Consider the following 112,841-nt stretch of genomic DNA (forward strand, 5'->3'; position numbering starts at 1 on the left):
CACGGCCTGCGCGCCCGGCCAGAGCAGGCCGAGCAGCGACGGGCCGAGCAGCACCCCGGCGAGCATCTCGCTCACGACGGGAGGCTGGCCCACCTTGCCGAGCAGCCAGGCGACCAGCTTGCAGAAGAGCAGAATGACCGCGACCGCGATGAAGAACCGCGGGGCGAGTTCGCTGGGGGTCACGCGCTGGCCTCCTCGAAGAAACGGGTGCACAACTTCTGTCGTCGGGCGTCGACGACCATCCAGGTACCGCAGACCAACTGCTTGACCGAGCGCCCCACGTCGAAGATCCGGTCGCGCTGCCGCATGAGGGTGAGCCGGTTGCGGCCGGGACCGGCGAGACCCCGGGGCGTCAGGTACGCGGGACCGCGACTCGGCAGCGAGCGGGTGTGCTCTACCGACGAACTGACCGAGAAGCGCCGCAGCACCTCCCGGGTCGCCGCGCGTAGCTGGACGGGGGCCGAACCGCGCGCCGGACAGGCCCGGTTGGCATTCACGCCGTACGGGATGAAGTGGGCGTCCTGCCGCTGCAACGACAGCCAGCGGTCCGGGTTGAACGCGTCGTCCGCGGCGGGACCGGTGCGCTGATAGGCCCGGTAGTTGAAGAGGAGCACGGATCCGGTGGGGAGGACGTGATCGCCCACGCTGATGGGTCCGGAGGTGATCCGGTGCGCGATGCCGAACAGCGGATGCACACGGAGTGCCTCGTCGATCAACCGGTCGAGCGACTCGTTCGACGTGTCCGTGACGGACTCCGAGCACAGCAGGATGTGGGCCATGGCCTCCGACATCTGCACCACAGCAGTGGTGAAGAACGCGCCGTGCAGGTACCAGGCGGTCTCCAGGGCGGTGAAGGACGGCGGCAGTACGACCGGGCACGTTCCGGAGGTGATCCGGTCCAGCAGGTAGCGGGTCAGACGATCCCGCCGGGACATGTGCCGCAGGCTCATCCCCTTCAGGGCGGTCGCCACGTCGTCCGCGTTCGCCACGATGAGATCGCGGACGTCGCGTGGGCAGGCTGAGCCGAACACCAGCTCGTACGAGATCTCGGCCCAGATCGGCATCATCAGGTCACGTAGTCGCACGTGGCTGATCCGGCCAGTCGGGAGCGTGTCGAGGATCCGCCGGGTCGCGGCCGTCGCCAGCTCGTCGGTGCGCGCGTGCGGCATGGCGAGCACCTGCCGGGTCGTCCGCGCGACAGTCCGGTACCGCTCGCCGGGCTCGAGGTGCTCCTGATGCATCTGCGGGCCGGGCGCGAGCCAGTACCAGAAGAGGTCCGACAGGCCGGCCCCGCGGCTGCGCCCGTCGGCGGCCGGATCGCTGTAGACCCGGAGGAAGTCCTCCGGCCCCACCAGCGGCCCGGGCACGGTGATGCCCTCGGTCCCGTTGACCCGCTGGAAGATCCACTCCCGCAGGTCGACCACTGCCTTCACCGGGCCGCCACCTGGTCGGGCGTCAGATCGGCCGGCCGCCGCGCTCCGGCCAGGGCGAGGGCCTGATCCAGCTCGGTGGTGAGTCGCTCAAGTGCCTCGCGTACGCCCACCGCCCCGCCCGCCGCGAGCCCCCGCACCACCGGACGCCCCACAAGCACCGCCTCCGCCCCGAGCGCCAGCGCGATCACCACGTCGGTGCCGCGGCGCACACCCCCGTCGAGCAGCACCGGGATCCGCCCGTCCACGGCCGCCACGACCGCGGGCAGCGCGTCGAGTGTGGGAATGGTCCCGTCGAGCTGCCGTCCACCGTGGTTGGACACGATCACACCGGCGACGCCGTGCTCGACGGCGAGTCGGGCGTCCGCGGGATGCAGGATGCCCTTGAGCAGGATCGGTAGGGACGTGACGCCGCGCAGCCACGTGATCCGATCCCAGCCCACCGTCACGTCCATCGCGATCGAGCGCACCCGGCCGGTCGCGTCGCGCATGTTCTCGCAGGCGTAGCCGGGCGGCAGGTCCGTGAAGCCGTTACGCATGTCACGCTCGCGCCGTCCGAACACCGGGGAGTCCACTGTCACCACGAGCGCCCGGCAACCCGCCGACTCGGCGCGCTTGACCACGTACTCCGTGAAGTCGAGGTCGGGTTGCGGGTACAGCTGGAACCACAGCGTCCCGCCCGCCACCGCGATCTCCTCGACCGGCTGGGTGGCGGCCATGCTGACCACAAGCGTCGTGCCGGCCGCCGCGGCCCCCCGCGCGGTGGCCACCTCGCCGTGCGGGTGCGCGAGCCGATGGAAGGCGGTCGGAGCGACCAGGACCGGCGCGGCCAGCGAGGTGCCGGCCACTAAGGCCCGCAGGTCCCGCTCGCCGGTCGCCCGCAGCACCCGTGGCACGATCCACCGTCGCTCGAAGGCCCGCTCGTTGGCGGCCAGGGTGCGCTCCCGCCCGGCTCCGCCCTCGAAGAAGTCCTGGTGAACCGGGTCCATGTCAGCCCTCGGCGCCGGCGAGGCAGCGGCCCAGGAACTCCTGCAACGGCCGTACGTGGACGTCCGGCCGGTCCCACCGGTTCTCCAGGTTCTCGGCGAGGTGGTGCGTGCTGATCAGCCGGCCGTCGCGGTGGTAACGGACGACCGGGTGCAGGTACGCCGCGTCGTGTGCCTGCCCCACGACGTCCTGAGCCACGCGGGACACGGTGATGTCGAACGGGTCGACCTGGTCGTGGTCGGGGCCGTACTCGAGAGTGATCACGAACGCCTGGTCGTGGTCGTGTTCGGCGGTGCGGAGGCCTGTCGACACGAAGTAGGCCACCGGTACCTCCTCGTGGTAGCGGGCCTCGGGTCCGGCGACGGTGAGCACGTCGGCGATGAATCCGAACTGCTGCCACAGGGCCGAGCTGCGGTTGACCCGCTCGATGACGGCCGCGGTCATGGCCGCCGGCTCGACGGCGAGCTTGTCGAACGGCCAGGCCGTGGCGTCGTAGCGGCGGGACAGGATCCTGTGCAGTGCGCGTACGGCGTAGCGGAAACCGTGCACGAAGCCGCTTGTGGACTTCTTGAAGTCGCGCTCCTGGGAGATCGTCCCGGCGAAGAACAGCCCGGGGACGTTCACCGACTCCCATGCCTCGGTCTGTGCCGGGAACCGGTCCGAGATGGCGAGCTGTGGCCGCGCCGAGGCGTCGAAGATCGAGTCGTCGAAACGGAATCCCGTACACGCCAGCACCCGGTCGTAATGCAGCTCCTTCACGACCTCGTTCGCCCGCGAGAAGCTGAACGCGACCTTGTAGCCGGTGCCGTCGCGCTCGATGCTCTTGATCGTGCCGTCCAGGATCGCGTTTGCCGACTTGAGCTGATAGGTGTCGAGGAAGTTGTTGTTCACCGCGCGCAGGTGCCCGACGTAGTGGGTGCGCCACGCCATCCGGACCGAACTGGGCCCCGCGACGTGGATCAGTGTCGTGGTCTCCATGAGGTTCTCGGCGGTCTCGAAGGCCGAGTTGCCCTTGCCGATGATCAACACCTTCTGGTCGAGGTAGTCCCGTGGCTCGACGCTCATCACGTCGTACCCCTCGGCCAGGTCGAACCCCGGGATGTCCGGCTCGTAGGTCTTCGACACGCCGGTGGCGACGATCACCGCGCGGGCCTCCCAGCGCCGGTCGCCGGCCTCGACCGTGAACACGTCGTCGTGCTTGGACACACGCGTCACCCGGGTGTCGTAACTGACCTTGACGCCGGTCTTCGCCGCGAAGTCGGCGAGGTAGCGCACCATCACGTCGGCATCCGGGAAGTACCGCTCGGTGTACTGCGTGAACAGCAGCGCCGGGTCGTCGGTGAGCAGGGAATTCCAGTCGAGCCGCAGATTCAGCTCGGGGTCGTCCGTGCCCGTGTGTGGCTTGTTGATCGAGATGAGTTGGCGGTGCCGCGGATAGGTGGCGAAGAACGCCCCCGGCCCGTCGGCGCCCTCCAGCACCACATAGTCAGACTTGCCCTCGGCCTCGAACAGGGCGGCGAGTTGAAGGCCGGCCGGGCCGGCCCCGATGATCAGGTAATCAAGCGTCACGGCGCTCACCGTACGAGCCGGAATTCAGAGAGTTTTCAAGCTCTTCCAGAATCGCGGCTGCCCTTCGCACGTCGGAGTCGAGCGGCCGGTCCGGGTCGATCGGGGGGATCACCTCCAGGGCTCGGAGGACGCGGCCACAGCCCGCCGCCGTGGGCCGGCGCGCCCCCACGTGCACCGCCTGGCGCAGCCCGAGCCCGAGCGACCCGGTGATCAGGCGCAGCAACTCCGCCTGGTCCAGGGCGCGCAGAGCGGCCTGCGTGCCGAGCGGGATGACGTCCTGGTTGTGCAGGTTGGTGGGCAGGCTCTGCAGGCTTGCGGGCACACAGTCGCGCCTGATCTCGGTGATGAGCGCGGTCGACGCGAGCTGTACGCCCTGCAGCCCGTGCTGCTGACCTGGTCCCGCCGCGAGCATCGGCGGCAGTCCGCCGTTGCGTCCGGGATCCACGAGCAGGTCGAGTTGGCGCTCGGCGAGGTTGCCGACCTGGGCGATCACCATGGACAGGACGTCGGCGGCGAACGCGGCGGGCTGGCCGAAGAAGTTGCCACCGTGCACGACCTTGTCGTCGGCCGGGAAGAACAGGGGGTTGTCGCTCACCCCGCCGAGGTCCGCCGACACGACGCCGTCGACATAGCGCAGGGCGTCCTCGGCCGCTCCGAGTAGCTGCGGCGCGCAGCGGATGCTGTAGGGCTCCTGCAACGCTCTCGTGCCGGACTTCCGCAGGCCGGCGGAGGTCGCCCGCATCGCGGCGCCGACCCCGATGGCGCCCGGGTGACCGTAGGCGCCGAGGAGGGCGGGATCGAGAAACTGCGGATCGCAGCCGAGCAGGTCTGCGAGCAGGCAGGTCAACGTCTGCACCACGCGGTGCGAGGTGCGGACCCGGCCCAGGGCGAGGGCCAGCGCCGCCGTGGTGAGCGACGTGCCGTTGACAAGCGCGAGCGCATCCCGGCCATCCAGCGGCAGCGGCTCCAGGCCGGCCTTCGTCAGGGCCTCCCCGGCGGGCATCCGGACGCCGTCCAGGTAGGCGTGCCCGCGACCGCGCAACGCCTGAGCGGCGGCACCGAGCGGGATCAGGTCACCGCTGGCTCCCACCGATCCGAGCCGGGGCATCGCCGGCGTGAACGTCGTGCCAAGCATGGCCGCGAGCGCGTCGATCACGTGCGGCGAGACCCCCGACGCGCCCCGGGCCAGGGACCAGGCGCGGACCAGCAGCGTCGCGCGCACGACGTCCGGGGCGAGGTCCGGGCCCTGGCCCGCCCCGAGGTGAGCGAGGGTGTTGTCGGCCTGGTCGCGCTGGTCGGCGCGGCCCGCGTAACCGACGAGCGCCCCGAAGCCGGTGGTGGCACCGTAGATCGCCCGGTCGTCGCCGAGTGCCTTGGCGAGGAATGTGCGGCCGGTCGCCACTCGACCGCGCACCTCCTCGCCGACCACGACCGTGACCGGGCCTGCGGCGACACGCAGGTCGGCGAGGCGCAGGGGTGCTGCCAAATCCACCTCAATCGTCATGGGAGCGGATGCTAGAGGCAATTTCTCAGAGCACTCTGAAATTGCCTCAGTAAATTGCGGCCCATGACGCACGATTGCCTGATCATCGGAGCCGGGCCGGCAGGCCTGCAGCTCGCAGCCCTGCTCAAGCGCGACGGTCACGACTACGTGGTGCTGGAGGGCGGCCCACGGGCGGGTACATTCTTCGAGACCTATCCGCGGCATCGCCAGCTGATCTCGATCAACAAGGTGTGGACCGGGTCGGAGGACCCGGAGTTCAATCTACGGTCGGACTGGAACTCGCTGTTGACCGATGATCCGGCGCTGCTCTTCAAGCGCTACAGCACACGCTACTTTCCCGCCGCGGACGATCTCGTGCGGTATCTCGCCGACTTTGCGCGGGGTCTGAACGTCGTTTACGACACCCGGGTGACCTCCGTGTCGAAGGCCGACGACGTGTTCACCGTGCAGGCCGGCGACCAGAGCTGGACGGCACGCAGGGTAGTCGTCGCCACCGGCGTCTCCGAGCTCTACGTGCCGCCGATCGAGGGCGCTCACCTGGCCGAGCGCTACGACACCGTCAGCGTCGAACCCGCCGATTTCGTCAATCAGCGCGTGTTGATCGTCGGTAAGGGCAACTCCGCCTTCGAGACCGCGGACGCGCTCGTCGAGACCGCCGCCACGATTCACGTCGCCGGGCCGCACTCCATCAAGTTGGCCTGGCAGACCCATTACGTCGGGCACCTGCGGGCGGTGAACAACAACTTCCTGGACACCTATCAGCTCAAGTCACAGAACGCCGTCCTGGACGGCACGGTGGAACAGATCAGCCAGCGGGAGGGCGGCGGGTTCCGGGTGCTTTTCCGGTACGCCCGAACGGTCGAGAATCTGCGCGAGCTAGAGTACGACCGGGTCATCCTCTGCACCGGATTCCGCTTCGACGCGACCATCTTTGCCGAGTCCGCCCGGCCGGAGCTGGTCATCAAGGATCGCTTCCCGGCGCAGACGCCTGGCTTCGAGTCGGTGAACGTCCCCGGTCTCCACTTCGCCGGCACACTCAGCCAGCAGCGTGATTTCAAGAAGTCCACGAACGGCTTCATCCACGGCTTCCGCTATGCCACCCGCGCGCTGCACCACATCCTCCGCGAGCGGCACCACGGGCAGCCCTGGCCGTCCCGGCACATCGCCGCGACGCCGGAGGCGATCGCCGATTCGATCATCACCCGAATCAACGTGACCTCGGCACTGTGGCAGCAGTTCGCGGTGCTCGGCGATGTCATCACGGTCGAGGGCGAAACCGCCCGCTACCGCGAGGAGGTGCCGGTCGCCTATCTGCGGGACGCGGAGCCGGACGTGTTCGCGTTCCTGATCACCCTGGAGTACGGCCCCGACCACGACCAGGTCGACCCGTTCGACATCACCGTGCCGCGTCCGGCCGAGAACGACGCGAACGCCGCGCAGGACGCCAGCTATCTCCACCCCGTCGTGCGGGTGCTGCGCGACGGGCAGATCGTCGCCATGCACCACCTGGCGGAGAACCTGGAGAACAACTGGGACCTGCCGACCGTGCATCGGCAGCCCCTCGAGATCTTCGTCAAGGGCGTCCTCGCCGATGCCCGCTGACGTCTGGCCGCAGCCCGTCCTCGACCTCCTGGCAGCCGGCGGGGACCGGCCGGTCTTCGAGGACGGGCCGATCGTCACGACAGCCTCGGAGATGGCGGGTCTGATCCGGCGCGTCGCGGCAGGGCTGCGCTCGTCCGGCGCGGGGCCCGGAGTGGGTGTCGCGCTCGATCTGCCGGTCACCGCCGCCGCCTTCGCCGCCACGATGGCCGCCTTCGCCGTCGGGGCGCGGGTGTCCGGGTGGCGTACCGACCTGAGCCCGGCGCAGCTGTCCGGCTCGCTAGTGGTCGACTCGGCTCGGCTGGCCCAGCTCACCGAGCATCCCGACGACGGGCTGCCACTCGTCGCAGCGGGACGGGCCGAGGATCCCGCACGGATCATCTGGACCAGCGGCAGCACGGGTACGCCGAAGGGTGTGGTGCAGACCTACGCGGCGATGTCGGCGGCCTGGGTGCCGTACCCGGACCGTTGGCCGCCGGCCATCGTCGAACTGGCCCCCCGGATGCGGCGCTACCTGGTCTTCGGCTCGCTGGCCAGTCAGGTGATGCTGGAGTACGGCGTCCTCGCCCTCGCGGCGGGCGGCACCCTCGTCGTGGCGCCCCGGCCGGTCTTCCCGGCTGCCCTGGCCGAACACCGGGCCACGGCGAGCGTGATCACCGTAGGCAAGCTGCACCAGCTGATCCGGGACCAGCGCGCCAACCCGGTGGACCTGCGTCACCTGCGGGCGCTGATGGTCTCCGGATCGCCACTCGCGCCGGGACGTCTGGCGGAGGCGCTCGACGTGCTGGGCCCGGTGCTCTTCCACGGTTACGGGCAGACCGAAACGTCGATGATCGCCATGGTGACCCCCGCCGAGATGCTGGCCGACGTGGCCACGCTCGCCACTGTCGGTCGTCCGGCCGTGGACGTCGCGCTTCGCGACGGGGAGATCTATGTCCGCACACCCGCGCAGGCATCCTCGTACTGGCAGGACCCGGACGAGTCGGCCGAGGTGTTCGTGGACGGCTGGGTGCGTACCCGTGACCTGGGAGAACTCGGGGTCGACGGATACCTGCGGTTGCTCGGGCGGGTGCGCGACGTGATCATCGTCAACGCGCAGATCGTCTACGCCGGGCCGGTGGAGCGGGCGCTCGCCGCCGATGCCGCGGTCGCCGAGGCGTACGTCGTCGGGGGTCCGGACGAGACGACAGGTGAGGCCGTGCACGCCTACGTGGTGCCGGTGGCCGGCAGAACGCCCGACCCGGACGTGTTGCGCAGGCTGGTGGCCGCACAGGTGAACGATCTCGCGGTGCCGCGAACCGTCACGGTCATCGATCGGGTCCCGCTCGCGCCCAGCGGCAAGCCGGACAAGAGCCAACTCCCGCAGGCTCGATGACGGTGCGCCGGTAGTGAGACGCCGAGCCCGCCGCGCGATTCCCGGGCCCGGGTGTCGAACCTTTGGCGTCCCGCGCCCGTACCAGTGCACGGGAGGTCAAGCCATGAGCGTGCGTCGGATGCTCGTCGTGGTGCTTGTCGCCGTGGCGGTCGCACCGCTGGGCGCGGCACCCGCCTGGGCGCACGGCGCCCCGACCGACCCGGTCAGCCGGGCGGCGGCCTGCGGACCCGAGGGTCGGTACGCGGGCACCGCCGCCTGCCGGGCCGCCGTCGAAGCGGGTGCGGCGGTACGGGAGTGGGACAACGTACGGGTCGCCGCGATCAACGGGCGGGACCGGGAACGGATCCCGGACGGCGAGCTGTGCAGCGGAGGGCTGTCCGCGTACCGGGGGCTGGATCTGCCCCGCACCGACTGGCCGAGCACCGAGGTGACCACGGGCGCGACGTTCACGTTCCGGTACCGGACCACAATCGAGCACCGGGGCACCTTCCGGCTCTACGTCACGAGGCCCGACTACGACCCCCGCAAGCGGCTGACCTGGGCGGATCTGGAAACGCGTCCCTTCCTGACGGTGTCTGACCCGCCGGTGCGCGGCGGGGCGTACCAGTTGGCGGGGCGGCTGCCGGCGGACCGCAGCGGCCGGCACCTGATCTACACGATCTGGCAGAACTCGAACACGCCGGACACCTACTACTCCTGCTCCGATGTCGTGTTCCGGAAGGCGCGAAGCGGCGCGACGAAGAGCGCGACGAAGGCAGCGCCGGCTGCTGCGCGTACCGCCGAGGGCAAGCCCGCCGCCACCGACCCGGCGGCGGTGAAGGCGGCGGCCGACCCGGGCGTGCCGGTGGCGTCGGTGACCGACCTCGGCGCGCGGTGGCCGGTGCTGGCCGGTGCCGCCGTCGTGCTGGTCCTGGCGCTGGTGGGCGTGGGCCGGCGACGACGTGGCGCGGCGGCCCCGGTGGGGCGGCAGTGCGAGGTCCGCAACCACCGGGCCGGGCGGCGCCGGATCTGGTGATCCGGGCCGCCCGCGCGGTTCAGCCCAGCAGCCGGTCGATCTCGGCCAGCTCCTCGGCGGCGAAGTCGAGGTTGCCCACGGCGGCGATGTTGGTCTCCAACTGCTCGACGCTGCTCGCTCCGATGATGAGGCTTGTCATCCGCGGGTCGCGCAGCGCCCAGGCCAGCGCGAGCTGGGCCAGCGACTGGTCGCGGCGCTCGGCGACCTCGGCGAGCCCTCGGATGGTGGCCATCTTCTCGTCGCTGAGGTCGCTCTCGTTGAGGAAGACGCTTGTGCGTACCCGCGAGTCGGCCGGGATGCCGCCCAGGTAGCGGTCGGTCAGCAGGCCCTGAGCGAGGGGGCTGTACGCGATGCAGCCGGCACCGACCTCCTCCAGCGTGTCGAGCAGGCCGTCGGACTCGGTCCAGCGGTTCAACATCGAGTACGACGGCTGGTTGATCAGCAGCGGTGTGCCCAGGTCGCGCAGGATCGCGGCGGCCCGTGCGGTCTGCTCCGAGTTGTAGTTCGAGATGCCCACGTAGAGCGCCTTGCCGGAGCGGACGGCGGCGTCCAGCGCGCCCATCGTCTCCTCGAGCGGAGTGTCCGGGTCGAAGCGGTGCGAGTAGAAGATGTCGACGTAGTCCAGGCCCATCCGGCCCAGCGACTGGTCCAGCGACGAGATCAGGTTCTTGCGCGAGCCCCACTCGCCGTACGGGCCGGGCCACATCAGGTAGCCAGCCTTGCTGGAGATGACCAGCTCGTCCCGGTACGGCCCGAGGTCGGTGGCGAGCAGCCGGCCGAAGTTCTCCTCCGCCGCGCCCGGCGGGGGACCGTAGTTGTTCGCCAGGTCGAAGTGGGTGACGCCCAGGTCGAAGGCGCGCCTGACGATGGCACGCTGCCTGTCGAACGGGCGGTCCGGGCCGAAGTTGTGCCAGAGCCCGAGGGAGACGACGGGCAGTCGCAGGCCACTGCGTCCGCTGCGCCGGTAGGTCATGGTGTCGTAGCGGTCATCCGGGGCGAGGTAAGTCACGATCATGAGCCTAGCCGCGGCCCGTCGTGCCCGGGATCGGGCGTGGAAACCAGGACAACGGGGTAGTTTCGAGGCCATGCGGTTCATCGCCCTCGACACCCCCAAACCGCTCTCCAGGATCGGCCTCGGCACCTGGCAGTTCGGCTCCCGCGAGTGGGGCTACGGCCCCGACTTCGAGTCTCGGGCCGCGCAGATCGTCCGGCGGGCCGTCGAGCTGGGCGTGACCGTCTTCGACACCGCCGAGGTCTACGGTTTCGGGCGTAGCGAGCGGATCCTCGGCGCGGCGCTCGGCGACGACCGGCCCAAGGTGGTGGTTGCCAGCAAGATCTTCCCCGTGCTGCCGGTGGCCGCTGTGGTGCAGCAGCGGGCGGTCGCCTCGGCGGCCCGCCTCGGTGTCACAAGCATCGACCTCTACCAGGTGCACCAGCCCAACCCGCTCGTCGCCGACCACACCACCATGCGCGGCATGCGCGCCCTGCAGGACGTCGGGCTGGTCGGCGAGGTGGGAGTGAGCAACTACGGGCTGCGCCGCTGGCAGGTCGCCGAGGCCGCGCTCGGCCGGCGGGTGCTCAGCAACCAGGTCCGCTACAGCATGCTGGACCGCGCGCCCGAACAGGACCTGCTGCCGTACGCGCGGCAGGCCGGGCGGGTCGTCATCGCGTACAGCCCGTTGGCGCAGGGCTTCCTGTCCGGCCGCTACGACGCGGGAAACCCGCCCACCGGCGCGATCCGCCGCACCAACCCGTACTTCCTGCCGGAAAATTTGGAGCGCGGCGCCGTCCTCATCGACACGCTGCGCCAGGTCGCCCAGGCGCACGACGCCACACCCAGCCAGATCGCGCTGGCGTACCTGTTGCACCATCCGAACGTGGTGGCCATTCCCGGCGCGTCAAGCGTGGAGCAGATGGAACGCAACGCCGCCGCAGCCGAGATCGACCTCGCCGACGACGAGTACGCGGCGCTCGCCGAAGCCGCCAAACGGTTCCGCCCGGTCACCGGGCTCGCCGCGCTGCCCCGGATGTTGCGCGCCCGGATCACCGCCCCGACGGAGAAATGAGCACAGTGGACGACATCACCGCACTGATCCTGGACGACCACGCCGCCTTCCGGCGCGGCTTCGCCCGCCTCGACGACGCCCGCGACGAGCAGGAGCTGCTGGCCATCTGGGACGCGCTCGCCCTGCACCTGGACATCCACGCCGAGGCGGAGGAGGCGATCCTCTACCCGCACCTGGTCAAGCACGGTGACGACGGGGAGGACGAGACCGCCGACGCGATCGGCGACCACAACAAGATCCGCGACGCCATCGCCGAGTCCAAGCTGCACCCGGTCGGCTCGAAACCCTGGTGGGAGGCCGTCGGCACGGCCCGCCGGGAGAACAGCGAGCACCTGGCCGAGGAGGAGGACGAGGCGCTGCCCGACTTCCGCCGGCACGCCAGCTTCGAGCTGCGCGCCGAGTTGGGCCAGCGCTGGCTGACCTTCTACGGCGAGCACAAGAATGGTCGCGACCTGCCGTTCCGCGACAAGGACCCGCAGGGGTACGTCGCCGACCACCGCTGAGATCTCCCCGCCGTGGGGGAGTCGCGCCCCGGGGTGACGGCAGCAGAATGTCCGCATGACCCTGCGCGCGGCACTGGCCCCGCTGGTCGCTGGCAGCACCTGGCGACGCGGCGTGTTCCTGCTGCTCGGCGGCGTGCTGGCGCTGCCGTACGGGGTCCTCGCGGTGACCTTTGCGCAGATGCTCACCGACTCGGAGATCCCCCGCCCACTTGTGTACGCCCTGCTGGTGATCGCGACGTTGATCGCGGTAGTGCCGTTGCTGCTGGACGGCAGCCGGGCTCTGGAGATCGCCGCCTGCCGGACGCTGCTCGGCGTCGACCTGCCCGACCCCGCGCCGGGGCACCGGGGCGACCGGGAGAGCAGGCTGCGCGGCGCGCTCTGGATCGCCACGCACCTCATCGTCGGCGCACTGGTGATGTCCGCCCTGTTCAGTGCCCTGCCGATGGCGCTGGCGTTCATCGCCCAGCAGTTCGGCGTGGGCGACGAACTTACAAGCGGGGAGCAGTTCGGGCCGCTTGACGGGCGGGACAGCGGCTGGCTGACGCTGACCGGGGTGGGCCTGCTGGTCGGCCTCGGTTACGCCGTCGCCGGGCTCGGCGCGCTCGCCGTGTCGATGGCGCCGGTGCTGCTCGGCCCGGCCCAGGCCGAGCGGATCGCCGCGCTGGAGGCGCGGGCCACCCGACTTGCCGAACGCAACCGGCTGGCCCGGGAACTGCACGACTCGGTAGGTCACGCGCTGACCGTGGCCACCCTCCAGGCCGGCGCGGCCCGCGAGGTGCTCGACACCGATCCCGAGTTCGTCCGGCGGGCGCTGGGCGCCATCGAGGAGGCCGGACGGACCGCGATGGACGAGCTGGACCACGTGCTCGGGCTGCTCCGCGAGACCGGCGGGGACCGACCCTCGACGGCGCCGCAGCGTACCCTCGCCGACCTGGACCGGCTGGTCTCCGACACCCGCGCGGCCGGACTGACTGTGCACGCGCAGCGCGTCGGCGACCCGACCCGACTACCCGCGATCGTCTCGCGGGAGGGCTACCGGATCGTCCAGGAGGGACTGACGAACGCCGCCCGCTACGGCCACGGCCCGGTGACACTGCGCCTGGACCTGCGGTCGGACGCGCTGGAACTGGAGCTGGTCAACACGATGAGCCGCCCCGACCGGGCCGACACGGGGCGGTCCGGTCGGGGCCTGGACGGCATGCGGGAACGGGTACTGTTGCTCGGCGGTCGACTCACAGTGGGCCCGGACGGCGACCGCTGGCTGATCCGCGCCCGTCTGCCCTACGAGGACGTGCGATGACCACCGGCGTGCTGATCGTCGACGACGACGAGTTGATCCGGGTCGGGCTGCGGGCCATCATCGACGCCCAACCCGACCTGCGGGTGCTCGCCGAGGCCGCCGACGGCGCCGAGGTGCCGCCGCTGGTCGCCCGGCACCGCCCGGACGTGGTGCTGATGGACGTGCGGATGCCCGGCATCGACGGCATCCAGGCCACCCGGCACCTGATGGCCACCTCCGCCGACCCGCCCCGGGTGCTGGTGGTCACCACGTTCGCCAACGACGAGTACGTCTACGAGGCGCTGCGCGCCGGCGCCTCCGGCTTCCTGCTCAAACGAGCCCGGCCGGCGGAGGTGGTGGAGGCGGTCCGGGTCGTCGCGGCAGGCGAGTCGCTGCTCTTCCCGGCCGCTATCCGTCAACTCGTCGGGGCGTACGGGCCGGCGGGTGGCGACCGGCTGCGTGCCGCCCGGCTCACCGAGCGGGAGGCCGAGGTGCTGCGGCTGATGACCACCGGCCGGTCCAACCCGGAGATCGCCGCGCACCTGGTCGTCGGTGTGGAGACGGTCAAGACGCACGTCGGCAACGTGCTGGCCAAGCTGGGCGTCCGCGACCGTACGCAGGCGGTCATCGCCGCGTACGAGTCGGGCTTCGTCACCCCGTCGGGCTGAACGGTCCCCCACCCGGGGGAGCGGGTTCACCGCCGGCCGGGAGGGATTCGACGGGCTGTCGGTCGAGGCTGAGAGCATGACGACGATCACTTCCTCCCCACCCCGCTCCGGCTCCCGGTGGCCCGACCGGTTCGCCCCGCTGGCCGCCGCGTGGCTCGGCCTGTGGGGCGTTCTCGCCCTGGTGAGCACCCTCGCCGGCGCCGGCTACCCGTTCGGCGCGAACGACACCCACGGCGGCGACGTCAACCTGCTGCGCCTGGTGCCGGTGGACCTGGCCACCCCGCTCTTCGCCGGCGTCCTGCTCACCGCCGCAGTGGCCGCGCTGGCCATGAGCCGCCCGGCGATCCGACCGCCCGGTCCGCTGCGGGCGCTGCTCGCCGGCTACGGCTGGGCGGTGGCGTTCGTACTCGCCGTGGTCGTCCCGGACGCCCGGGTGCTCGTCGTCCTCGGCTACCTGCCGATCCTGATCGTCGGAGCGCCGTTCGGCTGGCCGCCGATCGACTACTCCGAGGTCCTCAACTGGGCGCTGTTCGGCCGGTTCGCCGCGCTGGCCGGCGGGCTGCTGCTGGCCGGGGCGGTGCTCGTCTGGCAGCGCCGCACCGCCGAGGCCTGCGTGGGTTGCGGCCGCGACGGCACCGACAGGGGTTGGACCACCCCGGCCGCCGCCGCGCGCTGGGGTCGCTGGGCCGCCGGCATCGCCGCCGCCATTCCCCTGGCGTACGCGTCGACCCGGTTCGCCTGGGCGGCCGGCATCCCGCTCGGCATCTCCCGGGAGTTCCTCACCGAGATGCAGGACACCGGAATAGTCTGGGCCGGCTTCGGGCTTGGCGCGTTCGCCACCGTCGGTGCGATCCTCACCCTGGGCCTGGTGCAGCGCTGGGGCGAGCGGTTCCCGGGCTGGATGGTCGGCCTCGCCGGTCGCCGGGTGCCGGTGAAGCTGGCGGTGGTGCCGGCCACCCTGGTCGCCATCGCGGTGACCGCGGCCAGCCTGGGGCTGCTCAGCAATCCCGAGTTCTACCGGCTCACCGGCGGGTTCAGCCTCACCGGGGCCCCGATGCTGCTCTGGCCGGTGTGGGGTGTGGCGCTCGGCGCGGCCACCTACGCGTACCACCTGCGCCGCCGGGGAGCCTGCCGGCGCTGCGGGCGGGGCTGAGGGTGGCAGTGGGGGTGCCCCCCGATGACCGGGGCACCCCGGCGAAGGTGAGCTAGCGTGGGTCGGGTGACTGCGCCTAACCCGGTAATCCCGGTTCCACCGGCCGACCTGCCCGGCACGCTCGGCGCGCTGCGGGCGGCCGGTCACCAGTACCGCACCGTCAAGCAGGAACTCCGTGACAACCTCCTCGCCCGGATGCGCTCCGGCGAGACCCGTTTTCCCGGCATCGTCGGCTACGACGACAGCGTGCTGCCCGAGGTCGAGCGGGCACTGCTCGCCGGGCACGACATGGTGCTGCTCGGCGAGCGCGGCCAGGGCAAGACCCGACTGATCCGCGCGCTGGGCGGGCTGCTCGACGAGTGGACGCCCGTCATCGCCGGTTCGGTGCTCAACGAGCACCCGATGCACCCACTCACCCCCGCCTCGGTCGCCCAGGTCGCCGAGGCCGGCGACGAGCTGCCGATCGGCTGGCTGCACCGCTCGATGCGCTACGGCGAGAAGCTCGCCACCCCCGACACCAGCGTCGGCGACCTGATCGGTGACGTCGACCCGATCCGGATCGCGCAGGGCCGCACCCTCGGTGACCCGGAGACCATCCACTTCGGGTTGGTGCCGCGCACCAACCGGGGCATCTTCGCCGTCAACGAGCTGCCCGACCTGGCCGAGCGGATCCAGGTGGCGCTGCTCAACGTGCTGGAGGAGCGGGACATCCAGGTCCGCGGCTACCAGCTCCGGCTGCCACTTGACCTGCTCCTGGTGGCCAGCGCCAACCCGGAGGACTACACCAACCGGGGCCGGATCATCACCCCACTCAAGGACCGGTTCGGCGCGGAGATCCGCACCCACTACCCGGTCGACCTGGAGTTGGAGCTGGCGTTGATCCGCCAGGAGGCCGACCTGGTCGCCGCCGTGCCGGAGCACGTGCTGGAGGTGCTGGCCCGCTTCGCTCGCGCGGTGCGGGAGTCCCCGTCGGTGGACCCGCGCTCCGGCGTCTCCGCCCGGTTCGCGATCGCCGCCGCCGAGACCGTCGCCGGTGCCGCGCTGCGCCGCGCCGGCCTGCTCGCCGCCTCCGCCAGCCCGGACGGTCGGCCCGAGGCGGCGGTGGCCCGGGTCGGCGACGCCGTGTCGGTGACCAGCACGCTGCGCGGCAAGGTGGAGTTCGAGAGCGGCGAGGAGGGGCGGGAGATCGAGGTCCTCGCCCACCTGCTGCGGACGGCCACCGCCGAGACGTTCCGCGCCCACCTGGCCGGCCTGGACCTGTCCGGGTTCACCAACCTGGTGCAGGACGGCACCGCCATCGAGACCGGCGAGCTGGTCGGGTCCGCCGAGCTGCTGCGCCAGGTGGGCACGGTGCCCGGCCTGGCCAAGGTCCTCGATCGGCTCGGTCTGGGCGACGCGCCCACGCCGGAGGAGGCCGCGGCCGCCGTCGAGTTCGTGCTGGAGGGGCTGCACCTGACCCGCCGGCTCGGCAAGGACGTGACCGATACCGGTCGTACCGTCTACGGCGGCCGGGGCTGATCGTGGCCGGCAACCGGTTCCGGTACGGGCAGTGGAACGGCGGGCCCGACCCGCTCGCACCCCCGTACGACGTACGCGAGGCTGTGGACGCGGTCGGCGCCGAGGTGCTGGCCGGCGGCAGCCTGCGGGAGGCGCTGCGCGACCTTCTGCGCCGTGGCCCGCAGGGGCGCGGTGGTCTGGACGACCTGGCCGCCCGGGCGCGACGGCTGCGCCGGGAGGCGCTGCGCCGAGGTGACCTGGACGGCGCGGTGACCCGAGCCCAGGCGCTGCTCGACCAGGCCCTCGCCGCCGAGCGTGACGAGCTGCGGGGCCGCGACGACGACGGCGCCCGGTTCGCCGAGGCGGTGCTGGACAATCTGCCCCGCTCCACGGCGCGGGCGGTGGAGGAGTTGTCCGGCTACGAGTGGGCCAGCGACGACGCCCGCCGCTCGTACCAGCAGATCCTCGACCAGCTCCGCGACGACGTCCTCGGTCAGCGGTTCGCCGGGCTGCGCGACGCGGTGCGCGCGTCCGCCGATCCGGCGGCCCAGCAGCGGCTCGCCGAGATGATGCGGGACCTGAACGACCTGCTGGCCCGGCACGGCCGCGCGGAGGACACCACCGACGCGTTCGCCGAGTTCATGCGCCGGCACGGTGACTTCTTCCCGGAGCGACCGGAGACGGTCGACGAGCTGATCGACGTGCTGGCCCGCCGGTCGGCGGCCGGTGAGCGGCTGATGAACTCGCTCTCCGAGCGGCAGCGTGCCGAGCTGGCCGGTCTGATGCAGCAGTCACTCGGTGACCGTCTCGCCGGGGAACTGTCCGCGCTCGACGCGAACCTGCGGGCGCTGCGACCGGATCTGCGCTGGGGGCGCGGCGAGCGGGTCCGGGGCGACCAGCCACTGGACTACGGCGACGCGGCCGGCGCGCTGGGTGAGATCGGCGAACTGGACGACCTGCTGGACCAGCTCGACCAGGAACACCCCGGGGCAACGCTTGACGACGTGGACGTCGACGCGGTGGCCCGGACGCTGGGCCGGGACGCCGCCGACGACGTCCGCCGGTTGCGTGAGCTGGAACGGGAGCTGCGCCGGCAGGGCTGGGTGAGCCGGGACGCGGACGGGCTCACGCTGAGCCCGAAGGCGCTGCGCCGGCTCGGCGGGACGGCGCTGCGACGGGTCTTCTCCGACCTGACGGCTGGGCCGCGCGGCCAGCACGACCTGCGTTCGGCGGGCGCCGCCGGCGAGGTCAGCGGCGCGTCCCGCCCCTGGGAGTACGGCGACGAACAGCCGTTGGACGTGGTCCGGACGCTGACCCGGGCGGTCCGCCGGGCCGGTCCGACAGTTCCGTTGCAACTCGCGGTGGACGACTTCGAGGTGGTCGAGACCGAGAAGCGGGCCTCGGCGGCGGTGGTGCTCTGCGTCGACCTGTCGTACTCGATGATCTCGCAGGGTCGTTGGGGGCCGATGAAGCAGACGGCGCTGGCGTTGGCGCACCTGATGGAGACCCGGTTCCCGCAGGACGCGTTGCAGATCGTGGGCTTCGGTCGGGAGGCGATGACCCTCACCCAGCAGGAGCTGGCGGCGGTGGAGCCGGACATGGAGCAGGGCACGAACCTCCAGCACGCGCTGCGGCTGGCCGCCCGGCACCTGCGCCGGCATCCGGACGCCGAGCCGGTGGTCCTGGTGGTCACGGACGGGGAGCCGACCGCCCACCTGGACCCGGACGACGGCGAGGCGCTGTTCCACTGGCCGCCGCTGCCGGAGACGATCGAGGCGACCGTCCGCGAGGTGGACAAGCTCAGCCGCTACGGCGCCACGCTCAACCTGTTCATGCTCGGCGACGACCCGGGTCTGCGCCGCTTCGTCGACGCGGTGGCCCGACGCAGCCGCGGCCGCATGTTCACCCCGGACACCGACGATCTGGGCGAGTACGTGGTCAGCGACTACCTCCGCTCCCGCCAATCCCGCCGCTGAACGGCTGCGGGCAGGGTTGACTTGAGGGGTGCAGGACGCGGGGTTGCGAGGGGCCTACGGGGCTCTGTTCGCTGAGGTCGACGCCGGCGGGTTCGGACCGCCGCCGGACGGGCAGTTGAGCGCCGAGCAGATCGTCGCGCATCTGGTCGCCAACGACGAGCTGATGATCCAGGCCAGCGAGGCACTGCTGGCCGGGTCGCCGTTCGCCTACTACGAGCTGGAGGAGGACATCCACCGTCCGCAGCTCGACGCGCTCGCGGCCGAGCAGGGTGGCCTGCGCGGCCTGACCGCGCTGCTGCACGGCACCAGCGACCGGTTGTGCGGGCTTGTCGACCAACTCGGCCTGGCTGCGGAAGCCCCGGTCGCGACCCATCTGCGGGAGGGCTTCGACCTCATCGTCGACGAGCCGTTGCCCTGGTCCCGCACCCTGGACCTGCACGAAAGGGTCCACCTCCCCAAACACCAGGCCCAACTGCACATGCTCCGCACCTGAGCGGCAGCCTCGGGAGGGCGTGACCCCGGGTGGGTCAGGTTTCGAGCAGCTCGGGGCGGGGGTGGAAGGTGCGGCGGTAGGTGGAGGGGGCCACGCCGATGCGCTGGTGCAGTTGCTGGCGTAGTGCGGCCGTCGTCCCGAAACCGCAGCGGTGGGCGATCTGGTCGACGGTGAGGTCGGTCGTCTCCAGCAGCAGTCGCGCGTGGTCGGTGCGTTGTTGCAGCAGCCACTGCGCCGGGCTCAGTCCGGTCTCCGAGCGGAAGCGTCGGGTGAAGGTGCGTACGCTCATCCGGGCCTGCTCGGCGAGGTCGCGCAGGGCGATCGGCTCGTGCAGTCGCTGTCGGGCCCACTCCCTGGTGCCGGCGGTGCTGGCGTCGGTGGCCTTCGGCACCGGCTGCTCGATGTACTGCGCCTGACCACCGTCGCGCCACGGCGGCATCACGCAGCGGCGGGCCGCCCGGTTGGCGATCTCGCTGCCGTGGTCGAGGCGGATGACGTGCAGGCAGAGGTCGATGCCTGCGGCCACGCCGGCCGAGGTGAACACCCGGTCGTCGACGATGAAGAGCACGCCCGGGTCGAGGTCCACCCGGCTGTAGAGGCGACGGAACTGCTCGGTGAACGCCCAGTGGGTGGTGGCCCGCCGTCCGTCGAGCAGGCCGGCGGCGGCCAGGACGAACGCTCCGGTGCAGATGGACATGATCCGGGCACCCCGCTCGTACGCCGACCGCAGCGCCACGGCCACCTCCGGCTCGATGTCGCCCGAGGTCAGTACGGCGCCGTCGTGGATGCCGGGGACGATCACGGTGTCGGCGGTGTCGAGCAACTCCAGGCCGTGGTCGGGGAGCACCTGGAAACCGGCGGTGCTGCGGACCGGCCGAGCGCCCGGGGTGCACACCTGCACGTCGTAGAAGCGGCTGTCGTCGGCACCCCTGGCGGTGCTGAAGACCTGGGACGGGGTGCCCAGGTCCAGGCCGACGACCTGGTCGAGGGCGAGGACGGCGATCCGGTGCGGGCCAGCGCTCATGGCCCGATTATTGCGCATGATGGCTTTCCGGCCACTCGTCGCCGTCGAGAACCCCGCCCAGACTTGTCGACGTGACCACGACCCGTCGCCTGCATCCCGCCTGGCTCGTCGCCGCCGTCGCCTTCGTGGCGCTTGTCGGCGCGGCCGGCTTCCGCGCCACCCCGTCGGTGCTGCTGCACCCGCTGCACGCGGAGTTCGGCTGGCCGCTCGCCACCATCTCCGCGGCCGTCTCGGTCAACCTGCTGCTCTACGGCCTCACCGCACCGTTCGCCGCCGCGCTGATGGACCGCTTCGGCATCCGCCGGGTGGTGTCGGTGGCGCTGCTGCTGGTCGCCGCCGGCAGCGGCCTGACGGTCTTCATGACCGCGAGCTGGCAGTTGCTGCTGTGCTGGGGCGTCCTCGTCGGCCTGGGCACCGGCTCGATGGCGCTGGCGTTCGTGGCGACAGTCACCGGGCGCTGGTTCGTCCGTCGGCGGGGCCTCGTCACCGGGGTGCTGACCGCCGGCGGGGCGGCCGGCCAACTGATCTTCCTGCCACTGATCGCCGTGCTGGTGCGCGACCACGGGTGGCGCACGGCGGCGCTCGTCGTGGCCGGAGCCGCCCTGGCGGTCGTACCCCTGGTGGTGTGGCTGCTGCGCGAACACCCGGCGGATCTCGACCTGCCCGCCTACGGCGCGACCGAGGTCGTCGCGCCGCCGCCGCCGACCGGCGGCGCGGCGACCCGGGCGCTGGGCGCGTTGGCAGCCGCGGCCCGGACCCGGCCGTTCTGGCTGCTGGCCGGCGGGTTCGCGATCTGCGGCGCCACCACCAACGGTCTCGTCGGTACGCACTTCGTGCCGGCCGCGCACGACCACGGCATGGCCGAGACCACGGCGGCCGGACTGCTCGCCCTGGTGGGCCTCTTCGACATCGTCGGCACGATCGCCTCCGGCTGGCTCACCGACCGGGTGGACAGCCGGCTGCTGCTCGGCGCCTACTACGCCCTGCGCGGGCTGTCGCTGCTCGTGCTGCCCAGCCTGTTCGCGGGCACGGCCGAGCCGAGCATGCTGGTGTTCATCATCTTCTACGGCCTGGACTGGGTGGCCACCGTGCCGCCCACGGTGGCGCTGTGCCGGGAGTACTTCGGCGGCGCCGGGGCCGTCGTGTTCGGCTGGGTGTTCGCCGCCCACCAGTTCGGCGCGGCGCTCGCGGCGACGGGCGCGGGCCTGGTCCGCGACCGGCTCGGCGACTACGCGCTGGCCTGGTACGTGGCGGGCGCGCTGTCGATCGGCGCGGCCGGGCTGTCGTTGCTGCTGCGCCGACGGCCGGGGCGGCCGGTGTCGGAGGCCGTCCTGGCGGCCGCGACCGCACCCCGCGCCTGGAGCTTCCGAGGCTGAGTCAGCCGAGCGTCCACTGCTGGGCGGGTCGGCCGTCGCAGGGTCGCTGGCGGATCTCGTCCCCGGCCTCGGCGCCGTCGTCGTCGGCCTGCGCGCACTTGCCGCTGTGCACAGCGACGACAAGCACCGGCCCGGTGCCTGTCGGACTGAGCCGCCACTGCTGGTTGGCCCCGCCGTGACAGGGGAACTGCAGCACCGCCGCCCCGTCGTCACCGCTGCCGCCCTCGACATCGAGGCACTGCCCGTGGGCGGCGTTCGTCAACGTCACCGCGTCCGCGCCGGCCGGGTTGACGACCCACTGCTGCTCCGGGCCGCCGGTGCAGGCGGCCAGCTCGGCCTGCGCCTTCTCGCCGTCACCGTCGAGCCCGAGGCAGAGCCCGGAGGGCGACCGCAGCACGCGGGGGCCGGCGGTCGGGACGGCCGGGGTGGCTGACGGGGTCGGCGACGCCTCCACCGAGGGGGTCGGATCCGGCTCGGCCGGCGGGGCGGTCGGCTCGGCCGCGCCGGGCGGCGCGGCGACCGTCGCGGGCACCACCGGCTCGTCGTCGCCGTCGAGCAGGCCGCTGGCGAAGACCACCCCGAGGAGTACGCCCACCAGCCCGACCGCCAACGCCACCCGCAGCAGCGGGTCGGCCAGCGGCCCGGAACGGGCTCTCCGCCGACCGCCGTAGACGGTGCCGGCGGGATCGGGGCGTTCCTCGGGCAGGGACATACGCGCCATCCTCACCCACCACTCCCGGCCGGGGCCAGCCGGCGGACGCGGGCGGCTGGTGGGATCAGCGGGTGGGCTGCGGGTCGGTGACGTCGGCCACCGTCGCGCCGAGGGCGCTGATCGCGGCGTCGGCGTCGACCGCGACGGCGAGACCCCGCTCGCCCGCGCCGAGGGTGATCTCCCGGCCACGCAGTCGCTCGTCGGCGATGACCGGCCACGCGGTGCTCGCGCCGAACGGGGTGATCGTGCCGCGCTCGTAACCCGTGGCGGCCAGGGCGCCCGCCGCGTCCGGCATGGAGATGCGCTGCACACCGAGCAGGGCGCGCAGCTTGGGCCAGGAGACGACCCGGTCGCCGGGGGTGAGCACGAACACGTGATCGTCGGCACTCCGGCGGACGACTATCGTTTTGACCACGTCCGGGACGGCCACGCCCCGGGCCGCGGCGGCCTCCGCGAGGCTGCCTACCGCACCGTGGCTGACCAGCCGATACGGCAGTCCGGCGGCGTCCAGGGCGGTGATAGCGGGCGATGGCATGCCCGCCACGGTAACCGTCGAACCTGGCGCCGGACGGGAAACCGCAGGCGTTGACATCCCACCGATTCCGAGGTCCGGGCGTAAGGTGATCACATGCGCGCTGAGCGTGTGGATCACCCCATTGACCATGATGACGCGGTGGACACGCTGCGGCGGTCGTACGCCGCGGTGCCCACGGGCGAGCCTGTCCGGCTGGCCAAACGCACCTCCAACCTGTTCCGCCCCCGGTCCGCTCCCCGGACCCCGGGCCTCGACGTGAGTGGCCTCAACCGGGTGCTCGCGGTGGACGCGCACGCGCGCACCGCCGACGTGCAGGGCATGTGCACGTACGAGGACCTGGTCGACGCGACGCTGCCGCACGGGCTGATGCCCCTGGTGGTGCCGCAACTACGCACCATCACTCTGGGCGGGGCGGTGACCGGCCTGGGGATCGAGTCGACCTCCTTCCGCAACGGCCTGCCCCACGAGTCGGTACGCGAGATGGACATCCTCACCGGCTCCGGCAAGATCGTCACCGCCCGGCCGGACGGGGAGCACGCCGACCTGTTCACCGCGTTCCCCAACTCGCTGGGCAGCCTCGGGTACGCCACCCGGCTGCGCATCGAGCTGCAACCGATCGGCCGGTACGTGGCGCTGCGCAACATCCGGTTCACCCAACTGGAGGCGCTCACCGACGCGATCGCCGAGGTGTCCGCCAGTCGATCCTGGGCCGGCGAGCCTGTCGACGTGATGGACGGCGTGATGTTCAGCCCCGGTGAGGCGTACCTGATCCTGGGCACGTTCACCGACGCGGCCGACCCGCCCAGCGACTACACCGGCCAGGAGATCTACTACCGGTCGCTGCGTCGGCGCACCCGCGACGTGCTTACCGCGTACGACTATCTGTGGCGCTGGGACACCGACTGGTTCTGGTGTTCGGCGGCGTTCGGCGCGCAGCACCCGGTCGTGCGCAGGCTCTGGCCGGCGCGTTACCGGCGCAGCGACGTCTACCACCGACTGGTCCGCCTCGAGCACCGGCACCAGGTGGCGGCCCGGATCGACCGGCTGCGTGGCCAGCCGGCCCGGGAGCGGGTCGTGCAGGACGTGGAGATCCCGCTGGACCGCACGGCCGACTTCCTGCGCTGGTTCGCGGGCAACGTGGGGATGACCCCGGTGTGGCTCTGCCCGTTGCGGCTGCGCGAGCCGGAGGGTCCCGGTTCCGCGCGGTCGTGGCCGCTGTATCCGCTCCACGCGGGGCAGGACTACGTCAACATTGGTTTCTGGGGGAGCGTGTCGATCGCGCCCGGCGCCGCCGACGGCGACGTCAACCGCACGATCGAACGCAGGGTGTCGGAGTCGGGCGGGCACAAGTCGCTCTACTCGGACGCGTACTACGACCGGGACGCCTTCGATCGCCTCTACGGCGGCGAGACCTGGCGCGCGGTGAAGGACCGCTACGACCCGGACCACCGGCTGACGGGACTGTACGAAAAGGCGGTAGCACGAGCATGAGCCTGACCGATCGAGACCAGGGGGCGGCGAGCGTCCCCGCCACCCCGCCGGCGGGGGGCCGGCCCACCGGTCCGACCGTGGCGGACGTCGTCCGCGCGGTCACCGCCGCGCCGCTTCCGGTGCGGATCATCGGGTACGACGGCAGCGCCGTCGGCCCGTCCGACGCCGGCATCACCCTGTCGATCCGTTCCGAGCGGGGTCTGTCGTACCTGCTCACCGCACCCGGTGACCTGGGCATGGCCCGGGCGTACGTCAGCGGCGACCTGGCGTTGCAGGGGGTGCACCCGGGTGACCCGTACGAGGCGCTGCGGGTGCTCAAGGACGAGTTGCGGCTGCGCCCACCGTCGGTGGCCGACGGGCTGGCGCTGGTGCGCGGGCTGGGCTGGGAGCGGCTGATGCCGCCGCCGGCCCCTCCGCAAGAGGCCCAGCCGCGCTGGAAGCGGGTGATGAACGGGCTGCGGCACTCGCGGGTGCGCGACAGCACGGCGATCTCGCACCACTACGACGTCTCGAACGCCTTCTACGAGAAGGTCCTCGGCCCGTCGATGACGTACACCTGCGCGGTCTACCGCTCTCCGGACGACACGCTGGAGCAGGCCCAGGCGGCGAAGTACGACCTGGTCGCCGGCAAGCTGGCGCTGAAAAAGGGCATGCGGCTGCTGGATGTGGGCTGCGGCTGGGGTGGCATGGTCCGTCACGCGGCCCGCGAGTACGGCGTCAAGGCGCTCGGGGTGACCCTGTCGAAGGCGCAGGCGCAGTGGGCGCAGGCCGCGATCGAGCGGGAGGGGCTGACCGAGCTGGCCGAGGTGCGGCACCTGGACTACCGGGACGCGCCGGCGGAGCAGTTCGACGCCATCTCCTCGATCGGGCTTACCGAGCACATCGGGGTGCGCAACTACCCGGCCTACTTCGGGGCGCTGCGCTCGCGGCTGCGTACGGGTGGGCGGCTGCTGAACCACACCATCACGCGGGCCGACAACCGGGCGCCGCACCGCTCGGGCGCGTTCATCGACAGGTACGTCTTCCCGGACGGTGAGCTGGCCGGCCCGGGTCGGCTGATCAGCGAGGTGCACGACGCCGGGTTGGAGGTGCACCACGAGGAGAACCTGCGCCAGCACTACGCGCTGACGCTTGCCGCCTGGTGTCGCAACCTGGTGGAGCACTGGGACTTCTGCGTCTCGGAGGTGGGCGCGGGCACGGCCCGGGTGTGGGGGCTCTACATGGCCGGGTCGCGGATGGCGTTCGAGCGCAACGGCATCCAGCTGCACCAGGTGCTGGCCACCCACAACGGCCCGGACGGTGTGAACGGCTACCCGCTGCGACCGGACTGGTTGCCCTGACCATCTGCTGAACACTGCCTGGAGCCGCGTCGAGAAAGTCGGCGCGGCTTCTCGCGAAGCGATTGACAAACAAGTTTTGTACGTACAAACTGATTTTGCCATGAGAGACGTCCTGTACCTGGAGCAGATCGAGCAGGCCGAAGTCCTGCTCAAGCCGCAGCGCGTCGAGGTGCTGCGGCAACTCGCCGAACCGCGCACCTGCACCGAGGTCGCGGCCCGACTCGATCAGACGCCGCAGCGCGTCTACTACCACGTCAAGCAGCTCGTCGCGGCCGGCCTCGTCGAGCTGGTAAACGAGCGCAAGGTCCGCGGCATCACCGAAGGCATCTACCAGGCCGCCGCCCGGTCCTACTGGCTGTCGCCCCGCCTGGTCGGCCGGATCGGGCTGCGCCGAGCCCGCGACGAGCTGAGCCTGGGCTACCTGCTCGACCTGATGGAGGAGGTCCAGGCCGACGTCGCCGCCCTGGACCGAACCGCCCCCGAGTTGCCCTCGATCGGGGTCTCCGGCGAGATCCGGGTGCCCCCCGAGCAGCGCCCGCAGTTCCTGCACGACCTGCAAACCGCACTTCAGGACCTGTTCGCCCGTTACGGCGGCAGTGAAGGAGATGCCTTCAAGCTCGCCGTCGCCTGCTATCCGAAAGGGAACGACACATGAGTGACCCGTTGAAGGTCCAGGCCCGCCTCTCCGCCCCCGTCGGGCGCGTCCGTGCGGCACTGACCGACCCGGCCGAGCTGCGGCTCTGGCTGGCCGAGCACGCCGAGGTCGAGCTGCCCCAGCGGTACGAGTTCTGGGGTCGCTACACGCCCGAGGGTGACGCGCCGCACCAGCGCCTGCTGCACGCCGACGACGACACGCTGCGCTTCGGCTGGCTGCTCGACGGGGTGGAGACCACCAGCGAGTTCCAGTTGACAGCCGAGGGCACCGACAGCACCGTGCTGACGCTGACGCAGAGCCACTTCGACTTCAACGAGGCGATGACCGGCTCCAGCATCCGGGGCGTGCTCCAGACGTTCTGGGCGCTGTCGATCGCCAACCTGGCCGCCCACCTGGAGGGTCGGCCGCTGCTGCCCCGCACCGACTTCACCTCCGCCGACCTGCGCGGCGAGCTGGTCATCGCGGCCCCCATCGACAAGGTGTGGGAGTCGCTCACCGACTCCGATCAGGCCAGTGCCTGGTTCGGCTACCCCATCGGGATCGAGCCGTGGGTCGGCGGCCGGTACGCGATGGGCGGCTTCGAGAACGGCTACGCGGCCAAGATCGTCGACCTGGAGCCGGGCCGGAAGATGTCCGTGGACTGGGGCCCGACCGGCGTCACGAACTGGGAGCTGGCCGAGTCCGACGGCCGGACCACGCTCACCTTCGTGCAGAGCGGCTTCGACGAGACCAACCCTCCGTACGGCGCCTGGAGCGGGTCGGTGAGCGGCCTGGCCGAGCTGCGCCGGTTCCACGAGGTGCCGGACTGGCAGCCGATCTGGATCTCCGCCGAGGTCCCCGGCCTGGAGCCCGAGCCCGCCAACTGACGCGGTGACTGAGTGAGACGTCAGCAGCTCCACCTTGGATGGTTCGGCCTTTGGGTCGATGATCCAAGGTGGAGCTGCTTTCGGTGCCGGGCTCCCCGTCCGAGAGGTGTGAGATGGACAGCCGCGACTGGAAGGGCGTCATCAACCAGATCCTGTACGGCTTGATCTTCACCCCTCAGCTGGACGACCCCAGCGCCGGTCAGATGGCCGCGGCGATGGTGGAGCGGCGGTATTTCGGCGACGGGCCGGGCGTCTACGCCGATGCGATCGCCTGGGCGCGGCAATACGCCGGTCCGCTGACCGACGAGATCGAGACGCCGCACAGCGAGCACGACTTCCGCGATTTCCTCCGCCGGCTCGCCGTTGAGTTGGACGAGCGGCGACCCTGGCCGGGGTCGGCGACCTGAGGTGCGGGCTGGCAGCCGATCTGGATCTCGGCCGAGGTGCCGGCCCCGAGCCCTCCGGAGCAGCAGCAAGCTGACGGTTTCGTCACGATCGACCACGATCTTGGCAAGGAAGCTCAGGGCTCAGGCGATGGCCGCGCTGCATGTACTTCGCCGGACGCCCGACCACCACAGATGACCATCCACCGCCGTCCCCTTCCTGCTTGGCACGTTCCTTTTCGTGGTCAGGTGGGTACTGGCGGGCGATGTTCTTCATCTTTGGTCTGCGTACCAAGGTCGACCGCTCGGGCGTCGTGCAGCAGGTCTGCCGCCACTGCGGCAACCACGCCGCGCAGGTCATCACCCGCCGGTCGACCAAGTTCACCCTCTTCTTCATACCGCTCATCCCGATCCGCACCCGGTACGCGCAGCAGTGCACGTTCTGCGGGGCGCAGTACGAGATCGCCACGTCCGACGCCCAGCGCCTCACGGTTGGCTGAGCCGCCGATGGCCCGCTTCCTGTGCTGGCTCATCGGCCGGCAACCCCCGCCCGACGGCCCTGCGGTGCACACCGTCCGCCGCCCGCCCTGCACCCCCGGCCGGCGGAAGCGCCGACGCGCCCGTCGGCCGATGGCCGGCACGACCCTGCCCCGCTCACCCTGGAACCGGTCCGCCGGCCGTTGAACCTCCCGGCTCTCCGGTCGTACCGGTGGCGTGGCCGCACACCGATCAGGTGTCGGCCATCGGTGCCGGAGCGAACATCGGCGGCACCGGATCGACCGCCTGGATCGTGGCGACGACCTGTGTCAGTTGCGGGTAGCCGCCGCCGGCCGCCCTGATGTGCGTGTCCGCGCCGGCGTGGTTGCCGAGGTGGCACTCAGCGATGGCCCGCAGGAGAAACGCGACGCTACACAGATCCGGCGGGTCGACGCCGACCCGGACGTCGAGAAGGAGCGACTGCGCCTGCTCCGGTCGCTGGTTGAGCAGGTACGCCAGGCTCATCGCGACACGGGCGGTCAACCTGTGCGGCTGCACCTGGGAGCCGAGCCGCGCCAGTTCCCAGATCTCCACCACCTCCCGGTGTTCGACAGGCGATCTGGTCACCACCGCGGCGTACAGATACCACATCCCGAAGTGGACGCTGAGCGCCTGCCCGATTGCGGCGGCCGTCCGGGGATCGGTGCTCTCGGCCCGAGCCAGCGCCGCGAGTCGCTCGGCGTCGGCGACGAAGTCCGTCGCCGAGCGCGCGTGTCCGGTGCTCCAGCGTCGGCGGAAGGCAGCGAGCGCGAGCCGTGGGTCGTCTGCGTCGCGAACCGGATCTTCGAGGCGGCCCTCGTCCGCTTCCCCATGGCTGATGGCCCGCAGTGTCCGGTTGATCTCCTCCTGGTAGTGGGCCGCGCGCAGCGCCGCGATGGTGGCGGTAGGCGTCACGAGCCAGCCGAGCAGGTTGCGGCCGTCAGTGTGCGGAGAGGGGACGAGGTTGGCCACCCCGAGAAGCGCCGCGAGAAGCGCTGCGCCGAGCAGTGCGACATCTGTCACTGCGGTGCTCGTCGACGCCATTGCGGCACCGAGCGCCGTCGCGGTGCAGAGGTTGACCACCGGGCCACTGAGGTAGAACAGCACCATCCGCAGCGGTAACGCGGTCGCCGACGGCGCAGGTCGGATCGACACGTGGTTGCGCCAGCCGTTGAACGGCGCGATACGGACCGCGACGACCTCCAGGCACAGCAGCTTCGCCGCGACGAGGTGCCCGCACTCGTGCAGAACGAGGTGCACCCAGAACGACAGGCAGGTGATGCCGACGGCGACGACGGCGCCCGCCGGGGACTCGGTGACGAGCAGTGCGAACAGCACCGCTTCCACCACCAGGAGGATGGACGCGGCCGCCAGCCGACGGCGGGGAGATGTCACCGCGCAGATGGTACGGCCGAAGAGGTGGCGGCGCGGGTACGTCCGGTCGCCGAGCCCTCGCACGGAGACGGATCGTCCCGGGGACGACAGTCCTGTGTGCCCGGATCGGCTCGACTCGCGCGGCCGTCCGGACCCTGGCGGGCGACCCGGGGCGCTGGCTAGGCTTTCGGGGTTTGCCGTGGACAGGTCCGCCGAGGGTGCACGTACGACGAAGAGCCGGAGCGACCGTGTCGCGACAGGACGTGAAGGGTGCGGGCCGCGCGCTGCCCAGCGGCGTCGCGCCGACCCGGCTGAGCCGGGTCGGGCTGTCAGTCGTCGGCGCGGTCCTTGTCGTGGAGGCGTTCTGGCTGGTCGCCGCGCTGCCCGGGGCCGCGCTGGTCAGTGACGTGGGCGCGCTGCTGGTGGCCGGCTGGGCAACCCTCGCCTGCGCCGGCGTGGCCCGTCGACATCCGGCCCCGCTGCGCAGGTTCTGGACACTGCTGGCCGTCACCATGGCGCTCGCCGCGCTGGGCCGGGCGATCTGGACGGCGCAGCGACTGGTCGGCGGCGACCTGCCGCACACCCCGCTGGTCGGTGTGGTCTTCACCGCCGGCATCCTCACCGGCACCGCCGCGCTGCTCAGCTCGCCGTCCGGGCCGCGTACGGGAGTGGGGAGGGCCCGGACGCTGCTGGACGGCGTGATCGTCGCGCTGGCCCTGGTGCCGATCGGCTGGGTGCTGGTGTTCCAGGGGGTCGCCGCCGCGGAGCTGGCCGACCCGGCGCGCACGCTGGGGCTGCTCTACCCGATGTTCGACCTGATGCAGCTCACCATCCTGGTAGCGGTGGCCGGGCCGGCGCGGCCACTGTGGCGGCCGCTGAGCGTGCTCGCGGTGAGCCTCACCATCCGGGTGGTCGCCGACGTCGTCTACGTCTCGCTGGTGGCCCGCGCCGACTACGCCGCTGGTCACCCCATCGACCTGTGCTGGCCGCTGAGCTATCTGCTGATCGGCCTGGCCACCGGGAACCCGCCGCCGCCGGACTGCGACGGCACCGACGAGACCGCCGAGTCGCCGTTGCCGCCGTGGTGGCGGGTGGCGCTGCCGTACCTGCCGGTCGGTGGGGCGATCATCGCGGTGCTGCTGGCCCGCCGGCCCACCGGCCAGACCCCGCAGCTGGTCTTCGTGACCATGATGGCGTTGCTGGCCGCCCTCGCCGTACGCCAGGGGCTGGCCGCCAACGAGAACCTGCGCCTGGTGGCGCGACTGCGTCGGCTCGCGTACGGCGACCAGCTCACCGGCCTCCCGAATCGGCTGCTGTTCAACCGGCTGCTGCGTCTGGCTCTGCGCGACGGCCGGCCGGTGGCCGTCCTGCTGCTCGACCTCGACGGGTTCAAGCAGGTCAACGACCGGTTCGGGCACGCCACCGGCGACACCCTGCTGAGCGGGTTGGCGTCGCGGATGCGGACGGCGGTGGCCGGCGACGGCACCATCGCCCGGCTCGGCGGGGACGAGTTCGCGGTGCTTGTCGAGCGGGACGGGCCGGTGTCCCCGGAGCGGCTGGCCGAGCGGTTGCTGGACGCCCTGCGACCCTCCGACGGTGAGGAGGACGTGGGCGTGCACCCGTCGGCGAGCATCGGCATCGCCGAGTACGGGCCGCAGCACGCCTCGCACACCGACATCCTGCGCGACGCCGACATCGCCATGTACGCGGCGAAGGCGGCCGGCAAGTCCGCGTACCGGACGTGCACCCCGGAACTGCGCGAGTCGGCCGTGTCCCGGGCGGAGTTGATCGCCGATCTGCGCCGGGCCGTCGACGAGGAGGAGCTGCACCTGGAGTTCCAGCCCATCGTCGACCTGGCGAGCGGGGCGGTCCGCAGCGCCGAGGCGCTGGTGCGCTGGCGGCACCCGCGGCTCGGGATGCTGCCGCCGGCGAAGTTCCTGCCGCTGGCCGAGGAGACCGGGCTGATCATCCCGATCGACCGCTGGGTGATCCACGAGGCGTGCCGGGCGGCGGCGACCTGGCGGGCGCGGGCGCCGGACGCGACGGTCGCGGTGAACATCGCCGCGGCGCACCTGCGCCGGCCCGACCTGATCGCCACGGTCACGGCGGCCACCGCCAGCGCCGGGCTGGCGCCGCGCGCGTTGACCCTGGAGCTGACCGAGTCGGCGCTGATCGAGGGGACCGACGCGGTGCTGGAACGGCTGCACCAGCTGCGGGAGCTGGGCATCCAGATCGCCATCGACGACTTCGGGACGGGCTACTCGTCGTTGAGCTACCTGCACCGCATCCCGGCCACCGAACTGAAGATCGACAGGTCGTTCGTGGCGCGGCTGGGCACGGACGACCGGGCGTACGCGACTGTGGAGATGGTGACCCGGCTGGCCGGCGCGTTCGACCTGGCGGTGATCGCCGAGGGCGTGGAGACCGAACGCCAGCACGACGCGGTCACCGCGATCGGCTGCCCACGCGGTCAGGGCTACCTGTACGGGCGCCCGGACAGCCCCGCCACGGTGGGTCAGAATCGGGCTTGACCCTGACGTAACGGCAGGCGGGAGCCTGGTTCCCGGAAGGGAGGGGGACCATGGCGTACACGGTGGGTCAGGTGGCGAAGCTGGCTGGCGTGACGATCCGGACGTTGCACCACTACGACGAGATCGGGTTGCTGTCGCCGAGCGGACGGACCTCAGCCGGTTACCGCCGCTACGACGACGCGGACCTGCAACGGCTGCAACTCGTCCTGTACTACCGGGAGCTGGGTTTCCCACTTGAGGAGATCAGCGCGATCATCGACGACCCGGCGGCCGACCCGGCCGCGCACCTTCGCCGCCAGCACGAGCTGCTGACGGGACGGCTCAAGCGGTTGCAGGAGATGGTCGCGGCGATCGAGTTCGCGATGGAGGCGAGCAAGTTGAACATCCAACTCACCCCGGAGGAGCGGTTCGAGGTCTTCGGCGACGCCGACCCCGAGCAGTACGAGGCCGAGGCCGAGCAGCGCTGGGGCGACACGGACGCGTACCGGGAGTCGAACCGGCGAGCGTCGCGCTACACGAAGGACGACTGGCTGCGGATCAAGGCGGAGAACGAGGACTGGGGCCGGCGGATCGTCGCGTTAATGGCCTCGGGCGCGCCGGCGGACGGCCCGGAGGCGATGGACCTGGCCGAGGAGCACCGGCAGATCATCAGCCGCTGGTTCTACGAGTGCTCGTACGAGGTGCAGACCGGGTTGGCCGACATGTACATGGCCGACGAGCGGTTCACGGCGTACTACGAGAACATCGCTCCCGGCCTGGCGGCGTACCTGAACGAGGCGATCCACGCCAACGCGATCAGCCGCGCGTGACCCGGTGCGGTCCGGCTAGTCTGGCCGGACCGCACCGCGGTGCGCGTGGTCGGCGACCGGCCGGCGGGCGTCCGCCCAGGGGAGATGACCGTGCAGAAGCCCAAGCTGGTCGCCGCCGGCGTTGTCCTCGTCGTGGCGGTCGCAGGCGGCGTGTGGGCCCTGATCGCCGCCGGTGACGATCGGCCGGACGCGGACCGCCCGTCGGCCGCGACGTCGACCGGCTCGACCGGCGCGGCACCCGCCCCGACCGATGCGGCCGCTGTGCTTGTCGCCGCCGCCGCGAAGGTGGACGAGCAGCCGTACCGGCTGACGGTGGGCAGCGGCGGGACCGCCGAGGGGGACACCACGATCCTGGTGTGGGACCCGAAGGCGCGGCGTGGCACGGAGACCACCTCGCTCAAGGTGCCCAACGGCGAGGTGAAGATCGAGCGGTTGACCACCGGTCCGGACGTCTACGTGCGGATCAGCGCCCCGGACCGCCGGGTCCCGGTCTGGGACGGCAGGACGTGGTGGCACGTCGGCACGCCGGGTCGGCCGGTAAACAACAAGGGCCTGGACAACACCCGGCTGGCCAGCACGCTCACCGCGCCGGCCGCCGTTCGGCAGACCGGCAACCGGGAGTACGCGGGCACGCTGGACCTGCGCGACAGCGCCGCCGTGCTGGGCGGCGGAATCGGCGGGGTGCTCGGTGACCGGGCCGCGAAGGTGCCGTTCACCGCAAGCGTCGACGAGCAGGGTCGGCTGGTCCGCTACCGGATCGAGCTGGCCACCGAGCAGGCGAAGACGGCCCAGCTCGACCTGGCGTACTCGGATTTCGGGCTGCCGGTGGCGGCCGAACCGCCGGCGGCCGACGTGGTCGGGGAGGACCCGCCGGCGAACATCCCCGGCGCCTGACGCCTGTTCACTCCTCGACCGCGCCGACGCTCGGGGTGACCAGGAAGTCGTAGACGGTCCGGGCCATCCGACGGACGGTCTCGTCGCCCGTCGCCATCGGGCCGGCGGTGAGGAAGGCGACTGCGGTCTCGGTGCCGGGGATCAGGTAGTAGCCGACGTCGTGGGAGGCGTCCGGCAGGTCACCGGTCTTGTGGGCCACCGGGACGCCGGGTGGCAGCGCCGCCGGGATCTTGGTGTTGAGGGTCTGCTCCCGCATGAACCCGATCATCAGGTCGCGGGAGGTCGGGGTGAGGATCTCGCCGTCCCAGACCGCGCCGAGCAGCGACACCACGTCGTCCGGGCTCGTGTAGTTCTCCTCGCCGCGCTGCGCCGCCGCGCTGTCGAGCATCCGGCGGGCGAGGATGGTGGACCGTTGATTCATCGAGTCGACAAGCGCGTTGACCGGGGCGAACCCGCCCAGGTAGGTGATCAGCACGTTGGCCGCGACGTTGTCGCTGTACTTGATCAGGTACCGGGCGAGCCGGTACAGGGTGACCTCCTGCGGAAACGTCTCGAACTGGAGCTGACCGGTGCCGCCGACCACGTCGGCGGGCGTGACAAGCACGCCGTCGTCGAGCGAGACCTGTCCACAGTCGACCCGGCGCAGCAGCTCCACCAGGATCCACAGCTTGATGACGCTGGCGGCCTTGGGACGCAGCGCGCCGTTGATCGAGATCTGCTGGTCGCCGTACCGTCCGGACAGGTCGCGGACGCTGGCCCCGGACGGGTTGAGGCTCGCGTCGGCGACCACCCGGGCGAGCTGCCCGCTGAGCGGGAACAGCCGGGCGCCCTCGACGGGATCGGTGGGCGGCTGCGGGCTGGTGACCACCACGCCGGGCAGCTCCACCGGCTGGGCGTGCGGCCCGGACACCACGAGCGTCCCCGCGCCGCGCCCGATCAGCGGCACCTGGTAGCGGAAGCTCCTGCCCTCGACGGTGACCTCACCGCTGGCCACCCCGGCGGCGACCCGCATGTCCGGATCGGCGACCCGGCCGGTGTCGCCGTCGCAGGCCCGGTACCGCACCGTGTGCCCGAGCGAGTCCACCGCGAACACTCCGCCGGGAAACGACAGCCAGGACACCTCACTTGTCGGCGCCCGCTCCGGCGCGGGCTCCACGCCCGGCTCGTCGTTGCGCCCGCCCTCGTCCGCCGGCCCGTCCGTGATCTGCTGGCCGGTGCCGGCCGCCGGGCCGGGACCGTCGGCGGTGGCCGGCCCCGTCGTCGCGACGACGACGAGCGCGACCGCCGCCGCCAGCCACCTGAGGGGTACGTGGGGGCGCGGCGCGAACAGGGAAGATGAGCGCTTCTTGTCGCTTTTTCTCACGTTTGCACGATATGAAGCCCGCGAGGCCGCTGGGGCTGGCGAGAACGCCGTCACCCGTCCGGGAGCCGATGTCCCCGCGAGCGCCACACCTCGGAGGTATAACTATGACCCTGTGGTATCTCGCGTAACAGCGATACCGCCCGGGGGAGGCACTCATGTTGATCATTGCCGGCAGTCTGCGCGTCGAGCCCGGCGCCCGCGACGACTACCTCTCCGGCTGCCGAGAGACAATCGAACAGGCCCGCGCGGCGGCCGGCTGCCTCGACTTCCTGCTCGCGGCGGACCCGCTCGACCCGGACCGCATCCACATCTTCGAACGCTGGGAGTCCCCGGAGCAGTTGGCGGCGTTCCGTGGCGCCGGGCCGAGCGACGCCCAGACGGTGGCCATCCTCGACGCCGACGTGCACCGCTATCTGATCTCCGGCGTCGAGGCGGCCTGACCCGCCCCGGCCCGCACGGGGCCTGACCCGGCCCTCCCCGGGCCGGCCGAAGGGCCTACATCTGTGGTCCTGCGGGGGTGGCCGGCTCGGCGGGTAGGCCGGGCGCCAGCCGGCGCATCGACGTGAAGGTGGGCACCAGCGCGTCGTACAGCTCGGCGAAGAGCGGCAGCAGCGCCGCGTACGTGGCGGCGGCGGCCGGGTCGGGGCGGATGACCTCCTCGATGCGGACCAGGTCGGCGGCCACGTCGATGCTGGGGATCAGGCCCAGCGCCTGCATGCCGAGCAGCGCGGCGCCGAAGCTCGACCCCTCGCGGCCGGCCGGGAAGCTCACCGGCATGCCGAGCACGTCGGCGAGCATCTGCCGCCACAGGCCACTGCGGGCGAAACCGCCGCCGGCGCGGATCTCGCGGACCTCGTTGCCGGCGGCGCGCACCGAGGTGAGCACCAGCGCCAACTGTTGGCAGACCCCCTCCATGGCGGCCCGGACGAGGTGTTCGCGGCGGTGCCCGTGGGTCAGCCCGACGTACGCGCCGCGGGGCAGCGCACTCCAGTGTGGAGCCCGTTCGCTGTGCAGGTACGGCAGCATGATGAGCCCGCCCGAGCCGACCGGCGCCTGCGCCGCGAGGGCGACCAGCTCCTCCTCGGGGTGCTCGCCCAGGTCCGGCGCGAGCGCCGTGCCCGCCCACTTGAGGACGATGCCGCCGTTGTTGATCGCGCCGCCGACCGCCCAGCGGTCCTCGGTCAGCGCGTAGCAGAACACCCCGCCCAGTGGGTCCACGCTGGGGCGTTCGACCATGACGCGCATGGCACCGCTGGTGCCTATCGAGCAGGCCACCATGCCCGGGTGGACCGCGCCGAGGCCCAGGTTGGCGAGCGGCCCGTCACCGGCGCCGACCACCACCGGGGTGCGCTGCGGCAGGCCGAGGGCGGTGGCGGCCCGCGGCGTGAGGCCGGGCAGGACGGCGGTGGTGGCGACCAGTTGGGGCAACTGCTCCTCGGTGATGCCGGCGATGGTGAGCGCCTCGGTGTCCCACCGCAGGGTGTGGATGTCCAGCAGGCCGGTGGCCGAGGCGATCGAGTGGTCGGTGACCAGCGCCCCGCAGAGTCGCAGCAGCACCCAGTCCTTGATGCCGACCCAGTGCGCGACGCGTTCGAAGAGCTTCGGCTCCTGCTCGTTGAACCAGAGCAGCTTGGGCAGCGGCGACATCGGGTGCATGGGCGTCCCGGTGCGTCGGTGCAGGGCCAGCCCGGACGGCACCGCCCGTAGCCGCTCGGCCTGGCGGGTGGCCCGGGAGTCGGCCCAGGTCACCGACGGCGTGAGCGGGTCGCCGGCCGCGTCGAGCCCGATGAGGCTGTGCATGGCGGAGCAGAGGGCCAGGCCGGAGACCGGAACGGTCAGCTCGGTCACCACGGCCCGGATCGACTCGACGACGGCGGCGAGGATCAGCTCCGGGTCCTGCTCGGCGTACCCGGGGAGCGGGTCGTCGAGGGGGTAGCCGGCGGTGTGGCTGGCGAGCAGCCGGCCGTCGGTGTCGTACACCATGGCCTTGGTGCTCGTGGTGCCGATGTCGACCCCGATGACCACGCCGGGCAGGGTGTCTGGCGGCATGGCCCTCACCCCTCCGTACGTGCGGCGCGGCGGCGCGTCGCCACCCGGCTGCGGCTGACGTTACCGAGACGGCGATCGCCGCGCAGGGCGCGACGGAAGATGAATCGACGCAGCAGTATCGCCCGATCGTCCGGGTTGCTCCACCGTTCGTATAGTTCGCCCATCCTGGCGTGTCCCGGCCGCCCGTCACGACTGTTAATCCGAGTGCACCCCGGATTGGTGGCCTGCGCGGCGAAGGAGTCGGCGTGGCAAGGACTGAATCGACGGGTTCCACATGGCGGTACCGCTGGGCGCAGCGGCAGAACGTGCGGCGGGTCAGCACGTACCACGGCGCCGAGAAGGCCTGGCGGCGACGCGACGACGAGTTACGGCGGCTGCGCGCCCTGGCCGCCGACTTCCACGGGTCCGCGGCGGCCGGCGCGGGCCTCCCACTTGAGCTGGTCGACGACGAGGTCGTGCTGTGGGCGCTGCCCGCCGCGCAACTGGTCGAGGTACGACACACGACTGTGCTGCCCGCACCGGACCTGACGGTCGCCGCGCCGGCCGCGCCGCTGCGCCCGCGCCGCCCGGACGGCGTACGCGTCACCGACGCCGGCATGGCGGTCATCACCAGCCGTCGGCTGGTGATGCTCGGCGGACGCGGTCGGCGCGACTGGGCGTACGGCCGAATGACCGGCCTGGCCCACGACCCGGCGGCGCCGGTGACCCTGATCCAGGTGCTGGACCGGCGGCGTACCTCCGGATTGTTGCTGCCCACCGACGCGGCGGCCGACTTCCGGTTCAAGCTGACGCTGGCCTTCGCCGACGCGATCGAGCAGCGCGCCGCGGTGCTCGCCCAGCTCGACGAGCTGATCGCGGAGCACGACCAGCTCAAGCCGTTCCGGCCGGCGGTGGCCACGCCGGCGCAGGCCCGGCTGTCCTCGCGCGTTCCCGGTGGCCGTCGGACCATCGCGGTGGCGGCGGGCATCGCGCTGCTGGTGCCTGCGGCGCTGTTCGACTCGAACCCGTCGGACCCGGCCGGCGGCGCGGAGGTCGCGGCGGCGGCCACGCCGGCATCCACCCCGAGCGCCGTTCCCGCGCTGCTGCGCCCGGCGGCCCGGCCGCCCACGCGCACCACCGCGCCGAAGCGCCCGTCCGCGCCGCGCCCGTCGTCGAGCGCGACGTCCGGGCCGCGGTGCGGCGCGCCGGAAAACCCGCTGGGGTACGACTTCTGTGCCGGAACCCGGATCCGCCGGCCGGCCGCCGAGGTGTGCGACTGGTTCGACTGCGTGCCGCAGTTCTGGGCGGGCCGGGGTTATCTGGTGCAGTGCCGGGACGGCTCGGTCAGCCTGACCGGTGGCCGGGCGGGTGCGTGCGCCGACCATCGGGGTGTCCGGCGGAGCGTCTCCCAGTAACCTGATTTGGGGTAATTGTCCGCTTCGGTCGGCGAGAATGATCGGGTGGAGATCCGGTCCGACGATGGTGCCCGGGTGCGGATCCGCCCGGTCGGCTACCAGCCCGGCATCGACCCGCCCGACGATCCCGAGCGGGCCGCGCCGGGCTGGCAGGACTGGCTGCTCATCGAGGTGGACGCCCGCACCGCCGACGGGCAGACCTGGTCGCACCACTACCCGAGCCTGCTTGTCGAGGAGGCCCGTGCGCTGAGCAGTTGGCTGCACGGTCAGGCGATCGCTGCCGCCGGGCCGGCCCCGCCACCGGCGATGGTCCGCTTCACCGAACCCAATCTGGCCCTGCGCACCCGGGCGATCCGTCGCCGCCGGCTGGAGTTGACCGTCGAGTTCTCCGCCGAGTCGCTGCCCCCGTGGATGCGCCGACCGGCCACCGCCGTCTACCCGCTGCTCCTCACCGTCTCCGCGGACGCCCTCACCGTCGCCGCCGACCAGTGGGCCGGGCACTGCGAGGCGTACCCGCCGCGTACGCGGTCACGCTTTCCTGTCGACGGGCCACTGCCGCGCCGCAGGCGCGCCGGGTGACGCTGCCGCGCCGCAGGCGCGCCGGCTGACGCTGCCGCACTGGCTGACGCAGCCGGCTGTGCGTGTTCCTTGTCCCCACTGGACGGGCCTGCTGTGATGGGCGGTCATGGGAGACGAGCAGGTGCACCGCACCGTCGAGGCGGTGTGGCGGATCGAGGCCGGGCGGGTGATCGCCGCCCTGGCCGGCGTGGTGCGTGACGTGGGCTGGGCCGAGGAGTTGGCCCAGGACGCGTTGGTCGCGGCGCTGGAGCAGTGGCCGCGCGACGGGGTACCGGCCAACCCGGGCGCCTGGCTCACCACTGTCGGCAAGCGACGGGCGATCGACGCGCTGCGCCGCCGGGCCCTGCTGGAACGGCGGGTCGCCGACCTTGGGCGAGATCTCGGCGACGAGCAGTTCCTCCCCGACTTCGACGCCGCCTTCGAGGAACGGATCGACGACGACCTCCTGCGGCTGGTCTTCACCGCCTGCCATCCGGTGTTGTCGCCGCAGGCGCGGGCGGCACTGACCCTGCGGATGCTCGGCGGGTTGAAGACGGACGAGATCGCCCGCGCGTTCCTGGCGCCGGAGACCACTGTCGCGCAGCGGATCACCCGAGCCAAGAAGACCCTCGCCGATGCGAAGGTGCCGTTCGAGGTGCCCGGTGTCGAGGAGCGCGGCGAACGGCTCGCCTCCGTGCTGGAGGTGATCTACCTGATCTTCAACGAGGGCTACTCGGCGACCGCCGGCGACGACTGGATGCGCCCCGCCCTCTGCGCGGAGGCGCTGCGCCTGGCCCGCGTCCTGCAGGGGCTGATGCCCGCGGAACCGGAGGTGCACGGGCTCGCCGCGCTGCTGGAAATCCAGGCGTCCCGCACCGCGGCGAGGGTCGACGCCGCGGGAGAGCCGATCCTGCTCCTGGAACAGGACCGCGGACGGTGGGACCACCTGCTGATCCGCCGGGGTCTGGCCGCCCTCGACCAGGCCCGAGCAGTCGGCATCCCCGCCGGTCCGTACACCCTCCAGGCGGAGATCGCCGCCTGTCACGCGCGGGCGCGTACCCCGGCCGAGACGGACTGGGCGCGGATCGCGGCCGGCTACGCGGAGCTGGCCCGGGTCGTACCGTCGCCGGTAGTGGAGCTGAACCGGGCCGTCGCGGTCTCCTTCGCCGACGGCCCCGCCGCCGGCCTGGACCTGGCCCGAGCGCTCGCCGACGAGTCGGCGCTGGCCGGCTACCACCTGCTGCCCAGCGTGCTCGGGGACCTGCTGGCGAAGCTGGGCCGCTACGACGAGGCGCGCGTCGAGTTCGACAGGGCAGCCCACCTCACCGGCAACGAACGTGAGCGGGCGCTGCTGTTCGCCCGTGCCGCCGACTGTGCCCGCGGCGTCGCGCCGACCCGCTGAGAAATTCTTCGCCAGCCATGTCGTATCCCGTGTCCGCCGCTCGACGCGTCAGTGAAGGCCGGCTCGCACCGGCGCCCGGGACCGGCGACCGGCCGGGCAGAGACGAGGAGAAGGACATGACGACGACGGCGAACGAGACGAGCGCACGGCCCGCAGTGGCCGGTGTCGACTCCCGGCGTACGACGACGAGGGCGCTGCTGGCCGGCGGAGTCCTCGCCGGGCCGCTGTTCGGGGTGGTGGCGGCCGCCCAGGTGCTCACCCGCGACGGGTTCGATCTGAGCCGGCAGCCGCTCAGCCTGCTCGCTCTCGGCGACCTGGGGTGGATCCAGACCGCCAACTTCGTGCTGACCGGGTTGCTCGCCCTGGCCGGCGCGGTCGGGCTGCGCCGGACGCTTAGCGGCGAGCCGGGCGGGACGTGGGGGCCCGCGCTGATCGCCGTGCACGGCCTCGGCCTGATCATCGCCGGGGTGCTGGTCTCCGACCCGAGCATGGGCTGGCCGGCCGGCGCACCCGAGGGCACGCCCGACTCGGTGAGCTGGCACGCCATCGGTCACGGCGTCGGCGCGGGGCTGGCCTTCGGCTCGCTGCCCATCGCCTGCCTGGTCTTCGCCCGCACCTGGTGGCGGGCCGGGCAACGTCTGCGGGCGGCATTCTCGCTCGGCTGCGCGCTGGCCGTCGTCGCCGTCCTGGCCTGGCCCGACCAGGACACTCTCAGCGTGCGGATGGCGCTCGCCTGCGTCCCCACCTTCGGCTGGCTCACCGCGCTCTGTGCTCGACCGATCAACCGCTGACCGTCACTCATCGATTCGGAGAGGACCGAACCATGCGCTACATGATGATGCACAAGCTCGACGAGAACCTGCCCGGAGTGTTCAACCCGCCCCCGGAGTTCGTGACCCGGATGGAAGGTTTCATGAAGGAGGTGGCGCAGGCCGGGATCCTGGTCGCCGCCGAAGGGCTCTGCCCGACCGTCACGGACGCCACCCGGATCACCGTGAGCGGCGGCAAGACCACTGTCACCGACGGGCCGTTCACCGAGACCAAGGAACTGATCGCCGGGTTCGCGCTCGTGGACGTGCGCTCCCACGAGGAGGCAGTGGAGTGGGGGCGACGGTTCGTGGACGTCTTCACCGCGACGTTCGGTGCGGTGGAGGTGGACATCCGCCGCGTCTACGAGAGCCCCGAGCCCGGTCAACAGGCCTGACCCCCGCCGCGCAGCCGTCCGGGTCGCGCCGGGCGGCGGCGCGTGCGCGTCCCACCCCGCGACGGGTAGGGTGATCGTCGTCAGCCACGAGAGGAGGTGAGCCCGGTGACCACTCATCGTCATTCCTGGGCGCTCCTCTCCGCCGTTCCCCTCAGCTGACCTTCCGCGTCGGGGAGCGCCCTCCTTATCGGAGGGTCCATGTCTGTCTCCCCGTTCCGCATCGACGTACCCGATGCGGTGCTCGACGATCTGCGGGCCCGACTGGCCCGTACCCGCTTCACCTACCGCAGCGGCGACCGCCCGTGGCAGGGCGGCACCGATCCCGACTACCTGCGGGACCTGGTGTCCTACTGGCACGACGAGTTCGACTGGCGTGCCCGCGAGGCCGCACTCAACGCGTACCCCCAGCATCTGGCGCTCGTCGGCGGCCGGAAGCTGCACTTCCTGCACGTCCGGGCGACCCGTCCGGCCGGTGTGCCCGCGCCGCCGCCGTTGCTGCTCACCCACGGCTGGCCCAGCAGCTTCGTCGAGATGCTGCCCCTGGTCGACCGGCTCACCAGTCCCACCGGCGGCGCGTTCGACGTGGTGGTTCCCTCGCTGCCCGGCTTCGGTTGGTCGGAGCTGCCCGACGATCCGCTGACCCGGGCGGTGCTGGCCCGGACGTTGCACGAGCTGATGACCGACGTGCTCGGCTACCAGCGGTACGGCGCGTTCGGCGGCGACGTCGGCGGGGTGGTCACGGGCTGGCTCGGTGCTCTGCACCCGGAGCAGGTAGTCGGCATCCACATGATCCATCCACCGTTCCCGGCCAGCTTCGACGCCCGTCCCCTGTCGGCGGCCGAGCAGGCGTTCCTGGACGCCGAGGCCGCGTACGACGAGACCGACGGTGGCTACAGCGCCATCATGGGCACCCGGCCGGATACCCTCGCGGCGGCGCTCGTCGACTCGCCGGCGGGGCTGGCCGCCTGGCTCGTCGACAAGTACCGGGACTGGAGCGACAACCACGGTGATCTGGCCAACAGCTTCGACACCGACACTCTGCTCACCATCATCACGCTCTACTGGGTGACCGGCACGATCGGCTCGTCGTTTCGGCAGTACGCCGACTTCGACCACAACACGCCGCGCCCCCCGATCACCGTGCCGGCCGCGTTCACGGTGAGCCGCGAACCCTCGCAGGCCAACTTTCCCAGGGAGATCGCCGAGCGGGCCTGCACCGACATCCGGCACTGGAGCGAACCGGGTCGCGGCGGGCACTTCATGCCCCTGGAGCAGCCGGACCTGCTCGCCGCCGAGCTTAGGGAGTTCTTCACCTCGCTACGGTCGTAGTGCTCGCGTCGCCGGCTGCTCCGGTCTCCACCGGAGCAGCCGCCGACGTCCGTCAATTCTCTCCTTTGCGGACCAAAGGGAAGCATCGATCCCCGCCGCGTTCCCTGTCACGTAGATGAGCGGTTGTACCGCGTGTGACCGTGACCGCACTGGCACCTTCCTCCTGGCGGCTCGCCTGGGCCGAGCGCGAGAACGACAGGCGTCGGCGCGCGTACCGCGACGCCACGGCCGCCTGGCGTCGACGCCAGGACCACCTGGTCCGGCTCCGCATCGAGGCCGCCGGGTTCCTGGGGTGTACGCAGCCCCGCGCCGGCCTCCCCGTCGACCTCGACGTCGACGAGCTCGTCTTCCGGGTCGTACCCGTCGCAGAGCTGGTCGAGGCGGAGGCCCGGCACGTCGCCGGCCTGCCCACGCCCGGCGGCTGTGCCCTCGCCGAGACGGTCGGCGCGGCCCTGCCGGCGGGCCTGCGGGTCGTCGACAGTGGCATGGCGGTGGTGACCAGCCACCGCGTGGCCTTCGCCGGCCGCGAACACCGGCGCGAATGGCGGTACGCGGACCTGCGCGGCGTCGCCCACCACCCCGACGTGCCGGTCACCCTGCTGCACGACACCTGTCGACTCGACGGGCTGCGGGTCCCGGCCAGCGCCGCCGTGAACTTCCGGTTCTACCTCACGCTCGCGGCCACCGACGATCGCGCCGCCGTGACCGCGCAGGTCGACGCCCTGCTTGCCGCGCACCAGGCCACCCCGCCGGTGCCGCTGCCGCCGGTCGCGCCTGTCGACGCGCCCCTGACGGCCGTACGCCCCGACCGCCGGGCCCTCGCCGTCGCCACCGTCGCGACAGTGGTGCTCGCGACGCTCGGCCCGGGCGCGGTGGGGTCACCGGACGTCGGCCCGGTGCGGAGGGCGGAAGCCGCCACCATCGTGACCAGCGCGTCCACCTTCACCGACGAGTTGGTGCTGCTGGACCGGGGTGCGCCCGCGGCGGCCGACGACCCGGTCGGACCAACCGTTCCGGCTCCTGCCGTCCGCCCGGCGGTGCCGTCGGTCCGTCCGGCGCCGCTTGCCCCACGAACCCGGCCAGCCGGTCCGGCCGCCTCCGCCGATCCCGTCGGGTCCGGTGCCCCGGTCCCGTCTGCCGCGCCCCTCCCGGTCCCGCCGACCGCGCCGGCTCCTTCGGTCAGCGCGACGCCGACGCCCTACCCGACGGCCTCGCCCACTGTGACTCCCTCGCCCTCGCCGTCAACCAGCGAGCCGGCCGCGACCGCCACACCTCAGGTCAGCCCGTAGCGCCGAAGTCCGGGAGGGTGAGAGCGCCGTCCGGGCCGAGGGTGAAGCCCGGGTTCCAGGCGATCTCCCAGACGTGGCCGTCCGGGTCGGCGAAGTAGCCGGCGTAGCCGCCGTAGAACGTCTCCCGCGCCGGCTGCGTCACCTCGGCGCCGGCCTTGCCCGCCGTGGCCATCACCTCGTCGACCTCCGCCCGGGAGCGGACGTTCTGGGCGAGGGTGATCCCGCCGAAGCCGCCGGTGTCCGGGTTGGGTACGCCGGCGTCGGCGGCCAGCTTGTCGCGGCTCCAGAGGACGAGGGCCAGGCCGCCGGCCTGGAGGAAGACCGTCTCCTCGACCCCCTGGCCGTGCCAGCCGAGGTGCTCGTAGAAGACCTTGGCGCGTGCCAGGTCGGAGACGCCGAGGGTGATCAGGCTGATCCGCTGGTCCATCCTCGTAACCTAACGCGCGATCACCTCGGCGTGCGGTAGAGGAAGAGGTAGACCGGATCAACCCCACGAATCTACACTCTTCTCTGTTAGCGCTCACACTCGTCCCAGTGCTGAGGCAGTAACGCCATGCCGATGTGACGATCGGCGTACGCCGGGGAAACCCCCGGCAGCCGGCGGCTGCTCGGTCCGGCCGGCCCCGCTCCCAGACGGTCGCCGGCTGCCCGTGGCGGCCCCCACCGGCCGGCCCATGCCCTCGGCCAGCTCGACCAATCAGGGGAGAAAGCTATGCGAACGAGGGCACGATGGCTCGCGACGCTCGCCGCGCTCGGCGTCGTCATCGCCGGAGTGGTGACACCCACCGGGCCGGCCAACGCGGAATCCAACGGCGGGGTACGGGTGATGCCACTCGGCGACTCCATCACCGAGGGCACCCAGGTCCCCGGCGGGTACCGCATCGGGCTCTGGCAGCGTCTCGCCACCAACAGGTACACGGTGGACTTCGTCGGCTCGCAGTTCAACGGGCCGGCCAGCCTGGGTGACCACGACCACCAGGGGCATCCCGGCTGGCGGATCGACCAGATCGACGCGAACATCGTCGGCTGGCTGAACACCCAACGACCGCAGACCGTCCTGCTGCACATCGGCACCAACGACATCCTGCAGAACTACAACGTGAGCACCGCCCCGAACCGGCTCTCCACGCTGATCGACAAGATCACCAACACCGCGCCCACCGCCGAGGTGTTCGTGGCCCAGATCATCCCGATCTCCAACAGCGGCCAGGACGCTGCCGCCCGCACCTTCAACGCAGCGATCCCCGGGATCGTGCAGAGCAAGGTGAGCGCCGGCAAGCGGGTGCACGTGGTCGACATGCACAGCGCCCTCACCACCGCCGACCTGATCGACGGCGTCCACCCCACCGCCGGCGGCTACGACAAGATGGCCGCCCGCTGGTACAGCGCGTTGCAGTCGGTGCCCGGAAGCATCGGCAACCCGGGCAGCGGCGGCGGACAGACCGCCACGATCGTGGGCACCCGCTCCGGCAGGTGCGTCGACGTCCCCGGCTCCTCCACCACCAACGGCACCCAGGTCGCCCTGTGGGACTGCCACGGCGGTACCAACCAGCAGTGGACCTACACGTCCAGCAAGGCGCTCACCGTCTACGGCAACAAGTGCCTCGACGCCGCCGGCTACGGCACCACCCCGGGCACCCAGGTCACCATCTACGACTGCCACGGCGGCACGAACCAGCAGTGGAACATCAACGCCAACGGCACCATCACCGGCGTGCAGTCCGGCCTCTGCCTCGACCCGTACAACCAGGGCACCGCCAACGGCACGAAGCTCGTCCTGTGGACCTGCACCGGCCAGGCCAACCAGCAGTGGAGCCGTCGATGAGGCAGCCCACACGATGGTTGACGGCCGCGCTCGCGGTGGTCGTCGGCCTGGCGATGGCGACAACGACACGCGACGCGGCGGCCGCGGACAGCCCGTACCAACGGGGTCCGGATCCGACCCCGGCCAGCGTGGCCGCCACCCGCGGCCCGTTCGCCACGACGCAGGCGACAGTGCCGGCGGGCAACGGCTTCAACGGCGGGTACGTCTACTACCCGACCGACACCAGCCAGGGCACCTGGGGCGCGGTGGCGATCGTCCCCGGCTACTCCGCCCTGTTCGCCAACGAGGAAGCCTGGATGGGCCCCTGGCTGGCCTCCTTCGGGTTCGTGGTGATCGGCATCGAAACCAACAGCCGCACCGACGGCGCCGACGCCCGCGCCACCCAGCTCCTCGCCGCACTGGACTACCTCACCCGCACCAGCCCGATCCGCAACCGGGTCGATCCCAACCGGCTCGGAGTCATGGGCCACTCGGCGGGCGGCGCCGGAACCCTCCTCGCCGCCCTCCGGCGGCCGACCCTGAAGGCGGCGGTCGGCCTCGCACCCGGTACGCCCGGCAACAACCTGAACATGTCCACCACCCAGGTCCCCACGATGCTCCTGTCGGGACAGAACGACGGCACTGTCACGCCCTCCTACGTGCAGGGCATCTACAACACGCTGCCCGCAGGCGTGGAGCATGCCTGGGCGGAGCTGGCCGGCAACGACCACCTCTCGTTCACCAGGTCGAACCCCACCGAGATGCGACTCCTGATCCCCTGGCTCAAGACGTTCCTGGACAACGACACCCGCTACACCCAGTTCCTCTGCCCCCTGGGGAACAGCACGGGTGTTTCGCGGTTCAACGCCACCTGCCCCCTGGTGCCACCGGACGGGCCGACGACACCGCCCACGTCCACCCCGCCCACGTCCACACCGCCGACCACGGGTGCGCCGACCACGCCGCCGCCCTCCGACGCTGCCTGCACCGCGACCTACCGCACCGTCAACTCGTGGTCCGGCGGCTTCCAGGGGGAGGTGACAGTGGCCGCCGGCACCGCAGCCATCAACGGCTGGACCGTCCGGTGGGAGCTGAACAACGGCCAGAGCATCAGTCAGGCCTGGAACGGCACGTTGAGCACCAGCGGTTCGACCGCGACGGTCCGCAACGTCTCCTACAACGGGTCGCTCGCCCCGGGCGGCACGACGACCTTCGGCTTCCTCGGTTCCGGTACGCCAGCAAACGCGTCACCGACCTGCGCCAGTCCGTGAGCAGTCGTAGGACATAACCGCGGGTCGTACGGCTCCGATCGGAGCCGCCTGTCGATCGCCGCGCCCTCGGCGGCAAGCGTCGAGGTGCGCGGCGACTCGCGGTGCTCGACGACTCCAACAGCTGAAACTCCCGCAGCCCTCGAAGGCCATGCATCCGAAAAGGAGTGGCGGGCGACTGTAGTCTGCACAGCGGGTAGCGAAGACCACCCGGACGAGTGATGGGGTGCGCGCCCCTGGGCGCTCCAGGCCCAGACGACTGTGGTGTCGAACGCACGGGGGGAACCATGTTCGAGCGGCTGGGCAGATTCGTTGTGGGCAGAGCGTGGTGGGTGATTGCCGGGTGGGTGGTGGTGGCGGCAGCGATCATCTTCACCACACCATCGCTCAGCGACATCACCTCAGCGGATCAGGAAAGCTTCCTGCCCCGCTCGTACGAGTCCGTGCAGGCCACCGAACTCGGGCAGAAGGCGTTTCCACAGCAGGCCACCGCGACCGCGGTCATCGTGGTCAAGCGCGCCGACGGGCAGAAGCTGACGCCGGCGGACGAGTCGACGGTGGGCAAGCTCGCCCAGGCGCTCAAGGCCAAGAACATCCCGGCCACGTCCGGCTACCAGACCGGTCCGCAAGCAGTGGCACCGGACAGGTCGGTGCAGATCGTCAACGTCGGGCTCGACGCCCCCACCCCCGACGACCCGACGCTGCTCGACGCCGTCCGCGATCTGCGAGCGGACATCGGCCCGGAGTTGGCGAACAGTGGACTGACCGCGGGCGTGGCCGGCGACGTGGCGAGCTTCGTCGACAACGAGGACACCTTCAACAACGCCTTCGCCGTGGTCGGCATCGCGACGATCATCCTGATCATCGGACTGATCCTGATCATCTTCCGCAGCCCCATCGCCGCGCTGCTGCCCGTGTTGGTCGTCGGCGTCGTCCTGAGCATCACGACGGGTCTCGTCGCCGCCGCCGGCAAGGCATTCGACCTCAGTGTCAGTCAGGACCTCCAGACGATCCTGCTGATCGTGCTGTTCGGCATCGGCACCGACTACATCCTGTTCCTGCTCTTCCGCTACCGGGAACGGCTGCGGGCAGGCGACGACAAGCGCACCGCGATGATCGTCACCGTCCAGCGGGTCGGCGAGGTCATCACCTCGGCCGCCGGAGCGGTAATCGTCGCGTTCCTCGTGCTGCTCCTCGCCTCGCTGGGCTTCTTCGGCTCGCTCGGCCCGGCGCTCGCGATCGCGGTCGGCGTCATGCTCGTCACCTCGCTCACCCTCGTCCCGGCGGTCGTCTCGCTGCTCGGCCGGTACGTCTTCTGGCCGTCGAAGGCCTGGCAGCGTACGCCCAAGGCCACCATCTCGCACCGGCTCGGCAGCACCGTCGGGCGCCGGCCGGCACTCGTCGCGGCGATCTCCGGCATCATCCTGATCGCGCTCGCCGCAGGGGTGCTGAGCTACAAGGCCGACTACGACTTCAGCGCCGGCTTCCCGCAGGACACCGAGTCGGCGAAGGCCGCGCAGGACCTGCAACGCGGGTTCGCCGCCGGTGCGCTCGCCCCTACCGAGGTCTACCTGACCACCAGTAACGGGTCGCAGCTGACCGAGCAGCAGGTCAACGACTTCGCGGCGGCCGTAGCCAAAGCCCCGGGTGTGGGCCAGGCGCAGCCGCCGGAGCGCAGCACCGACCCGAGCGTGGCCCGGGTCAACCTGCTGCTCAACGAGAATCCGGTCTCCAACAAGGCGATCACCCTCGTCCGCGAGGACCTGCGCGGTGCCGTGCACGCGGCGGCCCCACCCGGCACCCGGGCGCTGGTCGGCGGGACCACCGCGATCTTCGCGGACATCAACTCGGCGAACAACCGCGACCTGTCGGTGATCCTGCCGGTCGCGGCCGGGCTGATCGCGCTCATCCTCGCGCTGCTGCTGCGCAGCCTGGTCGCGCCGATCTACCTGGTGATCGCGGTGCTGCTCAACTTCGCCGCCACACTGGGCGCGACCGTCTACCTCTTCCAAGGGCTTCAGGGCGAGCCCGGTGTCACCTTCCAGTTGCCGATCATCCTCTACCTCTTCGTGGTGGCGATCGGGACCGACTACAACATCCTGATGATCGCCCGACTACGCGAGGAAGCGCGGGAGGGCAACGCACCACACGAGGCCGCCGCCATCGGTGTGCAACACGCCGGCCCAACCGTCGCGGCAGCCGGACTGATCCTGGCCGGCACGTTCGCGGTGCTGCTGCTCGCGCCGATCTCCTTCCTTCAGCAGATGGGCTTCGCGGTGGCGATCGGCATCGTGCTGTCGGCGTTCGTCATGTCGATGTTCTTCGTCCCGGCGCTGACCGCGCTGATCGGGCACAAGGCGTGGTGGCCGGGCCACGGGGACGAGCGGCCGGCCGGCGGGCGACACGCCCGCGCCGTCGACCAACCGAGCTAAGGCCTGTTTCATGAGACCTGGCCGGCCTGCGGCGGGCCCGGACGACGACCGTCGGCGTTGCGGTTTCGCCCGGATACGACACCGGTATCCGAACGAAACCGCGCCTTGCCGGATCGCCGCCCGGACTCGCCCTCATGAAACTCGACCGCCCTCATAAAACAGGCCTTAGTCGCACTGCGCCAGCAGGAGGCGAGTCAATTCGACACCGCTGTCCCTGACCCACTCCAGGAGCAGCACTAGGCGGCGATCGTGCGGGCGGTGGTGTAGACGTCGGCGGGCAGGGCGTGGTGGAGCCGCCAGAGGATCCGCATCGGCCGGTCGCCGGTGTGCGACTCGTACGTCATCGTGCCGGCGTAAAGGTACGGCGGGGCGCCCAGGTCGCGGTCGGCGATCCGGGTCTCCCGGACGAACAGGTGCACCGTCGAGCCACCCGACGTGTAGCGCTGCCCGGTCGCCGACGCCGCCGAGGTGGTGCTCTGCGACTCCCACTGGAACAGCGTGTCGGTGATGGCCCGGTCGGCGTACATGGTGGTGGGGGAGTAGTGCGCCTCGGACTTGACCAGGGTGACGAAGAACAGGTCGGCCTGGGCGTCGGGCAGCCACTTCACGCCCTCGCGCAGCGAGCCCGGGTTGGTCATCCCGAAGGCGGCGCACGCCTCGTTGCGGCTGTACCGCGCGTGCACCCGCAGCGGCACCGCACCCGGGGCGGCGGTCGGCGTGACCCGGTGGATGCGGTCCCGCAGCACCTCGGCCACCTCGCGTAGCTCGGTGCAGCGCGCCGGCTCCTTCCACAGCCGCGCCAGCCGATCGTCGCGCGTGGAGAGGGGCGCGTTCGGCCCCCACAGGCTGAAGTGCAGCATGTCCAGCAGTCGACCGCTCTCGGCGTACACCTGCTGGCCTGGCGCGGGCGGTCCGGCCGCGACCCGGGTCAGCAGCTCCAGCCGGGCGGTGTCGTCGGTGTGCAGCATGCGGCCGATGGCCCGGCCCAACTCCCGGTCGTCCGGGCCGGGTGTGGACGTCTCGATGCCGGCGGACCGGCGCAGACCGGTCCAGCCGCCGATGCTTGCCGACCGGTACACGTCCTCGATGTCCAGGCCGGTCTCGCGCAGGAACGTCGCCAGGCTGACGTCGCCGAGGTGCCGCAGCTCGGATACCAGGCCGGCCTTCGAGGTGGGCAGTGCACTCTTCAGGTTGGCCAGCACGACCTCCTTCGCCACCCGGTCCAGCTCGACGTGGCAGCCGCTCGGCAGGCTCGGGAAGTCGTCGCGGACGGCCTCGGTGATCGCCCGCCGGCTCACCCCGGTCAGGGCGCGCCAGCGTAGGTCGAACCGGAAGTTGGCGTGCTGCCCACCGATGAAGTCGAGCACCGTGAGGCAGGGCTTGTCGTCGTCGAGGCGCAGGCCACGACCGAGCTGTTGCAGGAAGATCGTGGCGCTCTCGGTGGGGCGCAACATCAGGATCGTGTCGACCATCGGCAGGTCGACGCCCTCGTTGAACAGGTCCACGGTGAAGAGCACCCGCAGCTTGCCGGCCTTGAAGTCCCGCAACAGCGTTTTTTGAGTCAGACGGTCGACTGCCGAGGTGATTGCCGCCGCTGGCACGTTGTGCCGGTTGAACCAGTCCGCCATGAACTCCGCGTGCCCGATGCTCACGCAGAACCCGAGCGCCCGCATCCGAGCGACGTCGACCTTCTCGCGGACCGCACGCAGCACCGTCCGCGCCCGTGCGTGGTCGGCGGTGTAGAGGGTGGTGAGTTCGGCCAGGTCATAACCTTGGCCGCGTTTCCAGGTGACCTGCGACAGGTCCACGTCGTCGTGCAGCCCGAAGTACTGGAACGGCGCGAGCAACTGCCGCTCCAACGCGTCCCACAGGTGCAGCTCAACGGCCGCATGGCCGTCGAACCACCGGCGCACGTCGGCGCCGTCGGCCCGGTCGGGGGTCGCCGTCAGTCCCAGGAGTACGCGGGGACGCAGCCGCTCCAACAGCCGGGCGTACGTCGGCGCTTCCGCGTGGTGGAACTCATCGACGATCACCATGTCGTACGCCTCGGGGTCGACCTCCCGACGGTGCAGCGACTGGATGGAGGCGAAGACGTGCTTCCAGCCGTTCGGCCGCTCGCCCGCGACAAGGGTCTCGCCGAAACTGCCATCGCCCATCACCTGCCGGAACGTCGAGAGGCTCTGCCGCAGGATCTGCTCCTGGTGGGCGACGAAGAGCAGCGAATCCGCCCTGCCCGCCTTGTTCAAGCGGCGGTAGTCGAGGGCGGCGACAACTGTCTTGCCGGTGCCCGTCGCCATCACCACCAGGTTGCGCCAACGCCCGTGCACCAGCCGCTCGGCGTCCAGGTCGGCCAGGATTTCCGCCTGATACGGGTACGGGCGCACGTCCAGGTTCGAGATCTCGGTCGGTGCCTGGTCGCGCCGCTCCCCGGTAAGGGCGTGCCGCAGCCGATCGGCGTCCCGGGCCGCGTCGTACGCCTCGAACGCCGGATCGTTCCAGTAGTCCTCGAACGTCGCCGTGAACGTGTCGATGACGTGCGGCTGCTCGAGGTTCGAGATGCGGACGTTCCACTCCACGCCGTCCACAAGCGCAGTCTTCGACAGGTTCGACGAGCCAACGTACGCGGTGGTGGTGCCATTGGAACGGCGGAACAGCCACGCCTTGGCGTGCAGCCTTGTGGTCCTCGTCTCGTAAGACACCTTGACCTCAGCGCCTAGCTCTTTCAGCCGGTCTATCGCCCGCTGATCGGTAGCGCCGAGGTAGGTGGTGGTGATGACGCGGACCTTGCCGCCTCGGGCGATCAGCTCGCGGATTGCCGGCTCGACGATGCGCAGGCCGTACCACTTGATGAACGCGCAGAGCAGGTCGACGCTCTCGGCCGAGGCCATCTCGTGGTTGACCTCGTGGCCGATGCGGGGCTGGTGACGGCCGTTGACAAGCAGCGCGCCGGTGGAGAGGGGAGTGGTGGGGCGCTGCGGGAAGGCGGGCAGCGCGGGTGGGGTTGGCGGGGCGGCGATGGCGTGGAGCAGGTGCTTTGCGTCGGTCACCTGGTCTTGCTGTGTCGCTGCCTTCGGGCTGAGGGTGGCGATCGCTTCGGCGATCTGGTTCGCCATCGCGACCTGGTGGTGGAGCTTGTCGTCGCCGTTGGGGACGGATTGGAGGGCTCTGGCGGCCAGGGCGGCTATGTGGCGGGCGAGGGTGTGGTGGGCGTCGGCGGGGTCGAGCTTGTGGTGCTGGATCAGGGCGGGATCGACGTGCTGGAGGCGGGTGGCCAGCTCACGGGTGATCAGGTGCTCGTAGACGCCCCGCTCAAGATCCGTCATTCGAGTAACCCAATCACACGAGCCAGCTACAGGTGGGGCACGGCGACCGGTCGCATAGGCAAAAGTTGCCGCGCAATTGTCGAGGTCGCCTCACCCGAGTGGCGACTCACGCGACGGGCAATGCAGGCAGCAGTCTGACCGATTGCAGGCGCTCGTAGGCCAACTCGACATGCGCGGCTGTGAAAAGCCGAGCTTTGCGGCCACTCCACGAACGAACCCGCTCGGTCAGCTCATCCAAGTCGTCGGTGGGTGGGTGCGATGCGGCGGCATAATGCACGGTTGCCAGCAGTTCCAGGCTGTACGGTGCCTCAAAACCGTCGGTTAGCTGGGCCAGTTGATCCAGTGCCTCGGTCGCTGCTGCGTTATGGGTCCGAGACCACTCCGCAACGGCATCGGCTGCGCCCGGGGTCAGCCTGATGGGCTGCAACTCCTCGACCCGTGCCGAACGGTCACCGAAACCCGTCAGGTAGTGCCCTTCCAGACGGTCCAGCACGTGGTTAAGGCTCTCGGCATACGGGCCATATCTGCCGCGGGTGAACTCCAGACGGAGCGGTTGCCCCAGCACCTGAAGGAAATAAGCGATCTTCTGAATCTCCAGGATGGTGACGCCATCGCGTGGCTCAAGTCGTTGTGCTCGGCTCAGGTAGCGGTCAATGGCCTGGATGAGTGTGACGCGACCGGGGGTCAGCGGTGGTCTTTCGGTCGCTATCGGCATGTCGGCCGGGTCGGGTGCACCCTCTGGCGGAAAGAGCAGGACCCGAACGTCGGGTGTCTCGGCGAAGGCGCCTTCGATGAGGGGCCGGACATCGTCCCAGTTGAGTCCACCGTTGCCGCAGCCCAGGGCGGGCATCGCCACAGAGGTGATCTTCCGCTCACGCACCACGCGGACGAGATCGGCCAGTCCGGCCTGAATGTCGTCCAACTTCGAGTTGGCCCGCCAGTGGCTCTTGGTAGGGAAGTTGATCACATATCGGCGGGGGCCGAGGCGCGCTGAGTCGAAAACAAACATTCGACCCAAGGTGACTTGGTCCTCGTGGCATGCGGTGCGGTAGGCGGCGTAGTTCGCTGGGTAGGCGCGCTTGAACTGAAGCGCGATGCCCTTGCCCATGACCCCGACCGTGTTGACGGTGTTGACCAGCGCGTCTGCCTCGGCGGTCAGTAGGTTGCCATGGCTGATGATGATCATTCGCGCACCTCCCCCCGTGTGTACCCGTAGTACCAGCCCGGTCTGACACCAACGTACGGCTCGATCATGCCAGCGTCGCGGAACACCTGCCTCACCTGTTCCTGTCGGTCCGTCGTCCGTACGGCGTAACCGGTGAGCAGGTCAACAGGAAACTCACGGTGGACGAGGAACTCGGCGGCTCGCCGGCGCACGCGGTCCATGTCGTCGGGGACGTCCTTCCAGATCTGAGCCTCCAGCAAGGGCCAGTCGACCAGCGCGGCCAACTCGGCCAGCTCGTTCGAGAACCTGGTCAACCCGGCCGCGCAGTTCCCGTCGCTTGCCACCCAGCGACGCTCGGCAGCGTGCACCCGCTCCACGGAACTCACCAAGTAGACGAGAGGATCGTCTCCTCCCGGATAACACCCCGGCTTGCTGCCCCGATGATCACAAGCTATTCGGTACATCATCGGCGAGCGTGGGGCGAAGTAGAACGGCACGTAGTCCGCTACGACCCCGCCGGGAGGGCACGGGACGGACCGTTCCCGCCGCCGTGCTTTGATCTCGACTGAGCCCACGTTCGTGGCGAGCTGTGGCCCTACGCTGCTGTCCGCGAATAATCGGCCGGTCTTGATAATCCTCGACAGATTGTCGACGTGGGTGAAATGCATGATCAGGGTAGGTGCTGGCCGCACGACTCGGTTCGCCACAGATCAGTCCAGCTCGCTCCGATGGGTGGGTGCAAGGACCAGGACATCAAAGATCGGTGCGTTCTTCCAATTCGGCCGAAGCTCGGTCACTTTGGTCCATCCCCAGGAGTGGTATGCCGTTTGGGCGGCAGCATTGTCCGGACGGACCAATAAGGTGGTTCGTGGCTCTGGCCGGGCCGCTACCAGTTCGTTGTGCAACGTCGCCGCGATGCCTTGACGTCGCCAGGTCGGGTGTACCAGTAGCTCGCTGATCGCGAACGTTCGCTTCCCGTCCTCATCGGTGAATCCGGGCGGCACCGGCTCGTGGATGCCGTCCCACCACCGTGTCTGCGGAGGCAGTGGAAAGCCATAGACGTAGCCGACCAAGACCCCGTCGACCGCTGCGGTGACCAGCTCCCACCCAGCTCGCTGCATGTGCAGGTCGAGCTGACGCCGGTAGCGATCCTCACTGTGGAACTCGTCGCCGTCTGAGTACACCTCCATATAGAGGCCTACCAGCTGATCAAGGATCCCGTTTGCCTCGTCGGCGGTGTGATGGCGAAGCTGCAAGCCTGCCATCACGGGGTCACTGCCCGGTCGTAGGCGTCAACGAACTGGCGAGTTGCTGCGGTTGCCTGCAGTGGCGTCGCCAGTTTCGACCGCACCTGCGCGAGATTTCGGCTCACCCGCCCCGACTTCATCTGACTCACTGCCGGCAGGACGTCCAGAGCGATGCGCGCCGCCCCATTTGCATCACCCTGCTGGTACGTCGCCTCCGCAAGGTCGACTGTGTACAGGACCTGGTTGCGTCGATGGCCCGGCGACGGGTTGGCGGTGATCGCGCGGAACGATTGAGCGGCACGCTCTGGCCTGCTCAGAGCGAGGTAGGAAAGTCCCTGGATTCCGTTCAGTTCCTGCTCGTTCACGAAGTCGACAAACCCCGGATCGTCCTCGTGCGGCCCGCGCTCTAGCTCCCGCCGAGCCTTGGTCATCTCCAGGCTGAACCCACTCGCATCGCTCAGTACCGCGTACGCGTGTGCCCTCCGTAGGTGTAGCAGCGTGGTAAGTCGAGGTGTCGCCCATCCGGCAGAGACACGTATTGCCGCCTCGGCGCAATGCAGTGACTCGCCGGGTTGGCTGTCGCGGAGCAGCAGCGATAGTAGGGCTAGCGCCCGTACTTCCACCCGAGGGTCGTCGGCGATACGGGCGCGGGTGATGGCCTCATTCAGGAAGGGCCTGGCTTCCGGCCTGCGTTCGGCGTCAATGGCGAGCCACGCCGCCTGGATGCCGAGGTCGGCCAGGGCACCTTGAAGGGCGCCACCCACCTCTCGGCTGTATTTCGCCTTGGCAGCCCAGTTCGACAGCCTGGTGTGCACCTGGATGGCGACGTCGCAGAGCTGGTCTGCGCCGACCGCGGCATCAGCCTGCCGGAGATCGTTAACCAACGAGCTGGCGAGTCGTACCTGCTCCATGCCGATGTTGCCGGGTGCGTCGGCTTGGTCGGTGAGCAGGTAGGGATGACCGGCTGCGGCGAGTCCCGCGAGCGCGGCCAATACGTTGAAGCGTCGGCGGTCCGTAGCGCCACCCCCTTGGCTCGATGCCTGCTCCACGCTAACCATCACGGCGGCTCGTTCGCCTTGTTCTGCCGCCTGATCGTCGTCGTTTGCACGGCTTGTGAGGCTCATAACGGTCCAATGAGGCTGATCAGGGAGGCGGAACCAAAGGCTCTCCGCTGGCACTCGAAGGAGCTGTGCCCAATGCGACAGCCGGTCCAGGTGCACCAGTGGTGGCCCGTTCTCCACCCGGCTCAACTGCGCCTGCGTGATGCCCAACCACCCCGCCACCACGCTCTGCGGCAACGCGACCCGCCCGTGGTACGGATGACAACGGTAGGCCCTGATCACCCGTCCCAGATGCCGCTCGGCCAAGGCTTGCCGCACCGGTTCGTGCTCCCAGAAGCTCGCCGGCACCACTGGCGGCGAGCTCAGCCGGTCCCGCTCGGCAGCCTGGCAGGGCGTACACCGTCCACTGTCATTGTCGCGGGCCAGCCGCCCGCCACACCGAGGGCAGATCGCGTGTGTCACGGGCGGCTCCGTCCAGTTCGCCTCATCGAACCTATCCATTGAACACGGTGCGTGGAGCGCTGGTATACGCACGACGCATATCTTCAACGGCCGTCGACCATGGGGACCTCAGGACGGGCGATACATCTGCACCGCTTCGATGACGACGTCCCAGCGCTCCCGCTCGGCCGCCGGGTTCAGCGCCCTGCCGTCGGCGACGACCACGCCGGCAGCACGCAGCACCGCCACGTGCCCCGCATACGCCGGATGGGCGGCCAACTCCGTCTTGACGTGCGGAAAGGCGAGGATCGGCAAGCCCGCGCCCAGTGACTCGTTGAGGACGCCGAGCGCCAACGTGTCGTTGATGCCCAGCGCCCACTTCGTCACCGTGTTGAACGTGACAGGCGCGGCTACCACCACGTCGGCCGGCGGGTGGGGCTCGGGGTCGCCGGGCATGCGCCACTCCACCCGTACGAGATAGCCGGTCCTGTCCTGGAGCGCCGCCCGATCGAGCCACGTTGCGGCCGTCGGGCTGACGATCATGCACACCCGCCAACCATCGGCGATCAGCAGGTCGACTACTTCGTCGATGTGTTCCGCCGGACCAGCGGCGCAGACGACCAGATACAGCACCGGACGTTCCGTCATGCCCGCAGTCTGCCCGACTCGGCCGGCGCGTAGTCGGCCGCATACCCACCGCGCATGCCGTCGATGATCACCCTGACATGCCGTTGTGCCTGGTCAGCCGCGAGGGTCGACGCATGGCCCGGGGCGGGTGCTGGCTCCGGAGTTGTGCCGGCCCCCATCGGCGCAGCTCCGCACCCGCCCGCCCCGGCGCCCCCGATCCGTCGACGCCTCGGAGCTGCCATGACCACCCCGCAAGAACCGGAAGGTGCCATGACCACGGCTGACATCGTCGCCCGTTGGCTGCGGCTGGTCATGGCGGACGCGGAGCTGTCGCCGTACCTCATCGGGGTTGACCTTGATCGGCTCGCCGCGCACCTCACCGCGAGCCTGGCGCACGGGCTCGACGGCGAGGCAACCCAGTGGCGCGGCCTGGGGTTGTCGGAGGCGCAGCACCGGCGGATCGTCGACTACCTGCCGGACGTCCAGGCCGCCGAGGTGGGCGCGTGAGCCTCGCCGCCGCCTGGGCGGCAATCGACGACCGGGTAGCGTCCGACTTCTGGTGCGCCCTGGAGGATCGTCGTCCCGGCCTGCTTCCCAACAGTGAGGCGTCGCTGTTCTTCGCCACGCTGGGCAGTCTCGTGGCCGGCGGCGATGATCGGGCGGGCCGGGCGGCGCTGCTCTTGGTGCTCGGCCGCGCGTACCGTCGCTACGACCTGCTCCCACACGCCACCACCGTCAGCGACGCGCTGCTCGCCACCGTCGCCCGCCATGCGACGCATCCACTGTGGAAGCCAGCGGCGGACCGCGCCATGCACGCCATCCGCCGCGCGGCCGCCCGCGTCGGCGAAGGCCCGGCGTGGTGGCCCGCCCAGGTGATCGGCCACGAACGGCCGTCACCGGGAATCGCCATCCTGACGGTACGTCCCTGGCGGCGCCTGCCCCACCACCCTGGCCAGGCCGTCCCGGTGTGCACGCCGCGCCTGCCGGGCCGTTGGCGCTGGCTCTCCCCGGCCAACGCCCGACGCGCCGACGGCACCGTCGAGCTGCACGTCCGCGCGGTAGCCGCCGGGGCCGTCTCCCACCTCCTGGTCCAGCAGGTACGCCCCGGCGAGCTGATCTGGCTCGGCCCACCCTGCAACACCGGTCTGCGCCTCGACCGCTCGAGCACGAACGATCTGCTGCTCGTCGCCGGTGGCACCGGTCTCGCGCCGCTGCGCGCCCTGGTCGAACAGGTCGCCGCCGCACCGGCCGGCCGGCGGGTGACGCTTGTCGTCGGCGCGCGCGCCTTCGTCGACCTGTACGACGCGATAGCGCTCGACAAGCTCCAATGCGCCCACGACTGGCTGACGCTCGTGCCGGTGTTCTCCGACGACCCCTGCGCGGAGCCGGCCGAGCAGGGCGAGGCCCTCACCATCGCCCTCTACCACCATCGCCCCGGCCAGGACACCTACCTGTGCGGCCCGCCCGGAATGCTGGCCGGAGCCCGGTCACGGCTGCTGGCCCTCGGCATCCCCGCCACCCGCATCCACACGCCTGTCACCTTCACTCGGTGACAGGCCGGCCCCGCGAGGTCAAACAGATTCACTTTCCCCTATCCGAAAACACGAAGAACTCAGGCCGGGTCCTGGCCCCGGCCTTGTTAGCCTGACCGTCAATCCACAATCGTGGGAGATGACCATGACCGGACATTGGGAAGCAGACCGCACTGCGCGCTTCTCTCGCAGACTCGGCAAGTCGGCCGCGGAGCTGGGTGAGAGCGGGGGAACGACCACCTGTCCCGATGTCTGGGAGCTGTCGAACGGCGATGTCGCGGTCATCGGGCGCGATCTGACCGACGTTCTTGCCACCCGCCTACCCGACGGGGTGAGTGTGGGTGCAGACGAACGAGTCGTCGTCATCCCGCGAAGCATGATCGTTGCCGCCAAGCCGGACATCCCGGATGCGTGATCTGTTGGATGCGGTCGGCGGGCAGCGGCTGAGCCTCGCCGAGTACGACGCCGACTTCTACACGACCGTCGAGTCGACCGATGGCCCCATCCTCAAGACCGAGCGAATGCAGACTTTCCGCGAACCGGGAAGCCCCAGTTGGGAGGCGTACGCCGATGGTCGATGGGAGGAGGCTCTACGGATCGCCGCCGAGCCGAACCCGGAGCTGGTGGCGTTCTTCGAGCACCTCGACCAGCTCGGTTCCGGCCTCCGACGTCTGCGGGTCGTCGAACTGCCGTTGACGCCGTACCTGATCTGGGAGCTGCATTTCCTGCGCTACCGAGCGAAGGTCGGGGAGCAGATTCGCGTGCTGGACGCACGCGCGATCAGCGCGTGGGAGGCTGCGGCCGGTGAGGTTCCGGAGCTGATGGTGGTCGGCGGCCAGGCCGTCTACGAGGTTCTCTACGACGATTCCGGCACCCCTGTCGGTGCCGAGAAGACAGTTGAACCGGCCGCGGTGGCGGGCTGTCGAAGCCGTGTGCTGTCGCTGTTTGAGCAGGCCGAGCCCTTCGAGCCCTTCTTTCGTCGAGAGGTCGACGGGACGAGGCCGGGACTGCCGCAGCTGTAGTAGCCTGCCTCCACCAGCGAGCGTGGAGGCAGTGTGCCCCGACTCCGGATGATCTCCGATCTGGCCCGTCGATCCGCCACGCCAACAATCCTGCTCCTTGGCGTCCTGGCCATGCTGGCAGCCGTCCTGTTCTCGCCCGCTGTCCTGCTTTGGATCGGCAGGCGGCCCGGATACGACTGGCCGCTGCTGGGCAACGTCGGCCAGACGTACGGCGCTGCCTCGGCGATCCTCGCGGCGCTCGCGCTCATCGGCGTGGTGTCGTCGCTGGCGCTGCAGGCACGGGAGGCCAAGGCTGCCCGTGAGCAGGCCCTACGCGCCCTGCACACCGACCTGCTCAAGATGGCCATCGACGAACCCGCGCTTCTCGAATGCTGGGGGCCGATCGAGGACGCCACCGACATCGAATGGTTCCGCAAGCACGTCTACGCGAACCTCATCGTGTCCCACTGGCAGTTGATGTGGGAGGTGGATGTTCTCACCGCACGGCACCTGGAGGTGCTCGCGGATCAGTTCTTCAAGGGGCGCGTTGGCCGTCGATTCTGGGCCGAGGCGCGTGCGCCGCGGATGACCGCCGAGACGTCGCGACGCGCCCGGCGTTTCACGGCGACCGTCGACCGTCGCTACCTGGCAGCAGTGGGCGCAGGGCCGGCCGAGGATGAGCCCGTGGGGACGGCAGGAACGATCGGTCACGACACGGTGCCTGCGCGAGGCGGCCGGCCGGCGGGACAGGCGACCGCGCTCGCTGTCGGCGTCGTACTCGGTGCCGCTGTCGTCCTTGCCGGCCGCCGTCGACGCCTCGGAGGCTCAGCCAGGCGTGACGGCTGAGCGCATCAGCCGAACGAGTCACCGAACTCGCGTACCCCGTCGACGTCAAGCGTGATCCGGTCGTTCTCGGCCCACTGGCCCGCGGCGGCGAGCCAGCTCGGGTCGTCGCGCTCGTCGATGTCGCTCCAACTGTGCCTGTGGTGGCGTAGCTGGATCGGCCCGGTCGACGCTCCCGGGGCGAGCGTCCCTTCGGTAAAGGTCAGCTCGACCCAACCGGGGACCGTGGTGCCCGGGATCGGATAGCCGGGCGGTGTGCCCGGCACCACGAAGAAGCCCACGGTCTGCCGGATGCGCTCGCAGCCCAGCGCGGCCCAGTCGCAATTGGTCACCAGCGAGGTGTTGCCGCCCTCGAAGCGCAGGTGGTAGCGCGCCCGCACCGTCGCCAGGTCGAGCGGCGCGCTGCCGGTGTTGGTGACCTGGAGGACGTACTGGATCTGGTTGTTCGTGGGCGACCAGTCCAGGTTGCGGTAGCCGACCGTGGCGCGGCCGGCGGCGGTGCGGACGGCCGTCGCGGTCGAGCTGTCGGAGTACCCGCCGGGCGCGCGGGCGGCGACCGCGATCCGGTACGTCGTGCCGGGCGCCAGATCGGTAAGCGTGAGGGTGGTGGCGGTGGTGGTGCCGAGAAGGCGGTACGTGTACGGGCCCAGCGGCGCCTGCACCTCGTAGCTGATCGGGCCGTCGCCGGTCGGCTCGCCCGTCCAGGTGGCGGGCGCCCAGCTCAGGGTGAGCTGGTGTGGTTCGTTGGCCAGGACGGTCGGGCTGCCGGGGGTGGTAAGCGTCGGGGTGTCGTCGGCTCGGGCGGGGGCGGCGACGGGCAGGCTCGCCAGCGCGGTGAGGACGACGGCGGTGATGACGCGGCGGGCACGCATGTCCCGAATCGTATCCATCATGGACAAGTATCAATGCTTTTTCCCACTGGCTGGCGGATCCCTGCTCGCAAATTCCACCAGCGTGCATTACGGCCAAATGGGAAGCCCGCAATCTTGCCCCAATAGTGCATTGTCAAAATGCCGCACCGCCTCGATCTGGCGATCAATCGCGGCTTGTCCATACGCTGGCGTGGCGGCGTACCGCAGAAATTCGCCGCGCTGGCACCGGCCGTCACACCTGGCCGGTGCTGTCGTCTGTCCGTCCCTGCGCGCCCACATCGCGAGGTGTCGAATGGCCACTCCCCGTCCTTTACGTACGATGCTCGTCGCCGTACTCAGTTGTCTTCTGATCGTCGTCCCGGCACCCGGCCGCGCAGGCGCGGCGGCGACCGACGGTCCGGAAATGGCTGCCTATCTGGCCGCCCACCCGGGCGGGAAAGCGATAAGCGACAACGAGATCAGCTACGACGGTGGGGCTTTCGTCGTGACCCTGCGGCGGCCGATCGGCACGCTCGTCGCCGCCGACTGCCCCTCGGGCTGGTACTGCTTCTACGAGTGGCCCAACTACGGCTACCCCCGGGGTCGGCTCTCCGACTGCGGTCGGCAGAGCCTCGCCACCTGGAATTGGCAGTTCCGGGTCGAGTCGGCGCACTACAACCTCGGCAGTGGGACTGTGTCGTTCTACTACTACGACACCCGGCTCTTCGACATCGGCGCGTCCAGCCGGGTCCGCAGCGACGCGTCGCCCTTCCGGAACTGGCCGAACTACGTGCAGCGTCGCTGCTGACCCGCGCCGAATCGTCAGGCGCAGCCGGGGCCTGTGGTCCGGTCGGTCCGCGCCTTGCTCAGGACGAGCACGTAGTCAAGGATCTGGTTGTCGCGCACCGTTGTCGTCTCGTGGCTGAGCAGCTCGCCGGTGTGCGGGTCGAACTGCACCGTCTCCCGGCGACCCTGGGTGTCGTCGGCGCTGAAGGCGAGCCCGGCCCGATCGTGCCAGTCCGGGTACGCGCCCCGATCCTGGATACCCGGCATCGCCGCCAACTCGAACAACAGCGCCGAGATCTGCCCCGGGCTCAGCAGGTGGTAGCGGAAGATGCGGCTTACCACGGTGATCATCCCGGCGGCGGTGCGCAGCTCCGCGGGCAGTTCACCCAACTGGGCGTCGAGTTGCCGGCGCAGCTCCGCCGGATCCGCCGAGGGCACGGGTGGGATCTCGGACAGGTCGCCCGGGCCGTACGGCGCCGACGTGGGCTCGCCGGACGGCCTACCGTCCGCGATCACGGTGACGGTCCGGCGGCCGGACAGGGCAGGCGTCCACCACAGTTGCTCGTCCCGGTAGTTCCGCCGATCGACTCCCGGCGCGAGGTCCGCCGGTGCCCAGATCCGCCGACAGACAACTGTGTACGACCCGTCATGGATCGTCGCCGTCATGCCGGCCACAGCCAGCGCGAGGTCCGCGAGACGGCGGCCATTCCCGGTGTACGCCTGGGTGGCGCTGCCCGATGACGACAATGCCCCCGGCAGGGCCTCGGTCGGGGCGACCCGGGTCTCCCCGCGCCCCCGGTTCGCTGCGGTGCCGACCGCCACCAGCGAGGTCAACGACACCCCGCCGAGCAGGATCGCCAGGACTGCCCGCAGCTTCGGGGGCAGTCGGCCGATCCGGCTCGTGCCTGTCGGCGCGACCCTGGAGTCGTCGCCCATGGGTTGGCGGGGTCGCGGGATCGCGTTCGTCCGGGCGGAGACGGCATGCCGAGGAGCCGGCCGGTTGACGCGCCGTTCGCCGTCGCGGAGGGTCGGCCGGCCCGGCACGCCGGCACGGATGACGCTGGCCGCGTTTCCCGTCGGCGTCGCCCCCGCCAGGTTGCCGGCCGGCGCATTGCCGGCCGCTGCCTTCCCGGCTGGTGTGTTGCCGACGGGAGTCGGGGTGGCCTGGTGGTGTGGTGGCCTGTTCTCGTCGCCGGAGCGGGCCGTCGGGAGCGCCGCCGGGTGCCGGGACATCCCGTGCCAGCCGCCGGGGGTCGGTCGCTGCTGAATCGGGATCATCCCCCAGGGCCACGGGGGCGCCCCCGGGTCGGCGGGAGGTCGAATCTGGTCCGTCCGCGTCCGGTCCAGTGGCGCGCTGCGGTTCTGCTGGCTCGGCAGCGGCCCCACGGCGTCGAACCGGGCCGACCGGTCGTTGGGCGGGAACGCGAGCTGTGGGGCGGTGCCCGGCAGGATGGGCAGGCCCGCCGCCGACGGCGGGGCGATCTCGGGGCGGAACTCTCGCTGGTAGGCGAGCCCCGCGTGGGCGGCCAGTCGGAGGTACCAGGCGCGCCCGGCGGGCCCGGCATCGTCGTAGGTGCAGCAGATCAACGCCTGGCTCAGCAGGGAGAGCAGGTACTGCGCCCGCCAGATCCGCGCCCAGTTGCCCTTCTCGACGAGAGCCTGCCCGACCGCGTAGCTCGCCTTGATCACCTTGACCGTCAACGCCGGCAGCCGGCCCGAGGCACTACCGGCCGGGTCGATCAGCAAGGCGCGCAGGGCGTCGGCCCGGACGGTGCGCGGGGCCTCGACCACCTCGGGGAGGACGAAGTCCAGGAGCAGGGTGCCCAGGTCGCGGGTGAGCGGCGCGTCGACGGCGAACCGGTCCAGGTCCACCAGGCAGAACTTCTTGACCTGTACGTGGCCCGCCCGGGAGCAGGGGAAGAGGGCGTTGCGCGCGTGCAGGTCGCCGTGCGATGGCCCGCGGAGCTGGTCGAGCTGGAGGTCGTGAAAGAGCGACCCGGTCACGGCGAACCGCAGCGGGTTCGGCACCACCACGCCGCTCGCGGGGTCGTGCAGCCAGTCCGCGTCGAGGTCGTCGAGACCGAGCGCCGTGACGGCCGCGTACACCTCGGTCTCGGCGTCGGCGTCGGTCAGCTCGCGTCGGACGAACTCGTCGACCGTGGTCCGGGTGCTCCGCAACCCCTGGTGGTGCCATCCCCACACCCTGTCGAGCAGCGTGCGGTAGGCGTCCCTGAGCTGGTCGTCACCCACCTCGGCGAGCGGAACGACCTGCTCGGCCCCGTGCGCGATGTCCTGGAACATCAGGAATCGGCCGTCGCCGACCGGATATGGCGGGTACGGCTGGGGGACCAGGTGGCGTTCGGCGAAGCCCGCGTCGAGCCGGACCGCCTTCGCGTGCCGGGCGGTCTCCTCGCGCGCCTGCGTGGCCGACAGCACCTTGACGTAGAGCTGTTCGGGGTCCTGGCCGTCGCTCTGCTGCACGATCACCGGGATCAGCTGCGCGCCGCTGCGCCCCCGCAGTCTTGTGCCGTGACACGGCGGGCGGACGGTGGCGTCACGCCCGGCCGCCCAGTTCCGCAGCGCGACCGAAATCGTCGCATCCTCTATGTACTGTTCGAACTCGTCAACGAGGTCGTCGCCCATGTCCGCCGTTGGACCTTCCACGAGTGGCGAAAGTGATCTTCCACGAGTGGTGAAAGTGGACGCGGACGGGCGGGGGTGGCACGTCCGAATGAGGATGCGCCTGTGGGCGCGAAGCTCAAGGTACCGCAAACTTTCGGGCGAACGCGTCAGTAATTCGCAGCCGCCCCCGCATCTACCTAAAAGTAATAAATGCTTACCTTCCGCTTTCGGGAGAGCGCAATCCGTGACATCTAGAGAGGCGGATATATGATCGTCACGGAAAAGGGAGGTGCCGGTGACGGAACGCACGCAATCCCTGCTCCAGCGGCAGCGCCGACCCGAGATGATGGCGCTGCTGCACGCCATGTCGGTCTGCCACGGCCGGGCGCAACGGCTCGACAACCTCCGGATGACGCTCTCCGTCGCCATCGGCGTCGCCGGGGCGGTCGTCGCCTTCACCGGCGTGTCGGCCCTCGGCGTGACCGCCGTTGGCGCGCTCTGGGCCGTCGTCAACGCGATCGGGCTCGGCTCCTGGTCCGCGGGCCAGATCCGCCGCGCGGCCACCCTCCAGGAGATGTTCGACGTACGCCTCTTCGAGTTGCCCTGGAACACGGTGGCGGCGGGCGAGCCCGTCGGCCCGGAGGAGGTGAGCCGGCTCGACCGCGCCTACCGGGGCGACGAGCGATACCTCCGCGACTACTACGAGGTGCCGCACCTGCCGCACCCGTATGACGTGCTCGCCTGTCAGCACCAGAACCTGGGGTGGGGTGCACGCGTCCGGCGGCGCTACGCGTACACAGTGCTCGCCGGGGTGGCGTTCTGGACGGCGGTCGGGGTCGTCTTCGCGGTGACCGCCGACCTGACCGTGGCCGACCTGCTGACCCAGTGGTTCGTCCCATCCCTCGGCGCACTTCTGCTGGGTGTCGAGATCTACCGGGGTCAGCGCGACGTCGCCGCCGAACGGGACCGCGCCCTGGTGATCCTGCAGCGGCAGATCGCCGCCGCCGTCCGCGCGGATGAGCCCGCCACCGATCCCACCCTGCTCAACCTCGCCCGACAGATCCAGGATCTGATCTTCCACAGTCGGCGGGGTCAGGCCCGCGTGCCCGACTGGTACTTCCGACGGTTCCACGCCGCCGACCGCGTCGACTTCCAGGCCGCGATGACGAACCTCGCCGAGTTGCTGGGCACCCGCCCGCCGGCGGCCCGCACCGACTGACACCACCGCCTCGGACGCGGTGGTCCGTCACGTGACGTCGCTTCAGGAGCCGCCCTGGCGTTGGATCCGTCCGTCGCCGGAGATCCTGGCCCGACCGAGGTCGCGTTCAGTGCCGGCGGAGCCGGTCGCGGTACGGCGGTGCCGCTGATCGGGCGAGTGCTCCACCGTCGAACCCTGGCGGCCCCGAGCGCCGCTGCCCGGATGCCGCCGACCTCGCGCCGATTCGCCACCACTGTCGTGTTTGTTCTCCTTGTGGCTACCCATGCCGCACGCGTACCCGGCCGCCGGGCGGCTAGTCCTCGTGCTCGGGGGTCGACCGTCCGTTACGCGACGTAGTCGGTTTGGAGATAACGCCTGGTCGCGCGACTACTTACCGTCAAGCAGTCATCACCACTGGCCTCGATCCTGGCTTCGTGACAGGGCCGTCGAGGTCTCAGACGGGAGAAAACACCATGCGTGCTCAGAGCCAGACTCGACGGTTCGGCGCCCCAGCATCCGTACTCGTGCTCGGTCTCGTCGTTGCCGCGACGGTGCTCGCCCCGGCGAGCCCGGCTTCCGCCGCGGTCCCCGGCCTGGTGCGGATCTCCGCGACCAGCGTCGCCGACTCGGCCGACTTCCACTCCACCACCGCCACCTGCCCGGTCGGCAAGGTCCTCACCGGCACGGGCTACGAACTCAACGGGGCGACAGGCGAGGCCATCCTCGACGACCTGCGCCCCAACGGAGGCCCGGCAACCGCGCCGACGGCCGTCACCGTGGGCGCCTACGAGGCCGAGCCGTACGCCGGCGTCTGGTCGGTGACCGCGTACGCGATCTGCGCCAGCCCGGTGCCGGGGCTCGTGCGGGTGTCGGCGGTAAGCGTCAACGACTCGGCCGACTTCCACTCGACCACCGCCACCTGCCCCGTCGGCAAGGTGCTCACCGGCACGGGCTACGAACTCAACGGGGTCACCGGTGAGGGTGTCGTCGACGACTTCCGCCCCAACGGCGGCGTCGCCACCGCGCCCACCGCCGTCACGGTGGGCGCCTACGAGGCGGATGCCACCGCGCTGAGCTGGTCCGCGACCGCGTACGCCATCTGCGCCAACCCGCTGGCCGGCCTGGTCCGGACGTCCACCGTGGGCGCCAGCAACTCGCTCGACTTCCGCAGCGTCCTGGCGGGTTGCCCGGTCGGGAAGGTGCTGACCGGTGCCGGCTACGAGCTGAACGGGGTCACCGGTGAGGGCGTCGTCGACGACTTCCGGCCCAACGGCAACACGACGACCGCGCCGACGACTGTCGACTCGGGCGCGTACGAGGAGGACGCGTTCGCCGGCAACTGGTCCAACACGGCGTACGCCATCTGCGCCACCGCCTGACCACCCGCTGTCCGGCATGGCCGCCCCGCAACGCGCGGGGCGGTCACGTCTCGGGGCTGGAGCGCGGATACCCCGATATGGCGTTCTCGGACGGTCGGGCCGGTGGGTGCGGCCATAGCGTGCAGGCGACGGAGGCGCCCGAGCGCGGCGGGCTGCTTCGCGACCTGAGGGAGGCGGTCATGCGGCAAGCACTACCGGGGGAGTGCCCGATCCCCGTCCAGGTTGACCGGTGGCGGGCGGGGCTGCCGGCCGATGCCTGGCCCGACGGCTTCCCGACCAGCGGCGACGTCTGGCGGCGGGACGTGTTCGCGGTCGCCGACGCGTACCGAGCCGGGTCGGCGAGCGCGCGGCAACTGCTGGCCGCCGTGCTGATGTGGGGTTACGGGCCCATCGGGTACGGGCCGTGGCGGGCCGCCAAGTCGCTCGGCGGCGACCCGACGGGCCAGCGTCTGGCGGGGGTCCTCGACGAGGTGTCGGCGTCGGCGTTGGACGAGGCGCTGCTGCGCACGGCGTACCGCCGGTTCCGCGACCCGGGCCAGGCGCGCCTGCCCTGGTTGGGGCCGGCCTTCTTCACGAAGGTTCTCTACTTCGTCGGCTACCGCCAGGGGGCGGGCGGTGTGCAGCCCCTGATCCTCGATCGCGTCGTGGCCGGTCACCTCCCCGCCGAGGCCGGTGTCACCCGCCGCAACGGTTGGCTGGCGGAGGAGTGGCTGGCCTACCTGCGGTGGGCCGCCGAGCAGGCCCGGAGCAGGGGCGTCGAGCCCGACGAGGTGGAGCTGGCGGTCTTCCAGGGCCGGTGACGGCGTCAGGACGCGGCGCGCAGGCGCTCGTCGAGGGCGTCGAGGTCGGGCACGAACCAGATGTGCTCGCCCCGGTTCGACTCGTGCACCAGGGCCCGCAGCGCCGAGCTCTGGGCGAGCTGCGTCGAGATGTCACCCACCACGGCGAGCCGCATCCGGTAGTTGACGAACTTCTGCATCACGTCGCCGGCGAAGCGGGTGCCCAGCGAGAAGAAGCGTTCGTCGAACCGGTTGGCCGGCACGGCCACCACCTGGGCGCCGAGAAAGGCCGCGCCGATCAGGTCCAGCGCGTCCTGTTCGGTGGCGACCGGCGGGCCGGCCGGGTCGCACACCAGCACCGGCACTCCGGCGCGCTCCTGCATCTCGTCAGGCATCGTTGACCTCCCGGTCGAGTAGGCCGTTGTCGGCGTTGAGGACGGCGTCGAGCAGGTGCAGCAGCTCGGCGGTGCCGGCGGGATCACCGAGGATGATGATCTTCAGGCGGCGGCGATCGTCGTCGTGCACGGTCTGCACACGGATCGGCCGGGCCGGGTCGTGCCCGGTGTTGACGCCGGCCAGCACGAGCGTGCCCAGCCGGTCGGCGGCGGCCCGGTCGACACCGTCGATCTGCACGATGCTCGACACCTCGGCCTGCCCGGCCACGGTGGCGACGGGCGGCCGCCCGGTGAGCGCGTCGAGATCACTGGCGGCGATCCGGTACTGCTTGCCGATCCGCACGGCGCGCAGCCGCCCGGAGCGGATGTAGCCGCGCACCGTCCGCACGTGCAGGCCGAGCCGGTCTGCGACCTGTTCAACCGAGTACATTTCTTCCGTCATCGCTCCCTATCGTAACCAGATAAGGAAAGTTAGGTAACGATGGGGTCGAGTCGTGGACGACATCAACTCCGCAGGACCGCCCGCCCCCGATGTGGTGAGCGGCGGCGGTCAGGTCGCTGCGGACCGGAGGGTGTCCGCCACCGGACGGCGTGCGGCGGCCAGCGCCGGGATCGCAGTGAGCGCGACGACGGCGAGCAGCACTCCGAACGCCGCCGAGAGCATCCAGGAAGCTGGTGCGTACCGGTTGTCGTCCCCGGCGAAGTAGGTCACGAGGCCGACGAGAATTCCGCCGGCCACGCCCGGTATCGCGGGAAGTAGTTGTGCCGTCGCCAGCCCCAAGCCGGCCTGCCCGGGTGTCGCGCCGAGCGCGCGGGCCACCGCCAACGGGTGCCGGGTGTCGAGAACGGCGGTCCAGGTGCTCACGGCGGTGTTGAGCAGGGCCAGGACACACACCACGCCGACGAGGAGAAGCATCGCCTGGGTGGTGCGCTCGTCGCGAACGTCCGGAAGCTCCGAGTAGCCGAGTTTCAGTGGGGCGCGATCCTGCGCCAAGGCCATCAGCACGACGGCGATCGCGGTGGTGGTGATCAGAGTGTTCACCGTGATGAGCCGGGCGCGGCGCGGTCGGCGCGCGTTGATGCGTACCCCGATCAGGAGAGCGGTGGGCAGCCGGCGCGACAGCCAGATGGCCCACCGCCGGCGGCGCGGCGGTGTCGCGGCGTCGGCCAACGCGTGGACGGTGCTGGTGGTGGCGGCGCGGACCACCGACCCCAGGGTTGCCGTGACCGCGATCCCGAGGGCGAGCGCGCTGGCCGCGACCACCATGCGCGGCGGCGGCGGGTGGACGCCGACCGAGCCGATGAGCCCGGCCGCCGGGCGGAACAGCGCGGGCGCGGCGAGCCAGCCGGCGGCCAGACCGGTGCCGGCGGCGGTGAGCCCGATCACGAGGTACTCGGCGAGGTGGATGGTCGCGATCATGGCGGGCCCGGCGCCGACGGCCTTGAGCAGGCCCACCCGGCGGCGCTGGCCGATGGCCCGGCCCGCGACGATGCCGGCGACACCGGTCACCGCGAGGGCGGTCAGCAGCCAGCTGCCGATCAGCAGGGCCTGCCGCGCCGGGGCATTCAACATGCTGTTGACCTCTGCGATCTGTGGCCCGGTGCGGAAGCGCCACCCGTGGAATCGCGCATCGGACCCGATGCCGCCGCCCGGCGGATCCACCGCCGCGATGCCGGCCCGCGGGTCGGTAAGTCTGAGGTTCAAGGTGTACGACAGCGGCTGGTCCCCGGCGAGCGTGGCGATGTCACGGCGGTCGACCCAGACCAGGCCGCCGCCCTCCGTCGTGATGCTTCCCGGGAAGTGCCACCCGGGGCGCGGATACGCGGGCCGGGCGGCCGTGACCGCGAATCCGATGACGTGCAGCGGGTGACCGTTGACGCTGACCGTGTCGCCGGTGTGCAGGTGAAGGGCGTCGGCGAAGGCGCGTTCGACGACGACCCCGCCGGGGCGTGTCCAGGTGCCGTCGGTGACCGCCGGCCGGTCGACGGCGGCCGGCGTGTCGTCGCGGCCCTCGACGACGACCCGGACGGTCGTGTCGCGGGCGGTCAGCGCCAGGAAGGCCAGTGGGTACGGCCCGCTGTGGTCGGTGACACCGGGCAGAGTCGTCAGCGGGGTGAGCGCGTCCCGGGCCTGCGGTCCGGTGAATGCTGGCTCCACCACCAGGTCGGGGCCGGCGGTAGCGGATCGGGTGCGTTCGTACGGGCGATTGACGAGTTCGTTGAGGGTGAGACCGAGGGTCAACGTCGCGGTCGCCGCGGTGATGGCGACCAGCAGCAGCACGTTCTCGGTCCGGTGCCGACGCAGGCTTCGCACCAGCAACCGCCACACGAGCAGCAGGCGGCCCGCCACGTCATGCCCCGTTCTGCACGGCGGTGCCGGCCAGCATGCTGTCGTCGGCGAACGCCCCGTCACGCATGGAGATCACCCGGTCGGCGACCGCCGCGATGCGGGCGTCGTGCGTGACCACCACGAGGGTCTGCCCCGCGCCGCGCAGGTCCTCGAAGAGCCGCAGCACCTCAAGGGTGGCGGCGCTGTCCAGGTTGCCGGTGGGTTCGTCGGCCAACACGACCTGCGGCTCGTTGCTCAGCGCGCGGGCGATGGCGACGCGTTGACGCTGGCCGCCGGACAGGGCCGAGGGGAGGTGCGAGGCACGGTCGGCCAGCCCGACCTGGTCGAGCAGGTGCAGGGCGCGTCGGCGGGCCTGACCGGGTGACCGACCGGCCAGCAGGGCGGCCATTTCGACGTTCTCCACGGCGGTCAGTTCGTCCATGAGGTGGAAGGACTGGAACACGAGGCCGATGGTGTCGCGTCGCAGCCGGGCGAGGGCGCGCTCGCTCATCGTGTCGATCCGGCGGTCGGCCAGCCACACCTCGCCGTCGGTGGGGCGCTGTAGCCCGCCGAGCAGGTGCAGCAGGGTGGATTTGCCGCACCCACTGGGACCCATGATCGCCACCGCCTGCCCGGTGGGCACGTCCAGGTCCACGTCGTCGACCGCGCGGACCAGCGCGTTGTCCCAGCCGTAGTACCTGCTGAGCCCGCGTGCCCGCAACGCCATCGACCCGTTCATGCCCCCGCCCTCCGTCCCGCTCGACCGCGCTCGGTCCACATGCGTTCGCACGCCTCCAGCCACTCCAGGTCAGCCCGCAGACGCAACACGACGCCCTCCACCAGCAATCCTGCGACCGGATCCACCGACCGCTCCAACGCCGCCCGTTGGGCGTCGCGCAGCCTGCGCAGCACCTCGCGCCGCTGGGCGTCCACCAGGGCGACCGGATCGGCCAGCCGGGCAGCCGCGGCGGCCACCAGTTTCAGGTGAAATTCCGCGAGGTCCGGCTTCGGCCAGCTCACCTCGGTCAGCCAGCCGGCGACACGCTGCTGCCCGGCCGGGGTCAACGCGTAGACGCGCCGATCCGGCCGATCCGGCAGACCGTCCGCCCGCTCGGAGGTCACCAGGCCGGCCTTCGCCAACCGGGCCAGGGTCACGTAGATCTGCCCCGCGTTCATCGCCTCGCCGAGGGGACCGAGCGCGCCGCGCATCCGGCTGCGCAGCTCGTACCCGTGCGCCGGCTCCTTGGCCAGCATGGCCAGCACCACGTCCTGCATCCGGCACGCCCCCCACATCGACCGCTAATAGATAACCGCTAGCTATTGCGCTGTCAAATCTCGACGCTCACCGTCGGTGGGGTCCAGTACCGTCTGAGGACCATGGACGCGCGGGGCGGCGACGCCATCATCGGGCGGGATCATCCCGCGGGTCTGCTGCGCGCCGAGCTGGATCGGGCCGCCACCAGCCACGGCGGTCTCGTCCTGGTCACCGGTGAGCCGGGGATCGGCAAGACCACCCTCGTCACCACCGTGGCCCGGGAGGCCCGCCGGCGCGGGGCGCTCGTGCTCGGCGCGGCCTGCTGGGATTCCGACAGCGCCCCCGGCTACTGGCCGTGGGTGCAGGTGCTGCGCGTCCTGCGGCGCTCCGCCGACGACTGGGCGCTCGCCCGGCCGGACGCCGAGCCCGCCCTCGCCGCACTGCTCGGCGAGACCAGCACCGCCGACGTTCCCAACCTCGCCGCCGCCTGGCCCGCCCAGGCCGACGGCCAGGACGAAGCCGCCTGGACCGTCCAGGAAGACGCCCGGGACGTCGCCGACCAGGAGGCGTTCGCCGTGTACGACGCGGTGACCGCCGCCCTGGTCGCGGTCTCCCAGCACCGGCCGGTGGTGGTCGTCCTCGACGACCTGCACTGGGCCGACCCTGCCTCCCTGCGGCTGCTGGCGTTCGCCGCCCAGCACACCTGGTTCGAGCGGCTGCTGCTGATCGGCACGTACCGCGACGCGGAGATCGAGGCGGGCGAGCACCCGTTACGCCCGCTGCTGATGCCGCTGGTAGCCAAGGCCACCACGATCACTCTCACCGGCCTCACCCGTGACGAGGTGGCCGCGTTGATGGCGCGCACCGCCGGGCGTGCGCCCGACGCCGACCTGGCCGACGAGGTGCACAGGCGTACCGGCGGCAACCCGTTCTTCGTCGAACAGACCGCCCGGCTGTGGCATGCCGACGGCACGACAGGCACCATCCCGCCCGGTGTCCGGGAGGCGGTGCGCCGGCGGCTCGACCAGTTGCCCGCGACGGTGGTCGAGGCGCTTACCGTCGCCGCCGTGCTGGGCCGCGAGTTCCACCGAGAGGTCCTGGCGGCCAGCGCGCCTGCCTCGGCGGCGCAGCTCGACCGCCTGCTCGACCAGGCGGTGACCGCCCGGCTGATGGTCAGCCGGGGCGGCGGCCGGTTCGCCTTCGCCCACGACCTGGTCCGCGAGACCCTCTACGACGGGCTCACGGCCGACGACAGGCAGTCCCGGCACGCCGCGGTGGTCCGAGCGGTGGACCCGCCGACGGCGCTTACCGACCGGCTGATCCCGGCCGACCTGGCCCGCCACGCCTACCTGGCCGGCCCCGCGCTCGACCGGGCCCGGGTCGTGGAGCTGCTGGTCGCCGCCGGGCGGGACGCGTTCGCCCGGCTCGCCGCCGACGAGGCGGCTGTGCACTTCCGCCGGGCGCTGGAGGTCGTCGAGGATCGGGCGCAGCGCGTGCGGCTTCTCGTCGACTTCGGTGAGGTGCAATATCACCACGCCGGTCGGGACGAGGCCGTGCGCCTGCTCGCCGAGGCCGCGACGCTGGCCCGCACGCTCGACGACCCGGTGCTGCTGGCCCGCGTCGCGCTCACCGTGCACCGCTCCCGCCAGGTGGACACCATCCACTCGGTCGACGCCGCGGACCTGGTACGCGAGGCGTACCAGCGGTTGATCGGCGAGCCGGCCGCCACCGCGTCGGTGGGCACGCTGGTGGCGGATCTGATCACCGCGACGGAGACCATCGCCCGTTCCGGCCGCGACGACGAGGCGCTCACCTTCAGCCTGTGGGCCCGCCACGACACCACCTGGGGTCTGGGCACCGCGGCGGCACGAGCCGCGCTCACCGCCGAGCTCCGGGATGTGGCCCGCCGCTCGGGCGACCGGGAGACCGAGCTGTGGGCCACCTCGCTGCGCTGGGTGGCGCTGCTGGAACTGGGCGACCCGCGCTTCGTCGAGGAGTTCACCGCCTTCGTCACCGCGGGCCAGCACGATGACCTGGCCCGCCCCCGGATGGCAGCGGCCGTCGACGGCGGGATCATCGCTGCGTTCCGGGGTGACTTCGCCGAGGCTGACGAGCGGTTCACGGTCATCACCGACCTGTCCGACCCGGGGCATGCCGAGTTCGCCTTCATGGGCCATCACCTGCGCTGGGCCCGGCTGCTGTTGCAGGGGCGGTTCGACGAGATCGACGCGTTGCTGCGCGAGTGGGCGCCGACCGACTACCCGTACCGGGAGCTGCTGTCGGCGATCACGGCGGCCGAGCGCGGTGATGACGAGACGGCGGTGCGGCTGACCGCTGTCATCGAGGCGGCCGACATTCGCTACCCGCGTCCGGTGTCACCGCTGTGGCTGCGCCTGCGCGCGCAGGCCGCCGCCGCGTCCCGCGACCCGCAGCGCTGCGGCGACGCGCGGGCCGCGCTGACCCCGCACCGGGGGCGGTGGGCGGTGGGGCTCTTCGGCTGCGACATCAGCGGGCCCGTCGACCACTGGCTCGCCGTGGTCGACGCCGCCGAGGAGCGCTGGGACGACGCGATCGCCGGATTCACGGCGGCCCGCGAGGCCGCCGACCGGATGGGCTCCCGACCCTGGTCGCTCATCGCCCGCGCCGGGCTGGTGAACGCCCTGGCCGGCCGCGACGACCCGAGTGACGCCGCGACGCTTGCCGAGCTGCGTGCCACTACCGCGCGGGACGCCACCGCCCTCGGCATGAGACAGGTGCTCCTCCGGCTCGCCACCCCGGAACCGGCCCGCCCCGAGCCGGGACAGGTCACCGGCCGTGCCCAGGACGCCGGGCCGGGCCGAGTCGCCCTCCCGGGCCACGCCGCCGAGGCAGACCACGTCGCCCTCCCGCGCCGGGCCGCCGAGGCAGGCCAGGCCGTCGGGCGGCGCCAGGTGACCCCGCCCGACCCGCCGGTCGAGGGGTACGCGTTCCGGCGCGACGGGCCGGTCTGGCAGCTCGCGTACGCCGGAGTCGTGGCGCACCTGCCCGACGCCAAGGGTCTGCACGACCTGCACCTGCTGCTGAGCCGCCCGGGCAGCGACGTGCCGGCGGTGGAGCTGCTCGACCCGGCCGCCGGACCGGAGCTGGTGGCCGCCCGCCGCATGGGCGGCGATCCGGTCCTCGACGACGAGGCGAAGGCCCGCTACCGGCGGCACCTGACCCGCCTCGACGACGAGATCGACCGGGCCGCCGCACGCGGCGACGAGCGCAGGGCGGCCGCGCTGGACGCCGAACGCGGCGCGCTGCTCGACGAGCTGCGCGCCGCGGCGGGGCTGGCCGGCCGGAGCCGGCGGCTGGGCGACGAGGCCGAGCGGGCCCGCAAGACGGTCACCGCGCGGATCCGGGACACGCTGCGCAAGCTCGACGAACGCCATCCGGCGCTCGGCGGTCACCTGCGCGAATCCGTCTCGACCGGCAGCACCTGCCGCTACCTGCCGCCCGAGCCGTTGCGCTGGCGGCTCTGACCCGGTGATTCGCGGGCACGGTCAGCGGCGGTTGTACCTGTACATGGTCAACGTGCCGAAGACGAGCACGAAGCCGACGCTCCACGCCAGCAGCCACATCGTGGCGGACGGGTCCGACTCGCCAGCCATCACCGCGCGCACCGACGCCACCAGCTGCGTCACCGGGTTGACCTTCACGAACGCCTGGAGCCAGCCGGGCATGGTGCTCGGCTCGACGAAGACGTTGCTGAGGAACGTCAGCGGGAACAGCACCATCATGCTGACCCCCATCACCGACTTCTCGCTGCGCAGGATCAGCCCGAAGAACGTCCACACCCACGAGAACGCGAACGAGAAGACCACCAGCAGCCCGATCCCGGCAGCCACCCCGGCGACGCCGCCGTCGGGTCGGAAACCGAGCGCCAACCCGACGCCGAGGATGACCAGGGCGGCGAGGACGTAGCGCAGCACGTCGCCGAAGATCATGCCGACAAGCGCGGCCGGCCGCCAGACGGGCAGCGTACGGAAGCGGTCGAAGATGCCCTTCTCGATGTCGGTGTTGAGGCCGATGCCGGTGTACATGGTGATCATCACGACGCTTGTCACCATGATGCCGGGCAGGAAGAACTGCAGGTAGTCGCGCGGGCTGTCGGCGAGGGCGCCACCAAACAGGTACGTGAACATCAGCACCATGATGATCGGGAACGCCGTCACGTCGAAGAGCTGCTCCGGCACGTGCTTGATCTTCAGCAGGGCCCGCCAGCCGAAGGTGAGCGACGCGCCCAACGCGCTGGGTCGGGGCGGTCGCGCGCCCGGCGCGAGGACTGTCGCCAGCGCCTCGGCGGACGGTACGTAGACCGACGGCGCCCGCTCGGTAGTGGTGGTGGTGTCGCTCATCGGGCTGCCTCCAGCTCGTCGTCGCGCTCGTCGGCCAACACGGCCGGATGATCGGTCAGGGCCAGGAAGACCTCGTCCAGGCTCGGCTGGCCGAGGGAGAAGTCGTCGACGACGATGCCGGCGCGGGCCAGGTCACCGAGCGCGCGGGCGGCCTGCGCGCTCGCGTCGAGGTCGCTGCCGGCCTCGCCGACCCGGGCGGTCAACGCGACCGGATCCGCGGCGAGCTGCACCGGCACGTCGAGCGCCTCGCGGAGCACCAGCTCCGCCTGCGGACGCTGACCGGGGTCCCGCAGGCGCAGGTGGACGGTGCCGGAGCCGACCGACGACTTCAGCTCCCCCGGGGTGCCCTCCGCGATCACCCGGCCGTGGTCGACGACAGCGATCCGGCCGGCGAGCTGGTCGGCCTCGTCGAGGTACTGGGTGGTCAGCAGCACTGTCGTCCCGTGCGACACCACGGCCCGGACGATCTCCCACACCTGGTTGCGGCTGCGCGGGTCGAGACCCGTCGTCGGCTCGTCGAGAAAGAGCAGGTCAGGGGTGTTGAGGATGCTCGCGGCGATGTCGATGCGCCGCCGCATCCCACCCGAGTACTTCTTCACCTGGCGGTCGCTCGCCTCGGTCAGACCGAACGCGGCGAGCAAGGCCGCCGCGCGCTCGCGGGCGGCCGGCTTGCGCAGGCCGAGCAGGCGGGCGAGGAGCACCAGGTTCTCCGTACCGGTCAGATCCTCGTCGACGGAGGCGTACTGGCCGGTGAGGCTGACCCGGCTGCGGACCTTGTCCGCCTCGGTGACCACGTCGTGCCCGAACACCCGCGCGGTGCCGCCGTCGGGGCGCAGCAGGGTCGCCAGCACCCGGACCGCCGTGGTCTTGCCCGCCCCGTTCGGGCCGAGCAGGCCGTAGACGGTCCCGGCGGGCACCCGCAGATCCATGCCGGCCAGCGCCCGGGTCTCCCCGAACGAGCGGGTGAGCCCCTCGGCCTCGATGGCCAGGCCGGTGGAACGTCTATTCATGATTCGTACCTCTCGTCCGACGTGTGCACAGACGCGCAGCGCCGTGGTTGGTGAGATCAACGACGCCGCCCCACCGCAAGGCGCGAGGTGACGGCAGACCGCCCGCTAGATCGGATCTAGCGGGCGCTGTTTCGGAACGCGATGTCGGTGGGATCGGCTTGACTGGGGTCGACGAAGGGGACGGAATGGCGCAGCTACGCATCGAGCCGTGGCACGAGGATGATCTCGATCTGCTGCGGCAGCTCAACTCACCTGACACGCGCCGACACACCGGCGGCCCGGAGACCGACGAGCAGGTGCTCGCCCGGCACGACAGGTACGTGCACTTCGCGGAGGGCGGGCAGGGGTGCATGTTCACACTTGTGCTGCCGGACGGCGCGCGGGCGGGCAGCGTCGGCTACTGGGCCCGCGAGTGGCGCGACAAACAGGTGTACGAGCTGGGCTGGGCGGTGCTGCCCGCGTACCGGGGGCAGGGGCTGGCCACCGCCGCGGTGCGCGCGGCTCTCGACGTGGCCCGCGCCCGACGGGACCGTCGCCACGCGCACGCCTACCCCTCGGTCGACAACCCCGCCTCGAACGCGGTCTGCCGCAAGGCGGGCTTCACGCTGCTCGGAGAGACGAATTTCGAGTACCCGCCCGGGCAGATGATGCGTGCCAACGACTGGCAGCTCGACCTGACCGCCCCGCCGACCGACGACTGAGGTCGGCGGGGCGGCCGTCGCCGGTCACCAGGTGGTGTCGAGGCGGTGTCGCTGCTCGGCGGTCAACTCCAGCTCCACGGCGGCCAGGCTCTCCTCAAGCTGGGCCACCGAGGACGCTCCCACAAGCGGAATCGACGGCAGGTCACCGCCCAGCAGCCAGGCGAGCACCACCTGGTTCACAGTCGCGCCGGTCTGCCCCGCCACCTCCCGCAGGACGGCCAGCCGCCGAGGCGCGCTCGGCAGGTCGTACGCCGAGCTGAGCGGCTTGTCGGCCCGGGTGAACGCCCCCTTGAGCAGCGGCGAGTACGCCACCAGGGTCAGCTCCGGCTCGGCGCGCAGGTAGCTGAGCAGGTCGCCGCCCGCTCCGCCCGGCTCGCCGTCCGGATCCAGCTCGCTGGCCAGGTCGGTGCGGTTGGGCAGGTAACTGCGGTGGTACTGGAGCACCTCGTACCCCGGGAGGCCGGCGGCTGCGGCGAGCGCCCGGGCACGCTCCACCCGCCACGCCCGGTGGTTGCTCGCGCCCAGCAGGCCCACAGTCCCCTCGGCGACCAGCTCGGCGAAGCCCTCCACCGTCTCGGCGAGCGGCACCGTCCGGTCCTCGATGTGTGCGTAGAGCAGGTCCAGCCGCTCCACGCCGAGCCGGTCGCGGCTGCGCTGCGCCGACTCGCGGATCACCTTCGCCGACAGGCCCTCGGCGTTGTCCAGGTAACTCGTGCCGGGGGCCAGTGGGCGGGCACCCAGCTTGGTGGCGATGACGATCTCGGCGCCGATGCCCCGGCTGCGCCGCCATCGCCCGAGCAGCTCCTCACTCTGCCCGCCCTGCGAGCCGTCGACCCAGAACGCGTAGTTGTCCGACGTGTCGATGAACGTGCCGCCCGCCTCGACGTACCGGTCGAGGATCGCGTACGAGGTGGCCTCGTCGGTGGCGCTGCCGAACAGCATGGCCCCGAGGCTGAGCACGCTTACCTCGCGCCGGGTCGCCGGGTCGGTGCCGATCGTGCGGTACCGCATGGGATCTCCTTCCGTGCGCCCTGCCGGTGGGCGCCCGAGGACCACACTGGTGGCTGGAGTGCGCTCCAGGTCAAGCGCTCGTCCTCACCAGGGGAGTACGCCGTACCCGCCGCCGGCGTCCATCTGGAAGCCCCACAGCAGTCCGCTCGGCCCGTCGGCCGGCAGCGTCGCCAGGCGCACGCTCACCTCGGCACCCTGCTCGGCGGTGCGGAAGCCGCTGTTGCCGTTCAGGTCGGTGGCGCAGTAGCCGGGGTTCGCCGCGTTCACCTTGATCGGGGTGTCGCGCAGCTCCTTGGCGTACATGGCGGTGAGCATGTTCAACGCCGCCTTCGACGACGGGTACGGCACCGAGGTCAACTCGAACAGCGCGCCGTTCGGGTCGGTCATCACCGCGATCGAGCCGACCTCGCTGGAGACGTTGACGATCCGGGCTGCCGGCGCCCGGCGCAGCAGCGGCAGCAGCGCGTTCGTGACGGTCACCACCCCGCCCACGTTCGTCTCGTACACCCGCAGCAGCGTCGCCACAGTCGTCTCGCTGGGCAGCCCTCGCTCGCCGTCGGCGAGGACGATGCCCGCGTTGTTGACAAGCACGTCCAGCCGGCCGTACTCCGTCTCCACCAGTTTCGCGGCGGCGGCCACCGACTCGGCGTCGGTGACGTCAAGCGGCACGAACCGCGCGTCCGCGCCGCCGTCGCGCAGCTCCCGTTCCGCCGCCCGGCCGCGTTCGGCGTCGCGTGCGCCCACCAGCACTGTCATCCCGAGGCCGCCGAGCTGTCGTGCGGTGGCGAAGCCGATTCCCTTGTTGGCCCCGGTGATCAGGGCGATCATGTTCGTCATGCCGTCGAGCCTCACCCCGCCGACGGCAGGTGGACAGGGACGGGCCGAGGCTGGGACCGGCGGTACCACCCTGGCCGGCCCCGCCCGGGGCATGCTGGTGTGATGACGAGCAGCGGCCTGCGGCGTGACGAACTGGCGGCGTTCCTGCGCACCCGCCGCGCCCGCCTGAGCCCCGCCGAGGTCGGCCTCCCCGAGGGGACGCGTCGGCGCACCCCCGGGCTGCGTCGGCAGGAGGTCGCCCAGCTCGCCGGGATGTCGATCGACTACTACATCCGGTTGGAGCAGGGCCGTGGCCCACACCCGTCCCGGCAGGTGCTCGCCGCGATGGCCCGGGCGCTGCTGCTGAGCCGCGACGAGCGGGAGTACCTGTTCCGGATCGCCGGGGAGCACGCGCCCTCGACCGTCGGCCCGAGCCGGGAGGTGACCCCCGGGCTGCGGCACCTGCTCGACGCCATGACCGAGTCGCCGGCGTACCTCGTCGACGCCGCGTACCACGTGCTGGCCTGGAACCGTCTGGCCACGCACTTCGTGGGGGATCTCGCGGCCGTGCCGGACGCGGAGCGCAACATGATCCGTTGGACGTTCCGGCAGCCGATGACCGACGCCCACTGGACCGACGCCGACGCACGCCGGTTCGTGCACAGCACGGTGGCGGACCTGCGGGCCGCCTACGGCCGCTACCCGGCGGACCCGGCGATCCGCGAGCTGGTCACCGAACTGCTCGGCACCTCGCCCCGGTTCGCTCGGCTGTGGGCCGAGCATGACGTCGAGGAGCGCCGTCCCGTCGTGAAGCGGGTGGCGCATCCCGAGCTGGGGCCGCTGGAGTTCGAGTGCCGTGTGCTGCTGGTGCCGGAGACCGAGCAGCGGCTGATCGTCTACGTCGCCGAGCCGGGTTCGCCGACCCAGGCGGTGTTCCGCCGGTTGGCCGAGCGCGTCGGCACCTGACCCCGAGGGCGATCGTGCTGCCGCTCGGTCAGCGCACTGACCGAGCGGCAGCACCAGCAGGCGAGCGTCAGCGGGGTACGTAGGCGAAGGTGTCCGGGTTCGGGCCGGTCCGCCCGGCCTCACCCTTGTCCAGCCCGGTGATCCGCTCCATCGCCGCGTCGTCCAGCTCGAAGTCGAAGATCCGGGTGTTCTCCTCGATCCGCTTCGGCGTGGTCGACTTCGGGAAGATGATGTCGCCGCGCTGCACGTGCCACCGCAGCACCACCTGCGCCGGGGTACGGCCGAGCTGCTCGGCGATGTCCACCACCGTCGGGTCGTTCAGGACCTTGCCCTGCGCGATCGGCGACCACGCCTCGGTGAGGATGTTGTGCTCGCGACCGTAGGCGCGGACCTCGTCGTTGACGAAGTACGGGTGCGCCTCGATCTGGTTGACCGCCGGCACCACGCTCGCCTCGTCGGCCAGCCGCCGCAGGTGTGCCACCTGGAAGTTCGACACGCCGATCGAGCGGGCCCGACCGTCGCGCTGGAACTCCTCCAGCACCTTCCAGGTCGAGACGTAGTCGCCGTCGTAGAGCGTCGGCAGCGGCCAGTGGATCAGGAACAGGTCGATGTAGTCCATCTTCAACGCGGACAGCGTCGAGTCGAACGCCTTGCGGGCGTCGTCCGGGCGGTGGAAGCCGTTGTTCAGCTTGCTCGTCACGTAGACGTCGCCCCGGTCGAGGCCGGACACGCGGACCGCCTCGCCGACCTCGGCCTCGTTGCCGTACATCTCGGCGGTGTCGATGTGCCGGTAGCCGGTCTCCAGCGCCGTGGTCACCGCCGCGACGGTGTCCTTCGGCTCGATCTGGAACACCCCGAAGCCGAGCTGCGGGATGGTGGTGCCGTCGTTCAGGCTGATGTCAGGAATCGTGTTCGCCATTGCGGCTCCTTCGCGTCTTCGGTATCCGTCATCCATACCCGGGCGGGCGAAGGATCCACCGCCCAACACGTGGTGACGAGCGCAACGTCGGTCCGGTTCACCCGGTCGTGTCGAACAACACCGGCCAGGGCCGTTCCGCCGGCACCGGGGGCGGCGTCGACGGCGTGGGCGGTGCCGGCTCGGCGGCGGCCAGCACCTCGGCGGCGAGCTGCCCGACCATCGGCGCCGCCGGGTGCGCGGCCCGCTCCGGCCAGACCGCCGAGGTGCGCTTCGCGAGCGAGGTGTCGGCGATCGGCCGCCACGCGATCCGGGGTTCCCGGCGTGCCAGCGTCGCCGGCTCCACGGCCACGCCGCCACCGGCCAGCACCAGCCCGAACAGGAACTCCGGGTTACGCGCCGGCCGCACCCGCGCCGGCCGCCACCCGTGTCGCCGGCACACCGCGAGCAGGTGGTCGTGCCAGCCCGGCGCGGTGGCCCGGGGCGCGGCCACCAGGTCCAGGTCGGCGAGCGCGGCGAGCGGCACCTCCCGGCCGCGTGCCAGCGGCGAGGTCCGCGGCAGCAACACACCCAGGGGTACGTCCACCGGGGCGCCGAAGCGCAGCCCGTCCGCCTCGACCGGATGGTGCACGAGCCCGACGTCCAACCTCCGCTCGGTGAGCATCCGTACCTGCTCGGCGGTGGTCAGCTCGTGCAGCTCCACGTCCAGGCCCGGCGCCCGACAGGTGAGCTGGTCCAGCAGGGCGCGCAGCGTCACCGCCGGGGTCTCCGGCGGCACACCGGCACGCAGGACGCCCAGCTCACCCGCGCGGACCTGCCCCATGAGGTTGCGCAGCCGGCCCTCGCCGGCGAGCAGCTCCTCCGCCTCGGCGAGCAGCAGACCGCCGGCGGTGGTGAGCCGCACCTGGCGGCGGGACCTGTCGAACAGCTCGACCGCGAGCTCCCGTTCCAGCCGCTGGATCGACTGACTCAACGGCGGCTGGGCCATCCCGAGCAGTTCGGCCGCCCGCCCGAAGTGCAGCTCGTGGGCGACGACCACGAAGTGCCGCAGGTGCCGGAGCAGGTCCACGGCCGGACCCTACGCCAGCGGCGGAACAGCCCCACTGGATACCGTGCCCGGGTGGATGTGGGGGAGCGGATCGAGACGATCTTCGCGGGCGTCGGGGTGACGGCCAGCCTGCACGTCGTCGACCTGGACGCGGTGGACGCGGGCGCCGTGGACCGGCAGGTAGGGGTGCGTGCCGACGAGCAGGTGGTGATCGCGTCGATCTTCAAGATCCTGCTGGTGCTGGAGTTCGCCCGGCAGGTCGACGCCGGCCAGCTCGACCCCACCGAACGGGTGCTGGTCACCGCCGCCGACCGGCTCGGCGGGTGGGGGCTGGCCGGCTGCGCCGACGACGCCGAGGTGTCGCTGCGCGACCTCGCGTACTTCGCCGTGTCGGTCAGCGACAACACGGCCGCCGACCTGCTGCTGCGTCGGGTCGGCCCGGACCTGCTGCCGATGCTCGCCGCCGAGCTGGGGCTGACCCGTACCCGCGTCCTCGGCGGTCCCCGGGAGCTGGTCGAGCTGATGCTCGCCGACGTGGGCGCACGGACCGAGGTGGAGTTCGCGCGGATCTTCCCGACGCTGCCGGCGGAGCGGGTCCGGGCGATGCGGGTCTTCGACCCCGCGCACACCACCAGCAGCACCGCCCGGGAGATCACCCGGCTGCTCACCCTGATCTGGCGGGACGAGGCCGGGTCGACGGCCGCCTGCGCGATGGTTCGCGCCTGGATGGCTCGGCAGATCTTCTGGACCCGGCTCGCGGCCGGCTTTCCGCCCGGTGTCCGCGTGTCCGGCAAGACCGGCACCCTGCCCGGCCTGCACCTGGAGGCCGGCGTTGCCGAATACCCCGACGGCGGCCGGTACGCCATCGCCGTCTTCGCCCGCGCCGACGAGCTGACCCCGCGCCGGATCGACGTGGACCTGGCGATGGGTAGGGCCGCCCGCACGGCCGTCGAGGCGCTGCGCGGCGGCTGAGTTTTCCGCGCGTCCGAGCGCCGACAGGCAGCCGTTGAGCAGGCACGATATGCCGGGACGTATCGGAGGTGGCGGCGTTCGATCTTGGACCGGGACGCGGTGGCGCTGGTTGGCTCGTGTCGACCGATCACCCGAACACGGGGAGTAGATCCGCATGTCCAACCTCGACCGCCGCCGCTTCCTGCGCGACGCCGCAGCCACCACCGCCCTGGTCTCGGCCGGTGGCCTCGCCGCCACCTCCACCACCCCGGCCCAGGCCGCGCCGCCGGCCGCCGCGCCGACACCCGCCGCCCGCCGCACCGGCGCGGTCAGCTTCCGCTGGTGGGGTACGGCCGGCTGGCGCATCGACATCGCCGACCGGACAGTCCTGGTCGACCCGTTCCTCAGCCGCATCGACACCGGGCTGTTCGCCGGCGCGTTCAAGACCGACGCCCCGTTGACGGTGCGCGCCGACGTGATCGATCCGCGCGTCGAGAAGGCCACGACCGTCCTGGTCACGCACACCCACTGGGACCACTTCATGGACGTCCCGTACATCGCGGGGCGCACCGGCGCGCGGGTGTTCGGCACGCTCACCGCGTACCACCTGGGGTTGGCCTACGGGGTGCCGGCGACGCAGCTCAGCGCCGTGAAGGGCGGGGAGGTGCTCGACTTCGGCGACCACAGCATCGAGGTGGTCGGCTCGCTGCACAGCCGCAACGCGTCGTACTCCGTGGCCTTCCCCGGGGTGCGGGTGAGCCAGCCGGCGCGGCCCGCGACCATCGCGGACCTCCCGGAGGGCGACACGCTGGGATACCTGCTGCGGGTCGAACGCGGCCCGTCGGTCTACTTCACCGGGGCCAGCGACGTGGCCGAGCGCAACCTCTCCGGCCTGGCGCCGGACGTGGCGATGGTGGCCATGCAGAGCGCCACCACCACAGGCGACTACCTGCCCCGGCTGCTGGCCGGTCTGGACTACCCGAAGGTCGTCGTGCCGGTGCACTGGGACAACTTCGAGACGCCGTTGCAGAATCCGCCGGTCGTGGCACCTGCCGACCGCGCCCGGCTCGACGACATGATCGCGGCGGTGCGTCGGATCTCGCCGCGCAGCCGGGTGCTGGTGCCCGAGTACGAGACCGCGTACCACTTCTGACCGGATCCGGGCGGGCGCCCGCGCCCGCCCGGTCAGCCGGCGACCAGCTCCGCCAGGGCACGCACCGACTTCCAGTTGCGGGTGGTGGCCACCACGCCGAGCTTCTTCTCCAGGTACGCGTTTGTGAACTTCGACCGGCCGTAGCCGCCGTCGGGGAAGTGCAGGAACACCTCCCGGCCGGTCACCGTGAACGACACGTTCTCACCGCCGGGCACGGTGAGAGCATCCACCGTGGACTCCCTTGGAGCGGTGGCGAGGAAGGCCACCAGCAGTCTCTTCGGGTCGTCCTCGCGGTCGGCGTACGGGTTGCCGCCGGCGACCGCCGCCAGCTCCCGGCCGCTGCGCACCAGCACCGGCACTGTCAACGACAGCTCGTCGGTGAGCGCCCGCTCGATCCCGGCGGCCAGCTTCTCCGCGTCGCGGACCGAACTGCCGAAGGCCACGTTGCCGCTCTGCAGGTACGTCGTGACGTCCTCATGGCCGAGGTCGGTGACGATCCGGCGCAGGTCGGCCATCGCCAGCCGGACGCTGCCGACGTTGACTCCGCGCAGCAGGGCGACGTACCGGGTCATCCCGTCCTCCTACGTCCACATGGGTACGGCGTCAGCCTAGCGGTGTGCGCGGAGCTGTCGGACGGGATCGATAGGCTCCCACTGCCGGCCGCCACTCAGCGAATCGCCGGTCTTTCCTGGAGGTCAGCTTTGATCCGTTCCCGTTTTGCCGTGGCGATCGCCGTCGCCGCGGCGACGGCGATCGTGGGGCTTCCCGCGACCGCACACGCCGACGATGTTCCGATCGTCACGTCCGCCCACAGCGACTACGACCTCGATCGGGGCACGCTGCTGGTGTCCATCACGTCGCCCAGCGACGTCACCGATGTCCGTGCGCACATCCGCGATTACAACACCGGGGCGGAGGTTGCCGTTCAGGAGAACTTCTACCTCCAGTCCGGCACCGAGCGGGACGGCGTGTGGCGATCCAATCCGATCATCCTCGACAAGCTCGGCTACTACCGGGTCGACGTGGAGGTCAGCGACGAGGCCGGGCACCACGTCACCCAGACCGATGCCGGCGACCTGGACTACTCGGTGGTCACGTTCTTCGACAACGTCACGCTGAACCGCACCACGGTGACCTATGAGAACCGCAACGTGACGGTGCGGGGATGGCTCAAGGGCCGCTGGCCGGGCAGCCGCGAGATCAGGTCACTGGGGAAGTTCCCCATGTCGGTGAACGCCGACCTCAGTTGGGACGCGGTCACCACCAGGGCCGATGGTTCCTTCACCGGCACGGTCACGATCGGCCGCAAGGACGAGATGGTGTACGCGGCCTACAGCTATGACAACGACCATCTCTTCCACGGCTCGTCGCGGTCGGCCGAGACCACCATCGCGATCACCAAGCGGCCGATGCGGATCACCATCGGGGCGGATCGACCCAAGATCCTCAAGGATGAGACCGTCACGGTGAGCGGCCAGCTGACCTGGCGGACGCCGGAGGGCTGGGTGCCGGTGCCCGGTGTGCAGCCCGTGGTCTCCCTCTGCTCGAGTGTCGACTACTGCCAGACGTTCCTCGGCTCCGCCACCACCGACGCGGACGGGCGATACTCGCTGACCGTCTCCCCGTACCAGAGCGGCCGCCTCCAGGTCGGCTACTCGATGAACGACGAGTTCGTCAGCTCCGTGACCGCCAGCACGAACATCTCCGTGCTGCAACCGGCCGCCTTCCGGAGCTTCTCGGCCGTCCGGGAGAACGCGACGACCGTGGCGCTCAGCGGCGAAATGGAGTTCAACGGCGGGATCTCCCCGGGGACGGTGCCGCTGAAGGTGCAGTTCTCGGCGACCGGCGAAGACGGCACCTGGGCCACCCCGGCAACCATCTACGCGGGCGGCAGTTACGACTTCGCCACGTCGATCTACAAGAAGACGGCCGGTTACTGGCGAGTCGTCTACCCCGGCACCTCGACCGACTTCCAGTCGGCGACCAGCGCGTCGGTGTACGTCAGCTGATCTTGGTAAGCGCGGGAGCGTCTCTCCGCGGGTGCTCCCGCGCCTACCCTCCTGAGTCACCCCGACCGGCCCGGCCCGACCAGGCCCGTCTCGTACGCGACGATGACCAGTTGCGCCCTGTCGCGTAGGGCCAGCTTGGTCAGCAACCGCCCGACGTGCGTCTTCACGGTGGCCTGGCTGAGGTTGAGGTGCGCGGCCAACTCCGCGTTGGACAGGCCCCGGGCGATCAACGCGAGCACCTCCCGTTCCCGATCGGTCACCCCGTCGAGCTGCCGGGGCAGTGGCCGGGTCGGCTCCGGCTGCCGCGCGAACTCGTCGATCAGCCGGCGGGTCACCGTCGGCGCGAGCAGGCCCTCACCGGCGGCGACCACCCGGATTCCGGCCAGCAGGTCCGCTGGTGGGGTGTCCTTGAGCAGGAAGCCACTGGCGCCCGCGCGCAGCGCCCCGTAGACGTACTCGTCCAGGTCGAACGTGGTCAGGATGATGACCCGGGTGCCTGCCGTCGCCGGGTCGGCGCAGATCCGCCGGGTCGCCTCGATACCGTCCATCTCCGGCATCCGGACGTCCATCAACACCACGTCCGGCCGGTGCTGTCCGGCCAATGCGACGGCCTGCGCGCCGGTACCCGCCTCGCCGACAGTCGTGCAGTCCCCGGCGAGATCGACAAGCAGCCGGAAACTGCCGCGCAGCAACGCCTGGTCGTCGGCGATCAGCACGCGGATCACGCGGCCACCCGGTACGGCAGGCTTGCCGTCACGGCGAAGCCGCCGTCGGAGCGCGGCCCGGCCCGGAACTCACCCCCGTGCAACGCCACCCGTTCCCGCATGCCGATCAACCCGTGCCCCTCCCCGCCGATCAGGACCGGCCGTCGGCCGTCGTCGGTCACCTCCACCCGTACCTCGTCGGGCGTGACGGTCACCGTGGCCCGGCAGGCCGCCGGTGCCGCGTGCTTCACCACGTTCGTCACCGCCTCCTGCACGATCCGGTACACCGTGAGGCCCACCGACTCCGGCACCGCGCCGATCGACTCCTCCCGCCGGACGTCGAGTCGGACGTCGACACCGCCGATCGCCGCCTGCCGGGCGAGCACCTGCAACTCGTCCAGGCCCGGCGTCGGGGCGTACGGGGTGCCCTCGCGCAGAACGCCCAGCACGCGCCGGACGTCGGTGAGCGCGGTGCGGCCGGTCTCCTCGATCACCCGCAGCGCGGCCCCCGCCTCACGGGGATCGGCCTCGGCGACATGGTTGGCGACGGCGGCCTTCACCACGATGAGGCTCAGCGTGTGCGCGACCACGTCGTGCAGCTCCCGTGCCACCCGTAACCGCTCCTCGGCGGCGGCCTGCCGGACCAGGTGCTCGCCCTGCCGGGCGGCGAGGGCACGTCGCTCCCGGAGCAGCCAGCCGATCACCCAGGCCGGCGCGATCATGACGGCGGCGTAGACGACCGCGCCGGTCCGCGACCAGAGGTCGCCCGCGGTCAGCACCAGGGCGACGCTCACCAGAGCGAGACAACCGGCCGCGCTGAACAGCGAGCGGCGCGTGGTGGTCGACACGGCCACCGTGTAGAAGGACAGGCCGATGGCGAGGGCCGGCGCGGCGGCGGCGAAGTTGGGGATCACCCCGGTGATCAGGGCGCCGGTGGTGACGGCGCTGATCACGACGGCGACGGGGATCGGCCACCGTCGGCGGGCGGCCAGCGGCAGGCCGAGGGCCATCCCGACGAGCACCGACACCCAGAGCGGCTCGTGCACGCCCCCGCGCAGCGGTGACTCCAGAGCCGCGTACGGGCAGAGCAGCCCACCGACCGCCACGGCGAGCACGGCGTCCACGACGTACAGGTCCACCGGTCGCAGCCGTCGGGTCAACAGGAGAGCGGTCACCTGTCCGACCGTATCGGCCGGTGAGCCGGACCGCGTCCACCCGTGGGGGGTCATCCCCGAGGACGATCCGCCCGTGCCCGCGGGCCTCCGCCTCCTACCGAGGGCGGGCCGGAAAGTGTCCGCGCCGGCACGACGCGCCGCACCCGCCCGAACCGGCACCGTGTCGGTCATGACCACATCCACGGTGACCCTGACGGGGCTGCGAGCGGTGTACGGCGCCGGGACCCGACAGGTGACGGCGCTCGACGGCGTGACCACAAGCTTCGCGAGCGGGACGTTCACGGCGGTGATGGGCCCCTCGGGCTCGGGAAAGTCCACCCTGCTGCACTGCGCGGCGGGGCTGGACAGCCCGACCGAGGGGACCGTCACGATCGACGGCATCAGCCTCGACGACCTCGGCGAGGACGAGCTGACCCGGCTGCGGCGCGACCGCGTCGGCTTCGTGTTCCAGGCGTTCAACCTGGTGTCCACGTTGACCGCCGCGCAGAACGTCGAGTTGCCGATGCGGCTGGCCGGCCGCCGCCCACCGGCCGCGGACGTCGCCGCCGCGCTCGACGCGGTGGGCCTCGCCGACCGGGCCGGGCATCGGCCGAGCGAGCTGTCCGGCGGCGAGCAGCAGCGCGTCGCCGTGGCCCGCGCGTTGATCACCCGGCCGGTGGTGGTGTTCGCCGACGAGCCGACCGGGGCACTGGACAGTGCCGCGTCCCGGCAGGTGCTCCGGCTGCTGCGCGGGCTCGTCGACGACCACGGGCAGACAGTCGTGATGGTGACCCACGATCCCGCCGCCGCCGCGTACGCCGACCGGGTCCTCCTGCTCGCCGACGGTCGCGTCGTCGACGAGTTGACCGGCGGGATAACCGCCGCCGCCGTCGCCGCACGCATCGCCGAGCGGGAGACCGTCGCGGAGTCGTCGTGCTGAGCGTCCGGCGGTCGGCCAGCGCGTTCGTGGCCGTCGCCGTCGGAGTCGCGCTGGTGTCGGCGGCCACCCTGCTGCTCGCCTCCGGACGTCCGCAGGTGCCGGACCGGTTGGCGCGGGCGGCGGTAGTGGTGCAGAGCCCCGAGGCGGGCGCGTCGGCCGACTCGTTCGCGCCGACCCGGCCCTGGTCCGCAACGGCTGCGGCGGAACTCGTCGGCCGGCTGGCCGCCCTGCCCGGTGTCGCGGCGGCGGTGCCGGACCGGACCTTCTACGCCCAGCCGCTCGTCGACGGACGGCCTCCGGCAGCCGACGCCGGGCGGGAGGACGCCCACCAGGGGCACGGCTGGTCCAGCGCCCAGCTCGGTGGACTGCGCCGCACGGCCGGCGAGCCGCCCCGCCGGCCCGGTGAGGTGGTCGTCGACAGTGCGCTCGGGTTGCGGACCGGCGCGCGTGTCACCCTGCTGACGGCGGCGGGTCCGGAGGCGTACACCGTCAGTGGTCTGGTCGACGGGCACGGCGTCCATGTCGCGGACGAGGTCGCCGCCGCGCTCGCGCCCGGCGTCCGGGCCATCGGGCTGGTGCTCACGGCGGGCGCCGACCCCGAGCGGGTCGCCGCGGCGGCTCGTGGTGTCGTCGGCGGTGACGGGCGGGTGCTGACCGGCGACGCGCGGAGCGCGCTGGAGCCGCGCGACGACGCCCGCATCCGCTGGATCGGCATGCAGGTGCTCACCGGTACGGCTGTTCTCGCCGGCTTCGTCACGGTGTTCGTCGTCGCCTCCACCTTCGCGTTCACCATCGCCCAGCGCCGCCGTGAGTTGGGCCTGCTGCGTGCCGTCGGCGCCACCGGACGTCAGGTCCGCCGCATGGTCCACGTCGAGGCGCTCGTCGTCGGCGCGTCGGCCGGGCTCGTCGGCCTGCTGGTCGGCGCGGTGCTCGCCCCGCTCCTGGGTCGACTCCTCGTCGATGTCGGGTTCGAGCCGACGACCTTCCGGGTCCGGTACGCCCCCTGGCCGGTCGCGGTCTCGCTCGCCGCCGGGCCGGTGATCGCGCTGCTGGCCGTCTGGTCGGCGTCGCGCCGGGCAGCGCGGGTCCGCCCGCTGGAGGCGTTGCGCGAGGCGGCTGTGGAACAGCGGCCGATGGGACGGCCGCGCGTCGTCACCGGGGCGCTGCTCGTCGCGGCGGGTGTCGCGCTCAGCGTCGGGACGGCGACCGCCGGCGAGGCCCGCGTCGCGGCGCAGTACGCCCTCTACGCGGTGATGGCGCTGGTGGCCGGTGCCACAGTGCTGTCCCCGGCGGTCGTCGGGCCGGTGGTGCGGCTGCTGCGGTCTCCGGTGCGGCGCTCCGGCGGCGCGGTCGGGATGCTGGTCCGGGGCGCGGCGCTCACCGCGACCCGGCGGACGGCGTCGACGGCCGCCCCGGTGCTGCTCACTGTCGCCTTCGCGGTGCTGGTGTCCGGGATGGTGCGAACCACCACCGCGGCGTACGCGGCAGGTCGGGCGGACAACGTGAACGCCGGCTGGATCGTCGTGCCCGACCGGACGCCGGGACTGTCGGAGCAGGCAGTCACCGCGACCGGTGGCACCGCCCTCCTGCCGACCACCGTCTTCCGCACCGACCCCGGAACTGGGCCGACGGACCGTCCACTGACCGCGCTCGGTGTGGACCCGGCCGGCTTCGCCGCCGCGAACCGGGCGCTCACCGTCGTTGCCGGCACGCTCGACGACCTGCGCGGCGACGACACTGTGGTGGTGACCGCCGCGGCGAACCTGCGGCCGTCCGAGCCGTACGTGGTGGTCTTCGCGGACGGGACGTCGGTGTCACTGCGCGTCGTCGCCGTGGTCACCGACGCCTCGCTCCCCGGCGACCTGCTCCTGCCCCGGGCCGTGGTGCGGGCGCACGACCCGTCGGCGCTCACGTCCACGGTGTACGTCCGGGACCGGATCGAGCCTCCGGTCGGCGCACGGATCGTCGACGTCGCCGCCTGGGCGGCGGAGGCCGACGCTGCCGAGGACCGTCTCGTCTGGCTCTTCACGCTGCTGCTGATCGGTGTGTCGGCCGGCTACGGCGCCATCGCCGTGGCCAACACGTTGCTGCTGGCCGCCGCCGGCCGAGCCGCCGACCTGCGGCTGATCCGGTTGGCCGGGGCGACCCGGCGGCAGGTCATCTGGCTGGTCACGGCCGAGTCCGCCCTGGTGGTGATGATCGGTGCGCTGCTCGGTGGGGCTGTCGCGTTCGTCGGTCTGCTCAGCATTCGCGCCGGCCTCGCCGAGCAGGTCGGGGCCCCCGTCGACCTGGTGGTGCCGTGGTCGGTGGTGGCCGGGGTGGTGGGGCTGTGCCTGCTGCTCGCGACGCTGGCGAGCGTACTGCCGACGTGGCGGTCGCTGCGACACCGCCCCGCGCGCTAGCTACTCGACGACCGGCAGGACGACCTCGTTGCGGCGCAGGAACCACGGCTTCCACGGCGGGTCGAAGCGCGCGTACCTGATCGCGCCCGTGGGTTGCAGCCCGGCGGCGGTCACCGACCGGCCGAGCATGGTGGCCCGCTGGCTGAACGCCCGCTCGGTCCACCGGCCGGAGAAGCGGATCGCCGCCGCCAGGCGTGCCGGGACCTCGTGGATGCGTACCCGGGCGTCCACCGGCTCGGGCAGGGTGGCAGTCGTGAAGGTGGCCGGCATGACGAGCTGGATCAGGTACGCGCCGGGCCACTCGCCCTCGATCTGGACCACCGGCACGGTCATGGCGATCTTCTCCGAGTCGCTGGCCGCCGACAGCGCCGGCGCGGCCGACCCGATCGGGTGCCGGGCCCGGTTGGCGCCGCCGATGTAGGCGGCCAGCGGCCGGAACGCCTCGATCGGCGCCCGGGTGAAGGATGCCTGGATCCGCATCTCGGCCACCAGGTGGGCCGGGTAGCGGCGCAGCTCGAAGCCGGGGTGTCGGGACACCACCCGGTACGGCTGCTGCTCGGTCATCGCGCGCTCCCAGGATCTCTCTGGGACAGACGCTACCGCCCCTCCGGCTCCCGCTCGGCCGAAGTCGGTCGTCCCGCACCCAGGGCGACGGCCCGCCAGTACTGGCGTTTGCCCTCGTCGCGCAGCACCACCCCGATCCGGCTCAGCTCGCGCCGCAGCTCCCGGGCGTCGTCGCGGCGATCCCGCTCGATCGCCCGCTCGCGGGCGCGCAGCAGCGCGTCCGCCCCTGCCGGCAGACCGGGCAGGTCGGGCACCCACAGCCGGTACGCCGACCGGTGCGGGTCGCCGTCCGTCCAGGCCCAGCCGTGCTCCCGGAAGGCGGCGGCGAGCCGCGCGGCGGGCAGGTCCGTCGACTCCCGGACCAGTTCCGCCCCGTCGGCGTCGAGTAGCACCAGGTGCTTGTCGGCGAGGAAGACCACGCGGGCGTCGGCCCGCGCGACGGTCCGGTTCTCCGCGGCGCGGCGCAGCCGGACCTGCGCCGCGTCGACGGTGACGATCAGCCGTTCGGCGGTGCCCAGCCCGGCGACGACCAGGCCGGCCAGGACACCCACGCCTATCGTGCCGGCGGTGGCCTGCGGCTCGGGCAGCCGGTCCAGCCACTCGATCAGGTCGCTGAACGGCACCCAGGACAGCCGGGCGAGCCAGCCGGTCGTCGCCGCGAGCAGCCATCCGACGCCCGCGCCGACCAGCGGGAAGCCACCCCACATGACGACCAGCTCGACCACGCCGCCGCTGACCACGGTGCGGGGTCGGTATCCGGCCAGGTCCATGGTCAGGACACCTCGCGGCGCAGCGTCCGGAACAGGCCGGCGGCCAGCGGCAGGACCATCCAGACCAGCAGGGACACCGCTATCCGACCCCACTGCCCGCCGGTGACGGCGTCGCTGCTGAACAACGGTTCCATGGTCTTGCTGGTGTCCAGCCACTCGGACGGGCCACGCAAGGGCTTGACCATCTCGCCGAGCACCCCCCACAGGGTGGGCAGCAGCAGGTAGCCGACGATGGCCAGCGGCGGGTTGAGCAGCAGCAGACCGAAGGCCGCGCCCATCAAGACGCTGGTGACCTGGAGGATCGCCGCGTTCAGCACCAGCGACCAGTCGAACTGCCAGGTGCCCGCGCCGCCGATGGCGGACGCCACGAGCGTCCCGACGGCGGCGACGGCGAGGCTGGTCAGCACCGAGGCGATCGCGGTCAGCGCCACGGCGACCAGCTTCGCGGCCACCACCCGCTCCCGGCGGGGCACCAGCGCGTACGTGGTGAGGGCCGTCCGCTGCGACCACTCGCTGGTGATCGACAGGATGCCGAGCACCGGCAGCAGCACCGACACCGGCAGCAGCGAGGGGACGAAGAAGTTGAGGAAGGTCTGGTCGACCTCCTCCGCGTAGATCAGTTGCAGGGTGACGATCGCGGCGGTGAGCAGGCCGATGGTGATCACCAGCCAGCGACCGGCCCGGGTGTCGACGAGCTTGCGCAGCTCCACGACTGTGAGCCGGAGCAGCGACGGGCGGCGTGCCGGAGTGTGCTGCCGGGGAGCGACGGCGTCGGCGGCGGGCACGGTGGTGGTGGTCATCGGACGGCCTCCTTGGTGGATTCGCCGGCGGTCAGGGTGAGGAAGAGCTGTTCGAGGCCACCGCCGCCGGCGGGGCGCAGCTCGGCCAGCGCGACGCCGGCATCGGCGGCGGCCTGGCCGACCGCCTCGGCGTCGGCCTGCACGAGCAGCCCCTCCGAGCCGTCGGCCGCGCTCAGTCCGGCCAGTTCCAGCGCGCGACGCAGCGCCGCGCCGTCGCGGGCCCGGACCACAGTGCCGCCCCCCGACAGCAGCTCGTTCTTGTCGCCCTGGGCCACGATCCGGCCACCCCCGATCACCACCAGCCGGTCCGCGACCGCCTCCACCTCACGCAGCAGGTGGGAGGAGAGCAGCACGGTGCCGCCCCGGTCGGCGAAGTCGCGCAGCAGGCCGCGCATCCAGAAGATCCCCTCCGGGTCCAGGCCGTTGGCCGGCTCGTCGAGGATCAGCACCCGGGGGTCGCCGAGCAGCGCCTGCGCCAGGCCGAGGCGCTGGCGCATGCCCAACGAGTACGCCCGTACCCGACGCTTCGCCGCCACCGCGTTCAACCCCACCAGGTCGAGCTTCGCGGCGACCTCGCGCCGGTCCAACCCCATGGTGTACGCGGACAGCGTCAACGCCTCGCGGCCGGTGCGCCCGGCGTGCTGGGCGGAGGCGTCCAGCAGCACCCCGACCTCCCGCCCCGGGTTGGGCAGCTCCCGGTACGGGTGCCCGGAGACGGTGGCGCGGCCGGCCGTCGGGGCGGTGAGTCCGCAGATCATCCGCATGGTGGTGGACTTGCCGGCGCCGTTGGGGCCGAGGAAGCCGGTGACGGTGCCCGGCTCGCACCGGAACGACACGTCGTCCACGGCCGGGTGTGGCCCGTACCGCTTGGTGAGGTTCTCTACCGTGATCATGCCGTTGAGCGTGCCCGCGCCGCCCGGCCATCCGCTGCGGCCGCCGGTAGGTGTCGTACCGACCTTGGTCGACGTTCGGGTCTCGACTTTGGTAGCTGGTCGTGGTGCCCGTCGGCTGCCTAGCATGGGTGCCGTGACCAGCCTCGCCGTGCCGGAACACCCCTGGCTGCTGCCGGGGGAGCTGGTCGTGCCGGGCGAACGTGACCGGGCACACCCGCGCCGCACCACCCGCGACTGGGTCGTGGACGGCTTGGCGTTCCTGGTCTCCCTGGTCTGGGTGTTGTTCGCCACGGCCGACGCCCTGGCGCCCGACCCGACGATCGCCACCGCGCTCCCGCACGACTGGATGGTCGGCGTCGACGCGCTGATCGGGCTGGTCTGCTGCGGGCTGCTCTGGGTGCGCCGCCGGTGGCCGCTGGGGCTGGTGGTGGCGACGATACCGCTGACCCTGTTCTCGTTGGCCGCCGGCGTCCCGCTGTTGATCTTCTACTTCACCGTGGTGGTGCACCGCCGCACCGCCATCGCGATCGGGGTCACGGGCGCCGGCCTGATCACCAACCTGGGCTTCAGTTGGCTGCGTCCGGACCCGAATCTGACGTACTGGGAAACCGCGGCGTGGGGTGTGGTGTTCAGCCTCGTCGTGCTGGCCTGGGGGATGTTCGTCCGGGCCCGGCGGCAGTTGATCGTGTCGCTGCGCGACCGGGCCGAGCGTGCCGAGTCCGAGCAGCAGTTGCGGGTGGCCCAGGCCCGCCACCTCGAACGCACCCGGATCGCCCGGGAGATGCACGACGTGCTCGCCCACCGGATCTCGCTGCTCAGCCTGCACGCCGGCGCGCTGGAGTTCCGCCCGGACGCTCCCGCCGACGAGGTGGCCCGCGCCGCCGGGGTGATCCGGGGCAGCGCCCACGCCGCCCTGCAGGACCTGCGGGAGGTCATCGGCGTGCTCCGGGCCGAGGACGACAGCGTCGGCGATGCCCCCGAGCCGCCGCAGCCCACCCTCGCCGACCTGCCGGCCCTGATCGCCGAGTCGCGGTCGGCCGGGGTGCGGGTCAACGTCAGCGACACCGTGGACCGGTCGGGGGAGGTGCCGGCGGCGCTGGGCCGGGCGGCGTACCGGATCGTGCAGGAGGGGCTCACCAACGCCCGCAAGCACGCGGCCGGCGCGGCGGTCACCGTTGACGTCGCCGGCGGTCCGGGCGCCGGGCTGACCGTGGCGATCAGCAACCGGTGGCCGGTCGGCACCTCGGCCGGCGGCGGTCTGCCGGGCGCCGGCACCGGCCTGGTGGGCATCAGCGAGCGCGTCACGCTTGCCGGCGGCCGGCTGGCCTACGGCCGGGACGACGCTGGCGACTTCCGCCTGGCCGCCTGGCTGCCGTGGCCGGCGTGACCGGCCCGACCGGCCCGACCGGTCCGGCCGGAACCGGCACGCCGCCGGTGCGGGTGCTGATCGTGGACGACGACGCGTTGGTCCGGGCCGGCCTCTCGATGATCCTCGGCGGCCTGCCGGACCTGCTGGTGGTGGGCGAGGCGGCCGACGGCGGCGAGGTCCCGGCGGCGGTCGCCGCGTACGCCCCGGACGTGGTCCTGATGGACATCCGGATGCCCCGGGTGGACGGGCTCACCGCCACCGAGGCGCTGCGTGCCCAGCCGCACCCGCCGGAGGTGCTGGTGCTGACCACCTTCGACGCCGACGAGCAGGTGTTGCGGGCGCTGCGCGCCGGTGCGGCCGGCTTCCTGCTCAAGGACACCCCTCCGGCGGACATCGTGCACGCGGTCCGCCGGGTCGCCGCGGGTGAGGCGACGCTCTCCCCGACGGTGACCCGCACGCTCATCGACCACGTGACCGCCGCCACCCCGGGTCTGGCCGGCCCGGATCCGCGTCGCGAGCGGGCGCTGCGGCTGCTCGGTGGGCTCAGCGAGCGGGAGCGTCAGGTGGCGGTCGCGCTGGGGCGGGGCCGCACCAACGCGGAGATCGCCGGGGAGTTGTTCATGAGCGTGGCGACGGTGAAGGCGTACGTCTCCCGGCTGCTGACCCGGCTCGATCTCAACAACCGGGTCCAGGTGGCCCTGCTGGTGCACGACGCCGACCTCGTCTGACGGCACGTCGAACCGCATCACCAAGCCATCCGTGCCACTGTCGTTGATACACTCAGCCGTGAGTGTTCCATAAATGAGAGCCTCAAGGATGGTGTCGTGGACGGCTTCGTGGGACGAGAGCGAGAGCTGGCCCTGCTGAAGGGGGCACTCGCGCGGGTCGAACGCGGGGGCCGTGCCGGTCGACCCGGCCGGGCCCTGTTGATGCGCGGTCGCCGCCGGGTCGGCAAGTCGCGCCTCGTGGAGGAGTTCGTCGAGCGAGCGGAGGTGCCACACCTCTTCTTCACCGCCTCGGCGCAGCCGACCGTCACGGCCGATCTCGCGCTCTTCGTGGAAGCGGCGGCCGCATCGACGCTGCCGGGCGCGCAACTGCTCCGGGGACAGCAACCACGGACGTGGGACGCCGCACTCACTCTGCTCGCCGCCGCGCTGCCGACCGATCGGCCGAGCGTCGTCGTCCTCGATGAGATGCCGTACCTCATCGAGACCGACCCGGGGTTCGAGGGCACCCTGCAGAAGATCTTCGACCGTGAGCTCTCCCGGCTTCCGGTCCTGCTGATCTGTGTCGGGTCCGACCTGGCGATGATGGAGGCGCTCAACGATTACGGCCGACCGTTTCACCAGCGTGCCACCGAGATGGTCATACCGCCGTTGAGCCCGGCCGACGTCCGCGACATGCTCGACCTGTCGGCCGCCGACGCGTTCGACGCCTACCTCGTGTCCGGTGGTCTGCCACTGATTCTCGACGAGTGGCCGGCCGGCGCATCAGTGCGCGAGTATCTGAGCGCCGCGGTACCGGATCCGACCTCGGCCCTGCTGGTCAGCGGCGAGCGGGCACTGGCGGCCGAGTTCCCGGCGCAGTCCCAGGCCGGCCTGGTGCTGCGGGCGATCGGCTCGGGTGAGCGGACCTTCTCACTGATTGCGCGTGCCGCAGGGGATCTCCCGCAGGCGTCACTGAGCCGAGCTCTGCGACTTCTGACCCAGAAGCGGGTGGTGGACGACGCACTCCCACTGTCGACGAAGCCGTCCCGGGAAACCCGGTACGTCGTGGCCGATCCGTACCTGCGATTCTGGCTCTCCTTCCTGGGCCCACACCTCGCGGAGATCGAACGAGGTCGAGGTGATCTCACCTTGGATCGGATCACCGGGTCATGGACGTCCTGGCGCGGGAGAGTCATCGAGCCCGTCGTCCGAGAGGCGCTGCGCCGGCTGCCTGTGGATCACCTGCCAGCGGAAGCGCCGGTGATCGGCGGCTACTGGACGCGGACCAATGATCCGGAGATCGACATCGTCGGCGCCGATCGTGCGCCCGTGGCGGCGCGCATCTGCTTCGTCGGATCGATCAAGTGGCAGGAAAGTCGACCCTTCGACGCGCATGACCTGGGCCGACTGCTCCTGCACCGATCCCGGTTGCCCGGTGCCGACGAATCGGTGCCGGCCCTCGCCGTATCGCGCAGCGGCAGCGCTGTCGACGGGATCCATGTGCTGTCGCCGGACGATCTGCTCAGCGCGTACCGGAATTGAACCTTCGTCCGATGCCGGCCGTACCACTGCCCGAGGATGTCGGTGCGGTGAGTCCGCCGTACCGCTGCCGAACTGCGGGAGGCCTGCCGTGCGTGTTGGTGAGCAGTCGACGGATCCCATCGACCTGGTGCTGGGTGAGGTGCCGGTGCCGGCACCACTGACCCCCGAGGATGTCCGGCTCGCGGTCCGGGCGGTGGTCGTGCACACCGCCGAGGAGTGGCCGACCGGGCCGCTGTGCCGCAACGACGGCGCCTCCTACCCGTGCCGACTGCACAGGTGGGGGCGTCGGGTCCTGGAGTCACACGGGCTCAACGAGCGGCAGATCGAAGCGTTGATCCAGCACGGCAACCCCTTCGTGCACGTGCCCTTCCCGTTCACCGCGACCGGGCCGTCGGCGGCACGCCCCACAGGCGTCCGGCCGGCGACGACCGCCGGCTATCCGGCGCCGGCCCCGGGCCGCGGCGGGCTGCCGGCGCGACACCAGGCCGCGCGGGCCACCCCTGCGGGGGTACGGCAGGGGTCTGCCGGCCGGCCGGTGACTCCCCCCGTCACCGCGCCGCGCTGGCCCCGGGCGAGCTGAGCGGTCCCCACCCCACGCTCTGTCCGGGGTCGACACGACGTCGGCCCGACGCGGAGGTTCCCCACCCACCCGCGCCGGGCCGACGTCACACTGCCGGCTCGGTCAGTCGTTGCCGGCGCCGATGCCGCAGTCCGGCGCGGACCAGCTCGTCGTGTTCGAGCTGTTGTCGCTGTTGTTCTCGCGACGCGAGTCGACGTGCACGTGGTCGTCGTGGTCGGGGTAGCCCGGCCCGTAGATCCCGCTGAAGCCCTTGCTGCGGGCGCTCTTGGCCACCGTGCACAGCGAGGACGTCCGCGAGGTGACGTCTGCGGCGTTGCCGTACAGGTGCTGGCTGTCCGACGCGCCGCCCACCTGGTTGTTGCAGGCGCGGCTGCGGAAACCGCTCGACACGTTCAGCGGTTTGTCGCCGAGGCTCTTGCGCAACGCTTCCAACTTCCACATCGTGCGCAGCGCGTTCTGCTTCGTCTGGCTCGCCGACACCGGACCGCCGCTCCACCCGCTGCCGCCGCACCCGTTGTCCAGCTCGTTGTAGCTGAAGTGCGCGGGCGTGCAGTCGTTGTCCTGGAGTTGGTACAGCTTGGCGTAGGTCTGCGGGCCCGCGATGCCGTCGGCGCGCAGCCCGTACGCCTGCTGGAACCGCTTGACCGCGGCGGCGGTCTTCGGTCCGTAGCGACCGTCGTTCTCCACGATGTCCCGGTAGCCGGCCCAGCCGGCGACCCGGATCTGCAGCTGGCGGACGTCGTCGCCGGAGCGCCCCTGGTACAGGTTGCGGTTCCAGGTGTAGCAGCCGTCCGCGTACGCTGCCGGCGCGGCGACCACCGAGGCGATCGCTGCCCCGGGCAGCGCCAGGGCGAAAGCGACAGCAACTCGCTTCAAGGTGTTTACGCGCACAGAAGTCCTCCCGATAGGAGAGCGAATGGGGTTGCTTCGGGACATCGACCGGGACGTCCCGTGATTTCCACCCTCGCACTGATCGGTGCCGTAGGCGGCAATTAACGAGAATTGTCCTCACGATTCGTTGTTCCTGGGCATCGGCTGGGAATTCGACTGATTTGCGAAACAGCCATTTCCCCCTGATCGACCCGGCGACGGAACAACCCCACCGAACGTCGCAATCGGTCACACCCAGGGTGATGTTCCTCGCCCGTCGGGGGCCGGTAACGTCAGCGCTGGGCGGCGGACTGGCGGAGGTGCACGTGGCACGCGGTGGCGTCTTCTGTGTCGAGGGTCAGTGGCACCGTGACCTCAACGAACGCGGTTCCGTGCTGCCCACCCTGGAGTTGCTGGAGCGGCTGGGCAAGATCCGCTTCATTCACAAGGACGCGGCCACCCGCGACGAACTGTTCTACTTCCTGGACCGCTGGCTGCTCAAGCAGTACGCCGACCACCGCGTCGGCTTCTTCGCCATGCACGGCGAGCCGAGTCGACTCTGCCTCACCGACTGGCAGTCGGTGGAGCTGAACGAGGTGGCCGAGCTGATGGCCGGCCGCTGCGAGGGGCGCCGGCTCTATTTCGGCAGCTGTTCCGTCCTACGCGCGTCGGACGCGGTGCTGCGCGAGTTCCTGGAGGTCACCGGGGCCGCCCTGATCTGCGGCTTCACCCGGGACGTCGACTGGGTCGAGTCGGCCGCCTTCGAAACCGTCCTGCTCGACGTGCTGGCGAACGGGCAGCGGCACAATGCCGCCGAACTGCGGATGGGCTCCGCGCACTGGGCGCCGCTGGCCTCGTACCTCGGCTTTCGGGTGATCTATGCCAACGGCCGGGCCTGGCGCCCGGTCGGTCGGCCCCGCGTGCCCACCCAGGCGGTGCACCGCGCCGCCGCCGGCCCCCGCTGATCGCCCACCTGAACGCCGCGGGCCAGGTGAGCGGTCGCTGATCCGGCCCCGCCTCCATCGTTTGCTCACTCACGACCGCCGATCGCGTCGACAGGCGCCTGTCGCAACGCGTACCGGGTGGCCACTCTGATCGCACCCCAGGAGAGCGCGACGGTGATCGCCACGATCGCGCTGAGCCCGGTAAGGGAGATGCTCGGAACGGGCGACTGCGTCAGTCCGAGGCTGATGCCGATCAGAGGTGGGATCGTTGCCAACGAACCGAACAGCAGTGCCGAAAAGACCACGAGCCTGGCCTCGCCGTTCATCATCGCGTGGAGCTGGTTCCGGCTGGCGCCGATGAGTTGCAGCATCGCGAACTCGCGAACCCGCGCCGTCGTGGCCATCACGAGAGTGTTCACCACGGCGATGGCGATGTAGCCGAGTAGTACCGTCTGGAACAGCAGGTTCAGCGCCCAGTCACCCGAGCCGCCGAGCCCCGGGGCGGCCAGGAACGTCTGCCGGTCCCCGACCTGAACCGTCGGGTAGCGTGCGACGACGCCACGCAGCGCGTCGGCGAGCGACTGCGGGTCGGTCCCGTCCACCGATCGGATCAGCACCGCGGCGTCCACCCGCGCGGTGGTGTGGGGCACGACGAGGTCGTTGGGCAGGACGACATCACCGAAACCCAGGCCGTTCTCGTAGATCGCCACCACCCGTGGCGCGACAAGCGTGCCGTCGCCGAGCCGGAGGTCGACAGTCCCGCCGACTCTCGCTCGGACGGTCTGCGCGGCGACTCTGCTCAGTGCCACCGCCTCGCCGTGCAGTTCCGCGATGTCGCCCTGGTCCACCGCGAGATCCATGGTTTCGGAGAGCCGTTCGGGCTCCACGCCCTGGGCGGCGAAGACCTTGGTCGCGGTGCTGTCCTCGGACGGGAAGGTCAACAGCACCTGCATCCGGGCCACCGGCGTCACCACTGCGACGCCGGGCACGCCGCGCACGGCATCCGCGACTCCGGGAGACACCCCGGCACCGGACGACGCGGTCAGCACGTGGTCGGCCCGCAGGCCGTCCTCGAGTTGGTGCTGCGCCCCCGCGATCGCCGTGGAGGCGCCGAACACCTGCACGGCGGCCAGGGTCACGCCCATGGCCAGCGGAATGGTCGCCGAACTGAACCGCTTCGAGTTGGTCCGCGCGTTGGCCTGGGCGAGGAACCCGCTGGCCGTGGACTGCCGGTTGAGGCGCGAGCCGAACAGCACGATGGCGCCCCGAAGCAGTTGGGGTCCAAGACATCCGAGCGCCACGACGAACACCAGGACCGCGCTCCCGGCCGTGTCGGCGGCCGAGTCGCCCGGTGACACGGCATTGCCGAACGTCAGCAGCAGCCCGAGCGGAATGAGGACGACGCCGATGATCAACCGAACCCAGCCGATCTTCGTGGGCTCGACCGTGGCGTCACCGAGAGCCTCGACCGGGCTGACCTTGGCCACCCGCCGCGCGACCAGCCAGCCGGCAAGCCGGGCGCTCGTCATGCACAACACCAGCGAGGCCAGGACGGGCAGCAACCCCACCCGCATCCGGAAGTCCGGGGGCATCACGCCCGCGAGGACGAACACGCCGCGCATGACGAATGCGAGCGCCACGCCGGGCACCGCGCCGACCACGGCGCCCACCGACGACACGACTGTCATCTCGGCGCCGATCATCCAGTGGATCTGCTGAGGTGTCGCGCCGATGGCACGTAGCAGGGCCAGTTCTCGTCTGCGCTGCCGCACCGACAGTGCGAGGGTGCTCGCCACCACGAACACCACGATCAGCACCATGGTGCCGCCGAACGACGCGGCCGTCTCCACCACCAGACTGCGGGCAGCGCCCACGTCCAGGAACTCCACGTCGCCGCGTCCCGTGCCGGTGTGCGCCAGCACGCCCGGTACGGCGGCCGTGATGCGCTCGGCCAACTGCTCCGGGGTGGCTCCGGGCGCCGCGAGCACGCCGACCGCGTCCACCCGGTCCGGACGGCCGGACAGCCTGGCCGCCTGATCGTCGGTGACGAACACGGCGGACTGCCGATCCAACCCGTTCCCCTGGATGGCGGCCGTGCCCACCACGCGATAGGACGATGGGATCGAGCCGACCACGAGGCGCACGGTCTCGTCGAGCGACACGCCGCCGCGCGCGGCGAGGTCGGCGTCGAGCACGACTTCGTCGGGCGCGGCGGGCGCCCGGCCGTCGCGGACCCGGAACGGCGCGAGCGCCGCGGCGGACCAGCCGTGCCCGAACACCGGGAAGCCGTCCGGGCCGGGCACCGTGTCGCCGTTGGAGGTCAGCACGCTGACCTCGACGTTGACGTCTCCGATCGCTGACCGAACACCGGGCACCGCGGCGACGGCGGCGACCTTGTCGACGGGCAGCGTGACGCGCTCGCTGTAGCGGACCTGGGAGGTCTCGTCCAGCCGGAACGACTGCTGACCGCCGAGAACCACAGCCGTCCCCGAGTAGCGCTCGGGGGCAACGCCGGTGCCGAGCCCGGACACCAGCAGGGTCCCGCAGGCGGTGATGACCGCCGAACCCGCGGCGATCGCGACGAAGGAGCCGACGAAGCCGCCCTTGCGCCCCTTGATCGTGCTCCACGCCAGCGACAGATCTCTGGGGTACGGCACCACGAGGCGGACCAGCCGCCGGATGCGGCGGATCACCATTCGCCCAGGTGCGTCATACGCGACGCGATCTGCTCCGTGTTGGGTCGGGTCAGCTGGCCCGCGATCCTGCCGTCGGCGAGGAACACAACCGAGTCGGCGAAGGAGGCGGCAACCGGGTCGTGGGTGACCATGAGCACCGTCTGCCCCATGTCGTCGACGATGTGTCGCAGCAGTTCCAGAACCTGCTTGCTGGACCGGGTGTCCAGCGCGCCGGTCGGCTCGTCCGCGACGACCACATCCGGGTGCGTGATCAGCGCGCGGGCCACCGCGACCCGCTGCTGCTGACCGCCGGAAAGCTCGTTCGGCCGCCGCTTGACCTGCTCGCCGAGGCCGACAGCGGTCAGCACTTCCCGCAGGAACGCCTGATCGGTCTTCCGGTCCGCCAGCCGCAGCGGCAGCGTGACGTTCTCCTCGACGGTCAACGCCCCGAGCAGGTTGTACGCCTGGAAGACGAACCCGATCCGGTCGCGTCGCAGCTCGGTCAGCTCGCGCTCCGACCGGCTGGAAAGCTCCGTGTCACCAAGCATGACCCGGCCCGACGTCGGCCGGTCCAGGCCGGCCGCGCAGTTCAGAAATGTGCTCTTGCCCGACCCGGACGGGCCCATGACGGCGGTGAAGGTGCCGCGCGGGAACGCGGCTGTCACCGCGTCGAGGGCCCGTACCGCGTTCCTCCCCGACCCGTACTCCTTCGACACCGACTCCAGGTACACCGCTGCCGGCGCCGCACGGGTCTGCAGGGAGCCGGCCGCGGCGGTCTCCGCGGGTGGGACGCGCCGGTCCGACGGCTCCCTGTTTGGTCTCATGCGTCCGATGCTAGGAACGGCGGCGGCCCTGGCCGATACCGCACGCCACCGGAAAAGGGGTACAGCTGGCGGTAGTGCCCCGGTGTTCCGCGGCCCTCGGCCCCTGGTAGGAACGGGGAATGGCGCGCAGCATCGCGAAGAACACCCGGGTCGACCGGGACACCCTGCTCGACTTCATCCGGCCTCGGCACCGTGTCGTGCTGATGACCACCCGGGCCGACGGCCGCCCGCAGTCCTCGCCGGTCTCCGCCGGCATCGACGGCGAGGGCCGGCTCGTCGTGTCCACCTATCCCGAGCGGGCGAAGGTGACAAACATTCGTCGTGACCCCCGAGTCTCGGCCTGCGTGCTCTCCGACGACTGGAACGGCCCGTGGGTGCAGCTCGACGGCACCGCCGAGGTGCTGGACCTGCCCGAGGCGCTGGAGCCGTTGGTGGAGTACTTCCGCAGCATCTCCGGCGAGCACCCGGACTGGGACGACTACCGGGCGGCCATGGTGCGCCAGGGCAAGTCGTTGATCCGGGTCACCATCGACGCCTGGGGTCCCATCGCCACCGGCGGCTTCCCGGCCCGCCTCGCCGACTGACGCCCCTTCTCGGTACGCGGCGGTGAGCGCCACCCCAGGTCCGGCGGCGCTCGATCAACCGAACGCGTCCGCACCCACCGGGTGGGTTGGCGTGCTGTAGAGCTGCCCCGGATATGGGGCGGACGACGAGGGTGGCGTGTCCGCCGCGTGCGGGTGCTGTGCTGCTCGCCGCGCGCTGTCCTTGTCCTCTGCGGGTTGCTCCCGCGTCTGCCCCATCTCTGGGGCAGCTCTACAGGGGGCGAGGGGAGGTAGGTTCCTCGGCCCCGACCGTCGGTTGCCGCGATGGTCAGTACGCGGCGGTGAAGCGCGCGTCGACGTACCGGGGCTGCTCGATCTCGTCCACGATCGCGACAGCCAGGTCCTCGTAGGTGAGCACCGACCGGCCCTGGTCGTCGGTGACGGGCTCGTCGGTGCCGGTGCGGTAGTGCCCGGTGCGCTCGCCCGGGTGGAACTCCAGTGGCGGCGGCGACACGTAGGTCCAGCTCACCCCGTCGGCGGCGGTGCGGTAGTAGTCCAGGGCGTCGGCCTGGCCCAGGGCCGCGTCCCGGTACTGCTCCGGGAAGTCCGGCTCGTCCAGGATGCGGGTGCCACGCGGGGTGAGCAGGGTCGAGCCGCCGCCCAGGTGGATGATCCGCGGCGGGGACGGCACCGACCGCAGCGTGGTGACCAGGTTCTCCGCCGCGTCGCGCCACAGCCCGCGCTCGCCGCCGCCGATCGCCACCACCAGCGCGTCCGCGTCCGGCGCCAACTCCCGGACACTGCGCTCGCTTGTGGCGTCGCCGGTGACGGTCCGTACCCCGGCCGGCAGGTACGAGGTGGCCTCCGGGCGGCGGACCGCGGCGATCACCCGGTGCCCTCGGTCGACCGCCTCGGCGGTGACCCGCGACCCGGCGGTGCCGCCCGCGCCAAACACGACAATGGTGCTCACCAGCTCAGGCTAGGGACCGGGTCGCCCACCCGTCGGCGGAACGGCGATCCCGGTCACCCGGCGAGGGCCGCGTAGACGAGCTGGCGCAGTTGGGAGCGCAGCGGGTACGTGCTCGACGGCATGAGCTGGGTGAACAGCAGCGCGGTGATCTCCTCCGCCGGGTCCACCCAGAAGGCCGTGCTGGCGACCCCACCCCAGTAGTACTCGCCGACGCTGCTCGGCACCCGGCTCGGGATCGGGTCCTCGACCACCGCGAAGCCGAGACCGAAGCCGATCCCGTCGAGGGTGGTCTCGGCGAAGCCGCCGGTGGACAGGGTGCCCAGATCCTGCCCGCCGGGCAGGTGGTTGCGGGTCATGAAACGCACCGTGCGCTGCCCGAGCAGGCGTACGCCGTCCAACTCGCCGCCGCGCAGCAGCATCTGGGTGAACCGGTGGTAGTCGGCGGCGCTGGAGATCAGGCCACCGCCGCCGGAGAGCAGGCCGGGCTTGTGGTGAGCGAGCGCGCCGAGCCGGTCGTAGCGGACCGCCCGCCCACTGCGCGGATCGGGCGCGTAGAGCGCGGCCAGCCGCTCGGCCTCGTCGCCCTCGACCCACCAGCGGGTGTCCGTCATGCCCAGCGGGCCGAAGATCTTCTCGGCGAAGAAGGCGTCCAGGGTCTGCCCGGAGACCACCTCGACCAGCCGGCCGAGCACGTCCGTGGCGACCGAGTAGCCCCACGCCGTGCCGGGCTGGAAGAGCAGGGGCAGCTCGCCGAAGGCCGCGCAGGCGCCGGCCAGGTCGACGTCCGCCGGCGGGTACAGGTCGTAGCCGGCCGCCCGGTAGAGCCCGTCGACCACCGAGGTCTGCATGAAGCCGTACGTCAGGCCGGCGGTGTGGGTGAGCAGATGCCAGACCCGGATCGGCTCGCCGGCCGGCACGGTGTACGGCTTGAGCGCCGAGCCCTTCGAGTAGACCCGCAGGTCGGCGAACTCGGGCAGCCAGCGGCTGATCTCGTCGGTCAGCTCGAAGCGGCCCTCCTCCCACAGCATCATGGCGGCGACCGAGGTGACCGGCTTGGTCATCGAGTAGATCCGCCAGAGCGTGTCGGCCCCGACCGGGGCGCCCGACTCGCGGTCGGCCAGGCCGTACGTCGAGGAGTGCGCCACCTCGCCGCCCCGGGTGACCACCACCTGCCAGCCCGCCAACCGGCCGTCGTCGACGTACCTGCCGAAGTGGTCGTCGATCCGCGCCAGCCGTGCCGGGTCGAAACCGATCTGATCCGGGTCCCTGTTCCGAGCCACACTCACGTCGCCGAACCTACTCGCCGGTACGCCACCACCGGAAGGGGGCCGCCTTCGACGGGCCGCCCCGAGGGCGTCGGTGGGCGGCACTAGCCTGGCCGGATGCCGGAGTTGACCGAGGACGTGACCTTCCGCCACGAGGACTGGTACGCCGAGGAGCTGACCGACCGCCAGTTCGTGGCGTGCGAGTTCTTCGACGTGGACCTGACCGAGGCGGTGACCCGTGGCGCGGTCTTCACCGGCTGCACGTTCGGTAACGTGCAGTTCAACGCGTCCCGGCACCTCGACTCGGCGTTCACCCGCTGTGTCTTCCGGCGGTGCAACTTCTTCGAGGCCGAGTTCACAGGCTGCAAGCTGGTCGGGAGCACCTTCGTCCAGTGCGAGCTTCGCCCGCTGCGGGTCGACGGCGGCGACTGGTCGTTCGTCGCGCTGCCCGGCGCGGACCTGCGCGCCGTCTGGCTGAGCGGCGTGCGGATGCGCGAGGCCGACCTGACCGGCGCCAACCTCACCGGCGCCACGGTGGCCGGCGTCGACCTCTCCGGTGCGCAGCTGCACAACTGCCGTCTGGGCGGTGCTGACCTGCGGCGCAGCGATCTCACGGCGCTGGACCCGACGTCTGTCGAACGGGCCGGCGCCATCGTCGACGCCGAGCAGGCTCTCGTCATCGCGCAGGCGCTCGGCTTCCGGATCGGCTGACACGGGCTCGCTCTCCGTCGATCTGCCACGAGACCGTCGGACGTCCCATACCGTCCCGATCCGGACTGGACAGGCCAGCCTGTCCCGATTTAGCGTGTCGACCACGCCGGTGCGAACCTGAGCGGCCCACAGTGGACGGTCGATCCGTCGCGTGCCGTGGCGGCCGGGCGGCGGAGTGGAGGGGTCGGTGGCGGACGAGGACCGTACGCGGGATGGTGCGCGGGCCGGAGACGAGCCGACCGGGCGACCCGCGTCGCACCGGCCGGGCTCCGTCGCCACCGGGCTGAACGGCCGCATGCTGCGCCGGCTCGCCCGTGCCCGGCAGCGGCGGCGCTGGGCGTTGGAGGGACTCGGCGCGCTCGTCTGCCTCGTGCTGCTCGTCGCGTACCTCGGCACACGGTCCGGCCCGGAATCGGCCGGTGGCCCGGTCGGTGGCGCGGGTGGCGTACCCGCCGGGGCCACTCGACCGACGGCCTTCCCGGCTGCCGACGGGCACGCCAGCGACGCCGGGCCGGCGCTGCCCGGCCTGCGCCCCCGGGAACGGCCGCCCTCGCCCGAACCGACCCCGTCGACGAGCACGCCCGCCCCGCCGCCGAAAAGGCCGGGCGCCTCGCTGCTGTCGGTGAGCCGTGCCGAGGTGCCCGCCGAGGTCGACCTCACCGCCGTGGGCGTTCGCGACTGGATGCACTGGGGCCTGCGCGGCGGCACCTCGACCGTCCGCAAGCGCTCCGGATCCGGCGAGATCGTCGACGGAGGTGGGAGGGGCAACCGGATCGGCTGGGATGGCAACCAGGAGGTCGTCCGCTGGTCCGACGGCACGCCCGAGCGGTTCGACAGTGGCAGTTCCCACGGTGTCTACACCTGTGGTGTGGGCAACGGGTTCACGCTGGCGGTCGTCGGCAGCGGGGCGCCGCGTACCGTCCAGCTCTACGCCGGGATCTGGATGGCCCGGGGTCGGCTGGACGCGCGCCTGTCCACCGGCGGGCCGGTCGGCACCGCACGCCTGGAGGACCCGTACACCAGCCAGAGCGCGGTGTTCACCATCCGGTTCGAGTTGCCGAAGAACGCCCGGCTGGTGCTGACCTGGACCGTCGAGAAGGTCTTCACCGAGCGCTGCGGCAACGTCGGGCTCCAGGCCGTCGCGCTGCGCTGAACCGGGCGGGGTGCGGGACAGTTTGTCCGTCGCCCTCGGTCGACAGCGACGTAACTTTCTGTGGTCCCCGTCTCACCTTCCACTGTGGAGGACCCGCAGATGAGCAGCAGTACCGCCCACCGCGTCCGTCCCGTCGTCTCCTCCGGTGCCGACGACCTGCCCGGCGAGGTGCTCCGCGACATTCCCCTGCCGCCGTACGTGACGGGCGAGGACGCCCAGTTCGCGGTGCGTGCGGTGGTGGTGCACGCACCGCGGCGCTGGTCCGGCGGTGTGGTCTGCCGCAACGACGCCAGCCCACACCCGTGCCGGCTGCACCGATGGGGCACCCAGGTGCTGGCGCTGCGCGGACTGCGCGCCGCCGAGATCGCCGCGCTCATCGAGCGCGGCGACCCCACGGCGGTGCCCCACACACCGGACCGTCCGGCCTGACCAGCCGTTCAGCAGGTGATCGGCTTGACCCAGGAACACTCGACGCCCTCCGGCGTACGCGGCGTCTCCGGCACCGCGGGCGGCGCGACCCGGGCCGCGCTCGCCGCGTCCTCCCGATGGCCGGCCAGCGCCACGGCGATCTGGTCCTCCAGCGGCTTGACCGACGCCGTCAGGTAGTTGTTCAGCAGGATGGAGAACGCCAGCAGGTGACCGTCCGCGCTGGTGACGTAGCCGGACAGCGCGGAGACGCCGGTGAGGCTGCCGGTCTTCGCGTGCACGTTGCCCGCCGCCGGGGTGCCGGCCATGCGGCTGCGCAGCGTGCCACCGACGAACCGTTCCGGCTGCCCGGCGATGGGCAGCGCCGCGTACCAGGTGGCGAACCAGGGCTCGGCCCGCACGGCGGCCAGGAGGTCGACGAACTCCGTCGCCGGCACCAGATTTCGGCGGGACAGTCCCGAGCCGTCGCGCTGGCGCAGCGTCTCGGTGTCCATTCCGGTGTCGGCGACGTACTCGCTTATCGCCGTGAGACCGGCGGACCAGGTGCCCGCGCCGGACAGCACCCGACCGATCTCCTTGGTCAGGACCTCGGCGTGCCCGTTGTTGGAGAGCTTGAGAAACGGCGTCATCAGCTCACCCAGGCTCATCGAGTCGTGCCGCGCCACCTGCTGGGCCGCCTCCGGGGTGGGCTCGCCGAGCACCGTCCGGCCGAGCACCCGTACGCCGTGCCGGCGTAGCGCCGCCCGGAAGACCTCTGCCGCGTAGCCGCTGGGCTCCCAGACGGTCACCCAGTCGCTGGCGGGCTCGTCGCCGACGGCGATCTGGCCGGTCACCACGATCGTGTTGCCACCGTGCTCGCGCTCGATGGAGATCGAGGTGTCGCCCTCGCTCACCGTCTCGGCGCGATTGTCGATGTGGACGTACCCGGTCGACGGCGTGGTGCTGACCACCGGCCTGGCGCCGGCCCGGTCGGCGGGCGCGGCGTGCACGATCACGGTGCCCGCGTCGTAGTCGGTGTCCGGTGCGACGGTGAGCGCGGAGACCTGCGCGGCGTAGTAGTAGGGCTCGTCGTCCCAGGTCCAGTCGGGGCCCAGCCGGGTGCGGTCGTAGCGGGTGTCGTCGGCTACCAGGTTGCCTGTGACGACCCGGACGCCGTCGGCGGCGACCTGCGCGGCGAGGGCGTCGTAGTCGGCCGCGAGCATGGTCGGGTCGCCGCCGCCGCGCAGGTAGAGGTTGCCGGAGAGCAGCCCGGCGCGGCGCTTGCCCGTGGTGTGGACGTCGGTGCTGAAGTGGTGCCCCGGGCCGAGCAACTCCAGGGCGGCGGTCGAGGTCAGCAGCTTGGTGTTGGACGCCGGGACCAGCCGCCGGTCGCCGTTGCGGTCGTAGAGGGTCTGCCCGGTGTTCGTGTCGACGACGACCACCGAGGTCTGCGCGCCGGCCAGCCGGCTGTCGGCGAGGATCGTGTCGATGGTGGCGTGCAGCCGGGTCGTCGCGGGGGTGGGCGACTCGGCGGTGGCGCCGGACGCGCCGACGGTGGCCGCGGTGACGGCCAGCGCGAGCAGCGCGGCAGCGTGCGGAAAGAGACGACGATGCATGCGCCGATGCTGTCACGGAGGTAATCGCCAGAAAAGAGCCTCGGTCGAAGGTTATTGCCGTCGGCGTCTACTTCGGTCCGCCGACCGACCTGTCGTGCCCACCCCAGTAGTGCCGCTGCGCGCCCATAACCAGCGGTGCCACCAACGCGGCGAGAGCCCCGCCGAGCAGCGGGAAGACGATGAACACCCAGAGTTGGCGGAGAGCGGTGCCACCCTGGAAGACAGCCGGCCCGAAGGCGCGGGCCGGGTTGACCGCCGCGCCGGTAAGCGTCACGCCGACCAGTTGGGTGGCGGCCAGGGCCAACCCGATGGCGACGCCCGCGACGCCCGGATTCTCGCTGCGGCTCGTCACGACCAGGACGACCAGGACGAAGAGGAAGGTCAGCACGATTTCCAGCACGGCGGCGCCGCCCCGGTTGATGTGCGCGCCGTACCCGTTCGAGCCCAGCGCCCCGGTCTGGTCCGCCACGTCACCCCAGCGGGTCAGCGCCCAGAGCAAAAAACCGGCCACTGTCGCGCCGACGAACTGGGCGACCCAGTAGGCCACCGCGCCGATCAGCGTGATCTTGCCGGACAGCAGCACGCCGAGCGTCACCGCCGGATTGACGTGACTGCCGGACAGGGGGCCGATCGTGTAGACGAGGGCCAGCATGACGAACCCGAAGGCCAGCGCGACGACCACCACGCCACCCTGGATCCGCGCGGCGACGGCCGCGCCCACGCCGAAGAACACCAGCAGCAGGGTGCCGAGGAACTCGGCGCCAGCACGACGAGCGTCATCCATTCACTCAGCGTAAGGATGATTCGGGCAAAACGGTGGGGGAATCCGGGTGTCGGTCGGCCCCTGTCCCCGCGCTCGACTGATCCGGCTCTATTTGACGGATCGCCTGGTGGCGGGCACCGTGGGAAGGGACGGGGCCCTTCAGCTGCCCCGA

General features: G+C 71.6%; 104 protein-coding genes (1 of these 104 only partly in view). 58 read left to right on the forward strand and 46 right to left on the reverse strand.

The genetic code is table 11. The annotated features are described in order from the left end of the window. The 5 genes in view from ACGFIE_RS12605 to ACGFIE_RS12625 are tightly spaced (at most 1 nt apart) and all read right to left on the reverse strand, a layout consistent with a single transcriptional unit that may run on beyond the window. Positions 1–183, reverse strand: the start of a protein-coding gene (locus ACGFIE_RS12605) for a cation:proton antiporter (RefSeq protein ID WP_393293946.1). 1,077 nt of this gene lie to the left of the window's left edge; 183 of the gene's 1,260 nt are visible here — the first part of the coding sequence; it begins with the start codon at positions 181–183; its stop codon lies off the left edge, out of view. Then, positions 180–1,433: a cytochrome P450 gene (locus ACGFIE_RS12610; RefSeq protein ID WP_393293948.1), complete on the reverse strand. Its 1,254-nt coding sequence runs from the start codon at positions 1,431–1,433 to the stop codon at positions 180–182. The genes ACGFIE_RS12605 and ACGFIE_RS12610 overlap by 4 nt, the downstream gene beginning before the upstream one ends. Further along, positions 1,430–2,419: an alpha-hydroxy acid oxidase gene (locus ACGFIE_RS12615; protein ID WP_393293950.1), complete on the reverse strand. Its 990-nt coding sequence runs from the start codon at positions 2,417–2,419 to the stop codon at positions 1,430–1,432. The genes ACGFIE_RS12610 and ACGFIE_RS12615 overlap by 4 nt, the downstream gene beginning before the upstream one ends. A 1-nt stretch (position 2,420) precedes the next feature. Continuing rightward, positions 2,421–3,986, reverse strand: a complete 1,566-nt coding sequence (locus ACGFIE_RS12620; protein ID WP_393293952.1) for an NAD(P)-binding domain-containing protein — start codon at positions 3,984–3,986, stop codon at positions 2,421–2,423. After that, complete coding sequence (locus tag ACGFIE_RS12625; protein ID WP_393293954.1) at positions 3,976–5,490, reverse strand: aromatic amino acid ammonia-lyase; 1,515 nt, start codon at positions 5,488–5,490, stop codon at positions 3,976–3,978. The genes ACGFIE_RS12620 and ACGFIE_RS12625 overlap by 11 nt, the downstream gene beginning before the upstream one ends. Positions 5,491–5,553: 63 nt before the next feature. Here ACGFIE_RS12625 and ACGFIE_RS12630 point away from each other — a divergent pair, with 63 nt between their 5' ends. The 3 genes from ACGFIE_RS12630 (at position 5,554) to ACGFIE_RS12640 (ending at position 9,479) form a co-directional block, all read left to right on the forward strand. After that, entirely contained in the window at positions 5,554–7,092 is a 1,539-nt protein-coding gene (locus tag ACGFIE_RS12630) for an NAD(P)-binding domain-containing protein (protein WP_393293956.1), read from the forward strand. Next, positions 7,082–8,464 carry a class I adenylate-forming enzyme family protein gene (locus tag ACGFIE_RS12635; protein ID WP_393293958.1) on the forward strand — a complete coding sequence of 461 codons (1,383 nt, stop codon included), beginning with the start codon at positions 7,082–7,084 and terminating at the stop codon, positions 8,462–8,464. Before ACGFIE_RS12630 ends, ACGFIE_RS12635 begins: the two co-directional genes overlap by 11 nt. Positions 8,465–8,567: 103 nt before the next feature. Continuing rightward, positions 8,568–9,479, forward strand: a complete 912-nt coding sequence (locus tag ACGFIE_RS12640) for a lytic polysaccharide monooxygenase (RefSeq protein WP_393293960.1) — start codon at positions 8,568–8,570, stop codon at positions 9,477–9,479. 19 nt (positions 9,480–9,498) lie between these two features. Here the strand turns inward: ACGFIE_RS12640 and mgrA are convergent, their stop codons facing one another. Continuing rightward, positions 9,499–10,494 (reverse strand): L-glyceraldehyde 3-phosphate reductase, encoded by a 996-nt coding sequence (gene mgrA, locus ACGFIE_RS12645; protein WP_393293962.1) that lies wholly within the window; start codon positions 10,492–10,494, stop codon positions 9,499–9,501. A 70-nt stretch (positions 10,495–10,564) separates the two neighbouring features. Between mgrA and ACGFIE_RS12650 the strand changes: the two genes are divergently transcribed. The 8 genes from ACGFIE_RS12650 (at position 10,565) to ACGFIE_RS12685 (ending at position 19,114) form a co-directional block, all read left to right on the forward strand. Next, a complete protein-coding gene (locus ACGFIE_RS12650; RefSeq protein WP_393293964.1) occupies positions 10,565–11,545 on the forward strand; it encodes an aldo/keto reductase in 981 nt (326 codons plus the stop codon). Next, the gene (locus ACGFIE_RS12655) at positions 11,542–12,048 is read left to right on the forward strand and encodes a hemerythrin domain-containing protein (protein WP_354817962.1); all 507 of its coding nucleotides are present in this window, start codon (positions 11,542–11,544) and stop codon (positions 12,046–12,048) included. The genes ACGFIE_RS12650 and ACGFIE_RS12655 overlap by 4 nt, the downstream gene beginning before the upstream one ends. A 55-nt stretch (positions 12,049–12,103) precedes the next feature. After that, entirely contained in the window at positions 12,104–13,348 is a 1,245-nt protein-coding gene (locus tag ACGFIE_RS12660) for a histidine kinase (protein WP_393293966.1), read from the forward strand. After that, positions 13,345–13,995 (forward strand): response regulator transcription factor, encoded by a 651-nt coding sequence (locus ACGFIE_RS12665; protein ID WP_363678810.1) that lies wholly within the window; start codon positions 13,345–13,347, stop codon positions 13,993–13,995. The genes ACGFIE_RS12660 and ACGFIE_RS12665 overlap by 4 nt, the downstream gene beginning before the upstream one ends. A 76-nt stretch (positions 13,996–14,071) precedes the next feature. Beyond that, positions 14,072–15,148, forward strand: coding sequence for a hypothetical protein (locus ACGFIE_RS12670; RefSeq protein ID WP_393293968.1), 1,077 nt, complete (start codon positions 14,072–14,074; stop codon positions 15,146–15,148). Between the two features lie 57 nt (positions 15,149–15,205). After that, the gene (locus tag ACGFIE_RS12675) at positions 15,206–16,666 is read left to right on the forward strand and encodes a magnesium chelatase (protein ID WP_393293970.1); all 1,461 of its coding nucleotides are present in this window, start codon (positions 15,206–15,208) and stop codon (positions 16,664–16,666) included. After that, positions 16,666–18,621 carry a VWA domain-containing protein gene (locus ACGFIE_RS12680; protein ID WP_393294642.1) on the forward strand — a complete coding sequence of 652 codons (1,956 nt, stop codon included), beginning with the start codon at positions 16,666–16,668 and terminating at the stop codon, positions 18,619–18,621. The genes ACGFIE_RS12675 and ACGFIE_RS12680 overlap by 1 nt, the downstream gene beginning before the upstream one ends. Before the next feature lie 28 nt (positions 18,622–18,649). Beyond that, the gene (locus ACGFIE_RS12685) at positions 18,650–19,114 is read left to right on the forward strand and encodes a hypothetical protein (RefSeq protein ID WP_393293972.1); all 465 of its coding nucleotides are present in this window, start codon (positions 18,650–18,652) and stop codon (positions 19,112–19,114) included. 34 nt (positions 19,115–19,148) lie between these two features. On the opposite strand, the gene ACGFIE_RS12690 is transcribed toward ACGFIE_RS12685, so the two are convergent. After that, entirely contained in the window at positions 19,149–20,156 is a 1,008-nt protein-coding gene (locus ACGFIE_RS12690; RefSeq protein WP_393293974.1) for a GlxA family transcriptional regulator, read from the reverse strand. 53 nt (positions 20,157–20,209) lie between these two features. Here ACGFIE_RS12690 and ACGFIE_RS12695 point away from each other — a divergent pair, with 53 nt between their 5' ends. Next, a complete protein-coding gene (locus ACGFIE_RS12695; RefSeq protein ID WP_393293976.1) occupies positions 20,210–21,514 on the forward strand; it encodes an MFS transporter in 1,305 nt (434 codons plus the stop codon). Between the two features lies 1 nt (position 21,515). Here the strand turns inward: ACGFIE_RS12695 and ACGFIE_RS12700 are convergent, their stop codons facing one another. Both ACGFIE_RS12700 and ACGFIE_RS12705 read right to left on the reverse strand, forming a co-directional pair. Beyond that, positions 21,516–22,226 carry an RICIN domain-containing protein gene (locus tag ACGFIE_RS12700; RefSeq protein ID WP_393293978.1) on the reverse strand — a complete coding sequence of 237 codons (711 nt, stop codon included), beginning with the start codon at positions 22,224–22,226 and terminating at the stop codon, positions 21,516–21,518. A gap of 64 nt (positions 22,227–22,290) precedes the next feature. Continuing rightward, positions 22,291–22,761: an aminoacyl-tRNA deacylase gene (locus ACGFIE_RS12705; protein WP_393293980.1), complete on the reverse strand. Its 471-nt coding sequence runs from the start codon at positions 22,759–22,761 to the stop codon at positions 22,291–22,293. Between the two features lie 93 nt (positions 22,762–22,854). On the opposite strand from ACGFIE_RS12705, the gene ACGFIE_RS12710 reads away from it, so the two are divergent. The 6 genes from ACGFIE_RS12710 to ACGFIE_RS12735 all read left to right on the forward strand — a co-directional run bounded on the left by ACGFIE_RS12710 (position 22,855) and on the right by ACGFIE_RS12735 (position 27,996). Continuing rightward, complete coding sequence (locus tag ACGFIE_RS12710; protein ID WP_393293982.1) at positions 22,855–24,252, forward strand: FAD-binding oxidoreductase; 1,398 nt, start codon at positions 22,855–22,857, stop codon at positions 24,250–24,252. Then, positions 24,249–25,592, forward strand: a complete 1,344-nt coding sequence (locus ACGFIE_RS12715; protein ID WP_393293984.1) for a class I SAM-dependent methyltransferase — start codon at positions 24,249–24,251, stop codon at positions 25,590–25,592. The genes ACGFIE_RS12710 and ACGFIE_RS12715 overlap by 4 nt, the downstream gene beginning before the upstream one ends. Positions 25,593–25,692: 100 nt before the next feature. Beyond that, positions 25,693–26,247, forward strand: coding sequence for an ArsR/SmtB family transcription factor (locus ACGFIE_RS12720; RefSeq protein ID WP_393293986.1), 555 nt, complete (start codon positions 25,693–25,695; stop codon positions 26,245–26,247). Further along, complete coding sequence (locus tag ACGFIE_RS12725) at positions 26,244–27,113, forward strand: SRPBCC family protein (RefSeq protein WP_393293988.1); 870 nt, start codon at positions 26,244–26,246, stop codon at positions 27,111–27,113. Before ACGFIE_RS12720 ends, ACGFIE_RS12725 begins: the two co-directional genes overlap by 4 nt. A gap of 113 nt (positions 27,114–27,226) precedes the next feature. Then, the gene (locus ACGFIE_RS12730) at positions 27,227–27,520 is read left to right on the forward strand and encodes a hypothetical protein (RefSeq protein ID WP_393293990.1); all 294 of its coding nucleotides are present in this window, start codon (positions 27,227–27,229) and stop codon (positions 27,518–27,520) included. Between the two features lie 242 nt (positions 27,521–27,762). After that, positions 27,763–27,996 carry a zinc-ribbon domain-containing protein gene (locus ACGFIE_RS12735; RefSeq protein WP_393293991.1) on the forward strand — a complete coding sequence of 78 codons (234 nt, stop codon included), beginning with the start codon at positions 27,763–27,765 and terminating at the stop codon, positions 27,994–27,996. Positions 27,997–28,225: 229 nt separating this feature from the next. Here ACGFIE_RS12735 and ACGFIE_RS12740 read toward each other — a convergent pair whose 3' ends face one another. Beyond that, complete coding sequence (locus ACGFIE_RS12740; protein ID WP_393293993.1) at positions 28,226–29,407, reverse strand: hypothetical protein; 1,182 nt, start codon at positions 29,405–29,407, stop codon at positions 28,226–28,228. Between the two features lie 227 nt (positions 29,408–29,634). Between ACGFIE_RS12740 and ACGFIE_RS12745 the strand changes: the two genes are divergently transcribed. The 3 genes from ACGFIE_RS12745 (at position 29,635) to ACGFIE_RS12755 (ending at position 33,620) form a co-directional block, all read left to right on the forward strand. Next, positions 29,635–31,917 carry a putative bifunctional diguanylate cyclase/phosphodiesterase gene (locus tag ACGFIE_RS12745; protein WP_393293995.1) on the forward strand — a complete coding sequence of 761 codons (2,283 nt, stop codon included), beginning with the start codon at positions 29,635–29,637 and terminating at the stop codon, positions 31,915–31,917. Between the two features lie 50 nt (positions 31,918–31,967). Next, positions 31,968–32,726 carry a MerR family transcriptional regulator gene (locus tag ACGFIE_RS12750; protein ID WP_393293997.1) on the forward strand — a complete coding sequence of 253 codons (759 nt, stop codon included), beginning with the start codon at positions 31,968–31,970 and terminating at the stop codon, positions 32,724–32,726. Positions 32,727–32,816: 90 nt separating this feature from the next. Beyond that, positions 32,817–33,620, forward strand: coding sequence for a hypothetical protein (locus ACGFIE_RS12755; RefSeq protein WP_393293999.1), 804 nt, complete (start codon positions 32,817–32,819; stop codon positions 33,618–33,620). A gap of 7 nt (positions 33,621–33,627) precedes the next feature. Here ACGFIE_RS12755 and ACGFIE_RS12760 read toward each other — a convergent pair whose 3' ends face one another. Next, positions 33,628–34,983: a serine hydrolase gene (locus tag ACGFIE_RS12760; RefSeq protein WP_393294001.1), complete on the reverse strand. Its 1,356-nt coding sequence runs from the start codon at positions 34,981–34,983 to the stop codon at positions 33,628–33,630. A 155-nt stretch (positions 34,984–35,138) separates the two neighbouring features. On the opposite strand from ACGFIE_RS12760, the gene ACGFIE_RS12765 reads away from it, so the two are divergent. Beyond that, positions 35,139–35,423 carry a putative quinol monooxygenase gene (locus tag ACGFIE_RS12765; protein ID WP_393294003.1) on the forward strand — a complete coding sequence of 95 codons (285 nt, stop codon included), beginning with the start codon at positions 35,139–35,141 and terminating at the stop codon, positions 35,421–35,423. Positions 35,424–35,478: 55 nt separating this feature from the next. Here ACGFIE_RS12765 and ACGFIE_RS12770 read toward each other — a convergent pair whose 3' ends face one another. Then, the gene (locus ACGFIE_RS12770; RefSeq protein ID WP_393294005.1) at positions 35,479–37,032 is read right to left on the reverse strand and encodes a gluconokinase; all 1,554 of its coding nucleotides are present in this window, start codon (positions 37,030–37,032) and stop codon (positions 35,479–35,481) included. A gap of 245 nt (positions 37,033–37,277) precedes the next feature. Between ACGFIE_RS12770 and ACGFIE_RS12775 the strand changes: the two genes are divergently transcribed. The 7 genes from ACGFIE_RS12775 (at position 37,278) to ACGFIE_RS12805 (ending at position 44,208) form a co-directional block, all read left to right on the forward strand. Further along, positions 37,278–38,426 carry a hypothetical protein gene (locus ACGFIE_RS12775; protein WP_393294007.1) on the forward strand — a complete coding sequence of 383 codons (1,149 nt, stop codon included), beginning with the start codon at positions 37,278–37,280 and terminating at the stop codon, positions 38,424–38,426. A 45-nt stretch (positions 38,427–38,471) separates the two neighbouring features. Continuing rightward, positions 38,472–39,005: a hypothetical protein gene (locus ACGFIE_RS12780; protein ID WP_393294009.1), complete on the forward strand. Its 534-nt coding sequence runs from the start codon at positions 38,472–38,474 to the stop codon at positions 39,003–39,005. Positions 39,006–39,111: 106 nt separating this feature from the next. Beyond that, entirely contained in the window at positions 39,112–40,386 is a 1,275-nt protein-coding gene (locus ACGFIE_RS12785) for an RNA polymerase sigma factor (RefSeq protein ID WP_393294011.1), read from the forward strand. Positions 40,387–40,502: 116 nt separating this feature from the next. Beyond that, positions 40,503–41,177, forward strand: coding sequence for a DUF998 domain-containing protein (locus tag ACGFIE_RS12790; RefSeq protein ID WP_393294013.1), 675 nt, complete (start codon positions 40,503–40,505; stop codon positions 41,175–41,177). Between the two features lie 32 nt (positions 41,178–41,209). After that, positions 41,210–41,590: a YciI family protein gene (locus ACGFIE_RS12795; RefSeq protein WP_393294015.1), complete on the forward strand. Its 381-nt coding sequence runs from the start codon at positions 41,210–41,212 to the stop codon at positions 41,588–41,590. Positions 41,591–41,788: 198 nt separating this feature from the next. Then, entirely contained in the window at positions 41,789–42,919 is a 1,131-nt protein-coding gene (locus ACGFIE_RS12800; protein WP_393294017.1) for an epoxide hydrolase family protein, read from the forward strand. 140 nt (positions 42,920–43,059) lie between these two features. Further along, positions 43,060–44,208: a hypothetical protein gene (locus ACGFIE_RS12805; RefSeq protein WP_393294019.1), complete on the forward strand. Its 1,149-nt coding sequence runs from the start codon at positions 43,060–43,062 to the stop codon at positions 44,206–44,208. Here ACGFIE_RS12805 and ACGFIE_RS12810 read toward each other — a convergent pair. Further along, complete coding sequence (locus ACGFIE_RS12810; RefSeq protein ID WP_393294021.1) at positions 44,198–44,635, reverse strand: VOC family protein; 438 nt, start codon at positions 44,633–44,635, stop codon at positions 44,198–44,200. The two genes, ACGFIE_RS12805 and ACGFIE_RS12810, sit on opposite strands and share 11 nt — an antisense overlap. A 285-nt stretch (positions 44,636–44,920) precedes the next feature. On the opposite strand from ACGFIE_RS12810, the gene ACGFIE_RS12815 reads away from it, so the two are divergent. From ACGFIE_RS12815 to ACGFIE_RS12825, 3 genes are all read left to right on the forward strand, one after another. Further along, positions 44,921–46,033: a ricin-type beta-trefoil lectin domain protein gene (locus ACGFIE_RS12815; protein WP_393294023.1), complete on the forward strand. Its 1,113-nt coding sequence runs from the start codon at positions 44,921–44,923 to the stop codon at positions 46,031–46,033. Beyond that, positions 46,030–47,283 carry a cellulose binding domain-containing protein gene (locus ACGFIE_RS12820; RefSeq protein ID WP_393294025.1) on the forward strand — a complete coding sequence of 418 codons (1,254 nt, stop codon included), beginning with the start codon at positions 46,030–46,032 and terminating at the stop codon, positions 47,281–47,283. Before ACGFIE_RS12815 ends, ACGFIE_RS12820 begins: the two co-directional genes overlap by 4 nt. Before the next feature lie 329 nt (positions 47,284–47,612). Beyond that, positions 47,613–49,712 (forward strand): MMPL family transporter, encoded by a 2,100-nt coding sequence (locus tag ACGFIE_RS12825; protein WP_393294027.1) that lies wholly within the window; start codon positions 47,613–47,615, stop codon positions 49,710–49,712. 236 nt (positions 49,713–49,948) lie between these two features. Here ACGFIE_RS12825 and ACGFIE_RS12830 read toward each other — a convergent pair whose 3' ends face one another. From ACGFIE_RS12830 to ACGFIE_RS12855, 6 genes are all read right to left on the reverse strand, one after another. Then, on the reverse strand, positions 49,949–53,035 hold the full coding sequence (locus tag ACGFIE_RS12830; RefSeq protein ID WP_393294029.1) for a DUF3427 domain-containing protein: 3,087 nt from the start codon (positions 53,033–53,035) through the stop codon (positions 49,949–49,951). Between the two features lie 106 nt (positions 53,036–53,141). After that, positions 53,142–54,221, reverse strand: a complete 1,080-nt coding sequence (locus ACGFIE_RS12835) for a macro domain-containing protein (protein WP_393294031.1) — start codon at positions 54,219–54,221, stop codon at positions 53,142–53,144. Then, positions 54,218–54,868 (reverse strand): DUF4433 domain-containing protein, encoded by a 651-nt coding sequence (locus ACGFIE_RS12840; RefSeq protein WP_393294033.1) that lies wholly within the window; start codon positions 54,866–54,868, stop codon positions 54,218–54,220. The genes ACGFIE_RS12835 and ACGFIE_RS12840 overlap by 4 nt, the downstream gene beginning before the upstream one ends. Before the next feature lie 42 nt (positions 54,869–54,910). Beyond that, complete coding sequence (locus tag ACGFIE_RS12845; protein WP_393294035.1) at positions 54,911–55,465, reverse strand: GNAT family N-acetyltransferase; 555 nt, start codon at positions 55,463–55,465, stop codon at positions 54,911–54,913. Beyond that, positions 55,465–56,970, reverse strand: coding sequence for a helix-turn-helix domain-containing protein (locus ACGFIE_RS12850; protein ID WP_393294037.1), 1,506 nt, complete (start codon positions 56,968–56,970; stop codon positions 55,465–55,467). The genes ACGFIE_RS12845 and ACGFIE_RS12850 overlap by 1 nt, the downstream gene beginning before the upstream one ends. Positions 56,971–57,078: 108 nt before the next feature. After that, complete coding sequence (locus ACGFIE_RS12855; RefSeq protein WP_363678891.1) at positions 57,079–57,597, reverse strand: flavoprotein; 519 nt, start codon at positions 57,595–57,597, stop codon at positions 57,079–57,081. Between the two features lie 249 nt (positions 57,598–57,846). On the opposite strand from ACGFIE_RS12855, the gene ACGFIE_RS12860 reads away from it, so the two are divergent. From ACGFIE_RS12860 to ACGFIE_RS12880, 5 genes are all read left to right on the forward strand, one after another. Beyond that, positions 57,847–58,083, forward strand: coding sequence for a hypothetical protein (locus ACGFIE_RS12860; protein WP_393294039.1), 237 nt, complete (start codon positions 57,847–57,849; stop codon positions 58,081–58,083). Next, positions 58,080–59,129: an FAD-binding oxidoreductase gene (locus tag ACGFIE_RS12865; RefSeq protein WP_393294041.1), complete on the forward strand. Its 1,050-nt coding sequence runs from the start codon at positions 58,080–58,082 to the stop codon at positions 59,127–59,129. The genes ACGFIE_RS12860 and ACGFIE_RS12865 overlap by 4 nt, the downstream gene beginning before the upstream one ends. Positions 59,130–59,247: 118 nt before the next feature. Continuing rightward, positions 59,248–59,523 (forward strand): hypothetical protein, encoded by a 276-nt coding sequence (locus ACGFIE_RS12870; protein ID WP_393294043.1) that lies wholly within the window; start codon positions 59,248–59,250, stop codon positions 59,521–59,523. Continuing rightward, positions 59,516–60,130 (forward strand): DUF6879 family protein, encoded by a 615-nt coding sequence (locus ACGFIE_RS12875; RefSeq protein WP_393294045.1) that lies wholly within the window; start codon positions 59,516–59,518, stop codon positions 60,128–60,130. The genes ACGFIE_RS12870 and ACGFIE_RS12875 overlap by 8 nt, the downstream gene beginning before the upstream one ends. 48 nt (positions 60,131–60,178) lie before the next feature. Then, a complete protein-coding gene (locus tag ACGFIE_RS12880) occupies positions 60,179–60,955 on the forward strand; it encodes a DUF6082 family protein (protein WP_393294047.1) in 777 nt (258 codons plus the stop codon). 5 nt (positions 60,956–60,960) lie between these two features. Here the strand turns inward: ACGFIE_RS12880 and ACGFIE_RS12885 are convergent, their stop codons facing one another. Beyond that, positions 60,961–61,824, reverse strand: coding sequence for a cellulose binding domain-containing protein (locus tag ACGFIE_RS12885; protein ID WP_393294049.1), 864 nt, complete (start codon positions 61,822–61,824; stop codon positions 60,961–60,963). Positions 61,825–62,116: 292 nt separating this feature from the next. On the opposite strand from ACGFIE_RS12885, the gene ACGFIE_RS12890 reads away from it, so the two are divergent. After that, a complete protein-coding gene (locus ACGFIE_RS12890; protein WP_393294051.1) occupies positions 62,117–62,611 on the forward strand; it encodes a peptidase inhibitor family I36 protein in 495 nt (164 codons plus the stop codon). A gap of 14 nt (positions 62,612–62,625) precedes the next feature. On the opposite strand, the gene ACGFIE_RS12895 is transcribed toward ACGFIE_RS12890, so the two are convergent. Beyond that, a complete protein-coding gene (locus ACGFIE_RS12895; RefSeq protein WP_393294053.1) occupies positions 62,626–65,232 on the reverse strand; it encodes a hypothetical protein in 2,607 nt (868 codons plus the stop codon). 274 nt (positions 65,233–65,506) lie between these two features. Between ACGFIE_RS12895 and ACGFIE_RS12900 the strand changes: the two genes are divergently transcribed. From ACGFIE_RS12900 to ACGFIE_RS12910, 3 genes are all read left to right on the forward strand, one after another. Continuing rightward, positions 65,507–66,430 carry an S-4TM family putative pore-forming effector gene (locus ACGFIE_RS12900; protein ID WP_393294055.1) on the forward strand — a complete coding sequence of 308 codons (924 nt, stop codon included), beginning with the start codon at positions 65,507–65,509 and terminating at the stop codon, positions 66,428–66,430. Between the two features lie 452 nt (positions 66,431–66,882). Further along, positions 66,883–67,788: a hypothetical protein gene (locus ACGFIE_RS12905; RefSeq protein WP_393294057.1), complete on the forward strand. Its 906-nt coding sequence runs from the start codon at positions 66,883–66,885 to the stop codon at positions 67,786–67,788. A 179-nt stretch (positions 67,789–67,967) separates the two neighbouring features. Further along, positions 67,968–68,588: a hypothetical protein gene (locus ACGFIE_RS12910; RefSeq protein WP_393294059.1), complete on the forward strand. Its 621-nt coding sequence runs from the start codon at positions 67,968–67,970 to the stop codon at positions 68,586–68,588. 5 nt (positions 68,589–68,593) lie between these two features. Here the strand turns inward: ACGFIE_RS12910 and ACGFIE_RS12915 are convergent, their stop codons facing one another. The 5 genes from ACGFIE_RS12915 to ACGFIE_RS12935 all read right to left on the reverse strand — a co-directional run bounded on the left by ACGFIE_RS12915 (position 68,594) and on the right by ACGFIE_RS12935 (position 72,566). After that, complete coding sequence (locus ACGFIE_RS12915; protein ID WP_363678914.1) at positions 68,594–68,962, reverse strand: DUF4180 domain-containing protein; 369 nt, start codon at positions 68,960–68,962, stop codon at positions 68,594–68,596. Further along, positions 68,955–69,404 carry a helix-turn-helix domain-containing protein gene (locus ACGFIE_RS12920; RefSeq protein WP_393294061.1) on the reverse strand — a complete coding sequence of 150 codons (450 nt, stop codon included), beginning with the start codon at positions 69,402–69,404 and terminating at the stop codon, positions 68,955–68,957. The genes ACGFIE_RS12915 and ACGFIE_RS12920 overlap by 8 nt, the downstream gene beginning before the upstream one ends. 108 nt (positions 69,405–69,512) lie before the next feature. Further along, entirely contained in the window at positions 69,513–71,312 is a 1,800-nt protein-coding gene (locus tag ACGFIE_RS12925) for an FtsX-like permease family protein (protein ID WP_393294063.1), read from the reverse strand. Position 71,313: 1 nt separating this feature from the next. Next, on the reverse strand, positions 71,314–72,030 hold the full coding sequence (locus tag ACGFIE_RS12930) for an ABC transporter ATP-binding protein (protein WP_393294065.1): 717 nt from the start codon (positions 72,028–72,030) through the stop codon (positions 71,314–71,316). Further along, complete coding sequence (locus ACGFIE_RS12935) at positions 72,027–72,566, reverse strand: PadR family transcriptional regulator (RefSeq protein WP_393294067.1); 540 nt, start codon at positions 72,564–72,566, stop codon at positions 72,027–72,029. The genes ACGFIE_RS12930 and ACGFIE_RS12935 overlap by 4 nt, the downstream gene beginning before the upstream one ends. A 102-nt stretch (positions 72,567–72,668) precedes the next feature. On the opposite strand from ACGFIE_RS12935, the gene ACGFIE_RS12940 reads away from it, so the two are divergent. Continuing rightward, positions 72,669–76,049 (forward strand): ATP-binding protein, encoded by a 3,381-nt coding sequence (locus ACGFIE_RS12940; RefSeq protein ID WP_393294068.1) that lies wholly within the window; start codon positions 72,669–72,671, stop codon positions 76,047–76,049. 21 nt (positions 76,050–76,070) lie between these two features. Here the strand turns inward: ACGFIE_RS12940 and ACGFIE_RS12945 are convergent, their stop codons facing one another. After that, positions 76,071–76,925 carry an ABC transporter permease gene (locus ACGFIE_RS12945; RefSeq protein WP_393294070.1) on the reverse strand — a complete coding sequence of 285 codons (855 nt, stop codon included), beginning with the start codon at positions 76,923–76,925 and terminating at the stop codon, positions 76,071–76,073. Further along, positions 76,922–77,935, reverse strand: coding sequence for an ATP-binding cassette domain-containing protein (locus tag ACGFIE_RS12950; protein WP_393294072.1), 1,014 nt, complete (start codon positions 77,933–77,935; stop codon positions 76,922–76,924). The genes ACGFIE_RS12945 and ACGFIE_RS12950 overlap by 4 nt, the downstream gene beginning before the upstream one ends. Positions 77,936–78,120: 185 nt before the next feature. Between ACGFIE_RS12950 and ACGFIE_RS12955 the strand changes: the two genes are divergently transcribed. Then, a complete protein-coding gene (locus tag ACGFIE_RS12955) occupies positions 78,121–78,636 on the forward strand; it encodes a GNAT family N-acetyltransferase (RefSeq protein WP_393294074.1) in 516 nt (171 codons plus the stop codon). Positions 78,637–78,660: 24 nt separating this feature from the next. Here ACGFIE_RS12955 and ACGFIE_RS12960 read toward each other — a convergent pair whose 3' ends face one another. Together ACGFIE_RS12960 and ACGFIE_RS12965 are read right to left on the reverse strand one after the other, a co-directional pair. After that, positions 78,661–79,647 carry an aldo/keto reductase gene (locus tag ACGFIE_RS12960; protein ID WP_393294076.1) on the reverse strand — a complete coding sequence of 329 codons (987 nt, stop codon included), beginning with the start codon at positions 79,645–79,647 and terminating at the stop codon, positions 78,661–78,663. Positions 79,648–79,731: 84 nt separating this feature from the next. Continuing rightward, positions 79,732–80,484 carry an SDR family oxidoreductase gene (locus ACGFIE_RS12965; protein WP_393294078.1) on the reverse strand — a complete coding sequence of 251 codons (753 nt, stop codon included), beginning with the start codon at positions 80,482–80,484 and terminating at the stop codon, positions 79,732–79,734. 102 nt (positions 80,485–80,586) lie between these two features. Between ACGFIE_RS12965 and ACGFIE_RS12970 the strand changes: the two genes are divergently transcribed. Then, a complete protein-coding gene (locus ACGFIE_RS12970; RefSeq protein ID WP_393294080.1) occupies positions 80,587–81,429 on the forward strand; it encodes a helix-turn-helix transcriptional regulator in 843 nt (280 codons plus the stop codon). Between the two features lie 67 nt (positions 81,430–81,496). On the opposite strand, the gene ACGFIE_RS12975 is transcribed toward ACGFIE_RS12970, so the two are convergent. After that, complete coding sequence (locus ACGFIE_RS12975; protein ID WP_393294082.1) at positions 81,497–82,348, reverse strand: aldo/keto reductase; 852 nt, start codon at positions 82,346–82,348, stop codon at positions 81,497–81,499. A gap of 97 nt (positions 82,349–82,445) precedes the next feature. Then, positions 82,446–83,414: a LysR family transcriptional regulator gene (locus tag ACGFIE_RS12980; protein WP_393294084.1), complete on the reverse strand. Its 969-nt coding sequence runs from the start codon at positions 83,412–83,414 to the stop codon at positions 82,446–82,448. A 51-nt stretch (positions 83,415–83,465) separates the two neighbouring features. Between ACGFIE_RS12980 and ACGFIE_RS12985 the strand changes: the two genes are divergently transcribed. Together ACGFIE_RS12985 and ACGFIE_RS12990 are read left to right on the forward strand one after the other, a co-directional pair. Further along, the gene (locus ACGFIE_RS12985) at positions 83,466–84,365 is read left to right on the forward strand and encodes a serine hydrolase (protein WP_393294086.1); all 900 of its coding nucleotides are present in this window, start codon (positions 83,466–83,468) and stop codon (positions 84,363–84,365) included. A gap of 154 nt (positions 84,366–84,519) precedes the next feature. Further along, positions 84,520–85,497: an MBL fold metallo-hydrolase gene (locus ACGFIE_RS12990; RefSeq protein ID WP_393294088.1), complete on the forward strand. Its 978-nt coding sequence runs from the start codon at positions 84,520–84,522 to the stop codon at positions 85,495–85,497. A 32-nt stretch (positions 85,498–85,529) separates the two neighbouring features. Here the strand turns inward: ACGFIE_RS12990 and ACGFIE_RS12995 are convergent, their stop codons facing one another. Further along, on the reverse strand, positions 85,530–86,069 hold the full coding sequence (locus tag ACGFIE_RS12995) for a DUF1697 domain-containing protein (RefSeq protein ID WP_393294090.1): 540 nt from the start codon (positions 86,067–86,069) through the stop codon (positions 85,530–85,532). Between the two features lie 150 nt (positions 86,070–86,219). Here ACGFIE_RS12995 and ACGFIE_RS13000 point away from each other — a divergent pair, with 150 nt between their 5' ends. Then, positions 86,220–87,506, forward strand: coding sequence for a hypothetical protein (locus tag ACGFIE_RS13000; protein ID WP_393294092.1), 1,287 nt, complete (start codon positions 86,220–86,222; stop codon positions 87,504–87,506). Positions 87,507–87,562: 56 nt separating this feature from the next. On the opposite strand, the gene ACGFIE_RS13005 is transcribed toward ACGFIE_RS13000, so the two are convergent. Together ACGFIE_RS13005 and ACGFIE_RS13010 are read right to left on the reverse strand one after the other, a co-directional pair. Beyond that, positions 87,563–88,231 carry a response regulator transcription factor gene (locus tag ACGFIE_RS13005; RefSeq protein ID WP_363678950.1) on the reverse strand — a complete coding sequence of 223 codons (669 nt, stop codon included), beginning with the start codon at positions 88,229–88,231 and terminating at the stop codon, positions 87,563–87,565. Further along, the gene (locus ACGFIE_RS13010; RefSeq protein ID WP_393294094.1) at positions 88,228–89,385 is read right to left on the reverse strand and encodes a sensor histidine kinase; all 1,158 of its coding nucleotides are present in this window, start codon (positions 89,383–89,385) and stop codon (positions 88,228–88,230) included. The genes ACGFIE_RS13005 and ACGFIE_RS13010 overlap by 4 nt, the downstream gene beginning before the upstream one ends. A 169-nt stretch (positions 89,386–89,554) precedes the next feature. Here ACGFIE_RS13010 and ACGFIE_RS13015 point away from each other — a divergent pair, with 169 nt between their 5' ends. Both ACGFIE_RS13015 and ACGFIE_RS13020 read left to right on the forward strand, forming a co-directional pair. After that, complete coding sequence (locus tag ACGFIE_RS13015) at positions 89,555–90,304, forward strand: ABC transporter ATP-binding protein (RefSeq protein ID WP_393294096.1); 750 nt, start codon at positions 89,555–89,557, stop codon at positions 90,302–90,304. Continuing rightward, the gene (locus tag ACGFIE_RS13020) at positions 90,298–92,706 is read left to right on the forward strand and encodes an FtsX-like permease family protein (protein ID WP_393294098.1); all 2,409 of its coding nucleotides are present in this window, start codon (positions 90,298–90,300) and stop codon (positions 92,704–92,706) included. The genes ACGFIE_RS13015 and ACGFIE_RS13020 overlap by 7 nt, the downstream gene beginning before the upstream one ends. Here the strand turns inward: ACGFIE_RS13020 and ACGFIE_RS13025 are convergent, their stop codons facing one another. Genes ACGFIE_RS13025 through ACGFIE_RS13040 form a run of 4 tightly spaced genes read right to left on the reverse strand, consistent with a single transcriptional unit; the run spans position 92,707 to position 95,733 of the window. Further along, a complete protein-coding gene (locus ACGFIE_RS13025) occupies positions 92,707–93,270 on the reverse strand; it encodes an SOUL family heme-binding protein (RefSeq protein WP_393294100.1) in 564 nt (187 codons plus the stop codon). 32 nt (positions 93,271–93,302) lie between these two features. Continuing rightward, positions 93,303–94,040 (reverse strand): hypothetical protein, encoded by a 738-nt coding sequence (locus tag ACGFIE_RS13030; RefSeq protein ID WP_393294102.1) that lies wholly within the window; start codon positions 94,038–94,040, stop codon positions 93,303–93,305. A 2-nt stretch (positions 94,041–94,042) separates the two neighbouring features. Continuing rightward, entirely contained in the window at positions 94,043–94,840 is a 798-nt protein-coding gene (locus tag ACGFIE_RS13035) for an ABC transporter permease (protein ID WP_393294104.1), read from the reverse strand. After that, positions 94,837–95,733 (reverse strand): ABC transporter ATP-binding protein, encoded by an 897-nt coding sequence (locus tag ACGFIE_RS13040; RefSeq protein ID WP_393294106.1) that lies wholly within the window; start codon positions 95,731–95,733, stop codon positions 94,837–94,839. The genes ACGFIE_RS13035 and ACGFIE_RS13040 overlap by 4 nt, the downstream gene beginning before the upstream one ends. 133 nt (positions 95,734–95,866) lie before the next feature. On the opposite strand from ACGFIE_RS13040, the gene ACGFIE_RS13045 reads away from it, so the two are divergent. The 4 genes from ACGFIE_RS13045 (at position 95,867) to ACGFIE_RS13060 (ending at position 99,931) form a co-directional block, all read left to right on the forward strand. Beyond that, complete coding sequence (locus tag ACGFIE_RS13045; protein ID WP_393294108.1) at positions 95,867–97,120, forward strand: sensor histidine kinase; 1,254 nt, start codon at positions 95,867–95,869, stop codon at positions 97,118–97,120. After that, positions 97,099–97,830: a response regulator gene (locus ACGFIE_RS13050; RefSeq protein WP_393294644.1), complete on the forward strand. Its 732-nt coding sequence runs from the start codon at positions 97,099–97,101 to the stop codon at positions 97,828–97,830. Before ACGFIE_RS13045 ends, ACGFIE_RS13050 begins: the two co-directional genes overlap by 22 nt. A 96-nt stretch (positions 97,831–97,926) precedes the next feature. Continuing rightward, a complete protein-coding gene (locus tag ACGFIE_RS13055) occupies positions 97,927–99,351 on the forward strand; it encodes an ATP-binding protein (RefSeq protein ID WP_393294110.1) in 1,425 nt (474 codons plus the stop codon). 88 nt (positions 99,352–99,439) lie between these two features. Then, positions 99,440–99,931 carry a hypothetical protein gene (locus ACGFIE_RS13060; protein ID WP_393294112.1) on the forward strand — a complete coding sequence of 164 codons (492 nt, stop codon included), beginning with the start codon at positions 99,440–99,442 and terminating at the stop codon, positions 99,929–99,931. Positions 99,932–100,033: 102 nt separating this feature from the next. Here ACGFIE_RS13060 and ACGFIE_RS13065 read toward each other — a convergent pair whose 3' ends face one another. After that, entirely contained in the window at positions 100,034–100,822 is a 789-nt protein-coding gene (locus ACGFIE_RS13065; protein ID WP_393294114.1) for a D-Ala-D-Ala carboxypeptidase family metallohydrolase, read from the reverse strand. Between the two features lie 305 nt (positions 100,823–101,127). On the opposite strand from ACGFIE_RS13065, the gene ACGFIE_RS13070 reads away from it, so the two are divergent. Beyond that, the gene (locus ACGFIE_RS13070; protein ID WP_266249300.1) at positions 101,128–101,766 is read left to right on the forward strand and encodes a DUF6642 family protein; all 639 of its coding nucleotides are present in this window, start codon (positions 101,128–101,130) and stop codon (positions 101,764–101,766) included. A 65-nt stretch (positions 101,767–101,831) separates the two neighbouring features. On the opposite strand, the gene ACGFIE_RS13075 is transcribed toward ACGFIE_RS13070, so the two are convergent. Both ACGFIE_RS13075 and ACGFIE_RS13080 read right to left on the reverse strand, forming a co-directional pair. Beyond that, positions 101,832–104,441 carry an ABC transporter permease gene (locus ACGFIE_RS13075; protein WP_393294116.1) on the reverse strand — a complete coding sequence of 870 codons (2,610 nt, stop codon included), beginning with the start codon at positions 104,439–104,441 and terminating at the stop codon, positions 101,832–101,834. Continuing rightward, a complete protein-coding gene (locus ACGFIE_RS13080) occupies positions 104,435–105,244 on the reverse strand; it encodes an ABC transporter ATP-binding protein (RefSeq protein WP_393294118.1) in 810 nt (269 codons plus the stop codon). The genes ACGFIE_RS13075 and ACGFIE_RS13080 overlap by 7 nt, the downstream gene beginning before the upstream one ends. A gap of 119 nt (positions 105,245–105,363) precedes the next feature. Between ACGFIE_RS13080 and ACGFIE_RS13085 the strand changes: the two genes are divergently transcribed. Further along, positions 105,364–105,828: a PPOX class F420-dependent oxidoreductase gene (locus tag ACGFIE_RS13085; protein ID WP_393294120.1), complete on the forward strand. Its 465-nt coding sequence runs from the start codon at positions 105,364–105,366 to the stop codon at positions 105,826–105,828. A 286-nt stretch (positions 105,829–106,114) separates the two neighbouring features. Here ACGFIE_RS13085 and ACGFIE_RS13090 read toward each other — a convergent pair whose 3' ends face one another. Together ACGFIE_RS13090 and ACGFIE_RS13095 are read right to left on the reverse strand one after the other, a co-directional pair. Next, positions 106,115–106,756 carry an NAD(P)-dependent oxidoreductase gene (locus tag ACGFIE_RS13090; RefSeq protein WP_393294122.1) on the reverse strand — a complete coding sequence of 214 codons (642 nt, stop codon included), beginning with the start codon at positions 106,754–106,756 and terminating at the stop codon, positions 106,115–106,117. A 53-nt stretch (positions 106,757–106,809) separates the two neighbouring features. Continuing rightward, positions 106,810–108,042, reverse strand: coding sequence for a serine hydrolase domain-containing protein (locus ACGFIE_RS13095; protein WP_393294124.1), 1,233 nt, complete (start codon positions 108,040–108,042; stop codon positions 106,810–106,812). A 96-nt stretch (positions 108,043–108,138) separates the two neighbouring features. On the opposite strand from ACGFIE_RS13095, the gene ACGFIE_RS13100 reads away from it, so the two are divergent. From ACGFIE_RS13100 to ACGFIE_RS13110, 3 genes are all read left to right on the forward strand, one after another. After that, complete coding sequence (locus ACGFIE_RS13100; protein ID WP_363678984.1) at positions 108,139–108,732, forward strand: pentapeptide repeat-containing protein; 594 nt, start codon at positions 108,139–108,141, stop codon at positions 108,730–108,732. Positions 108,733–108,919: 187 nt separating this feature from the next. Next, entirely contained in the window at positions 108,920–109,885 is a 966-nt protein-coding gene (locus ACGFIE_RS13105) for a hypothetical protein (protein WP_393294126.1), read from the forward strand. A gap of 99 nt (positions 109,886–109,984) precedes the next feature. Beyond that, positions 109,985–110,314 carry a hypothetical protein gene (locus tag ACGFIE_RS13110; protein ID WP_393294128.1) on the forward strand — a complete coding sequence of 110 codons (330 nt, stop codon included), beginning with the start codon at positions 109,985–109,987 and terminating at the stop codon, positions 110,312–110,314. Between the two features lie 8 nt (positions 110,315–110,322). Here the strand turns inward: ACGFIE_RS13110 and dacB are convergent, their stop codons facing one another. Beyond that, positions 110,323–111,906: a D-alanyl-D-alanine carboxypeptidase/D-alanyl-D-alanine-endopeptidase gene (gene dacB / locus ACGFIE_RS13115; protein ID WP_393294130.1), complete on the reverse strand. Its 1,584-nt coding sequence runs from the start codon at positions 111,904–111,906 to the stop codon at positions 110,323–110,325. A gap of 67 nt (positions 111,907–111,973) precedes the next feature. Continuing rightward, complete coding sequence (locus tag ACGFIE_RS13120; RefSeq protein ID WP_363678992.1) at positions 111,974–112,690, reverse strand: aquaporin; 717 nt, start codon at positions 112,688–112,690, stop codon at positions 111,974–111,976. Positions 112,691–112,841: the final 151 nt, after the last annotated feature.

Origin of the sequence: Micromonospora sp. NPDC049275 (genome assembly GCF_043197115.1) — a bacterium.
GTDB lineage: Bacteria > Actinomycetota > Actinomycetes > Mycobacteriales > Micromonosporaceae > Micromonospora.

Bases quoted from the DNA above. Each gene is read 5' to 3' on its own strand.
- ACGFIE_RS12615 (WP_393293950.1), bottom strand. From the start codon at position 2,419: ATGGACCCGGTTCACCAGGACTTCTTCGAGGGCGGAGCCGGGCGGGAG.
- ACGFIE_RS12625 (WP_393293954.1), bottom strand. From the start codon at position 5,490: ATGACGATTGAGGTGGATTTGGCAGCACCCCTGCGCCTCGCCGACCTG.
- ACGFIE_RS12630 (WP_393293956.1), top strand. From the start codon at position 5,554: ATGACGCACGATTGCCTGATCATCGGAGCCGGGCCGGCAGGCCTGCAG.
- ACGFIE_RS12635 (WP_393293958.1), top strand. From the start codon at position 7,082: ATGCCCGCTGACGTCTGGCCGCAGCCCGTCCTCGACCTCCTGGCAGCC.
- ACGFIE_RS12640 (WP_393293960.1), top strand. From the start codon at position 8,568: ATGAGCGTGCGTCGGATGCTCGTCGTGGTGCTTGTCGCCGTGGCGGTC.
- mgrA (WP_393293962.1), bottom strand. From the start codon at position 10,494: ATGATCGTGACTTACCTCGCCCCGGATGACCGCTACGACACCATGACC.
- ACGFIE_RS12650 (WP_393293964.1), top strand. From the start codon at position 10,565: ATGCGGTTCATCGCCCTCGACACCCCCAAACCGCTCTCCAGGATCGGC.
- ACGFIE_RS12655 (WP_354817962.1), top strand. From the start codon at position 11,542: ATGAGCACAGTGGACGACATCACCGCACTGATCCTGGACGACCACGCC.
- ACGFIE_RS12660 (WP_393293966.1), top strand. From the start codon at position 12,104: ATGACCCTGCGCGCGGCACTGGCCCCGCTGGTCGCTGGCAGCACCTGG.
- ACGFIE_RS12665 (WP_363678810.1), top strand. From the start codon at position 13,345: ATGACCACCGGCGTGCTGATCGTCGACGACGACGAGTTGATCCGGGTC.
- ACGFIE_RS12670 (WP_393293968.1), top strand. From the start codon at position 14,072: ATGACGACGATCACTTCCTCCCCACCCCGCTCCGGCTCCCGGTGGCCC.
- ACGFIE_RS12690 (WP_393293974.1), bottom strand. From the start codon at position 20,156: ATGCGCAATAATCGGGCCATGAGCGCTGGCCCGCACCGGATCGCCGTC.
- ACGFIE_RS12700 (WP_393293978.1), bottom strand. From the start codon at position 22,226: ATGTCCCTGCCCGAGGAACGCCCCGATCCCGCCGGCACCGTCTACGGC.
- ACGFIE_RS12705 (WP_393293980.1), bottom strand. From the start codon at position 22,761: ATGCCATCGCCCGCTATCACCGCCCTGGACGCCGCCGGACTGCCGTAT.
- ACGFIE_RS12710 (WP_393293982.1), top strand. From the start codon at position 22,855: ATGCGCGCTGAGCGTGTGGATCACCCCATTGACCATGATGACGCGGTG.
- ACGFIE_RS12715 (WP_393293984.1), top strand. From the start codon at position 24,249: ATGAGCCTGACCGATCGAGACCAGGGGGCGGCGAGCGTCCCCGCCACC.
- ACGFIE_RS12720 (WP_393293986.1), top strand. From the start codon at position 25,693: ATGAGAGACGTCCTGTACCTGGAGCAGATCGAGCAGGCCGAAGTCCTG.
- ACGFIE_RS12725 (WP_393293988.1), top strand. From the start codon at position 26,244: ATGAGTGACCCGTTGAAGGTCCAGGCCCGCCTCTCCGCCCCCGTCGGG.
- ACGFIE_RS12730 (WP_393293990.1), top strand. From the start codon at position 27,227: ATGGACAGCCGCGACTGGAAGGGCGTCATCAACCAGATCCTGTACGGC.
- ACGFIE_RS12735 (WP_393293991.1), top strand. From the start codon at position 27,763: ATGTTCTTCATCTTTGGTCTGCGTACCAAGGTCGACCGCTCGGGCGTC.
- ACGFIE_RS12750 (WP_393293997.1), top strand. From the start codon at position 31,968: ATGGCGTACACGGTGGGTCAGGTGGCGAAGCTGGCTGGCGTGACGATC.
- ACGFIE_RS12765 (WP_393294003.1), top strand. From the start codon at position 35,139: ATGTTGATCATTGCCGGCAGTCTGCGCGTCGAGCCCGGCGCCCGCGAC.
- ACGFIE_RS12770 (WP_393294005.1), bottom strand. From the start codon at position 37,032: ATGCCGCCAGACACCCTGCCCGGCGTGGTCATCGGGGTCGACATCGGC.
- ACGFIE_RS12785 (WP_393294011.1), top strand. From the start codon at position 39,112: ATGGGAGACGAGCAGGTGCACCGCACCGTCGAGGCGGTGTGGCGGATC.
- ACGFIE_RS12790 (WP_393294013.1), top strand. From the start codon at position 40,503: ATGACGACGACGGCGAACGAGACGAGCGCACGGCCCGCAGTGGCCGGT.
- ACGFIE_RS12795 (WP_393294015.1), top strand. From the start codon at position 41,210: ATGCGCTACATGATGATGCACAAGCTCGACGAGAACCTGCCCGGAGTG.
- ACGFIE_RS12800 (WP_393294017.1), top strand. From the start codon at position 41,789: ATGTCTGTCTCCCCGTTCCGCATCGACGTACCCGATGCGGTGCTCGAC.
- ACGFIE_RS12810 (WP_393294021.1), bottom strand. From the start codon at position 44,635: ATGGACCAGCGGATCAGCCTGATCACCCTCGGCGTCTCCGACCTGGCA.
- ACGFIE_RS12815 (WP_393294023.1), top strand. From the start codon at position 44,921: ATGCGAACGAGGGCACGATGGCTCGCGACGCTCGCCGCGCTCGGCGTC.
- ACGFIE_RS12820 (WP_393294025.1), top strand. From the start codon at position 46,030: ATGAGGCAGCCCACACGATGGTTGACGGCCGCGCTCGCGGTGGTCGTC.
- ACGFIE_RS12830 (WP_393294029.1), bottom strand. From the start codon at position 53,035: ATGACGGATCTTGAGCGGGGCGTCTACGAGCACCTGATCACCCGTGAG.
- ACGFIE_RS12835 (WP_393294031.1), bottom strand. From the start codon at position 54,221: ATGATCATCATCAGCCATGGCAACCTACTGACCGCCGAGGCAGACGCG.
- ACGFIE_RS12840 (WP_393294033.1), bottom strand. From the start codon at position 54,868: ATGCATTTCACCCACGTCGACAATCTGTCGAGGATTATCAAGACCGGC.
- ACGFIE_RS12845 (WP_393294035.1), bottom strand. From the start codon at position 55,465: ATGGCAGGCTTGCAGCTTCGCCATCACACCGCCGACGAGGCAAACGGG.
- ACGFIE_RS12855 (WP_363678891.1), bottom strand. From the start codon at position 57,597: ATGACGGAACGTCCGGTGCTGTATCTGGTCGTCTGCGCCGCTGGTCCG.
- ACGFIE_RS12860 (WP_393294039.1), top strand. From the start codon at position 57,847: ATGACCACGGCTGACATCGTCGCCCGTTGGCTGCGGCTGGTCATGGCG.
- ACGFIE_RS12870 (WP_393294043.1), top strand. From the start codon at position 59,248: ATGACCATGACCGGACATTGGGAAGCAGACCGCACTGCGCGCTTCTCT.
- ACGFIE_RS12875 (WP_393294045.1), top strand. From the start codon at position 59,516: ATGCGTGATCTGTTGGATGCGGTCGGCGGGCAGCGGCTGAGCCTCGCC.
- ACGFIE_RS12880 (WP_393294047.1), top strand. From the start codon at position 60,179: ATGATCTCCGATCTGGCCCGTCGATCCGCCACGCCAACAATCCTGCTC.
- ACGFIE_RS12885 (WP_393294049.1), bottom strand. From the start codon at position 61,824: ATGCGTGCCCGCCGCGTCATCACCGCCGTCGTCCTCACCGCGCTGGCG.
- ACGFIE_RS12890 (WP_393294051.1), top strand. From the start codon at position 62,117: ATGGCCACTCCCCGTCCTTTACGTACGATGCTCGTCGCCGTACTCAGT.
- ACGFIE_RS12895 (WP_393294053.1), bottom strand. From the start codon at position 65,232: ATGGGCGACGACCTCGTTGACGAGTTCGAACAGTACATAGAGGATGCG.
- ACGFIE_RS12905 (WP_393294057.1), top strand. From the start codon at position 66,883: ATGCGTGCTCAGAGCCAGACTCGACGGTTCGGCGCCCCAGCATCCGTA.
- ACGFIE_RS12910 (WP_393294059.1), top strand. From the start codon at position 67,968: ATGCGGCAAGCACTACCGGGGGAGTGCCCGATCCCCGTCCAGGTTGAC.
- ACGFIE_RS12915 (WP_363678914.1), bottom strand. From the start codon at position 68,962: ATGCCTGACGAGATGCAGGAGCGCGCCGGAGTGCCGGTGCTGGTGTGC.
- ACGFIE_RS12920 (WP_393294061.1), bottom strand. From the start codon at position 69,404: ATGACGGAAGAAATGTACTCGGTTGAACAGGTCGCAGACCGGCTCGGC.
- ACGFIE_RS12930 (WP_393294065.1), bottom strand. From the start codon at position 72,030: ATGAACGGGTCGATGGCGTTGCGGGCACGCGGGCTCAGCAGGTACTAC.
- ACGFIE_RS12935 (WP_393294067.1), bottom strand. From the start codon at position 72,566: ATGCAGGACGTGGTGCTGGCCATGCTGGCCAAGGAGCCGGCGCACGGG.
- ACGFIE_RS12940 (WP_393294068.1), top strand. From the start codon at position 72,669: ATGGACGCGCGGGGCGGCGACGCCATCATCGGGCGGGATCATCCCGCG.
- ACGFIE_RS12945 (WP_393294070.1), bottom strand. From the start codon at position 76,925: ATGAGCGACACCACCACCACTACCGAGCGGGCGCCGTCGGTCTACGTA.
- ACGFIE_RS12950 (WP_393294072.1), bottom strand. From the start codon at position 77,935: ATGAATAGACGTTCCACCGGCCTGGCCATCGAGGCCGAGGGGCTCACC.
- ACGFIE_RS12955 (WP_393294074.1), top strand. From the start codon at position 78,121: ATGGCGCAGCTACGCATCGAGCCGTGGCACGAGGATGATCTCGATCTG.
- ACGFIE_RS12960 (WP_393294076.1), bottom strand. From the start codon at position 79,647: ATGCGGTACCGCACGATCGGCACCGACCCGGCGACCCGGCGCGAGGTA.
- ACGFIE_RS12965 (WP_393294078.1), bottom strand. From the start codon at position 80,484: ATGACGAACATGATCGCCCTGATCACCGGGGCCAACAAGGGAATCGGC.
- ACGFIE_RS12970 (WP_393294080.1), top strand. From the start codon at position 80,587: ATGACGAGCAGCGGCCTGCGGCGTGACGAACTGGCGGCGTTCCTGCGC.
- ACGFIE_RS12975 (WP_393294082.1), bottom strand. From the start codon at position 82,348: ATGGCGAACACGATTCCTGACATCAGCCTGAACGACGGCACCACCATC.
- ACGFIE_RS12990 (WP_393294088.1), top strand. From the start codon at position 84,520: ATGTCCAACCTCGACCGCCGCCGCTTCCTGCGCGACGCCGCAGCCACC.
- ACGFIE_RS12995 (WP_393294090.1), bottom strand. From the start codon at position 86,069: ATGACCCGGTACGTCGCCCTGCTGCGCGGAGTCAACGTCGGCAGCGTC.
- ACGFIE_RS13015 (WP_393294096.1), top strand. From the start codon at position 89,555: ATGACCACATCCACGGTGACCCTGACGGGGCTGCGAGCGGTGTACGGC.
- ACGFIE_RS13025 (WP_393294100.1), bottom strand. From the start codon at position 93,270: ATGACCGAGCAGCAGCCGTACCGGGTGGTGTCCCGACACCCCGGCTTC.
- ACGFIE_RS13030 (WP_393294102.1), bottom strand. From the start codon at position 94,040: ATGGACCTGGCCGGATACCGACCCCGCACCGTGGTCAGCGGCGGCGTG.
- ACGFIE_RS13035 (WP_393294104.1), bottom strand. From the start codon at position 94,840: ATGACCACCACCACCGTGCCCGCCGCCGACGCCGTCGCTCCCCGGCAG.
- ACGFIE_RS13040 (WP_393294106.1), bottom strand. From the start codon at position 95,733: ATGATCACGGTAGAGAACCTCACCAAGCGGTACGGGCCACACCCGGCC.
- ACGFIE_RS13075 (WP_393294116.1), bottom strand. From the start codon at position 104,441: ATGGTGATCCGCCGCATCCGGCGGCTGGTCCGCCTCGTGGTGCCGTAC.
- ACGFIE_RS13080 (WP_393294118.1), bottom strand. From the start codon at position 105,244: ATGAGACCAAACAGGGAGCCGTCGGACCGGCGCGTCCCACCCGCGGAG.
- ACGFIE_RS13085 (WP_393294120.1), top strand. From the start codon at position 105,364: ATGGCGCGCAGCATCGCGAAGAACACCCGGGTCGACCGGGACACCCTG.
- ACGFIE_RS13100 (WP_363678984.1), top strand. From the start codon at position 108,139: ATGCCGGAGTTGACCGAGGACGTGACCTTCCGCCACGAGGACTGGTAC.
- ACGFIE_RS13110 (WP_393294128.1), top strand. From the start codon at position 109,985: ATGAGCAGCAGTACCGCCCACCGCGTCCGTCCCGTCGTCTCCTCCGGT.
- dacB (WP_393294130.1), bottom strand. From the start codon at position 111,906: ATGCATCGTCGTCTCTTTCCGCACGCTGCCGCGCTGCTCGCGCTGGCC.
- ACGFIE_RS13120 (WP_363678992.1), bottom strand. From the start codon at position 112,690: ATGGATGACGCTCGTCGTGCTGGCGCCGAGTTCCTCGGCACCCTGCTG.